The organism is Ruegeria sp. BH8 (assembly GCF_056538065.1).
On sequence record NZ_JBQFSP010000001.1, the window covers coordinates 450,763 to 565,166 of the forward strand.

Genomic DNA, 114,404 nt, shown 5'->3' on the forward strand with positions numbered 1-114,404 from the left:
TGGCTATCTCATCAGGATGTTTGATTGCCGAATTCGCGGCTTTGCAACCCGCTTTGCGATTATGGCACAGCTCTGTCGCGGCCTGCCCAAGAGGATTCAATGTATTCAATTAGTGAGTGGCAATCTATTATGGTGTTGTTAAATATGTAAAATTCCTTTGGGCGCAGGAGTCTCAATGGCATTGTGAATATTTATGCTTTCTAAATATACAAATTCTCCTCTCAAACTTCACCGCTATGTTAGCGTTATCGCTTTGGGATTGATGCTTGTTCTTACCGGTTAGCCGATATCCAGCACAATTTGCGAAGCATTTAGCGTTGCCGACCCAATTGGACCGGCAGCCAAGGAACATACACTGGAGGAAATATGTCCCTTTTGCAGACCATTACCCGTAGAGCCGCCTTGCTGTCTGTCGCCGCTGTCGCACTAACTGCCGGGACAGCGTTTGCAGGCGATGTCAAAATTGGCTTTCTGCTGAAAACCATGCAGGAAGAGCGCTACAAGCGCGACCGCGCCGCGTTTACTGCGAAAGCTGAGGAACTGGGCGCCGAAGTTATCTTTGATTCAGCGAACAATGACGAGCTGACCCAGCTGGCTAAGTTTGAAAACATGCTCGCCAAGGGAGCAGATGTCATCGTGTTGCAGCCGGTGAATACCGGTACTGCTGGTAGCATGGTCAGCATGGCAAACAGCGAAGGTGTGCGCGTTGTCGGGTATGACTCGATGCTTGTGGACGGGCCGCTGGATGCGATGGTGATGCAAGACAGCTGGGCCGTGGGTCGCCTGCAAGGCGAAGCCATGGTCGAATGGTTGCAGGAGAAGAACGGAGAGGTGTCCGGCAAGATCGCCCTGATTCAAGGTCAACCCGGCGACTCTAACGCGATTGCCATGAGCAGCGGTGTGTTGGAGATTGTCGAAGCGAACCCGGGGCTTGAGCTGGTAACAAATCAGGCCCATGAAGGGTGGTCCTCTGAGAAGGCCATGGCGACTGCGGAAAATACGCTGACCTCAAACAGCAACAGCATCGACGCGTTTATCGCCAACAACAGTGGCATGGCCCGTGGAGTTATCGCGGCATTGGAAGCACAGGGGCTGGCTTCATCAGACAAAGTGTTTGTAGCCGGATCTGATGCCGACCTGGCCAACATCCAATACGTCGCGCAAGGCAAGCAAGCCGTTGAAATCTGGAAACAGATCGATCCCTTGGCTGAAACCGCGGCAGAAGTTGCAGTGGCTTTGGCTAAAGCGCCGGACACTGCTCCTGCTGATCTGGTCGAGGTGGACAAGGTTATCAACAACGGCTTCACCGATGTGCCAACAATCGTGACCCCGATCACGCTTGTGACACAGGACAACATCGATGACACGATCATCGCTGGCGGCTTCTACTCCAAGGAAGAAGTCTACGGGAACTGATCCTCGGGACCTTTTCCTGAAGGAGGGCGTTTCGCCATCTGGCTCCCTATGCGTGTACTCCCCGCGCGCAGCTTTATGGTGCCCTCCTTCCTTAACCCGTCACGGAGAAACTGCCGGTCAGGGTGGGGAACGTCCGAAATACCTTTCTGAATGTGATGGGAAAAAGCATGTCTGAAGTCGTCCTGAAAATGCAGGGTATCATCAAGGATTTTCCCGGTGTCCGCGCCCTGAATAATGTCAATTTCGAAGCCCGCTCGGGTGAGCTTCTGGCGCTGATGGGAGAAAACGGAGCGGGCAAATCCACGTTGATGAAAGTGCTCAGTGGAGTTTGGCCCTATCCGACCTACGAAGGCGATATCTATTTGCGCGGCGAAAAGGTCCGATTCGCGAATACAAAAGAGGCCGAGGCAGCAGGCATCGGTATCATCTACCAGGAACTCAACCTGATCCCCGGTTTGTCTGTCGCCGAAAACATCTTTCTGGATCGCCAGTTCACCGATGCCAAGGGCAGGATCAACTGGAACCAGACCTTTGCCGAAACCCAGAAGCTGCTGACCGAACTGGGCATCAATGACATTCGCCCGACCGATCTGGTGCAGAACATCACTGTGGGCAAACAACAGATGGTTGAGATTGCCAAAGCTTTGTCGCTCAAGGCCGAGATACTGGTGCTGGACGAACCGACGTCGGCGCTGACAGATAAGGAGGTCAAGGATCTCTTCCGTATCATCCGCAAGCTGAAAGCCGACGGTGTCTGCATGTGCTACATTTCGCACAAAATGGAAGAGATTGAGCAGATCGCCGACCGGATTGCGGTTCTGCGCGATGGCCAGACCATCGGTGACGTCACGCCTATCGCGGATATCACGCTTGATCAGATCATCGCCCGAATGGTTGGACGCGACATCAAAGATATGTTCCCCAAGGTCGATTTCACACCGGGTGAGGTGACTTTGGAGGTCAACGATCTGTCCGTCACAAACCCCGACCTGCCTGGCAGCTATCTGGTCAAGAACGCCAGCTTCGTTGCCCGCAAAGGCGAGATATTGGGCATCTCCGGGCTAATGGGCGCTGGCCGGACCGAACTGGTTGGCGGTGTATTCGGTGCTTATCCGGACCAGACCACCGGTGAAGTGAAGCTGAACGGGCAAAAGCTGGACATCAAATCGCCGAAGGACGCCATTGATGCCGGCATCGCGCTGCTGACCGAAGATCGTAAGGCTTTGGGGCTGTTTTTGGACAAATCCATTTCCTTCAACACGACGATTTCCTCGCTTGAGACGATCAGTTCAAAGGTTCTGGGCATTATCAACACCCAGCAGGAGCGCAAGATCGTAAAGGAATATGTCGACCAGTTGGGCGTTAAAACACCGTCGATTGACACGGTCATCGGTACGCTGAGCGGCGGCAACCAGCAGAAAGTCATCTTGGGTAAGTGGCTGAACTCACGGCCGGATGTGTTCATTTTGGATGAACCCACACGTGGGATCGATATCGGTGCCAAGGTCGAGATTTACAAGCTGCTGAACGAACTGGTCCTACAAGGTGTCACCGTCATCATGATTTCTTCGGAACTGCCTGAGGTCTTGGGCATGTGTGACCGGATTCTGGTGATGTGCGAAGGCGAGATCGTGTCAAACTTTGGACGGGACGATGCGAAGAAAGAAGCAATCATGGCGTATGCCACCGGCAGCGCATAAGGGAGGAAGCAAATGAGTGCTGACAGCAACGTTGCAGGTGTTGGCGTCAATGGCGCCAAGGAAAACCACCTGATAAACTTCATAAAGGACAACGCGACGCTAATTGCGTTGATCGTGCTTGTCGTTGGGCTCAGCTTTGCCGACGACGCATTTTTCACCGCGAGGAACCTTAGCAACCTATCCCGTCAGGTTACCATCATCGGGATCATTGCCGTAGGCATGACCATGGTCATTCTGATTGCGGGTATTGACCTATCCGTTGGCTCTGTCGTCGGGTTATCAGCGGTCGTCTGTACGCTCATGATGCAATGGGGCGTGCCGACCATATTGGCGGTACCTGCAACCCTTTTGATCGTGGGTGTTGGAATAGGTCTGTGGAACGGGTTCTGGATAGCCAAGTTCAACATACCCCCATTCATCATAACCCTTGGAATGCTGACTATCGCACGCGGTTTGGCACTGACCCTGACCAATGGCAGTTCTGTACCGGTAACGAGTAATGTGTTTCCATTGATTGGTGGTGCTTATATCCCGCCGATGATGTCCAGTATCGTGCTGATCGTGTGTGCTGCGCTTGCTGTTTATTCGATCTTCCGAGATGTTCAGCAAAGCAAGGCGCATGGCGTCGAAGTGAATATGCAGGAGCTGCTGGTCAATGGGGCGGTGATGATTGGTGGTTTTGCTTTGGCCTTCCACGTGTTCACCAGCTACAAAGGGATCCCCGTTCCTGTTGCGATCTTTGCAGTCATTGCATTTGCTGGGATCTATACGCTGAACAGCACCCGTTTTGGTCGCCGCCTCTATGCGCTTGGCGGAAACGAAGATGCGGCTCGCCTGTCCGGCATCAACGTCGTCCGCACCAAGATGATTGTCTATACGGTCATTTCAGTCCTGTCGGCCCTAGCTGGAATTATCCTGGCCTCGCGTCTGAACGGTGCCTCGCCCAATCTTGGAACGATGTTCGAACTTGACGCGATCGCCGCGGTCGTTATCGGCGGTACCAGTCTGGCGGGTGGTTCTGGCAAGGTGAGTGGAACCATCATCGGTGCCCTGCTGATCGGGGTCCTGAACAACGGCATGAGCCTGCTTGGTGTGGTCACGTTCTATCAGTTGATCATCAAGGGCCTGATCATCATCCTCGCCGTCTGGTTCGATGTGATGCAGAAGAAATAATGTTGCTGGCCTGCCCCCGGTCACACGCACCGGGGGCAAAGCCAAAATCCCCGAAAACTTGAATGACAGTTGGGAGGTAAGCGATGGTCCAGTCCATTTTAGCAACCTTACGCACAAACGGCCTCAGAGCTTTGGGTTTGGCCGGCCTTCTATCCGCATCGCTGCCAATGATCGCGGCAGCGCAGGACAACGCTACAATCGGGTTCCTGCTCAAGACCATGCAGGAAGCCAGATACCAGACTGACAAATCCCTATTCATTGCACGCGCGGAATCCCAAGGCGCAGATGTGATCTTTGATAGCAGCGGCAATGATCCATTGCGTCAGTTGCAGCAGGTTGAGGAAATGCTGGAATCGGGGGTGGACGTTCTGGTCCTGCAACCCGTCAACACCGCAACCGCTGGTGCCCTTGTTGATTTGGCCCACGATCAAGGCGTCAAAGTGGTCGGATACGACTCGATGCTGCAGGACGGGCCGCTTGACGTCATGGTCATGCAAGACAGTTGGGCTGTCGGGCAGCTTCAGGCCGAAGCCATGGTGGACTGGCTGAACGACACCCGCGGTGAGGTCAAAGGCCGGGTCGCCCTGATCCGCGGTCAGCCTGGTGATGCCAATGCCGAAGCGCTCAGCAGCGGTGTGCTGAAAGTGATTGCCGATCATCCTGGGCTCGAGCTTGTTGCGGATCGCAGCCATGTAGACTGGTCTCCCGATATGGCCAGAGACACTGCCGAAAACCTTCTGGTCGAATATGACAACGACATCGATGCATTCATTGCCAATAACAGCGGGCTTGCTTTCGGGGTTCTGGCAGCATTGTCGGACGAGGATCTGGCATCGGCGGATCAGGTCTTTGTTGCCGGTTCAGACGCTGATCTGCGGAATGTCCAGATGGTCGCAAACGATGTGCAGGCGCTGGAAATCTGGAAGCAAATTAAACCTTTGGCCTATGAGGCGGCGGATATTGCCGTGAAAATTGCGCAGTCTCCGGATGCGGAAGTTAGTGATTTGATCGGAGACCATACGCTAATTGACAACGGTTTCACGGAAATCCCGACGGTTATCACTCCTGTTTTTGCAGTGTCAAAAGATACGATCGACAGCACGTTGATCGACGGCGGGTTCTATACCAGCGAACAGATCTATCAGAACTGAAGCTGCTATAATCACGCATACGCCCGTCGACAAAACAGCGAATAAAAGCAAGGGACCGAAATGTCTGACAAGATCAATGTCGCAGTCCTTGGCCCGATCCCAAGGGACAACATCACCAGCTATCAGGGTGAGAAATTCAATAAATTTGGCTGCGCGGTCTATACAGCGGTCTGTATGTCCTCGCTGGCCGGTCCGGGTTCGCGGATCAACGTCGTCAGCCATGTACGCCGGTCAGACGTCGATAATGTTCGCAACTTGCTGTCTGAGTTTCCGTATCTGGATGTCGGCCATGTTACGGGCGACGCTGATCAGGGCGCGGTGATCGATCTTGTCTACGTCGATCAGAACCATCGCAACGAAAAGCAAACGGGTTTCATGAACCCGATCCTGCCCGACGACATCGAAGACCTGATGGATTGCGAGGCTTTCGTTTTCGTTCCGATCACGGATTTCGAGGTTCCGTTGGAAACGATTCGATACATCAAGGCCAACAGCGATGGTCTGGTTGTATTTGATGCGCATGGCCCCACCAGCGGGTGTTCTGCACATGGCGAACGGTATCATAAATTCTGGATCGACCGAGATCGCTGGCTTCCACATATCGACCTTCTAAAGATGAATTTGGAAGAGGCTCAATGCAGTTGGTTCAAGGGAGAATACGGTTCTGACGAGTTGCAGGAAATAAGCGAACTCACGATGGACCAGTTGCCCAAGTTCGCCCAACACTGCCTGGATCTGGGCGTCAAGGCGCTCTACGTCACGCTGGATCAACACGGCTGCGCCGTCTACCACAAGGATGCAACCGGCCGGATGCGGGAACATCTGGTCAAGCGGGTGCTTGTCGAGGATGTGGTCGACACCACGGGCTGCGGTGACAGCTTTGCTGGTGGCCTGGCCTTTGGCTACCTCAAGACCCGCGACTTCGTCAAAGCCTGCCAGTTCGGCAACTGTGCCGGGGCGCAGCGCTGCTCGAGCAGCGAGCTGGATGTCTACGGATCACTGGAAGAAACCGAACGTCAGATTGCCGAAACCTACGGCGACTGAATTACCCGAAATATCACCCGAATGGAGCCCTGACATGCAGACAATGCTGAGCAGTAGCGACTGGCTGATTGAAGAAACCCAATTCAATCTGGATGAAGCGAACTTCAAGGAGACCATTTTCACGGTCGGCAACGGCTATCAGGGCACACGTGGATCGCTGGAAGAGGGTCACAAAGGAGAGCTGTCTGGCACCTATCTGGCTGGTGTTTACGATCACCATGACTCGACGGTGATCGATCAGGTCAATGTGCCGACCTGGCTGCCGCTTCGGGTTCGTGTCGAAGGTGAAATTCTGGATGTCCAAACGTGTAAAGTGGTCGAACACAAGCGCGTGTTGGATCTGCAGACCGGATTTCTCCACCGAGATACGGTTTTTGAAGATAGCAAAGGCCGTCGCACTCGCATCACCAGCATCCGATTTGCGAGTTTTGCCGATCAGCACATCTGTGGCATTCGCCTGACGGTTACGCCTGAGAACTACTCCTCGGAGATCACTGTCGAAAGCGCCCTTGATGCCCATCGATACAATCTGGACCGCCTGCCAGCTTATCAGGGAAATCCCGTCTTCCACCCCGAAGTTAAATGGGAGAAGTGGGCCAAAAGCCGGCACATGAAGGTCACTCAGTCACATGCAAGCAGCGATGCGTCCTATATCGAAACTCTGACACTGGACACTGGCATTTCGATTGGCATGGCGTCTGCCTTGGATTGTCCTGCCTTCAGCGAGTTCAAAGTCGCAAATCGTGGCTATGAGCAGGTTTCACAAACCGTTTCTGTCGAGGCGCTCAACGGGCAAAGTCTGACTTTCGAAAAGCTGGTGTCGATTTATACATCGCGAGATCTGAACGGCGCGGAAATGGCGGCCAAGTGCGAAGCCTCCCTTGAGACCGCGCATGCCAAGGGATTTTCCGCCTGTCTGAGCGAAAGCGCCGCAGCCTGGCGCGAAAAATGGGACGCCTGTGATTGTGTGGTGACGGGTGATCTAGAAGCAACGCGTGCAATGCGTTTCAACATCTATCATCTACTGATTGCCGCAAACGAAAACGACCCGCGCGCGAACATCGGCGCCAAGTCCATGTCAGGCGAGGGGTATAAAGGGCACGTTTTCTGGGATACCGAGATCTTCCTGCTGCCATTCTACATTTTCACGCAGCCGGATACAGCCAAAGCCCTTCTGAAATACCGTTTCAACACGTTGAACGGCGCACTTGAGAACGCCCGAATGAATGGGCTTAAGGGCGCGCAGTACGCGTGGGAATCTGCTGATACCGGAGTAGAGACAACGCCAAAATGGACAGCGGACGGTGCGAACCGTATCTGGACCGGAGAAGAAGAGATTCACGTCACCGCATGCGTGGCATATGGCATCCTCAGTTATGTTGCGGCGACCGGAGACAGAGATTTCCTTCGCGATTTCGGTGCCGAGGTTTTGTATCAAACCAGCCGGTTCTGGATCAGTCGGCTGGAATGGAACAAAGACAAGGACCGGTACGAGCTGACAAATGTTATCGGGCCGGACGAGTTCCACGAACATGTCGACAACAACACATTCACCAATCGGATGGCGAAATGGCACCTTGAACAATCGGCTCGCGTTTTCGCAGAATTCAGCAAAACCACTTCAGCAGTTCATGACGAATTGCTGATACGGTTGGATTTAACCCGAAAAGAAGTGGATCAGTGGCTGGAAACAGCGGAAAAAATCTATGTTCCATTTGATCCCTCCCGCAATCTGATCGAACAGTTTGAAGGGTATTTCCAGCTCAAGGACATTCCCATCACCGAATGGGACAAAAACCGTATGCCAGTCTACCCCGAGGGGCATGATCACTTTTCACTGAATGGCTCGATGCTGCTCAAGCAACCTGACGTGATCATGTTGAATTATCTCTTGCCCGACGAGTTTTCAGACGAAATCAAAAAGGCGAATTACGCGTTTTACGAGAAACGCACGATGCACAAGTCATCACTTAGCCCGGCCATTCATTCGATCATGGGGATTGAAGTTGGCGACATTTCCTCGGCCCATCACTATTTCGAACGTTCTGCCTTTGTTGATCTGGTCAACAATCAGGGAAACACACAGGACGGGATGCATATCGCATCGGCCGGTGGCACCTGGCAGTCGCTTGTTTGTGGGTTTGGCGGGTTCCGGGTCAAGCACGGCAAGATGACGTTCAAACCCTGGCTGCCCGAGGCATGGTCCGGCATCCGGTTTAATCTGAAGTGGCAGGGGAATGACGTCGAAGTTCTGATTTCTCATGACGAGTGTCGGTTTAAGCTGATTGCTCCGTCCGGCACGAAAGAGGATATCGAGGTGATGGGCCATCCTGTTACTTTGATTGCCGGAGAGGAAGCGGTCTTAGCACCGCAGCCTGCGTGACAACCAAGATTTTTCTCGCAGGAATGGTCAAGGTGTGCCGAGGTGCTATCGTCAGTCTGCAAGAGCCTCAGCAACGCGCGTGTGCAGTTGTTCCGCTGCCGCGTGATCGATGAGCAATTCGTTAACAAGTCCCCGGGTGATCAGTTCGAATACCGTATCGCCTCGTTCCTTCTGAATCGCGACGACCACAACACCACTTTGATCAGGATCGTCAAATGCCCGATCTGCGATGGCTTTGACATGCTCTGTTTTGATCCCGGTCCACAGCCCATTCAGCTCGTCAATCAGGTCCATCTTGGCCTGTGAAATTTCGGTTCTCGGGATCAAAATACCGCCAAGGTCCCCGACGACCAATTGCCGGAGATCGTCAGCCCTTAACCCGCCAGCCTGAACCAGCTCTTCAAAACTGCCCAGAACCGGAGTGCTTGAAGACCCGACGCTGGAAATCAACATATCCATTTTATCAATCAATGCGTCTGGACCCGAAAACACGCGGTGAAATCCCGGGGTGTCAGAGATGTACTGCCAAATGGAACGGCGCATGGTCTCATCGTAGTGACGGGGTATGTATGCCGGGAAACCAGTGAGCTGAGGGCTATCCTCCGGCTGATCGTTAAATAGCTCATCAAACGTTCCGGCAAGCCGGCTGGCAGAGTATCCATGCTGAGCCAGCGACATCAATTCTGCGCAAACCGCTGCAAACTCAGTCTTTTGCGACTTATCTATGGGCTGCCTTGAGGCTGCAATCCCTTCTGCCAGAGACTTGATTGTTCGACCCCACGCAACGCCGATGACGTTCGATTTCTCGATCAGTTCTATCAATCGTCCGGATGCGGTTCGTCCAAACCTGGTACGGCGCTGTGACAGCGCAGCCTCGGTGTTCCCCGGGCCGCTTTCAAACACCCCAAGCCGAGGCGGTCTAAGCTTGTTCCTGTTGCAATATCGCTTCAGATCAGAATTCAACCCTGAAGGAGCCAGCATTTCGTCCATCTGGGCAATCCACTCGTCTGAGAATTGTTCTTTGACGAAGCGTTGTTCGATGACCAAGTAGTTTTGGCGTTCAGCGTGTTTCAGTAACCGCGATACATGCGGTTGAGACAGGCCACCAAGAATTGCTCCTATCTCTACCTGCGACATGTTGTGCGTTGCGCGCATATAGGCAGCGCACTGGGCGCGTTCTTCAAATGGAAGTTTTTTAACGTCGATCATTTGTTCAATATTGTTCGTTAGCAGGATCCTGACAGCGTGAATAACTATGCCATATAAACATTCACATGCCAGCCGATTGAAGAAAAATCCTTACATGCTACGTGTTTCTTGCACAGGCTCGAACCAGGAGATTCAGCATGCCGATCAAAGGACTGATCTTTGACCTCGATGGTGTTTTGGTCGACACCGTACCGGCGCATTTTGCTGCTTGGAAACGCATGTTCGAAGAATACGGGTATGAGTTTGGAAGGGCGGAATACCGGCGACTTGTCGATGGGCGCCCTCGTTATGACGGCGCGCGCGCGGTCATGACCCGGCATTCGGAGAATGAAGTCAGAACCGCCGCAGACAAAAAAAATGACTATTATGTTGAAATGATCGAGCGAGGCGAATTTCGTGTCTTCGATGCTGCTGTGCACCTCGTAAGACAATGCCAGTCGGAGGGTTACGGGCTGGCGGCCGCTTCCAGCAGCGCCAATGTCCGAGCCGTTCTCGAAAAAGCTGGTTTGTTGGATGCCTTTCCGGTTGTTATCGGAGGCGACGATGTCGAAAAAGGGAAACCCAACCCTGATATATTCCTCACCGCCGCCAGCGGGCTGGGGCTTAATGTGGATGAATGTATCGTGATCGAGGATTCCTCTTCCGGTGTCGAAGCGGCAAAGAATGGTGGTTTCTATTGCGTAGGTCTTCTTCATGAAGATCACGAGAGTGAACTAACGGCTGCGGATTGCGTCATTTCTTCGCTGGCCGAGGTTAACATTGAGCAGATAGATGGATCTAGGTCTGAGCGGTCGGTTTGAGTACTGTGTAGCGATATAGAATTGGATTTCTTGGGGGCAGATAGCAAACTACACCCAAGATTCAGTATCGTGTACTCAACCTCTCGTAACTTCGGTGTCCGAACTGGACTATTGGCCGCTTCAGCCAAGCTCCGATGCGGCCTTGAAACTGCTGGGACTGTTTGCGCGCGTGTAAGGCGTTTGGCTGAAGGCCCGGAAAATCCGCGAACTGTTCGACTGGCCTTCCCCCTGTCTCGCGCTGGCAGCGAACTGCAGGTTTGACGAACCGCAACGCAGCATTGAAGTTGTCCAATGGACGGCAGCTCCGGGCCGTCCTCAATATCGCTAACGTCGGGTTTCAATGGTTGTCCGGCAATTACGTCTGCGCAGCATCCGGCACTCTGGGCTCGAACCGAACCACTGCCGCGGTGCGACCGTAGGTCTGGTCTGAATTGGCGAACGGCAAGAGCCGCCCGCCATGGTGGTTCAAATGTCGATTTGCTCGGCGATACTCAGCGCATCTTCAAGTTCGACACCAAGATATCTGACTGTGCTGTCAACCTTTGTGTGCCCGAGCAACAGTTGAACCGCCCTAAGATTTCCGGTTTTGCGGTAGATTTCCGCTGCTTTGGTCCGGCGCAGCGAATGGGTGCCGTATCCGCTGGGCTCCAGCCCAATCGCGGCCACCCAATCCCGCACAAGCCGGCCATATTGGCGTGTTGAGATATGCGGGCGGTCGTGAAACCGGCTGGGAAACATGAAACGGCAGCCGAGCATCTCCGGTGACTTGATCCATGCGGCAATGGTATCCCGCGTGTTTTCAGAGAGTTCAAACTGAACAGGCCGCTTGGTTTTACTCTGGATCACAGAAACTCGCTCCCGCACGCGGTCATCCTTGACCAGATCAGCAACAGCCAGTTTCACCAGATCGCATCCTCGTAGTTTGCTGTCGATAGCCACGTTGAAAAGCGCAAGATCGCGCAGGTTGCCCGACAGTTCGAGCCGCGCGCGGATCGCCCAGACCTGTTTCGGCAACAGTGGTCGTTTCTGGCCGATGATCCGGCCCTTGTTCCAGACTCTTCGTTTCGGGGTGACAGCAGGAAGTTGGACTCTTGGCATAGTGCGCCCTCCAATCCTCCCGCCAAACCCAGACATCAGCACCGTGCTGACGCCTCAGTTTACTGGTGGTTTGAATGGCCGTTGTCAGCTTGCTGCTTCATTGGCGAACGACGCAAACGCATTGGGCAGCTTCGAGCCCACTTTGACCGATGCTGCGGTGTGGGCGAATGCCGGCTTCGAGGAACTTACCAACTGAGCAGAATGTTTATTGAAAATTCCTAGAAATTTCCAGAGCGTTGCCGATGAAGGAGACTCACGATGGTAAACTGTGGTTATCGAACCGGCGTGATTTGGGATGTGACGCGCTCAAATTGGCAAAACAATGCAGACCGCCCAATCGCTTGGTCAGCATGGTATCCAGTCGAAGATGTAGAGACAACTGAACGGCCTCCGGGGCAATTCTTTGAACTTGGAGAAGTTATCTGGGAAGCCACACTGGCCCCGAAGGAGACTTTTCCCGTCATACTGTTATCACATGGTACTGGTGGCACAGCTGAAAGCCTTGGTTGGATCGCCCGCGCGCTGGCATCGGAAGGCTATGTGGTCTTGGGCGCAAATCACCATGGCAACACTGGCTTGGAGCCTTATCGCGCCGAGGGCTTTCTTTGCTGGTGGGAACGAGCGACCGACCTGTCAATACTGCTTTCGGAGGTTGGGTCGAAGGGCTTCTTCGCCAACAGATTGGACCTCGATCAAGTAGCAGCACTCGGGTTCTCTCTTGGGGGACATACGGTCTTGGCCCTGTCAGGTGCGCGAACTTCTTTGGATGAGTTTGACGCATGGCGCAGGGCCAACGAGAATACTGAAGGTGGCCCGAGAGAGTTTCCGGATGCAGCGGAACAAATTCCAACGCTGATGGAAACTTCGGATGCATTCCGCGTATCTTGGGCACGTCATAGCAATGATTACTCAGACGTTCGGATTAAGTCTGTTGTTACGATTGCGCCAGCGCCACCAATCCGTTCATTCGTTTCCACCTCAATCACTGAAATTCAGTTGCCTGCTGTTATCCTTACCGGAGGTGCCGATGATGAAGCGCCATCAGAGCATTGTGCCGATTGGCTTGCTTCACAGAACGACAAGTTCCATCTCTGCTGCCTTGGCCGACACGTGGGACACTACACGTTCTTGGATTTCCCTTCTGACAAGTCGCTCATTGGGAAAGAGGACATCTTTTCAGATCATGAAAGTGTGGACAGAAGAAAAATTCATAAACAGACAATAGAAATCGTAATTCAAAGCCTAAGGACGACAGTAAGCAAACGTGAAGCTTGACCACCTCCTGGTGGGAAAGCAGCCATTGGCGCAGCCGCAGCAAACGGCAACTTCGTCCGCGCTGTGTGATTTCGCGGTTTCAGAATTGCTGCATGTTGCATGAATGGCCGGATTTCCCGCCGCGCCGCGACACGAGAGTTTGCGCGCATGCAAAAATTTTCTGTTCTGCGAGCGCATGCAGCACGAAAATTCAAGGTCAGGTGAGGCCTCAAAGCAGCCCATAAGTCTTACCGCTTGAACAAAACGCTCTGTGCCTGTTTGTCCCGATGATCCCCTCGCAACTCGGCATACAGCGCGCGTCCGGCCTGAACGGCTGGGCGGGCGCTGACGGTCTCCAGCCAGCGGGCAAAGTGCGGTTTGTCCTCCAGCACCTGCTGCTGGCCTTCCCACAGGCTGGCCCAGCCCCAGATCGACATGTCGGCGATGGAATAGAAATCGCCCGCGACATACTCGTTTTCGGCCAGCCGCCTGTCCAGTACGCCGTACAGGCGCGCGACCTCGGCGCGGTAGCGGTCCTTGGCATAGGGCAGGTCCTGCGGCGGGTCCAGTTGCGGGGCGTATTTCAGGAAGTGATGCGCCTGACCGGCCATCGGGCCAACGCCGCCCATCTGCCACATCAGCCATTCCTCGACCGCGATCCGGTCGCGTTCGGTCGTGCCATAGAACCGCCCGGTCTTGCGGGCCAGATACATCAGGATCGCGCCGCTTTCGAAAACCGAAACAGGTGCGCCGTCCGGCCCGTCGGGATCGACGATGGCGGGCATCCGGTTGTTGGGCGCGATTTTCAGGAACGCGGGGTCGAACTGGTCACCCTTGCCGATATTGATCAGATGGGTGGTGTAGGGCAGCTCCATCTCCTCCAGGGCGATGGAAACTTTCCAGCCATTCGGTGTCGGCCAGAAATACAGATCAATCGGGTCAGCCATGCATTCTCCTGATGTTGACGGGGATCATGCGGGTTTCTGCCGGTTCGGCAAGTACCGCTTACGAAAGCGTGACCAAAGCGCAGGCCGGGCTTGACCGAGAACCGCCCGAGGCGTATTGCGATCCTGAAGCTACGTGGCGATTTGTTACCGGATTGCGGGCCACGCTAAACAACACCGCTAAAAGGTCAGGATGAAAGACCCCTTTCGCTTGGCCGCGTCTGGGGTTTTTTGTTTGCCTCCACCCGAGGCTGAAAGGATTGAGATGAGCGAGAACTGGAACAAACGCACCCAAGCCGTCCATGGCGGCATCCGTCGCAGCCAGTATAACGAGGTGAGCGAGGCGATTTTTCTGACGCAGGGTTTCGTCTACGAAAACGCTGAACAGGCCGAGGCCCGGTTTCTGGAATGTGGCCCGGACGAGTTCATCTATGCCCGTTACGGCAACCCGACCGTGTCCATGTTCGAGCAGCGCATCGCGGCGCTGGAAGGCGGCGAAGATGCGTTTGCGACGGCCTCGGGTATGGCCGCCGTCAACGGCGCGCTGACCTCGATGCTGAAGGCCGGGGACCATGTCGTTTCGGCCAAGGCGCTGTTCGGCTCGTGCCTCTATATCCTTGAAAACATCCTGAGCCGCTATGGCGTGGACGTGACCTTTGTTGACGGCACCGATCTGGAACAGTGGAAGGCTGCGATCCGCCCGGACACCAAGGCCGTTTTCTTTGAATCCATGTCGAACCCCACGCTTGAGGTGATCGATATCGCCGCCGTGGCCGATCTGGCCCATGCGGTCGGAGCCGTTGTCGTGGTGGACAACGTGTTCTCGACCCCGGTGTTCTCGCGCGCGATCCAGCAGGGTGCGGATGTGGTCGTCTATTCAGCGACCAAGCATATCGATGGGCAGGGCCGTGCGCTGGGCGGTGTGATCATCGGAACCAAGGACTTCATCCGAGGAACCGTTGAACCCTATCTTAAGCATACCGGCGGCGCGCTGAGCCCGTTCAATGCGTGGATCATGCTCAAGGGTCTTGAGACGATGGCGCTGCGGGTCAATGCTCAAGCCGAAAGCGCGCAAAAGATTGCCGAGGCGCTGGAAGGGCACCCGGCGCTGGAACGTACACTTTACCCCGGTCTGAAAACCCATGCCCAGAACGCGCTGGTTCAGACCCAGTTGGGCGGCAAGGGCGGAACCGTGCTGTCGCTGGACATCAAGGGCGGCAAGGATGCAGCGTTTGCCTTCCTGAATGCGATGACCATCCCGGTGATTTCGAACAATCTGGGCGATGCCAAATCCATCGCGACGCACCCGGCGACAACAACGCACCAGCGTCTTAGCGACGCGCAGAAGGACCAGTTGGGCATTGCACCGGGTCTGATCCGCTTTTCCGTCGGGCTTGAGGATGCCGGTGACTTGCTGGCCGACCTTCGGCAAGCGTTGGAAGCCTCGCAGAAATAAACCAAAGCCCCCCGCGTCCTTTTTGTACTGGGGGGCAGGCTGCGTGCCTAAGCGGCCACTTTGTTTCGGGCGGCAGCCAGGCGTGCCGCCCGCTGTTCCCACCTTCAAAAGGCGCTAACTGTTGCGAGATGACGGTTTTGCGCCGGATTTTTCAATCCGGGCTGCTATTGCCGACGTATCGGGTTAGACTGGTATTAGACCATCAGTCATATATAGTCCGACGACCAACCAAGGAACCGCCGCTGATGAACGTTCACCCGCGTGACATTGATGAAAAACCGGATCGGGACAAGGCTGCCGAGGCTTTGAACGTTCTGCGGCAATGGGCCAAATCTGCTTCGGAAGCCGAGATAAACCAGCTTGACCCGGCTGTGGCCCGGCTGCTGCCCGGTTTGGCAGCGGGCAACTATCCGCCTTTTTCGCGCGCTTACCCCGATGACTTTACCGTCGATGCGGCGTACCGCGCATCCTTGCCGGATTTGCAGAACGGCCCGTCCAGCTTGATCCGTGGGGCCAAACAGCAGATCCAACATGTGGGTATTTCGAACTTCCGCCTGCCGATCCGGTTCCACCGGAAAGAGGGCGAAGACCTGACGCTGGAAACCTCGATTACCGGCACGGTCAGCCTTGAGGCCGAGAAAAAGGGCATCAACATGTCCCGGATCATGCGGTCTTTCTACAAACATGCGGAACGGACGTTCAGCTTTGAGGTCATGGAATCCGCTCTGGACGATTACATGTCCGATCTGGACAGCTTCGACGCCCGTATCCAGATGCGCTTTTCCTACCCGGACAGGATCAAAAGCCTGCGCTCGGGCCTTGAGGGGTACCAGTATTACGATATCGCGCTGGAACTGGTCGAACAGAACGGTGTGCGTCAGAAGATCATGCACCTTGACTATGTCTATTCCTCGACCTGCCCCTGTTCGCTGGAACTCAGCGAACATGCCCGGTCGATGCGTGGTCAGCTGGCGACGCCGCATTCGCAGCGCTCCGTCGCGCGGATTTCGGTTGTCGTGGATTGCGATGCAGATTGCCTGTGGTTTGAAGACCTGATTGCGCTGTGCCGCCGTGCGGTTCCGACGGAAACGCAGGTCATGGTGAAACGCGAAGATGAACAGGCTTTCGCCGAATTGAACGCAGCCAATCCGATCTTCGTCGAAGATGCCGCGCGCCTGTTTTGTGCCGAGTTGCTGGCAGATCATCACGTCGGCGATTTTCGCGTTGTCGCAAGCCATCAGGAAAGCCTGCACAGCCATGACGCCGTGTCGATTCTAACCGAAGGCCCAACCTTCGCCGCGTCCAGCCTTGACCCGAAACTGTTCACGACCCTGTTTCACGTTGGCTGAACGTCTCGGGTAAGTGGCTAGAATTTAATCAGAGATTTACCTGATCGGCGCTCATTCGCCGCAGCGCAGCAAAAATGCTGCAATTGCGCGAAAAACTCCTGTATCCTGACGGGGAATGCAGCTTCGGCACACCGGCGCGCTCAATGGTGTGTCACCCGAAAGGAAGCCGAGACGTGAGACGCCTTGGACTGCAAGACCCCAACCTCCGCCCGGACCACCCGAGCGGGCAGGGCGCTTTACCCTCACTCTTCTGGCTGCATCGTTTTTACAGGAGATCTATGGAATGAATCCGATTACCCAACCACTGGAGCTTCAGGCCGCGGCTATACGCATGGCTGGCTATGCGATCGTCAACCAGATCAAGATTGCACAGATCATGACCCGTTCGGCGCTTGAACTGCCGATGGTGCCGGTCCACGCCCTGCATCTGGCAGCATCAGCACCGGGTCCAGTGGTGGAAGCTCCGGCGGAAAAACCGGCGGCCAAACCCAAACCTGCCGTGGCGCGCACGAAACGCGTACCGGTGAAATCATCAACGCCCAAGAAAAAGCTGGCCCGCAAACCTGCACCGGCCAAGCCGGCGGCCAAACCGGTCGAGTTTTCAGCCAGCCCGCGGCCCAAGGCGGCACCCCCGGCGGCAGCCAAACCGACACCAGCGGTTAGTGATGAAAAAGCAGTAAAACCTGTTGAATCCGCGGCGACACCTGCGACCGAAACCGTGTCGCCCGTAACGCCCAAGCCCACCCCTGCGACACCGGCGCCCGTTCAGGCAGCGCAGGTCAGGCCGACACAGGCCGATCCTGCCCCGGCCAAGGTGCAGGCGAAACCAGCCCCGGCGACGGAACCGCGCAAACCGCAGGCGCGAAAATCACGCGCCCCGTCCAAACCGCCTGTGATGCCCGGAACAGATGTCAAAAACTGACAGGTAAACCGGGATCATCTGCTTGACACGGTCGGGTTGGCACGCCAACCCTGCGCGTCATGATGGATCTTCGCCCGGTCGGATATGTGATTGGCTTGCTGGTCGCCATTCTTGGGGCGACCATGCTGCTGCCTATGCTCGCGGACCTGATCGAGGGGCGCGGCGAATGGCCGGTATTTCTGGAAAGCGCCATTATCACGACGCTGACCGGGACCGTTCTGGCGATGAGCTGCTCGAACGGTGTGGGCGAAGGGCTGACCATCCGCCAGACCTTCCTGTTGACAACCGGTGTTTGGGCGGCGCTGCCCCTGTTTGGGGCAATTCCGTTTCTGTTCGGTGAAACCGAGCTGCGCTTTGTCGACGCGTATTTCGAGGCGATGTCCGGCCTGACAACTACAGGTTCAACGGTGATTTCCGGGTTGGATACCCTGCCGCAGGGGCTATTGCTGTGGCGTGGTATCCTGCAATGGCTGGGGGGTATCGGGATCATCGTTGTCGCCATGGTGTTCCTGCCCGAACTGCGTGTCGGCGGCATGCAGATTTTCCGCTCGGAAGGCTTTGAAACAATGGGTAAAATCCTGCCTCGCGCGCAAGAGATCGCGGGTCAGATTTCGCTCATCTATGTTTTCCTGACACTGGTTTGCGCGCTGGTTTACGCCGGTCTGGGAATGAACTTTTTCGATGCGCTGGTACATGCACTGACAACGCTTTCGACCGGTGGGTTCTCGAACTATGACGCCTCGTTTGGAACCTTCTCAGGCCCCGCTGAATATGCGGCGTCGGTGTTCATGATTTTGGCGGCGCTTCCTTTTGTGCGCTATGTCCAGCTGGCAAACGGCCATACAGCGTCCTTGTGGAAAGACAGTCAAATTCGCGCGTTTCTGGCGACCATTCTGGTTCTGGTCATCATCATGTCGATTTTCCTGACATCGGTCTTTCCGCATCACTGGGAACAGGCGTTTCGGGAATCTCTGTTCAACATCACCTCGATCATCTCGGGCACCGGCTATGCCAGTGTCGATTACATGGGCTGGGGCAGCTTTCCGATCATGATGTTCTTCCTGATCGGTCTGATTGGCGGCTGTGCGGGATCGACCGCATGTTCGATCAAGATATTCCGCTATCAGCTGCTGTTTGCCTCGATCAAAAGTCAGATCAAACGGATCAGGTCTCCGCATGGCGTGTTCGTGCCGCTCTATGATGGGCGGCCTGTGGGGCAGGGCGTTCTGACCTCGGTGATGAGCTTTTTCATGTTCTTCGTCCTGTCGATGGGCGTGCTGTCCTGGGCGCTGGCGCTGACCGGTCTGGACTTCATCACAGCCGTTTCCGGGGCGGCGACCGCGCTGGCCAATGTCGGTCCCGGTCTGGGCGATCAGATCGGACCAGCGGGCAATTTCGCAAATCTCAACGACACCGCCAAATGGTTGCTGACAATCGGGATGCTGGTCGGGCGGCTCGAGCTGTTGGCCGTTTACGCGATCTTCACCGTTCAATTCTGGAGAGGCTGATGAAAAGACCCCTTGGCGCGCAGATTTCGCATATGCTCAAGGATCGTGGCGTGGACGTGATTTTCGGCATACCCGGCGTTCACAATCAGGAATTGTACCGCGGCATCGAAGAGGCTGGCATCCAACATGTTCTGGCCCGGCACGAACAGGGGGCGGGGTTCATGGCCGATGGGTATGCCCGCGCAACCGGCAAGCCGGGGGTTGCCTATGTGATCACCGGGCCCGGCCTGTGCAACATCATGACGCCGATCGGACAAGCCTACAGCGACTCGGTGCCGATGCTGGTGGTGTCGTCCTGCCTTGATGAAACACAGGCCTTGCGCGGCCAGTTGCACCAGATGAAGGACCAGCGCCTTGCGGCCGGAACCGTTGCCGACTGGTCGGCACAGGCCAACACGGCCGAGGCCGCCTATGCGCTGGTCGAACGCGCCTTTGAAGAATTCGAGCTGTCGCGCCCGCGCCCCAAGCACATTCAGGTGCCAATCGCGCAGTTGCAGGCCGAGGCTGATCCGGCACCTTTCCCCAGCCAGCCCGCGTTGCGCACCAAAGCGTTGCCGCCTGACGTATCGCCTGTTGTCTCGATGCTGAACCTTGCGCGCAGGCCGCTGTTCATTCTGGGGGGCGGTTGCAAGTCCAATGACTGGCGGCAGATTCTGACACAGCTTGGGGCTGCCTGCTTTACCACTTATGCAGGGCGCGGGCTGCCAGGCGCAAACTATCCGCTGGATTTCGGCGCATCCCTGCCGCGCCCCGGCAGCGCCGAGGTTATCGCCTCAGCGGATCTGGTCATCGCGGTCGGCGCCGAACTGGGCGAGGTCGATCTGTGGCGCAGCGACCTTGGGCATTCGGCAACATTGATCCGGGTTGACCTTGATCCCGAAGTCCTGTCCGACCACCATCGCGCCGCGATCAAACTGCAAACCGACAGCGAAAGCTTTGCCCGCGCCTTGTGGCAGGCGACCGAAAACCTGAAACCGGCAACCGGCTGGTCGCCCGACGAAATTTCCGAAACCCGTGCCCGGTGGCGGGCCGAGGTGGATGCCGAACGGCCCGGAATTGTAGCAGTGGCCGATGCGCTGCGCGCGGCGATGCCCGCTGATACCATGATCTATTCCGACATGACCCAATTCGCCTATGTCGCGAAAGAGGTGTGGGACATGGCCTATCCGCATCACTGGCACCATCCCACCGGGTTCGGAACGCTGGGCTATGGTTTGCCGGCCGGAATTGGCGGCGCGGTGGCGCGGCGCGGCAAACCAACGGCGGTTATCGCCGGGGATTACGGGTTCCACTATACGATGCAGGAACTGGGTGTTGCGGTCGAACTGGGTTTGTCGCTGCCGATCATCCTGTGGGACAATGGCAAGCTGAAAGAAATCGAAGACAGCATGGTCCGCAGCCAGATCGCGCCAAATGCGGTGGTGGCGCATAACCCGGATTTCTGCAAACTGGCCGAGGCTTTTGGCGCGCGCGCCTCAGCCCCTTCATCTCTGGCTGAGATGCAGAGCGCAGTTCGCGCGGCTTTCGATGCACCTGTCCCGACCTTGATCCACATGACCCCGGACATTCTGTAAAAAAAAGAAGCGCCGCAAGTTCATGCGGCGCTTTGGTGTTTCAATGTCTGGTTTCAATATCTGCGCGGGCTCAGTCCCAGCAGTGCACCAGAACCGTCATTCCGGTCGCGCGCCGGTTCAGCTCGTTGGGGGAAATCCGGGTGGTTTCCTCGCTCGACTGGCCGGAAACGCCGGCTTTCGTCAGGATTTCTGTCAACCGCTCGACCGTTGCCGCAAGGCTGACAGACGCGGGCAGGGTGCGCCCCTCGGACGGTGTGGGCAGCAGCATACCAACCACGTTGCCGCTGTCGTTGAAGACCGGTCCGCCCGCATCGCCGGGCTGTGCGTTCAGGGCCAGCCGTTTGATACCTGTCTCGCCGTTCAGGCCACGGATATCCGCGATTTGACCGTAGGTCAGCGTCGGCGCGCCCAAAGCCCCCTGATAGGAAAAGCCGGATACGGCCACTTCGGACTGAATGCGCGGCTGGGTGGTGCTGAAAGCAGCAACACTCATGGGTGCAAGGGCTTTTGCAGGGCGTAAAACCGAAACACCAAGCTCCCGGTCCGTCAGCGCCAGTTGAACCTCCTGATCCCCCTCCAGGGTGATCCGGGTGCAGCTTTCGGCGGCTTCCGACACCGTCAGAACCGTGCCGTCGGCACCAGCGAAAAAGCCCGACCGCGACAGCCGCGGCTTGCGGATCTGAAGACCCGAGACCAGATCGATGCGCTGTTCCGCATCCGCACCGGCGGCGGCATCCAGAACCGCGTCCGTTGTGCTCAGGCTGGTCGCCATCGCAGCCAGAACACGCAGGCGGCGCGCCTCGTCCCCTTCGGGCCAGACCAGCGTAAAGCCCTTGATCATTCCATCGGCCAACCGCGCCTGCGTGAATGAAACGATCCCATTGCCGCGCCCTTCAAGGGTAAACTGGTCGCGGCCAAGCTCACGCGGGCCGTTCAGCGGAACAATTTCAAGCGACTGCATCACCTGGTAAAGGGCGCGCAGCGTGTTCTTGTCACCCTCCTGACTGATCAAAAGGGCCTGGGCGTTCAGATCCGAGGCGCTTTTGAAATGTACGAACGGAGCTTCATAGCGGTCAAAGCTGACTGTACCCAACGGCATGTCCAGCGCAATTCCGGCCGCGTCGTCGGAATACCGGTCCATCCCGGCCGAGATCAGCGGCGCGTTGTATTCATCCATCAGGGCCTTGCGCTGCACCGTGGTTAGAACGCCCGTCACCTCATAGCCGTTGAACCGCTGCCAATCGCCCATCGACCGGCGGGTTCCCTGTCCGAAAGCACCATCAATGGTCGAATTATAGAAACCCGCCGCCTGAAGGGCCGTTTGCAGGTCTTTCCGTTCCTGCGCGGTCAAAAGGCGCTCGGATTGCAGCGCCTGTGCGCGGGTTTCATCCGAAACCTGTGGGGTCGTAACCGCCACGGGTTCTTCCGCCTGTGCTGCCGGTTCCGTCGGCGCGCTTGCGACGTCGCGGTTTATCGCGTTTTCGCCGACGGGCCAGAATTGCTGCCCCAACGCGCTTGAAAACGCGACAAAGCTATCACGCGGGATCTGCCCCTCGGCCCGGTATACGCGCAAAACCTGCTCGGCATCGCCGCGCGAATAGGGGCCAATGACGATGGCATACCAGCCACTGTTCAGCCGAAATCCGTTCACATCGGGCAGGGTGCTGGCATAGGCTTGCGCCCGGTCCTGCGCTTCGCGCAGCGAGGGCTGCGCCTCGACCTGAACCCAGACGCCGGGGTCTTGTTGTGCGGTCGCGGCGCGCAGGCCGACCAGAAGAAACAAAAGAATTGCTGAAAATACGCGTGTCATTGTCTGCCCGTGTTATGCGGTGTTTGTACTGAGGTGCAGAATACGCGATTTCATTTGCCAAATACCATGCTGAGAATGCGGGGAATTTGTGGTGTGGCCGCGCAGATACAGCCACAGCCCAAAGCCCCGTTGACGCCCCTCGGCCCCTTGCATAGGAAGGGCCAAACCGACCGGAACCGGGCGCACGGGGCGCCCAGAGGGAATGTCATGACCGAACCGACCAGCGCACCGCGTTCATTTCAGGAAATCATCCTCAGGCTTCAGTCCTACTGGGCCTCGAAAGGCTGTGCGATTCTGCAACCCTATGACATGGAGGTCGGGGCAGGGACGTTCCATCCCGCAACCACCTTGCGGGCGCTGGGATCCAAGGCATGGGCCGCAGCCTATGTTCAGCCGTCGCGCCGTCCCACGGATGGGCGTTATGGCGAAAACCCCAACCGGCTTCAGCATTACTACCAGTATCAGGTGCTGATCAAACCCAGCCCTCCGGATTTGCAAGAGCTGTATCTGGGCAGCCTTCAGGCCATCGGCATCGACATGGACCTGCATGATATCCGCTTTGTCGAAGACGACTGGGAAAGCCCCACACTGGGCGCATGGGGGCTTGGCTGGGAGGTTTGGTGTGACGGAATGGAAGTCAGCCAGTTCACCTATTTCCAACAGGTTGGCGGCCATGACTGCGCGCCGGTATCAGGCGAGCTGACCTATGGGCTGGAGCGTCTGGCCATGTATGTGCTGGGCATCGACCACGTGATGGACATGCCGTTTAACGATCCGCAATCCCCCAGCCCTTTGACTTACGGCGATATCTTCAAGCAGACCGAAGAGGAGTACGCCCGCTGGAACTTTGACGTGGCAAACACCGAGGTTCTGCTGCGCCACTTCGAAGAGGCCGAGGCCGAATGCGCCGCCATTCTGAGCCAAGAGCATGTGGACCCGAAGACGGGCAAACGCATTATCATGGCGCACCCGGCCTATGATCAATGCATCAAGGCCAGTCACATCTTCAACCTGCTGGACGCGCGCGGCGTGATCTCGGTGACCGAACGGCAGGCCTATATCGGGCGCGTGCGGGCGCTGGCCAAGCAATGCGCGGATGCCTTTGTGCAGACCGAGGCGGCCGGGTTCAGCGCCGGATGAGGCGATCAGGCCAGTCCCGGCAACAGGGCTTTCAGGCCGTCCGCGATCATGCTGACGGCGATAGCCGCCAGAATCATCCCCATAAAGCGGCTCATGATCACGCGCGCGGTGTCGGACAGGCGTTGGGCCAGCCAGGCCGCGTTCCAGAACGTGATCAGAAGCAGGCCAACAACGGAAAGGAATACGCCTGCATAAACAAAGGCTTCTGCGGGCTTCTTGATCTGGTGTGCATACAGGATCAGCGTGGTGATGGTGCCGGGGCCTACCAGAATGGGAAAGGCCAGCGGATAAAAGGCGACGGTGTCGGGTTCGGGGTAAGCGTCCTTCTCCCCCTTCGTCCCGTGGTGAGAGGTGCTTTCGTGTCCGTTCAGCATGTTCAGACCGATCATCATGACAACCAGACCACCGGCGACGCGCAGATGATTGACGCTGATGCCAAAAAGGCCAAGCGCCTGACTGCCGACCAGGGCAAAGGCACCGCCAAGGATCAGGCAGTAGATCACGGTTTTGACCGCTATCTTGCGCTGTTCGGCGGCGGACAGGTCCTGAGTGACGCTCAGAAACACCGGCAGGTTGGTGACCGGGTTCATGATCGCAAACAATGCGCCGAAAAATCCGACGGCAAGGGTGGATTCCATCGTGTTGACCTCGTTTCTGCCTGTCCCCGGATGAAACCTGTCCTATTTTACAAGAACTTGAAAGAGGCGGCCTGAAAGATGACGGGAAAACTGCTGACAATTCTGCTGCTGCTGTCGGCCATCGTGGCAGGCGTCGGCATGTATTATCTACAGGTCTACGGCTATTATTATGAGGTCGAACCGCAGCCGGGGCAGGACGTTGCCCTGATGACGGATTCAGGCGGTGTGCCCGAGCCCATCGCCTATTCCGGGTTTCAGGCAATCGACGCCGACAGCTCGCCGATCCGGTATCGTGCCTGCTTCGAAACCGAATTGTCGCCGGACCAGATGGCTGGATACGTGCCTGTCGAAAACTCCGAACCCCTGACCGCACCGGGATGGTTTGAATGCTACGATGCAGTGTCTTTGGCGGATGCGCTTGAATCAGGGCAGGCGCGGGCGTTCATGGGGGTGAAGAACATCCATTTCGGCGTCGACCGGATTGTGGCGATCACCGCGGATGGCAAGGGCTATGTCTGGCACGCGTTGAACAATTGTGGTGAAAAAGCCTATGACGGTACCGTCGTGGGCGAGGAATGCCCGCCGCGCCCGGAAAACTGAAGGAGCAGATCGTGGGCCATGTCATAGAAATCCCCGATTTCCTGACGGCCACTCTGGGGTTTGCGGTCTATCTGATCGGGGCCGAGATCAACGCACGTGTGACAACCCTGCGCAATTTCAACATCCCCGAACCCGTGACAGGGGGCCTGCTGGCCTCGCTGGTGGTTCTGATGCTCTATCTGGTATTCGGGATCGAACTGTCCTTTGGCCTGACAGCCCGCGATTTCCTGCTGGTCCTGTTTTTTGCCGGGATCGGCCTGAACGCCCGCCTGTCTGACCTCATTGCGGGTGGTAAGCCGTTAATCTTGCTTTTGATTCTTACTCTGGCGACGATTGTCTTTCAGAATGTGATCGGCGCGGCTGGGGCGGCGATCTTCGGCTATCCCGCACAGTCCGGTGTGTTGTTCGGATCGGCTGCCCTGATCGGTGGGCACGGAACGGCAATTGCATGGGCGCCGGATGTGGCGCAGGCAACGGGCCTTGACGGCGCGACCGAGCTGGGTGTGGCAGTCGCCACCCTTGGATTGGTCCTTGCTGCGCTGGTTGGCGGCCCGATTGCGCGCCTGCTGGTCGAACGGCGCGGCCTGACGCCTGACCGCCCTGACGAAGAACCCAGCGTAGGATTGCCGGATGAGCATGACGGGCACACCACAAGCATCGATCATCTGATCGTCATGCGCGTCCTGCTGCACCTGAACCTTGCGATCATCTCGGGATATGCGCTGAATGAATCAATTGCCGCCGCCGGGCTGAAACTGCCACTGTTCGTGCCCTGCCTGATCATGGGCATCGTGATCGCCAATCTGCGGGATGCGCTGTTTCCCGGTGCTCCGAAAGTGTCGCGCACTCCATCGCTGGCGTTGATTTCGGAATTTGCGCTGGGCGCGTTTCTCGCAATGTCGCTGATGAGCCTGCAACTCTGGACCATCGCGCAGCTGGGCATGGCCATTGCCGTGATCATGACAGCGCAGACGCTCTTTGCGGTGCTGTTCGTCCTCTGGGTGCTGTTCCCGGTCATGGGGTCCAACTATCGCGCCGCCGTACTGGCCGCCGGGTTTGGCGGCTTTGCGTTGGGGGCCACACCCACCGCTATCGCAAATATGACAGCCGTGACCAAGCGATATGGCCCATCGCCTATTGCCTTTATCGTGCTGCCCCTTGTATCCGCCTTCTTTGTGGATATCGCCAATGCCATCGTCATTCAGACGATCGTCAATTTCTAAGGACCGACAATGCCCGACCTGCTGATCGAACTGTTCTCCGAAGAGATCCCCGCACGGATGCAAGCCCGTGCCGGCGAGGATCTGAAAAAGCGGATTACCGATGGTCTGGTCGAGGCCGGTCTGACCTATGCAAGCGCGGCCGCCCTGACCACGCCCCGCCGACTGACGCTGGCGGTTGAGGGGCTGCTGGCGAAAAGCCCCACCATCCGGGAAGAACGCAAGGGCCCAAAAGTAGGCGCACCCGACAAGGCAATCGAAGGGTTCCTGCGCGGCGCGGGCCTGACCCGTGATCAGCTGGAAGAACGCGAAACGCCCAAGGGGGCCATCTATTTCGCCACCATCGAAAGGGCCGGTCGCCCCGCGGCCGAGGTCATTGCCGAAGTGCTCGAAACCACCATCCGCAATTTCCCTTGGCCGAAGTCCATGCGCTGGGGCAGTGGCAGCTTGCGCTGGGTGCGTCCGCTGCATTCGATCCTGTGCATTCTGACGGATGAGGCCGGGGCGCAGGTGGTTCCAATGGATGTCGACGGCATTTCGTCCGGCGACACCACAGCAGGCCACCGTTTTATGGCGCCCAACCGCTTTTCGGTCACGTCTTTCGACGATTACGCGGCCAAGCTGAAGCGGGCTTTTGTCGTCCTGTCCCCCGAGGAACGCGCCCGGCACATCTGGAACGACGCCCAGAACATGGCCTTTGCCGCCGGTCTTGAACTGGTCGAAGATCAGGGCCTGCTGGCCGAGGTCGCCGGTCTGGTCGAATGGCCGGTTGTCCTGATGGGGCGGATCGACGACGAATTCCTCGACCTGCCACCCGAGGTGCTGCAAACCTCGATGAAAGAACACCAAAAGTTCTTCTCGGTCCGCAATCCCAAAACGGGCCGGATTGAACGGTTCGTCACTGTTGCGAACCGCGAAACGGCTGACAATGGCGCGACCATTCTGGCGGGCAATCAGAAAGTGCTGTCGGCCCGTCTGGCCGATGCCAAGTTCTTTTGGGAAAATGACCTGCGCATTGCCAAATCGGACATTGCACAATGGACCCGCGCGCTGGAAAACGTCACCTTCCACAACAAACTGGGAACGCAGGCCGACCGGATCGGGCGCATCGCCGCGCTGGCCCGCGAACTGGCCCCAGTGACCGGAGCCGATGCCGATCAGGCTGAAAAAGCCGCGCGCCTGGCCAAGGCCGACCTCAGCTCGGAAATGGTCTACGAATTCCCCGAGCTTCAGGGCCTTATGGGGCGGTATTACATCGAAGCGGCAGGCGAAGAGGCCGCCGTGGCCGCCGTCGCGCAAGAGCACTACTCGCCTTTGGGGCCATCAGACGACGTGCCCACGGCTCCGCTGTCGGTGACCGTTGCATTGGCCGACAAGCTGGACACGCTGGCGGGGTTCTGGGCGATTGATGAAAAGCCTACCGGCTCGAAAGACCCGTTTGCCCTGCGCCGTGCGGCACTTGGGGTTATCCGGTTGGTGCTCGACAATGACCTGCGCCTGCATCTGGATCGGTTTTTCGACGGACAGCTGCTGCGTGCTGAAAGCGCTGCAAACGAGGCGCTGGCGGCGGAAAACGTTGACGAACTTTTAGAAGAAATCGCAGATCACGGCGTGTTTGGCGCAGCCTTCCAGACTGTCAAGGAAAGGCTGGGCGAAGTGTCGGGCGCCGATTTCCTGAGCCTTGAAAAGAAGATCCCCGACGCATCCGACGATCTCCTCTCCTTCTTCCACGACCGCCTCAAGGTCTTCCTCCGCGACGAAGGCATCCGTCACGACGTCATTGACGCCTGTATCGCGATGGACGGCAATGATGACCTCAATCTGCTGGTCAAACGCGCCCGCGCGCTGAACGCGGTGATCGCGACTGAAGATGGCGAAAACCTTGTGCAGGGTTTCAAGCGCGCAAACAACATCCTGACCCAGGCCGAGGAAAAGGATGGGGTGGAATATTCCTATGGTGCGGATGTGAAATTCGCCGAAACCGACAGCGAAAAGGCATTGTTTGCGGCCTTGAACGCAGCTCAGGCAAAAATCGAACCCGCGCTGAAATCCGAAGATTTCCCCACGGCCATGGCCGCCATGGCGGGGCTGCGCGGGCCGGTGGATGCGTTCTTTGAGGATGTGCAGGTCAACACCGATAATGACATTGTTCGCCGCAACCGGCTGAACCTGCTCAGCCAGATCCGTCAGATCTGCTCCAGCGTGGCCGATCTGACCCGGATCGAAGGGTAAACGACCGGGCGCGCTGGCACGCGCGCCCACAACGCTCTTGCGTGAAGGGCGCAAGCGCTTATGCTGCAGGCAAACCAAAAGGTGCTGCAGTGCAGAATAATCCGAATACGACGCTCATCACATCCGACGCGCCTGTCACCGCCCATACACATGGCGGGCGGGCCAAATGTCTGCAACGTCTGGTCCGGCTGGACCTGCCGGTGCCCCGAACCGTTGCGTTGTCATTTGATGCCGTTCACCAGATCGCCGAAGGGACAACCCCGGATATTGCGGCGATCCTCGAACAGTTCGATCCGACCTCGTTGCTATGCGTCCGGCCCAGTTCCGAAGATCCCGATTGGGGCGGTCCCGGCGCGGTTCTCAATATCGGAATGAACGATGCCCGTTATGTCGACCTGTCCGACACCATGGGGGCCGAGGCCGCCGCAGCCCTGTATCTAAGGTTCGTTCAAAGCTATGCGATCCACGTGGCGCGGCTGGATGCGGATGTGTTTGATGACATTGACGCCGACGGCCGCGAAGGGCTGCGCCATTCGCTGCGCGCCTACGAGGACGAAACCGACGAGGTCTTTCCGCAGGACAGGGGCGAACAGCTGATCGGTGTTCTGCGCTCGATGGCACGTGCATGGGACGGGACGTCCGCGCGCTTGCTGCGGCAGGCCAAGGGGGCACCCGCTGATGCCGGGCTTGGGTTGGTCATTCAAGAGATGATCCCCGGCGTCGGCAAAGGGGAATGCGGATCGGGTGTTCTGCAACTGGTTGATTCCACAACCGGAATGCCACAGATCACCGGTCGCTACCTCAGCCAGAGCCAGGGGCGCGATGCGTTGGGCAAAGATGTGGCCGCCCTGTTTCTGGAAAAAGACCCGCGCGGCCCCTCGCTGGAAGAGGTCGCGCCCAATGCTTTCGCCGATGTCAAAACGCATGCTGCCCTGATGCGCGAGAAACTGCGCGAAGAGATGCAGGTCGAATTCGTCATTCAGGACGGCACTGTGCATATTCTGGATGGCGTCCGGGTGCAGCGATCGGCTCGCGCGGCCATGCGCATTGCCGTACGTCTTGCCGAAGACGGTATCATACCGCCGCAAGAGGCGGTGATGCGTGTCGACCCGCACGCGCTGAACGAACTTCTGCACCGTCAGGTCCACCCTGATGCGCGCCGCGACGTGCTGACCACTGCCATTGGTGCCAGCCCCGGTGCCTCGACCGGCAAGATCGTGTTCACCTCGGCCGAAGCACAGGCCAGTGCCGCCCGTGGCGAGGCGTGTGTTCTGGTGCGCCGGGAAACCTCGCCCGAGGATGTGCGCGGGATGCACGCTGCTGTTGCGGTTCTGACGGAAAAGGGCGGCATGACCAGCCACGCGGCCGTGATCGGGCGCGGATTGGGCCTGCCCTGTATCGTCGGGGCCTCGGAAATGCGGTTTCAGACGAAAGACAAGATGCTGACCGCACCGGATGGGCGGGTATTTAAAACCGGCGATATTGTCACCATTGACGGCAGCTCGGGTCAGGTGCTGGCCGGTCAGCCCGCCATGCTCGAGGCCGCGTTGGATGACTGTTTCCAGACGCTGATGGGCTGGGCCGATGCCGAGCGTGACATCGACATCCGCGCCAATGCTGACACACCGGCTGACGCGCAGACGGCCCGGAACTTTCAGGCTCAGGGGATCGGTCTGTGCCGGACCGAACATATGTTCTTTGATCCCGGTCGTCTGATCGTGATGCGCGAAATGATCTTTGCGCAAACCTCGGCGGGCAGGGCGGCAGTGCTGGAACGCCTGCTTCCGATGCAGCGCGAGGATTTTGTTCAGCTGTTCAGGATCATGGAAGGCCAGCCTGTCTGCATCCGCCTGTTCGATCCCCCCTTGCATGAGTTTCTGCCGACAACGCGCACCGGGCAACGGGAACTGGCCGAGGCGCTGGACCTGCCCGTGTCTGACGTCGAACGCCGGGTTGAGGCGATGACCGAATACAACCCCATGCTGGGTCTGCGTGGCGTTCGTCTGGGTGTCACCGTGCCCGAGATCTACGACATGCAGGCGCGTGCGATTTTCGAAGCCACACTTGAAGCCCGAAAAAACGGTGCACCGGTGGTGCCCGAAGTGATGATCCCGCTGGTATCCGCCAAGCGCGAGGTTGAACTGGTCAAATCCCGCATCGACTCGGTCGCCGCCGCCGTTGAATCGGAACGGGGGCAGAAGTTCGAATATCGGCTGGGCGTCATGGTCGAAACACCACGCGCCTGTCTGCGCGCGGAAGAGATCGCGCCGCAGACCGCCTTCATGAGTTTTGGTACAAATGACCTGACGCAGATGACCTACGGTCTGTCCCGCGACGATGCTGGTCGTTTCATGTCCGCTTACGTGCGGCAGGGGGTCTTTACCGAAGATCCGTTCCATGTCCTTGATCCGGACGGGGTGGGCGAGCTGCTGAAACTCGGGGCGGAACGCGGACGTGCCGCGAAGCCGGATGTGACCCTTTCGGTCTGTGGCGAACACGGTGGAAACCCCGAATCAATCGCCATCTGTCGCGATCTTGGATTCGACTATGTGTCGTGCTCACCGTTCCGGGTTCCAGTCGCTCGGCTGGCTGCCGCTCAACTGGCGATTTCCTCCAGACTTGGGGGTTGACACTGCGCTGAACCCCAAGGAATAGTGGGTTATCCGGTCACTCGTAGGCGAAAAATATTTTCGCTACGGGCGATTTTCCACTTGCTTTTTTCAAGATACTGGACCTTTGCCTCAGTCTGGGGTATCAGCCTCGTCGCGCCCGCCGGGGGAGGGTATGGCGCGTGATGTGCCTGTGCGAGGTTATCTGATGCTACGTTACATATTGGCTGTTGCCGCAGTGGCGGCAACCGTGCTGCCGAGTGCGTCCTTCGCCGAGAAGGAAGCGACTGATACTGCAAAACAAGAACTTGTCGCCCGCAGTGAACTGCCGGCGCAAAGTTTTCGGGACTATTTCAAGCTGTTCCAGCCCCGCAAGGCGGCTGAACCTGTCGAAGTGTCCTTCTCCAAAGACTGGCTTGACCAGCAACCAAAGGCCTCTGGTGGTGAAAACTGGAAATGCCTGTCCGAAGCCCTGTACTTCGAGGCGCGCGGCGAAAGCGTGCGCGGCCAGTTCGCGGTTGCCGAAGTGATCCTGAACCGGGTCAAAAGCAGCCGTTTCCCGGATTCCCTGTGCGGGGTGATCCATCAGGGGACCGGCAAGAAATACCAGTGCCAGTTCACATACACCTGCGATGGCCGCAAAGAGGTCATCCACGAGAAAACGGCGTATGAGCGTGTGGCAAAAGTCGCGCGGGCAGCCATTGATGGTGTGGCGGATGAGTTGACCGAAGGGGCGACGCACTATCACACGACGTCGGTTCGCCCATCCTGGTCGCGGGTCTATAAACAGACGGCGAAAATCGGCGTGCATGTTTTTTACCGCCACAACTACCGGACAGCGAGCAACTGATTGACGCACCCGCGCTGGAAGCTTGCTGGCGCGGGGCAGGTTGCATCCTATATTGCGGGCCAGGAGGCCCGTAATGAATTTGAACCGCAGACACCTTTTGCAAACGGCTGCAGCAGCACTGCTGATGCCGCGTGTGGCCAGTGCGGGTTTTGCACCGCTTAATGCGCGTGTAACCAAACACCCGATCGCGCCTGCAAGTTATCCTGAAACGGAAGTCTGGACATATGACGGGTCTGTCCCCGGCGTTGAACTGCGCGTCAGGCAGGGCGACCGCATCCAGCGCACCCTGATGAACCAGCTTCCGCAGGCCACGTCTGTCCATTGGCACGGTATTCGCATCGAAAACGCCATGGACGGCGTGCCCGGCCTGACACAGGACGCGGTCGAGACGGACGCAAGCTTTGATTACTCCTTCGTCGTTCCCGACGCAGGGACCTATTGGTATCATGCGCATAACCAGTCGATGGAACAGGTTGCGCGCGGGCTTTACGGGCCGCTGATCGTCGAAGAAACCGCGGCCTCCGATGTGGATCAGGATCTGGTGCTGATGCTGGACGACTGGAGGCTTGATCCTGAAACCGCCCAGATCACGGATGATTTCGACAATGGCCATGATCTCAGCCACGCTGGCCGACTGGGGAATATCATCACTGTTAACGGATCCCTTGACCCGCGCGTTCAGGCGCGACGGAACGACCGTCTCCGGCTACGCCTGATCAACGCCTCCAACGCGCGGATTTTTGACCTGAATCTCGATGGGTTGTCAGGGTGGATCGTCGCCCTTGACGGTATGCCACTGGAAACGCCGATCCCATTGTCGGGGGCTTTCCCAATCGCCCCTGCACAACGCATCGATCTTGTTGTGGATGTCGTGGCTGCGGGTGATACGGCAAGTCTGGTGAGTGTTGAACGCGACGGTGCCTTTGGCATCGTTCGGTTCGATGTCGACGAACTTCTCGCACCCGCGCCACGACAAGGCGTGGCAGCGCTGCCGCCCAACCCTTTGCCAGTCATCGAGGATGTCTCATCCGCACCATTGCACCGGATGTCCCTGCAAGGCGGGGCGATGCGCTGGCTGGACAACGCCCGGATCGGGGACACTGAATTGTCAGGCCAGGAACTGGCGCAGTTGGGCCGGTTCTGGGCCCTGAACGGTTATGCGGAACGCCCGTCCGATCCGTTTCTGGACGCCCGGACCGGCGGCCTTCACAGGATCGAGTTCGTCAATGAAACAGTCTTTCCACATGCCATGCATTTGCACGGCCACCACTTCCGACTGATCCAGCCGGACGGATCGCTTGGCCCGTGGCGCGACACTGTTTTGGTTGATCGCGGACAAACCCGCCAGATCGCGCTGGTCGCGGATAATCCGGGGGACTGGCTGTTGCATTGCCATATGCTGGGCCATGCCGCTTCGGGTATGATGAGCTGGTTTCGCGTCACATGACGCCGCATTCGGCGGTTGGAATGGCGTTTGTTTGAATGTTATAGGCCCTTGCAACGCCTATAGTGGGCAAGCCCTGCAACAAGCCGAAAAGGCCGGACCCATGAGTTCTGAAATCCGACTGGCATTTGCGCACCCGTCCGAACGGTCCGAGGCGACCTCGCCCCGAGGGCCGCTGGACCGCATTTCTCTGCGCGACCATATTGTCGAGGTTGAAATCGGTGCGTTTCAGGCCGAGCGGGGAACAACCCAGCGGATCTGTTTCAATATCGTGGTCGAAGTCCGGCCTCTGACCGACCCGATTGACGACGATGTGGATCGCATCCTGTCTTATGACCGGGTGACGGAATCCATTGCCTATGAGCTCGCGGCCGAGCGTCTGAACCTGCTTGAAACCCTGGCCGAACGTGTGGCCGAACGTATCTTGCATGAACCTCGGGCTGTAAGGGTCTTTGTTCGCATCGAAAAACTGGATCGTGGTCCGGGCGCTCTTGGGGTCGAGATCGTGCGCGGGAAAGACTCGGTTCATCACGACGTGACCGAGGAAGATCGCCCGCATCCCCGTCTGGTCTATCTATCGAATGACGCCATCGCCTCGGACAATCTGACCGGGTGGATCGACCAGTTGCAGAACCGCCAGCGCCCGCTGATCCTGTGTGTGGGGGCGTCAGACCTGGCTGCGCCGCAAACCGGCCACGCAATGACACAGCGCCGGATTGACCTGCTTGCGATCGAGCAAAACGCGTGGGTTCTGGCCGCACGCGATCACCGCTGCAAGGTGGTTTCAACCCGGACGGAACTGGACTGGGCCATGAAGAACGGCCAGATCTGTGTTTGGGCCCCGTCCAAGATCGTTCTGGACGCGGTGGATGGTCCGTCCGCCGCGCCCTCCGACGCCGTGGCTCTGGCCGCATGGTTTGCCGCGACCTTTGAAGCCAGTGAGATGATGGTCATCGGCGGCGAATTGCCGAAAGCGCCCAAAACCCCCCTGCGGGCTGTGGCCGTGGATCAGGCCCAATTGTGAGCATCTATTTCAGACCGCTGGTTCAGCACGGCCAGACCCGGCCCGCTGGCGCGTATTCTCTGGCCGGTCAGCCCCTGTGGTTTACCCATGTCGAAACGCTTGGGCGCGATACTACACCGCAGATCATGTCGGCATCGGATATTCCCGGTGGGGCGCTGGCGCGTTTGACCGGCCCGCGCGCACCCATCGCCGGGCTGGATATGCAGGTGCCGCATGTCATGGGCATTCTCAACACCACGCCTGACAGTTTCTCGGACGGGGGCGTTCACAGCTCGGTCGAGGCCGCCCGCGATGCCGCTGCAAGGATGGTGGCGCATGGGGCCACCATTCTGGATATCGGCGGGGAATCAACGCGCCCGGGTGCGGATTTCATTCCGTCAGATCAGGAAATTGCCCGCACCCGCCCGGTGATCGAGGCGATTCGCGCGCAAACGGATGCCTTGATTTCAATCGACACCCGCAAAGCCAGCGTCGCGAAAGCGGCGTGTGCGGCGGGCGCAGGGCTGGTCAACGACGTCTCGGGGTTCACGTTCGATCCCGAACTGGCACCGTTTTGCGCCGACAAGGGCACACCGGTCTGCGTTATGCATATGCAGGGTGATCCGGCCACGATGCAGGAAAACCCCAGCTACGACAACGTGTTGCTGGATGTTTACGATTTCCTCGAAACCCAGATCACTCTGCTGGAAAGCCTGGGGCTTCGGCGCGACCTGATCATCGTCGATCCGGGCATCGGTTTCGGCAAGACCGAAGACCATAACCTGACCTTGCTGCGTAATCTCAGCCTGTTTCACGGGCTTGGCTGCCCGATCCTGCTGGGCGTGTCCCGCAAGGGCTTTATCGGAACAATTGGACGGGAACCGGACAAGACTGCCCGCGCTCCGGGTTCAATTGCCGTGGCTTTGGCCGGATTGTCCCAGGGCGTGCAGATCATTCGCGTTCACGACGTCGCCGAGACTGCTCAGGCCTTGCGCCTATGGGCTGCTGTCCGGTAATCCGGTCTCACGGAAAATCACGGAGTGACACCAATGCGCAAGCTGTTCGGAACCGACGGGGTGCGGGGCACGGCCAACACGCATCCGATGACGGCGGAAATGGCGTTGCGCATCGGGGCTGCGGTGGGGCGCTATTTCCGGCGTGATGCGACCGGTGTGCACCGGGTCGTCATCGGCAAGGACACGCGCCTGTCCGGCTATATGCTGGAAAACGCGCTGACCGCCGGTTTGACGTCGACGGGAATGAATGTGCTGTTGCTGGGGCCGGTCCCCACGCCTGCGGTGGGCCTGATGACCCGGTCGATGCGGGCCGATCTGGGTGTCATGATCTCGGCCAGCCACAACCCGGCAGAGGACAACGGCATCAAATTCTTTGGCCCCGACGGCTATAAACTGTCCGATCAGGCCGAGATCGACATCGAAAAGCTGATCGACGAAGGTGTCCGGCCTGCTCAGGCCCAGAACATCGGACGGGCGCGCCGTGTTGATGACGCCCGGTTCAGATATGGCGAGCGTGTGAAATCCTCGCTGCCGCGCGATGTGCGTCTGGATGGCCTGAAGGTGGTGATTGACTGTGCCAATGGCGCCGCCCACCGCACCGCGCCCGAGGTTCTTTGGGAACTGGGCGCAGACGTGATCCCGGTTGGCATTGCGCCCAACGGGAAGAACATCAACCTCAACTGCGGATCGACCAAGCCACAGCTGGCCGCCGAAACCGTCGTGGCACATGGCGCTGACGTCGGTGTCTGTCTGGACGGCGACGCGGATCGGGTCGTTATCGTCGACGAAACCGGTCAGGTCGCCGATGGCGATCAGCTTATGGCATTGCTGGCGACGGCCTGGAAAAAATCTGGGCAGTTGAAAGGCAATGCTCTAGTGGCCACCGTGATGTCCAATCTGGGGCTTGAACGGCACCTGTCGTCACACGGAATGCGGCTGGAACGCACAGCCGTCGGCGACCGCTATGTGGTCGAACGTATGCGCGAAGGTGGCTTCAACCTGGGCGGTGAACAATCCGGTCATATCGTGATGAGCGATTATGCCACCACCGGCGATGGCCTGATGGCCGGTCTGCATTTTCTGGCCGAGATGGTTCTGTCCGGTCGCAAAGCCTCGGATCTGTCCAAGCAGTTCGAAACCGTGCCGCAGCTGTTGAAGAACGTCCGCTATGCCAACGGTCAAACTCCGCTTGAAGTTCAAAGCGTTAAAGCTGCCATTGCCGATGCCGAGGCGCGGCTGAACGGGCAGGGCCGGTTGCTGATCCGCAAATCCGGCACCGAGCCGCTGATCCGCGTTATGGCCGAATGCGAGGATGACGCGCTGCTGGTCCAGGTCGTCGACAGTATCGTGGCCGAGGTCGAAGCCGCCGCAGGCTAGCGCCCGAACAGAACTCTGCGCAGGCTGAACCACTGGCTGATGGCCATGCCCGTCAGGATCAGGGCCAGGGCGACGTAGAATCGCAGGGGCAGGGCCTCGGACAGGATCCAGGCCCCGAACACCATCGACCAGATCGGCACCTGATAATTCACCAGTGTCAGGAACACCGACCCGGCGCTGCGGGTGATCGAAACCCGCAGCAAATTGGCGAATGCTGTGGGGATCAGCCCAAGCACGATCAGGGCCAGCGACGGGCGGTTGCCCTGCCATGTGGGAACACCTTCGACCAGCAGCATGATGGGCACCAGCAGAACAGCGCCGACCAGCAGGGTCAGCGCGGCCAGCGCCAGTGGCTCAACCGGCGGGCAGCGCCGCGTCAGGATCGATGTCGAGGCATAGCAGAGGGCAGCCGAGATACAGGCCAGCTGCGCCAGTGGCTCGGTCCCTTGACCCAGCTTTGCCAGACCGGGTCCGATCAGGACCAATGCGCCGGAAAACCCAAGGCACACGCCCAGAAACCGACGCGGGTTCAGCGGCTCATCGGAAAAGAAATGCGCCAGCGGCAACACCATCAGCGGAATTGCGGCCATGGACAGCCCTGCAAAGGCCGAGGGTACATATTGCTGACCCCAGCTGAGCAGCATGAAAGGCACCGCAGTCGACAACACGCCAATCAGCAGGATTGACGTTGTCAGCGCGGGTGTCAAAACCGGCATGCGGCGACCGGTGAACCGCATCAGGACAAGCAACGTCACCGCCCCTAATGTGGTGCGCGATGTCGCCACGGTAATCGGGCCATAGCCTTCCAAAGCCATCGCGACGACCATGAATGTGCCGCCCCAAATAAGCCCCAGCGTGAAAACGCCGCTCCAGTCCTGTTTCGTGGGTTGTTCAACCATTCCATCCCCTTATCCTGCGTGCGCGCCGGTGTCACGGGCTGATCTTGACTTAACGTTAGTTTGCACTTACCGTAAGCAATGGCTTACGAAATGACATTTTCAGCCTTAGGCGATGCAACCCGCAGGCAGGTGTTCGAAGCCGTCGCCAGCCAGCCTCAGGCAGTGGGCGAACTTGCGTCAAAGCTGCCGGTAAGCCGACCGGCCGTCTCGCAACATCTCAAGGTGCTGTCGGATGCCGGGCTGGTGACATGCCACGCGAAAGGGACGCGCCGGATCTATGCGGTGCGCCCCGAGGGGCTGGCAGAGCTGCGCAGATGGCTCGACCGGTACTGGACCGACGTGATGAACAGCTTTGCAGATGAGGTGACCAGAACGGGAGAGAGGCCATGACAGACCCGATTGTCAAAACAATTGTCGTAAGTGCCTCAGCTGCGCGTGCTTTCGACATCTTCGTCAACCGCATCGGTACATGGTGGCCGCTGGACAGCCACGCGGTGTCCGCATCGCAGGGACAACCGGCAAGGGACGTGGTTATTGAACCCCGGATCGGTGGCGCGGTCTATGAGGTCATGTTCGACGGAACCCGTGCCGACTGGGGCGAAGTGCTGGCGATCGATCCCGGCCGATCCGTGGCATTCACCTGGCATCCGGGCACCAACAGCGGGTCTCCTACGCGCGTCGATGTGCGTTTTGAGGATTGCGGTTCGGGGCAGGCCAAAGTCACCTTGACGCATTCCGGCTGGGACGTCTGGGCAGATGAAGCGCCCCAAAAGCGCGGCGGCTACGATACGGGATGGGATATCGTTCTGGGTGAATGCTTTGCCAAAGCGGTCTTAAAATGAAGAAGGGCGACCGCCTGGGCCGCCCTTTGCCTGACATCGGTCAGGTTTAGTTCTTTTCTTTGTCGACCATCTTGCCGGCCGAGATCCACGGCATCATGCCGCGCAGCTTGGCGCCGGTCTCTTCGATCATATGCTCGTCATTGGCGCGGCGCGACGCTTTGATGGTCGGCTGGCCAACGGCGTTTTCCAGCATGAAGTCACGGACGAATTTGCCCTGCTGGATGTCGTCCAGAACCGCTTTCATGCGGGCCTTGGTCTCGTCGTATTTCAGGATGCGCGGACCGGTGACATACTGGCCATACTCAGCCGTGTTCGAGATCGAGTAATCCATGTTGGCAATGCCACCTTCATAGATCAGGTCAACGATCAGCTTCACTTCGTGCAGACACTCGAAATAGGCCATCTCGGGTGCGTAACCGGCCTCGACCAGAGTTTCAAAGCCGCAGCGGATCAGTTCGACCAGACCACCGCACAGAACGGCCTGTTCGCCGAACAGGTCGGTTTCGCATTCTTCGCGGAAGTTGGTCTCGATGATGCCCGAGCGGCCGCCACCGATGGCCGAGCAGTAGGACAGGCCGATTTCCAGCGCCTTGCCGGTTGCATCATTGTGAACCGCGACCAGGCAGGGCACGCCGCCGCCTTTGGTGTATTCGCCGCGCACGGTGTGGCCAGGGCCTTTGGGGGCCATCATGATGACGTCAACACCGTCTTTTGGCTCGATCAGGCCGAAGTGGACGTTCAGGCCGTGGGCAAAGGCGATGGCGGCACCAGGCTTGATGTTGTCATGGACGTATTTCTTGTAGGTTTCGGCCTGCAACTCGTCGGGCATGGTGAACATGATGACGTCGCACCAGGCAGCCGCTTCGGCGATGCCCATCACAGCCAGACCTTCCGCTTCGGCTTTCTTGGCCGAGGGCGAGCCTTCGCGCAGGGCGATGACCAGGTTCTTGGCACCCGAGTCGCGCAGGTTCAGCGCGTGGGCGTGACCCTGGCTGCCATAGCCCAGGATAGCCACTTTCTTGTCTTTGATCAGGTTGATGTCGCAATCGCGATCGTAATAGACGCGCATTTTGCCGGTCCTTTCTGGTTTGGTTGGGGCGGTTCTACCTGCCGCGCGTCGGATTGGCGATAGGGTTGGGCTTGAGTATTTGTAAAAAAGATGAAGAATAATTCTTGAAAATGGAAAATACTGAAAAAATCATGCTTGACGATATCGACCGGCGCATTTTGCGTCACTTTCAGGCGAACCCCAGCCTGACCACCGCGGAACTTGCCGATCTGTGCCGGATCAGCGCAGGTGTCTGTTGGCGCAGGCTGGAAAAGATGCAGGCAGCCGGGATCATCGAAGGGCAGGAGGCGGTGATCGACTGGACCGCGATGGGCTATGCTGTCGAAGTCTCGCTTCGGATCACCCTGGACAAGACACAGGCCCGCGCCTTTGACGAGTTTATGGAAGAGGCCCGCAACGTGGCCGAGGTGATCGAAATCCAGACATTTCTGGGCCGGGTGGATGTCCGCCTGTCGGTAATTGCGCGGGATATGAAGCACTATCAGCAGCTTTATCGGGACCGGATCCTGACCCTGCCGCATATCGCCGATATCGAAGCGCTGATGCATATCGCGCGGGTCAAGCGGGACGAGGTGTTACCGGTATGATCGAGCTGGACGAGATTGACCGCCGTCTGCTGCGCGCGCTGCAACAGGACGCCACCCAAAGCGCAGGTGCCCTGGGTCGGAGGTTCAACCTGTCTCAGCCGGCCACCTGGCGGCGTATCCGCAGGTTGGAGGATGCCGGGATCATCAAGGGCCGGCGGCTGCGTCTGAATGCCGAGGCGCTGGGGTTTGGCGTGACCGTGTTTCTGGGGGTCAAGCTGGCGCGCAAGGGACAGATCAGCCTTGAGGATTTCGAACGCGCTGTAAGCGCCATCCCCGAAGTGCAGACCGTCGAGCATGTTCTGGGATTGTACGACTACCGCTTGCGCGTTGTGGCGCGGGACCTGTCCGATTTCGAACGCGTGTTGCGGCGCCGGATCATGACGCTGCCCGGCGCTGGCGATGTCGAGGCGAACGTCCTGCTGAGCGAGGAACGGCTGCCCGGACCGATTGGATAACCTGCCTTAGTATTTGGTGCGGATGTAATATCCGGGATGATGGGTCAGGCGGGCAAACGTGATCGGTTTGTCTTCTTTCCAGGTGGTACGCTCCATCTGGATCATCGACGCGCCCGCCGTGGTGCCCATGAATTCCGCCAGCCTTGCGTCAGCGGAAATAGCGCAGAACGCGACCTCGGCATCGTTGAACGGAGCGGCATTCAGCAGCCACTCATGCGGTCCTTGCTGGGTCAGGTCGGCGTTTTCCACATCAGGGACGGTTCCGATATTGATCCAGCGCTCTTCAAGCTGGAACGGGCGGTTGTCCGCGTAATGCATACAGATGACATGCAGAACCCGCGTCTCGGCGGGGACATCAAGCTGAGAGGACAGCCAGCGGGGGCAGGCCTCGACAGTCCGTTCCACCAGCGCATAGCGATAGGCGGCATTCTGGCTTTCGACCATCTGCCGCGCCAGTGAGAATTCCAGCTTGGCGTGTTTGCTGGGCTCTTTCTTGACCCGCGTCCCGCTTTTGCGCTTGCGTTCGATGAAACCCTGATCGGCCAGTTCCCTGAGGGCACGGTTCACCGTCGCGCGGGCGCAATTGAATTCTTCGGCCAGTTGCGTTTCGGTCGGCAGTAATGATCCCTGAGGCCACACGCGGCTTTCAATACGTCGTTTTACTTCATCTCGAACGGACTGGAAGTTAATACGCTTTTGTATCGTCACAGGAAAAATATCCCTTCAAGTAAAAAGTGTGCGCATCTGTTCAGAAGCAAGCAGAAGTGTAAAGGGGAAGTGACACTGGTTGGCGTCATTTTCTTGTGTTCCCAGTGTTATACAGCACCGAATGGGTCGATTTTACCCGCATTCCGTCGCGTCACTTTTTGTCGCGAAATGGCTTTACTGGCCAAGGTAAAGAGACCAAGACTGCACTGACGATATTGAAAGGACGCCATATGCCTGCCTTGCTGAAGAACGTTGACCCGAACGGGCTCGAAGAATTCTCGGTCGTATTCACCGATCGCTCGCTGAACCACATGTCCCAAAAGTTTCAGGGGGTAATGCGCGACATCTCGGCCATGCTGAAAGAGGTGTACAAGGCAGACGGGGTGGCCGTCATTCCGGGCGGCGGTACCTATGCGATGGAGGCGGTTGCCCGGCAATTCGCGCGCGGGGCGGATGTTCTTGTGGTCCGGAACGGGTGGTTTTCGTACCGCTGGAGCCAGATCATCGAAAGCGGCGCCCTGACCAGCTCGACCACTGTGATGAAGGCGCGCGAGACCGGCAATGCCAGCCCGTCCCCCTTTGCGCCCGCACCGATTGACGAGGTCGTCGCAACGATTCGCGAACAGAAACCCGGCGTTGTGTTCGCACCGCATGTTGAAACGGCGGCGGGTGTCATCCTGCCGGATGACTATGTGACCGCCCTGGCCAGCGCGGCGCATGAGGTGGGTGCATTGATGGTGCTGGATTGCATCGCATCCGGGTGTGCCTGGGTGGATATGAAAGCCAGCGGCGTCGACGTGCTGATCTCGGCCCCGCAAAAGGGCTGGAGCGCATCGCCTTGTGCCGGTCTGGTCATGCTGTCCGAACGGGGCGAGGCGCGTCTGGAACAGACAAGCTCGGACAGTTTCGCCATCGACCTGAAGAAGTGGCGCCAGATCATGCAGGCCTATGAAAACGGTGGTCACGCCTATCACGCCACAATGCCCACCGATGCGCTGCTGGCTTTCCGCGATACCATGGCAGAAACCAGGGGGTACGGGTTCGAAAAGCTGCGCAAGGCGCAATGGGCATTGGGCGACGGCGTGCGGGCGATGTTGAAGGAGTATGGTATTGTCTCGGTGGCGGCTGACGGTTTCGGCGCGCCCGGCGTTGTGGTCAGCTACACCTCGGACCCCGAAATCCAGAACGGCAAGAAATTTGCCGCTCTGGGGATGCAGATCGCGGCCGGGGTGCCGCTGCAATGTGACGAACCCGAAGGCTTCAGCACCTTCCGTCTGGGCCTGTTCGGATTGGACAAGCTTTATGATGTGGACGCCACCATCGCGCGCCTGAAGCGTGTGCTGGATCAGGTTCTGTAAACGGGCCGGGCCTTAGCGAACGCCAAGGCCCATCTGCATCAGCGTCTTGCGCACAGGCGGCAGGGAATACAGCGCGCTCAGCCCCATTGCGCGCGCATCCCGCAGCGGGCGCGCCTCGATCATCGAGGCGCGGTTCAGCAGATCAATCCCTTTGACCCGCATCTCGATCTCGGTGTGGCGCGCCTTGTGATAGGCGTCCAGCATCTGCGCGTCGCCCAGATCTTCGGGCCGGGACTGCGCCAGATCCAGCAGGCAGCGCAGATCGCCCAATGACATGTTCAGCCCCTGCGCGCCGATCGGTGGCACCACATGCGCGGCCTCGGCCATCAGGGCAATGCGCTCACCCGCCAGCCGTTCCGCGGACTGGCTGATGATCGGCCAGATCGTCCGGCGCGATGCCAGCCTCAAGGGGCCAAACAGGCCACAGGACCGTTCCGTCATCGCAGCCTCAAACGCTTCGGCATCAAGGGTCAACAGGTCAACGGCATTCGGCCCGCGTTCCATCCAGACAATGGCGGACGAAGGCTGCCCCTGCCAATCGGGCAGCGGAACCAGCGTGAACGGCCCGCCAGACCTGTGTATCTCGGTCGAGACATTCTCGTGCGGAATAGGATGCGTCACCGCAAACGCCAGCGCTTTCTGCCCATACCGTGTTGTATGCACATTGATACCGGCGGCCTCGCGCATGGGTGAGTTGCGCCCATCTGCGGCCAGCACCAGCTTGCAGCGGATGCGGCTGCCGTCGCTCAGGCCAACGCGGGCTTCGGCAGTGCGGGTGAACAGGCTGACGGTCCCGGTGCCGGGGCGGAAATCGACATTCGGCAGCTCTGCCAGCCGTGCGACCATCTCCCGGCGCAACAGCCAGTTGGGCAGGTTCCAGCCAAACGGTTGCTCGGAAATGTCGGCTGCGTTGAAATCGCGTATGACGCGGGGTTCGGGCACGTCTCCCCCGGCATCGACAATACGCATGATCTGCAAGGGGGCCGCATGGGCATCCAGCCGCGCCCACAGGCCGCATTGCTCCAGCAGGCCGCGCGCAGGTTGCAGAAAGGCGGTGGTGCGCAGGTCGGACCCGTCCACATCCCGTTCGGTGATCGGTGGCGCGGGATCTACGCACACCACGTCAAACCCAGCGGTTCCAAACGCCGCCGCTGCGGTCAGACCGGCGATTCCACCGCCGGAAATCAGGATGTCACAACTGTCAGTCATGGCGCCTCTCATCATCTCGGGCAGACCCTAGTTCGGTTCCACCCCCTGCGCCAAGTGACATCCTGTCCCGTATCTCAGCCGCGTGAGATCAGGATCAGGACCAGGAACATCACCGGCACCATCATCAGGGCAGGGATGTAAAGGCCCGGAAGGCCAAACACCATGGCCGAACAGCCCCACATGCTGAGGACCGCGCCGACGGTGTAATACAGGTCCTCCGCCTTGGCGTTGGCGGCGTCGCGGGCCAGCCACCCGAAAACCGGAATTGCAAAGAATAGGCGCTGCCAAACCGGCAGGCGTCCGGGCATCTCGATCGCACTCATGGGGCTCTCCGTTCTGTTCGTCGCTCCAGCGCATATAGGGCTGCGCATGCGGGTGCAGAACGTACGGATCGTCGCAGTGTGACAGGCTACCGCAGGCGGGCCAGAAATGCGGTTAGATCATCCGTGTGATGGTGGATGTGATCGGCCTCATGCGGGTCCGGGGCGACATGAACCGTGCGCATTCCCATCTCATGCGGGGCGGCCAGATTACGCGGGTCATCCTCGAACATCGCGGCCTTGTCAGCCTGAATACCATCCTGTGCAAAGATGGCTTCAAAGGCGGCTTTCTGGGGCTTTGGCCGATACCCGGCATGTTCGACGCCATAGATTGCATCAAACAGCCCCGAAAGCCCGCGCGCCTGCAAAACCCGCTCGGCGTAGGGTGCGCTGCCATTGGTGTAGACAATGCGCCGTCCGGGCAGGGCGCGAATGTGATCGGCCAGCTCTGCATCCGGGTCCATATGGCTCATGTCCACCTGATGCACCGCGTGCAGATAGGGCTCGGGGTCCAGATCATGTTCGGCCATCAACCCGGCCAGCGTAGTGCCGTATTGGCGCCAGTACTGCCCGCGCAGCCTGTCGGCCTCGGCCCGGTCCACGCCGATGGCCTGCACCACGTAATCCGTCATCAAAACTTCGATCTGATCGAACAGCTGCATATGCGGCGGATAGAGGGTGTTATCCAGATCGAATACCCATTGCGTGACATGACTGAAGGACGGTTTGACCATGGCTTGGGTTTAGGGCGCGGGCGGGGTGTTTTCAATGCCGTACTTGATTGACGCCCCCAGAGACGGATAGACATGTCCGAACGAGGAGACAGAATACCCCATGAGCCAGACCCGATCCCCCACCAAGGATGCCTATAGCCTGATACTCGAAGCCATTGATGTCGGCGTCTACAAGCCCGGCGATCGTCTGGTGGAAAGCGAGCTGGCAGAACGGTTCGGGGTGTCGCGCACCCCGATCCGCGAAGCGTTGCAACGCCTGGAAACCCAGTCTCTGCTGGAACGGGACGGTCGGTCACTGATCGTGGCGTCGCTGGACCACAACCAGATGGCCGAGCTTTATATCGTGCGGCGCGAACTGGAAGGGCTCGCCGCGCGGCTGGCTGCCAAACACGCCACCGAAGAAGAGATCAGGGTTCTTCAGGACATGGTTCTCGAAGATGACAAGCTGGTGGGCGATCCGATGGCGCTGTCACGTGCCAACCGGCGCTTTCACGAACAGATCCATCTGGCCTCGCACAACCGCTACCTTGTCCAGCAGCTTGATCTGGTGCACCGGACAATGGCCTTGATGGCGACTACGTCCTTGGCCGTGCAGGGGCGCGGAGAGATTGCCCAGAGCGAACATAAAGGCATCGTCGAAGCCATTGCCGCGCGCGATGAAGAGGCGGCGGGGCGGGCGCTCAAGGACCATATCTCGATCGCATTCATGACGCGCCTGAAGCAGGACGCAAGCCGCCGCGACAAGTGATTGTCAGGCCAGCGGCTCGTCTTCGCTGGCCTGTCCGTGCTGGGTCTTGTCCCAGAAAAACGGGTTGGTCGCCAATTCCCACAGCGCCTTGTAACCGGCAATCACGCCCAGCGGGAAATATAGAAACATCGTCGGAACCCAAGGCAAAAGAAACCGCCGCTCGCGTGCGGATACGGCGATCAGACCAACACCGATACTCAGCCCCTCTGCCATCAAAAACAGCCCGATCAGCGCGGTAGAGGTTGAATGCGGCACGATATTATCCATCGGATTGGCCAGCCCCAGGCTTGACAGCCAGAATACCCAGAGAACGGGCGCCAGCAGAAATTGCCCAAACGTGCCCAGAAAGAACGCCTGAAGGCCCAGAAATCTGGCACCTCCAAGGTCACGCCACAGCTTTTGCGGGCTGCGCATATGCACCAGATACGTGACCATGAACCCCTTGAGCCAGCGCGAACGCTGTTTGACCCAGGGCCACGCCCGGAAATTCGCCTCTTCATATGTTGTGGTATCCACCATTTCGGTCCGGTACCCGGCCCGGCACAGCCTTACACCCAGATCAGCATCCTCGGTGACGTTATGGGCATCCCAGCCGCCCAGTTCCAACAGCTTGTCGCGACGGAAAAAGAACGTGGTGCCCCCAAGTGGAACCACCAGCCCCATGCGGGCGATCCCCGGCAGGATCACGCGGAACCAGCTGTTGTATTCGATGGTAAAGCAGCGTGACCGCCAGTTGGTGCGCGGGTTGTAGTAATCCAGAACTCCTTGCAGGCACACCACATCCGGCGCGGCCTGGGTGAAATGCGCCACCACGCGCTCGATCTGATCCGGTTGTGGAGCGTCCTCTGCGTCCCATACGCCGACGAAGTCGCCCCGGCAGAAATCCAGCGCGTAATTCATGGCGCGCGGCTTGGTGGTCAGTCCGTTCAGGTCAGGCACCTCGACGATGCGCATCCAGCTGGGCAGGCTCACCTGCGCAAGGGCATTGCGCGTCACGTCATCCTTTTCCTCAAGCACAAGGATGAGATCCAGCAACGCCTTGGGATAGGTCAGCCGCTGTAGTCTCTGTACCAGAGCGTTCGCGATCTCGCGCTCCTTGTACAATGGCACCATGATCGATACGCAGGGTTGCCGCAATGTGATGGCAGCTTCGGTGTGGTCCGGCTGCGTTCTCAGGCGATGCCAAAGGTAAGCCAGCGTGCCAGCCATCCGAAAGGCTGCAAAAAGCACCAAAGTTCCCACAGCTATGCCCAGCACCGCCAGCAGGCCAAACGCCGGGAACATGGCAAACAGCCCCAGCACACACAACAGGGCCACCGAAGGCCCCACGCGCGACCTAAGGGTCCAGTTGCGGCAGCTTTGCGCGGGATCAACCCGCGTTTCCGCCGATCTGGCCAAAGACCCCGAGAATTGCCGCGCAATCGTCCGATCGATCTGATCGGATGCCGCCAGCACCGGGATCACGGCATAATCGCATTCCCGCATCCCGGCGGTCACGGTTGCGAACCGGTCGGGCCGGGCGGTGGCCACCAGAACAAGGGGGCCAATCCGCATCCAGGGGATGACATTGTGTTGCAGCCAGAAGTCGACCGGCATCAGCCCGCTCAGTTCCGGCATCGGCGGGATCTGTTCAAGATCCGCAATCTGCCAGCCGGATTGCGCGGACAGCGCGCTCAACACGTCCTGCCGGGTGGCATAGCCTTCGCCGACCAGTATCTCTCCCAGCGGAGCGTTCTGTCTGGTTTGCTGGCTCAGCGCATGGTCCAGCTGGGATCGGGTGATGGCTCCGGTTTCCAGCAGGCAGGTGCCCAGTGGTTTCCGATACCCGGGCGCAGGGATCGGTGCGGCGGACGTGAAATCCAGAAGATCAAGCTCAGCCATAACAAAACCCTGGCGCAGTTACCTGCGCTCAGGGTTGTTCGATCAAGGTTAACGCCCGGTTAACACTGCACAGACAAGCAGTTATGCCTGTATTTTCTTCTTTTCCATCGCCTCGGCGAAGCGCTCGAACAGATAGAAACTGTCCTGCGGTCCGGGCGATGCCTCGGGGTGGTACTGCACCGAATAGACCGGCCGGTCAGCCATGCGGATACCGCAGTTCGAGCCGTCAAACAGCGACCGGTGAGTTTCCACGACGCCATCGGGCAGGGATTGCGCATCGACGGCAAAACCGTGGTTCATCGAGGTGATCTCGACCCTGCCGGTGTCCAGATCCTTGACCGGGTGGTTCGCGCCATGGTGGCCGTGGTTCATCTTGACCGTCTGACCACCCAGCGCCAGCGCCAGCATCTGGTGTCCAAGGCAGATGCCGAACACAGGCAGGTCTGTCGTCTCCAGAATCTCTTTGATCATTGGAACAGCGTATTCGCCTGTTGCTGCCGGATCGCCGGGACCGTTCGACAGGAACACACCGTCAGGCTGATGTGCCAGCACGTCGGCTGCGGTCGCAGTCGCGGGCAGAACGGTAACGTCACATCCAGCAGATGCGAGGCAGCGCAGGATGTTGCGCTTGGCGCCATAGTCAACGGCAACGACCTTGTGGGCAGGGGCCTTCTGACGTTGGTACCCATCCGGCCAGGCCCACCGCATCTCATCCCAGCGATAGCTTTGGGCGCAGGTGACATCCTTGGCCAGGTCCATGCCTTCCAGCCCTGCAAAACCACGCGCGGCGGCGACCAGCGCCTCGATGTCAAAATTTCCCTCGGGATCATGGGCCAGCGCCACATGCGGCGCGCCCTGCTGGCGGATGGCACGGGTCAGGCGGCGGGTATCGACACCCCCGATGGCGATGCGCCCCCGACGCGCCAGCCAGCCCTTGAGCTCCTCGGCCGAGCGCCAGTTTGATGGCTCGGTCGGATCCCATTTCACGACCATGCCCGCCGCGACCGGATCACCGGTTTCGTCATCTTCCGGGTTCACGCCGACATTGCCGATATGAGGGAATGTAAAGGTCACGATCTGCCCGGCATAAGACGGGTCGGTCATGATCTCCTGATATCCGGTCATCGCCGTGTTAAAGCACAGCTCGGCCACGGTTTGCCCGGTCGCGCCGAAGCCTGCGCCGTAAAACAGGGTTCCATCGGCCAAAGCCAGACATGCGGTGGGCTTGGACGGGGCATTCGGGGCCATGGCGCGACTCTCCTGTAGGGTAAATCGGCGCATACCTAAGGGGGTTGCGCGTCTGGGTCAAGTCTGTTCAATTTTTGGGCTATTGTTGCTTTTCAATGGGTTAGCTGTATTCACCCCCGGTTGTGTCAGGCTTTTTGTTTCGATATGGTCGGGGTTCCGTTGTCATGGGGATGGACAAACCAAATGGACATGCGATCACGGGTGAATGCCGCCCTGAAGCAAGCAATGAAAGACAAAGCAGCCGAGCGTCTGTCGACGCTGCGGTTGATCAACGCCGCCATCAAAGACCGCGATATCGCGGCACGTGCGTCCGACAATGAAGAAGCAAAGGGATGCAGCGACGCAGAGGTTCTTGAAATCCTTGGTAAAATGACCAAGCAGCGCAAGGAAAGCGCCCGCGCTTACGAAGAGGGCGGTCGCCTGGATCTGGCCGAACGCGAGATTCGCGAAGTTGAGGTGATCGAGGAATTTCTGCCCAAACAGTTGGACGACGACGAGGTCAGCAAGGCCATTCAAACCGCCATCACGGCAACCGGCGCGGGTTCGATCCGCGATATGGGCAAGGTGATGGGCGAGTTGAAGACGCGCTACACTGGCCGGATGGATTTCGGCAAGGTCGGTCCGATGGTCAAGGATCACCTGTGCGCAGCATCAAACGGCGACTGCTGAGGCACTGGGCCCCGTGAATTGCTACTGCGCGACTGGCTCGCGCAGTCTTAGGACCAGCTCGTCATAAAGCGTGATCCGCTCATCTTCGGACAGAAACGCCCCGATTTCGACCTCGCGCCCGTCTCCGACAAGGGTGACATAATGCGGAACCGGGCCACCTTTCTCGTGCATCGTCGGTCGCGCCCAATAGCGGTTGCAAGACCATTCGTGCTGCTCTTTGCCGGGGGTGTGGTGCACCAGCCGCGCATGCGTGCCCGACAGGGTCAGAACCTCGAAAACACTGCGGGCGCGGTAGTTGGTCTTGATGGCCAGCCAAAGCCCCAGCACAGTGATCAGCAGAAACGGCAGCAGCCCCCACAGGATTACGGAACCAAGCGTGGCCAGCAATGGGATCAGGCCAAACAGGAACACCGACAATATCGTGATCATCGCCCCCCGCGGCGGCAGCGAGTTATGCGGCCAAAGCCGCAGTTCCTGTTCGGTTTCCGAGGTCTGATTCCACGTATAGGGCATACCGCGAACATAGCGCAGCGCGGCCTCCTGTCGACGGGTTTTGATCAGACGACGTGGCCGACCCGAGACCAGGACAGGGCGTCATCCAGACGATCGTCACCCCAGAATACCTCCTGCCGGACAACAAAGCTGGGGGCGCCGAAAACACCCAGTTTGACGGCGGTTTCGGTTTCCGCCTCAAGGGCTGCGACAATGTCGTCGCCTTGCGCGCGCGCCAGGGTCAGTCGGGGGTCCTGCTGACACCGCAAAAGCGCCTCGGACAGCGCACTTTCGCGACCGGCTTCCACCCCTTCCTCGAACCAGATGCGATAGAGCGTTTGGGTGAACGTCACGCCCCAGCCATCCTTCATCCCAAGCACCGCAACCTGATTGGCCAGTGGCAGATTGGAAATCGGATAGGGTGCGGGCAGGTTGGCGTGGATGTGGTACTTGGCACAGCGGCGTTCGATGTCGCGCCACATATAAGCCGATTTCACAGGCTTTCCGGCAAAAGGGATGTTCTGCTGGGCCGACATCACCGTGCGCACATTGAACGGGCGCCAGTTCACCGTGGCGTCGTGCTGGGCACACCATTCGTCCAGACGCATCACGGTAAGGAAGCTGTACGTGCTGCCAATGGAATACCAAAAGTCGATCTCGGGCATTGCCGACCCTCCGACTGTTCCGTCCGCACATCATAGCCGATTTCGGGGCAGTTGGCGAACGCGGGGTGAGGGCAAAGAAAAACCCCGCCACCTGGGCGGGGTTTTCTTGGTTCAGATCGGGATCAGTGCGCGTGGCCCTTGTCCCAGTCTTCCTGCTTGGGCAGCTGCTCGAACGTGTGCTCGGGCGGTGGGGTGGGCAGGGTCCATTCCAGCGTATCGGCATACTCGTTCCAGTAGTTGGGCCGTGTCTCGCGTGCGCCACGCAGCAGGGCGTAGATCACGATGCCGAAGAACAGCAGGAACGAGGCGAACGAGATGAACGCGCCGATCGACGAAACATAGTTCCACTGCGCGAACGCTTCGGGATAGTCGATGTAGCGGCGCGGCATGCCCTGACGACCCAGGAAGTGCTGCGGGAAGAAGGTCAGGTTGGCGCCGATGAAGAACATCCAGAAGTGAACCTTGCCCCAGAACTCGGAATATTGGCGACCGGTCATTTTCGCGAAGTAGAAATACATCCCCGCAAAGATCGCAAAGACGGCACCCAAGCTCATCACATAGTGGAAATGCGCAACCACATAGTAGGTGTCGTGATAGGCACGGTCCACGCCAGCCTGCGACAGCACCACACCGGTCACACCGCCAACGGTGAACAGGAACAGGAAGCCAAAGGCAAACAGCATCGGTGTCTTGAACTCGATGGAACCGCCCCACATGGTCGCGATCCACGAGAAGACCTTAACGCCCGTCGGAACCGCGATGACCATCGTGGCCAGCATGAAATAGGCCTGCTGACGCAGCGACATGCCAACGGTGTACATGTGGTGCGCCCACACGACAAAGCCCAGCACACCGATTGCGATAATCGCCCAGACCATCGGCAGATAGCCAAAGATCGGCTTGCGCGAGAAGGTCGCGATGACATGGCTGATGATGCCGAAACCGGGCAGGATCACGATATACACTTCCGGGTGGCCAAAGAACCACAGGATGTGCTGATACAGGATCGGATCGCCGCCACCGGCCGGATCAAAGAAGGTAAAACCAAAGTTGCGGTCCATCAGCAACATGGTGATTGCGCCCGCCAGAACCGGCAGCGACAGCAGAATCAGCCACGAGGTGACGAAGATCGACCAGCTGAACAGCGGCACCTTGAACAGGGTCATGCCGGGGGCACGCATGTTCAGGAAGGTGGTGATCATGTTGATCGCGCCGAGGATCGAGGAGGCGCCCGATACGTGTACGGCAAAGATCGCAAGGTCCATGGACATGCCGCCCTCGGTCGTGGACAGCGGCGGGTACAGAACCCAGCCCACGCCCGAACCCATCTGATCGTTACCACCCGGGCTCAGCAGCGAGGCCACACCCAGCGAGGTACCGGCAACATAAAGCCAGAAGGACAGGTTGTTCATCCGCGGGAACGCCATATCCGGCGCGCCGATCTGCAACGGCATGAAATAGTTGCCAAATCCGCCGAACAGGGCAGGGATGACAACAAAGAACATCATCAGAACACCGTGATAGGTGATCATCACGTTCCACAGATGCCCGTTGGGCGTACACGGGTCGGCCATGAAGCCTTCCAGGCACATGTACTGAACACCGGGGTGCATCAGTTCAAGCCGCATGTAAACGGTCATCAGAACCGAGATCAGACCGGCCAGAGCCGAAACGATCAGGTACAGAATCCCGATGTCCTTGTGGTTGGTCGACATGAACCAGCGCTGGAAAAAGCTGCGCTGGTCTTCATGGTCGTGACCATGAATGGCTGCGTCTGCCATTATAGGTGCCTCCTGTTGCAACTACACCGCGCAGCCGGACCTCTCCAACGCGCGGGATTCCTGCTGGTTTTAGAATGCGTAGGGGCGACCTTCAATGGCCGAGTTTGATCTGGATCAAGATAAATGGCCGCACCCCCCTTGAAAACGGGTGTTCGAGAAGCCGGGATCTGAGCGTTCGGGGGGGGCTGGTGATACAGCGGGCCTAGCGCCTGTGTTCAGGTCGCCCGCAATGGGTCCGTCTCTCAAAGCTGACCGGAAAGGCGTGAACCTTTGCCTCTGGCCAATCACCCGAACCGAGGACAGGGAAGGGGGGAGCGCCGAGACCTTCTAAGACATTCGTGCTTGCGCAGCGAACTACCTGTGGCCCACCCCGCCCTTGTCGCGCACCTTGAGGCGCATCGAGTTAGCCTGCCATCTAATAGGCTCACACAGCGTTCGGAACACCTTGAAGAAATGCTGATCACTCGATCTCGTTTTTGAATATCCTGCCGTCCTTCATGATCAGGTCGAAGTTTGCATCGGGGTCCGCGACCAGATCGATATCGTCCATAGGATTGCCATCGACGAGGATCAGATCAGCATAAGCGCCTTCCCGGATCACACCAAGCGGGCCTTCCTGGTACGGGTGGCGCGGTCCGGCGAGTTCTATCAATTCAGCATTTGTCGAGGTCGCCATTTTCAGAACCTCGTATGGCGTGTACCAAGTCTTCATCTTCGCCAGGAATTTGCCTTGTTTTTTCGCAAGCTCCGCATCGAAAAGCATATCTGTGCCGAATGCGACCTTCACGCCGATCTCTTTGGCCATATCGATTGAGGTCGTGGTGCCATCAGTAACCTCCACCCATTTCGCTGTGCTAACTGGGTCGCTGAATGAGAAAGCGTCCTCGTCGTCAAGCAATGGCTGGACAGACAACCAGACGCCGTTGTCCTTCATCATCTGTAGGGTTTCCCTGCTGAGCAAATTGCCGTGCTCAATGGTTTTGACCCCGGCTTCAATCGCCATTTGGGCAGCTGCATCGGTAAAGATATGCGAGGCGACGTAGGTATTGTAACTTTCTGCAACCGCGACGAATGCCTTCAACTCTTCGAGCGTGTATTGGCTCATGTCGAGCGGGTCATAGACCGACGAAACACCGCCACCGCCAGAAATCTTGATTTGCGAAGCGCCCATGCGCATGACTTCGCGGGCGCGCAGTGTGACGTCGTCAACCCCGTCCGCGATCAGCATCAGCCCCACACGGTTCCAATACCAAAGCGAGTCACCCGGGTTTGAAGGCGCGTCCTGGTAGGCACCGTAGTCAAAATGACCGCCCGTCTGGCTAATCGGAGGGCCAGAAGGCACGATTCGTGGGCCGGGAATTTCGCCCGCATCGATCATCTTCTTTGTCGCGAAGGGATTGCCGCCGACGTCTCGCACCGTCGTGAATCCGCGCATCAGCGTGTCTTCCGATCCCATGGCACCCCGGATTGCGATCTCGAGTATATCTCCGGAAATCACGGTGGTTTGAGCCGCGCAACAATATGAAGTGTGCCAGTGGACGTCGATGAGCCCCGGTATCATCGTGCGCCCGCCACCATCGATGACTGTCCCGCCCGCTACAGCGAGAGGTTCCGTGGTAACCGCAGTAATCAAGTTGTTGGTTACGACGACATTCGCACCTTCCAGTAGTTGTTCGCTTTCGCCGTCAAACACGTTCACGTTGGTGAACAGGATGGATGATCCATCCTGAGACATTGCCGGTGACCAGGCCAAGGCTAACGACAGCACGGTTATTGGAATACGGAAGAGAGCCGGCATTTACGAAATCCTTCTGAAGTCTGAACGGTCTGAAGATGCTCTTTCACGCTATACCTGTATATAACTCTGATCAACTTCACGTTCCGACCGTCGGAAATCCCAAGAGCCGCTCTGACAACGTTAAAAGGCGTCGGCGCGGCCTAGTTGACGAACGTCAGCTTCGTCCATCTGGCGGACCTTTGACTCGACCTGGATGAATTTCTCAAAAACTTAACCAGTTTACGTCCGATTAAGAGTTGCGAAATCTGTACTCTGCTGCCTAGGCAGGCATCACCTGTCGGGAACGCGCCGCATCTGTCTCTGAGGATGTGATCTCATGCCAAATCCAAGTGTACAAAACGTACAACGCCCTCTGAAAACCCGGTACATTTTGTACATTTCACGGCTCAATCCCCCGGCTTGACCCGGCGGGGCGGGTGGACCACAACTCGGGCAAAAGCCCCTCAAGGAACGGATGGCAACCATGGATTATGATCCCGACAACATCTTCGCCAAAATTCTGCGCGGCGAGATACCTTCGTCAAAAGTTTACGAAGACGCCGACACACTGGCCTTTATGGACATCATGCCTCGTGCCGATGGGCATTTGCTGGTGATCCCCAAAACGCCCTGCCGCAATGTGCTGGATGCCACGCCCGACCAACTGGCGGCGGTTATGAACACCGTTCAAAAGATGGCTCGTGCAGTGATGAAAGCCTTCGAGGCGGACGGTGTAACCATTCAGCAATTCAACGAAACCGCAGGCGGGCAGGAGGTTTTCCATCTCCACTTTCACGTCCTGCCGCGTCATGACGGAGTGTCGATGCGCCCACCTGGTAAAATGGGTGATTTCGACCTGATTGCCGAACATGCGGAGAAGATAAAAATCGCTTTTTAGTCAATATCTTACGGTCTTTTTGTGAGGTGATAGTTCGGACAATTACCCACACTCGCCCGCGCATATCGCCGTGACCGGAGACAAGAACACCCGAAACCCTTCCTTGGGACCGACCAAGTGACTCCATAGCTGGACTACGCAGAAATCGCCTGCTCCCTTGCAACGCGAATTGGCCATAAGATTAAGCGGGAAGGGGGAAATGAATTGCCGTTCCGATTTGGGGTCGGAACGGCAGACTCGTAACCAAACACTTCTCGGATTTCGAGGGCGAGCCCTTGATCACCGGTTTAACATACCACTCACTCTTGATTGGCAGTTTCATATTACTCGTTAACAACTCCGGTGTATCCCAGAGAATTAAAATTTGCCTAAAGAATACCGTAAAACTGGATCGTTCTTGGTAAATTGCGACGTGTTTCGGAAACAGAGCCTTCCGCCCATCCATATTGTTGTATCGGGGAGCGACAGAATCTGATTCGACGACTGCTGAACCCCAGACAGAATCAGGTTTCCGAAGCGCCAAAAACCTCCTCAAAGGTTGTCTTCAAGGCCGCATCAAGATCATCCATGGTGACCGGAAGACCCAAATCCACCAACGAGGTCACGCCGTATTCGCTGATCCCGCAGGGAACAATGCCCGAAAAATGCTCCAGGTCCGGTTCGACATTGACCGAAATGCCATGAAAACTAACCCATTTTCGCAAACGTAAGCCAATTGCCGCGATCTTGTCCTCTGCCGGTTTGCCGGTCACCGTCAGCGGTTTGTCGTCGCGCCGCACCCAGACACCAACGCGCCCGTCGCGTATTTCGCCGTGCACGTTGAATTCGGCCAGTGCTGATATCACCCAGTTTTCCAGCTGCTTCACAAATTGGCGCACGTCGCGCCCGCGCTTGTTCAGGTCCAGCATGACATAGGCCACACGCTGACCGGGCCCGTGATAGGTGTACTCGCCGCCGCGTTTGCTTGCATAAACCGGAAAGCGGTCAGGATCGGTCAGGTCTTCGATCTTTGCCGACGTGCCTGCCGTATAAAGTGGCGGGTGTTCCAGCAACCAGATGCACTCCGCCGCGTCACCGCGCGCAATCCCGGCGACGCGCGCCTCCATAAAGGCGGTGGCGTCGTCATAACTGGTCAGACCATCGGTGATTTTCCATTCCATGGCGGCCTCATATCCGCCCAAAGCGGGCAGGGGAAGAGAGGTCAGGCCGCTTCGGCCAAACACTGTTGCAGCACCCGAGAATAGGTATCGACCCCTTGTGCGCCCGTCAGCAGGTATTTTCCGCCAAATACCATGGACGGCACACCAGAGATCCCCCGGCTGGTCCAGAACTGCTGTTTCTCTCGCACCAAAGCGATATGCTCCCCGGTCTCAAGCACCTGCCGCGCAGTATCAGGGTTCAGCCCGGCAGAAGTAACAGCCTGCAAAAGAACCTCAATGTCGGAAACGTCCTGTTGCCGGGTGAAATACGCGTCGAAAAGCGCAAGTTTCAATTGATGTTGCAGGCCTTGACCTTCGGCCCAATCCAGCAACTGATGCGCCTTGAATGTATTCACGATCCGGCTGTCTTCATCAAAGTTGAAGGTGAACCCCAGTTCCGCCCCGATCGCCGTTAGCCTGTCGCGTGCCTGCTGGCTTTGTTCAGGGGTCGAGCCATATTTCTCAGTGATGTGTTCCCGCAGGTTCTGCCCTTCAGGCGGCATGTTCGGGTTCAATTCGAACGGGTGCCAGCGAAGTTGGGTTTGGATGCCCTGCTGTTTCAAAGCCGCATCAAGCTGGCGAAACCCTACTATGCACCACGGGCACACGACGTCTGACACGATATCGACTTGGATGATTGGGCGGGTGTCGGGCGAGGTCATCTGCGGCTCCTGTCAGATCGAAACTGTGTTGTTTACCGGCTTAGATAAGGCTGCCGCGTGGGATTTTAAACCAGCGTGTTTTTGCCTCTTCACATCGCGCGCGCCAACGTCTATACGCCGCTCTACCAAGTCACTGGCAGTGCGGTCGTGGCGGAATTGGTAGACGCGCAGCGTTGAGGTCGCTGTGGGGTAACACCCGTGGAAGTTCGAGTCTTCTCGACCGCACCAAATCTTTTCGCATCCTGTGAAGCGCGATCAGCTTTCGCGAAGCTGACTTTGCCGTTCTAGTCTGTTCTCTTGCATTGCAAATCCGTGGCCCGTAACTAAGCCAGGTGTCGGGAAGCGCGCGATACCTCTGCAATGATGCGATTTTTCCCTTCGTCCTGAGTTTGCGAGCCAAGGTTGCGGGTAGGTGCGATGAGACTTGTCATATCAACGATGAAAGATGAGGGGCCGTTCATCCTTGAATGGATCGCGTATTACCTTTCGATCGGGTTTACGCATTTCATCGTTAACTCGAATGACTGCTCCGACGGCACTGACGCAATTTTGAAAAGATGCGAGGAACTGGGTTTTCTGGTGCATATCGACAACCCCGGTCCCTGGAAGCATGGGCCGCAGGCGTCGGCCTATGCGAACGCTATGGAACATCCCTGGTACGCTGAGGCCGAGTGGATTCTGGTTTGTGATGTCGACGAATTTCTCGATATCCGTGTTGGGGACGGCACGCTGGACGATCTGTTTCGTACCTTTCCACATGCAGATGGCTTTGCCGCGATATGGCAGATGTTCGGGCACAATGGGATTGTCGAGTTTGAAGACAAGTTTGTGATCGAACAATTCACATCTGCAGCAGAGTTGGGGGTGGTTACGCCGCAGAATGTGCGTGCCTTCAAATCGCTTGTCAGAAACAACGGGTCTTATCGGGCAATCAACACACACCGTCCACGTGGCCCAATCGCCGGCAAGGCTGAAAGCTTTGCATGGATCGATGGTGACGGAGATCCCTTGCCACCTGCAATGCGGCGAAACGGTTGGTCTCATTCCACGACTGGCGCGGCCTTTGGGCAGCAGTTTTTCAGGATGAACCACTATGCCGTCCGGTCCATTGAGAGTTATCTGATGAAGCGGCTGCGGGGGGATGTAAACACAACCGCGTTTCATCCCAAGATGGAGGCAACGGGACAAGCCTATTGGCACATGCATTGCTTCAACAAGGTTGAAGAATTATCGGTCCTTTCCAAATTGGACCGCCTTGGAAAATCGTATGATGAACTACGTGCGGATCGTGTTCTGGGAGATTTGCACGAAAAAGCTGTTGCTTATCACAAGCGCCGTATCTCGGAGATACGTGAAACAGAGGCCGCGCAGGGATTCATAACTCGGTACAAGAATTTTGCCGGGGGACGATATATCAAGGCGCTGGATCTGGGCGTGATGGAAGAAGGCGATCTTTCCTTTGATGCCGAGACCTACAAAGACCCCGAAGTTTCTTTCGCGCAAGTTGCGAAATGGACGCGCTTGGGCAAGATGTCCAAACCTGAAAACTCAAAACCCAATAACTACCCTTGGTTTACCCGGCTGGATTCCCTGGGAACGGCCATGGAGTACGAAGAAGCGGCGGCGCGGCATGCATTAATCACTGATGCAAAACAGGTGGACTTGCCGTTCGATCCGAAGGACCCATCTTTCCTGCCGCCACTGTCTCCGGAGGTTGAAAGAACGAAAGAACAGCGACAGCGATTCTTGCGGTCAATCAGCGGCAAGAAGAACTGGGTTTTGATCGGGCATGTCGAAACCGAAATTGTAGAAGAAATACTCGCATTGGATGCAGTTGCTCAATTGACGATCATCGGGCCATGGGGGCTGTCGTGGGATACATTCGCCTGCAAGGATACGACGCAAGACAGTAATCTACAGGCCCTGGATCGCACGTTCTATGCATTGCTGGAGTACTTCCGCGAACCGATCATTGCGGGGCGTCTGAGGGTCTACCGGGCGCTGCCGCCTTTGATGCTGAAGCTGTTTCAGGATCAAAGTGTGGGCGTCGTGATCATACGCGGGGTTCGGGCTGAGCGTGTCATGTTGCAGCTGTTGAACCGGATCGACAGGGTTCTGGCTCCGGGCGGAAGTATCGCTTTTACATCCTACAGGCGGGGCAAAGGGTCTTATTCCGGAATGTCTTCGGCTATTAACCGTTTTCTTGCGAGTAAAGCGAGTGACTATCGGATTACAAGCCTCGAGCCTCCGTGGCTTGGTATCGACAAGTTGCCACCACTTTCCAAAAACGACACATAGCTTCTGGTTCTTGAAGCAACGACATGTTAGCCATTGCCCAATAAACAAAACGGGTTTCGTGTGAATTCAATACCCGTCTGCAAGTGAGGTCGAGATGTCAAACGAACCCAGAGTGATCGGTGCTGTTCCCGGCAGCCAGAATAAACCGAACGCAGACAAGGCAACCAAGCGCAAGAATACAAAAGACGCGATCCGTCGTACGTTCCTGACGCGCCTTCCCAAGGGTGGCGTGGCTGTTGAGATCGGTGTCTGGCAGGGCGAGTTTTCTCCGACAATCCTCAAATTGCTTGAACCCAGTCAGTTGTTTCTGATCGATCCCTGGAAACATATTGGCGAGGAATCGCATACAACGGCGTTTGTCGGCCGGACCGAAGACGAAAAGATGGAAGCCATCTTCCAGAAGGTCGTCGCGTCCTTCGAAAAAGAGATCGAAGAAGGCAAGGTTGGCATCATTCGCGATTTCTCGGTGCCGGCATTAAAGCTCTTTGACGATGAGAGCATTTCATTTGCCTATGTCGATGGGGATCATTCTTACGAAGGAGTAACTGCGGACCTGGAGGCGTTGTTTCCCAAGATCAAAGCGGGTGGGATCATGGCGTTTGATGATTACCACCGTCGCGGTTGGTGGGGCGACGGGGTGATCCGGGCCGTCAACGAGTTTCTGGGCAAACACCCCCGTGAATTGCGTATCCGGGCAATTGCTGGTGCGCAGATCGCTATAGAAAAAATCACTCCGCAAGACGACAGCAAGAAACAGGGCGACTAAGCGTCTGGGGTGAATGGCAGTGACGAACAAGCCTGAAAAAATCCTCATCTCTGCAATGAAAAATGAGGGCCCATATATTCTGGAATGGGTGGCTCATCATAAAGTTTTGGGTTTCGACCGGATCATTGTTTACACCAACGATTGCACGGACGGTACGAACAGAATTCTGCGCCGTCTTGAGGCCCTGGGTCATGTTGAGTTTCACAGGAACCGCGTGGGAACAGGCGGGATTCACAGATCAGCTCTGAGGCAGGCCCGCCGTTTGCCCGTCGTGAAAGAAGCCAAGTGGGTCTATGTCTGCGATGCGGATGAGTTTCTGAATATTCATGTCGGAAACCATAAGGTGGACGACCTGATCGAGGCCACACCGGGTGTGGATGTCATTTCCATTCCATGGAAGATATTCTCGAACAGCGGTCGCCATGTGTTGCGCGACGCGCCAGTGACGCAGCAGTTTTTCGATGGTGAGTTGGAGTATGAGCAGGGCGGGGCGGGGCGCCGGTTCGTCAAATCGCTTTTCCGGCAGGGTGAAGTCTATCTCCGCTATGGTATGCACAACCCGCATCCCAAATCCGAGTTTGAGGCAGGTGTGTTCCGGTCTGTTCCCGGGGGGCACGCGAAAGAACCCGCACCTTTTGGGAATCATGTTGCACCGCCTTTTGGATTTGAGATTGCACAGATCAATCACTATGCGGTCCGCTCCACACAAGCCTATCTGGCAAAGCGCAGCCGTGGGCGAGCTAATCACTCGTCCCAGACGTTGGGAACGGAATACTGGGACCGTTGGAACAGGGGTGGGGCGGCGGATGAGACGATCCTCAGGTACAAGGACGAAGTTGACGCATTGATGGCGGAGTTTCAGTCCGACGAACGGCTTGCGCGGCTGCACCGAAAAGCATTCCTGTGGCACAAGGCGTTGATCGAAGACCTTCTCAAACAGCCAGAATACAACGCGCTTTACCAGACGCTTGTTAATAAGCCGGCTGTAGAATTTGTTGCTAAAGACCGCGGATTGCACGCGCGTCTTTCGGCAGACAAGCAACCGTCTTCCAGCGAAAAACAGCCTGAATCCTGAAAAACCCGCCTTCGGAGAAACTGCATATGGCCGCGGAAAATACTCTTCCCACAATCGGAATGCTCTGGTTGGAAGGTCCTCTCAGTTTTCTGGAACAGATGTGCCTTTTGTCTTTTGTCGCGAACGGACACAGGGTCGTGCTGTTCCACTATGACGAAGTCGAGAATGTACCCGAAGGTATCGAACTGGTTTCGGCGAACGAAATTCACGAACCGCAGCGGTTCATTATGAACAACCAGTTTAAAACACCGGTTCCGCAATCTGATATTTTCAGGCTGCAGCTGATGCAAAAAACCGATTTTCTCTGGTGCGATACGGATGTGATTTCTTTGAAACCGATCCCGAAAGCGGATCATATTTTCGGCTTCTTCAATCGCAATACGATCTGCAATGCGATCATGCGGTTGCCGTCCGACAGCCCCGCGCTGAAAGCGTATACGGAATACAGTCTTGATCCATTCCCGATCCGTCCTTGGGTAGAAGGTGAGGAACGCGAGAATCTGGAGCGCCAGAAAAAGGCCGGTGAGTTGCCTCATGCCTCGGATCAGGCACACAGTGTTTACGGACCCGGTGTCATGACGTGGTTTCTGCGACATCATGGCGAGATAGAACACGCCAGCCCACCCCCGGTGTTTTACCCGTTGCCGTTTCGGCAAACGGGGCAGGCGAACGACATTCCAGCGCGGGAGTTTCGAAAAAAGTACCTTACGGATCAGACGCAGGCCGTCCATCTTTGGGGCCGTCGGATGCGTTGGTGGATTGCCAAGGGTGTAAAACGTCATTCATTTCTGGATCGAAGGCTGCGCGGTTTGGGGATCAGTCCTGCCAATGCACCTTTGCCACGCAGAGGGCGGGGCGCGCCGCAGAAAATTGAGTTTCCCGACTCGCTTCCGGATTTGCGGATCAGCAAAGAGGAAATCAGTGAGGCCACCAACGGCGTGATGTCCGTAGCTCAGGTCGCAAATTCTGAGCAGTTCTTCAAATTTGCCCAGGTTGAATTGGATAAGATAAAAGACAAAGGGCTTTATGGGGTGAATGACAAACCCCAATCGGGTCATCAGCGAGGTTGGGATCACTATGCCAATGACGCATTGCGGTTGAATGCCATGTCTATGTCATTGTCGAGGTTTGCCAACAATCAGCGCTATTTGCCTGACTTGAGCAACCCCAAGACCGTGACTGAGAAGATGCTGGTCATGAAGCTGTTTGCCGAGATGCCCGAAGTGTCGGCGGCGGATAAGTTGACGGCGGAAAGTTATATCCCAGAACCAGCCAGGAACCTCGTTACACCGGTGAAGCGCTATTGGGTTTCATCGTCGCCTGAGTTGCCGGAAGACCTCGACCTCGAGCCCGGCAGCTATTGGCTCAAATGCAATAACGGGCAGGGGCAAAACCACAGGATCACCTGGCCCATGAACACAGAAGACCGCAACCTGGCCCAGGAAAAGCTTACCAATTGGAGCAATAAACCCATTCCCCACGGCTTCTGGGCGGCAGAATGGTGGTATTCCACGATCGAAACGCGCTATTTCCTTGAAGAGGATCTGGCGGCAGAAGGTCAGGACATCATCGACTGGAAATTCTGGGTTGTCGCCGGAAAGGTCCAGATTGTTCAGGTCGACCGGGACCGCTCTCGAGGGCATGTGCAGATGATCCACGACCGGGATTTCAACTTCATCCCGAAAGAGCTGTATTTCCAGACAAGCGATGACACCGAGCCCAAGCCAGAGGTGTTTGACGATATGGTCGCAATTGCCGAAGCCGTCGGGCAACGTGTCGAGTTTGCGCGGGTGGACCTTTATGTAATTGGCGACAAGATTTATCTGGGCGAAATCACGCTCTGCCCGTTTGGCGGAAAACGCAAGATGCGTACGCCCGAACTGGATGTGCAGATGGGTGAGGCCTGGGTCGGCACCCGTCTGTTCCCGAACTGATCCGGTTACTCGACGGCGATTTCCTGACGCAGCTTTCCTGTTGTCTTGTCATAGATCAGGACGCGGTTGTCGTCGGTCACGACCGCATACCAGTTGGATCCAATGGTCAGGGCCTGCGCTCGGGCACCATCGGGTAAGTCGATCTGATCCGGCAGGGTGGGGGTGCGGTCTGATAGGCGGATGACAATCAGGGCGAATGTCACTAGAACCCCGCCAATCATCACCGCGGTCAGCAGCATGACCATCCGCCGCAGCAATCGTAGCTGCGGGGTTTCCTGCGGTTCTTGGGGTTCGGAAGGGACAGTCATGGGCACCCGCCAGATTGAGTTTCAGATCGCGGCCGATCCGCCGCCTCGCCTTGATAAGGCGCTTTCGCGGGATGTGCCAGACGGTGAAAACCTGTCGCGCACGCGGTTGGCGCGCCTGATCGAGGATGGCGCGGTTCGGATCGACGGGACCCGGATTCAGGACCCAAAGGCCAAAGTGTCCGAAGGGGCGCAGGTCGCCATAACTGTAGCCGAGGCGGAAGACAGCCATATCGGTGCTGAAGACATCCCGCTTGAGGTTGTTTTCGAAGACGCAGACGTGATCGTCGTCAACAAGCCAGCAGGCATGGTCGTGCACCCCGCGCCGGGCTCGCCCGGGGGTACGATGGTCAACGCCTTGCTACACCATTGCGGTGACGCTTTGTCAGGTGTTGGGGGGGTGAAACGCCCCGGTATCGTTCACCGGATCGATAAGGAAACCAGCGGTCTTCTGGTGGTCGCTAAAACGGACGCCGCGCATCACGGGCTGGCCGAGCAATTCGCAGCACATAGCGTCGAGCGCTATTACCGTGCTGTGTGTTACGGGGTTCCGAATGCAAGTGATCCTCGTTTGCGCGGCGTCAAAGGTGTCAGCTTTGAGCCGGGCAACATCATGCGTGTGACGACCCAGCTTGCGCGGCACAAGACCGACCGTCAAAGGCAGGCGGTGTTGTTTCATGGCGGGCGCCACGCTGTGACACGCGCGCGGGTTGTTGAAACATTTGGTGCGCCTGCTGGTCTGGCTTTGATCGAATGCTGGCTCGAGACCGGGCGAACGCACCAGATCCGCGTTCATATGGCCCATGCCGGGCATGGGCTTGTCGGGGATCCGGTCTATGGTGGAAAGCGGAAACTGGCGACCAAGGCGTTTGTGCCTGCCGCCGCCGAATGCGTGTCCGGCTTTCCCCGGCAGGCGCTTCACGCCGCCGTATTGGGGTTCGAGCACCCGGTGACCGGCGAAAACCTGCGGTTTGAAGCCGAACTGCCGCAAGACATGGAGAACCTGATTGCCGCGCTTCGTGCACCGCTGACATAATAAGCAAAGTCCTGTGAGTAAGAGTTTCTTATCTTTCCTTCATGAAAGATTAATTTCAGACTGTTAGCAGCACCTCTTGAACAGGATGGGTTCTTTACCCATATCCTATGTTAAAGACTTAAACATTTGTCGGAGGGACATCATAATGGCAAATTACGCAAATCTCCCCGCGCCGACGCCCGAGGGCGGCCTGAACCGCTATATGCAGGAGATTCGCAAGTTTCCCCTGCTTGAGCCAGAAGAAGAATACATGCTGGCCAAGCGCTGGGTTGAAGAGCAGGACACAGAAGCCGCGCATAAGATGGTGACATCGCACCTGCGGCTGGCGGCCAAGATTGCCATGGGATATCGCGGCTACGGTCTGCCGCAAGCCGAAGTGATTTCCGAAGCCAATGTGGGCCTGATGCAGGCGGTCAAACGTTTTGACCCTGAAAAGGGTTTCCGTCTGGCCACCTATGCCATGTGGTGGATTCGCGCCTCGATTCAGGAATATATTCTGCGGTCATGGTCGCTGGTGAAACTGGGCACAACTTCGGCGCAGAAAAAACTGTTCTTCAACCTGCGCAAAGCCAAGGCGCGCATCGGTGCACTGGAAGAGGGCGACTTGCGCCCCGAAAACGTCGCGCAAATTGCCAATGATCTAGGCGTGACCGAAGAGGAAGTCATCAGCATGAACCGCCGTATGTCCGGCGGGGACGCGTCTCTGAACGCCACGGTCGGGTCCGAAGGCGAAGGCACGATGCAATGGCAGGACTGGCTTGAGGATGAAGACGCCGACCAGGCCGGAGATTATGAGGCGCGCGATGAGCTGGAAGCGCGTCGCGAGTTGCTTGCTGCGGCGCTGGACGTGTTGAACGACCGTGAAAAGGACATCCTGACCCAGCGCCGGTTGCTGGATCAACCGGTTACGCTGGAGGACCTCAGCGCCCAATACAATGTCAGCCGCGAGCGGATCCGTCAGATCGAAGTTCGCGCGTTCGAGAAGCTGCAAAAGAAAATGCGGGATCTGGCACGTGAAAAAGGGATGCTGGGTGTCAGCTGACCACAATGCCAGCCTGCAATAGCTGCGGGCTGGTATTTCATCTGTGCGAAGAAACCGCCTCTTCGCGCAAATGCCCGGCGCGTCCTGACAGATCATTTCCTGCTGAACGCGTATGACCGCTATCCGGACTGTGAAGCCAAAAGAATGGCCGCAGGGCCAAAGCTATGGTACTGCAAGGACGCGTTTCATTTCGATGAAGGTGTGACAGGTCGATCCTGCGGATCTCGCAGGGTCACGAACCCTTTGGGGTTCAAACATCTATGGAGAGCGTTATGCAAAAACCGGTTCAGTTTGGCGTGTTAGGTGCCGCGAAATTCGCGCGTGAATACATGGCACCGGCGATACATGCCGCCAACGGGGCGCGACTGGCTGCACTGGCGACGTCAGATGCGGCAAAGGCTGAACCTTTTTCGTCTTTCTGTCCCGATCTGAACGTGTTCAAAAGCTATGATGCGCTGTTGGCGGACCCTGGTATTGATGCGGTCTACATACCACTGCCCAACCATCTTCATGTGGAATGGAGCCTGAAAGCGCTGGATGCCGGCAAGCATGTGCTGTGCGAAAAGCCGATGACAATGAAGGTGGACGAGTTTGACGCATTGATCCAAAAGCGCGAGGAAAGCGGCTTGCTTGCCGCCGAGGCGTATATGATCGTGCATCACCCCCAATGGCAACTGGCACGTAAACTGATTGCGGATGGTGCAATCGGCAATCTGGTGCACGTAACCGGAGCGTTCAGTTTCGACAATCGGGCAGATACCCAGAATATTCGTAACCGCGCTGAAACGGGCGGCGGCGGATTGCGTGATATCGGGGTCTACGTGATCGGTGGAGCCCGTTTTGCAACGGGGCAGGAACCGGTGTCGATACAATCAGCCATCCGTTGGCAGGATGATATCGACATCTTCACCGAAATTCGCGCGCAGTTCCCCGGTTTTACCTACTCAAGCTACGTGTCCATTCGGATGCATCCTCATCAGGAAATGGTGTTTCACGGGGACAATGGCCTGATCCGCCTGACAACTCCGTTTAATGCGCGTGTGTTTGGTGAAGCCCGGGTCGAGTTGCATCGCCCGGGGCTTGAGGTGCTGGTCACCCGGTTCCCTGGAGCAGACCATTACAAGCTTCAGGTCGAGGCCTTCTGCCGCTCGGTCAGGGAAGGAGTAGAGTATCCCTGTCCGCTGGAGTTTTCTCGGGGGACGCAAGAGGTGATTGACCGCGTGTTCGACGGCGCAGTTTCGCTGTAACTTGCCCTTTGCGCGCGGGCTCGGCTATCCTTTTGCTTACGTTTAGCAGGAGATGACCCATGGCCGGAGGCTGGGCGCGCGACGGCGCAGTGAGCGAACAGATCGAAGCGTCGATTTCGGATGAACTGGCGCGGATGCAGGCGCAAAAGCGGCCTGTTGGTGAAAGCCTGACCCATTGCGCCGAATGCGAAGAGCCGATCCCTGAGAAACGCCGCGTTGCTTTGCCGGGCGTGAAGCTGTGCCTTGATTGCCAGCAGGAACGGGATGGTGCGTACAAGGCACGTGGCGGCGTCAATCGGCGTGGGTCAAAAGACAGCCAGTTGAAGTGATCTCAGGTACGGCTGCTACAAGCCCAGACTTATTGCTACGCAAACTGTTCGATCACCAGAATATTGTAAGCTTTGCCATATGCTCTCGAAACATTCCCAGGGCATCAATTGGTAAGATTGCGCCATCTTCGAGCAATATCTTGGTTCGGATTAGTTCAGGGCCAAACTCTCGTTCATGGTAAAAGAACACGATTTCGATTTCTCGCTGACTTGCAATGTCTTGTTCAGAGATAAATCCTGACAAAGAACCTCCACGCATACGTGCTGGACGTGTTTTCAGGCATTGACCGGCGCCGCTTACTACCAATTCCGTGCAATAAACCTTGCGTTCTGAAAGATACCTTTCGCTCAAACTTCCATAGTGTTCAGACGTGTAAGGCGTGATGGCTTCCAAGAGAGCTGTGACCGGAGAAGCGCACTCTAAGCAGGTGTATCTAATAAATGCCTCATTGAACTCGGCTGACCAGATTTCCTCTCTTTCCATGTTGGCGATAAGGTATGACCCATCAAGGCGACCAAACCGAGTGCCTTCTGCATAGCTTGTTTGTGCGAACAGAATTGTGGCGATTGCCATCAATTGAGTAAGAAGTTTCAATGGCCATCCAGCATTCAAGGTTACTTTTCTTCACTGAGAAATCACTTTTACCATAAAGTCCGGTCCAAAGCTGTTCAACGCCAGCTTCGTCCCGCGTAGCGGGCGTTCAGGGGCCCCTTGGGCGCGACAGTGCCGGGCATGGCAGGTTTTTTCAGCAAGGCAGATGTCGCGACCCTCTGTCGAGGGCGTCTCAACCCTCCATCGCCTCCAACTCGTCAATGAAGCCTGAGATCATCGACAGGCCCTTGTCCCAGAACTTGGGGTCGCTGGCGTCCAGGCCGAACGGGGCCAGCAGTTCCTTGTGGTGCATTGAACCACCAGCGCGCAGCATGTCGAAATACTTGTCCTCAAACCCTTCCGCGCCGCTTTCGTATACCGAATAAAGCGCGTTCACGAGGCCGTCGCCGAAGGCATAGGCATAGACATAAAAGGGCGAGTGGACGAAGTGGGGGATGTATGCCCAGAAGGTCTCGTACCCGTCCATGAATTCGAATGCGGGGCCAAGGCTTTCGGCCTGAACGCTCATCCACAGGGCGTTGATGTCATCCGGGGTCAGCTCGCCCTCACGTCGGGCGGCGTGCAACTTGCATTCAAAGTCGTAGAAGGCGATCTGGCGGACCACCGTGTTGATCATATCTTCGACCTTGCCAGCCAGCAGAACCTTGCGCTGTTCCGGGGTTTCGGCCTGTTCCAGCATCTTGCGGAACGTCAGCATCTCACCAAAGACCGAGGCGGTTTCCGCCAGCGTCAGCGGGGTGGATGACAGCATCTCGCCCTGGCCGGCGGCCAGCACCTGATGGACACCGTGTCCCAGTTCATGGGCAAGGGTCATCACATCGCGCGGTTTACCCAGATAGTTGAGCATCACATAGGGGTGAACATCTGTAACTGTCGGATGGGCGAAGGCCCCCGGCGCTTTGCCCGGTTTCACCGCCGCGTCGATCCATCCTTTTGAGAAGAAAGGCGCCGCGATTTCACCCATCCGGGGGTCAAAGGCGTTATACGCGTTCATCACCGTCTTTTGGGCCTCTTCCCAATTCACGATACGCGTGTCTTCCATGGGCAGGGGCGCGTTGCGGTCCCAGACCTGCATGACGTCCAGTCCAAGCCACTTGCGCTTCAGCTCATAATAGCGATGGCTCAGTTTGGGGTAGGCGGCCACGACTGCCTCACGCAGGGCCTCGACCACCTCGGGCTCGACATCGTTCGACAGGTGACGCCCGGTCTGAGCGGTCGGCATCTTGCGCCAGCGATCGACGATTTCTTTCTCTTTGGCCTGCGTGTTGTGAACGCGGGCAAAGGTTTTGATATTGTCCTGAAAGACCGAAGCCAGTTCACGTGCCGCGGCCTCACGTTTCGCGCGGTCCTGTTCCGTCAGCAGATTCAGGGTGCCTTCGATGTTCAGTTCTTCACCGTCGACATGAAATGCCAGTCCGGCAATCGTTTCGTCGAACAGACGTTCCCACGCGTCGCCGACAACCCCCAGATCATGAAGGAACTTTTCCAGTTCATCAGACAGCTGATAGGGCTTCATTGCGCGGATGCGACGGAACACAGGTTCGTAGCGGGCGAGATCCGTGTTCGCCGCAAAATGCGCCTTCAGAACATCGTCTTCGATCCGGTTGATCTCGAGCGTGAAGAACACCAGCGGAGTGGTGAAGATCGTGATCTTTTCCTGCATGTCCGACAGGATTTTGGCGCGCTCTGCATCTGTGGTCAGTTGATAATAGCGCAGACCGGCAAAGGACATGATACGCCCGGCGATGGCGTTGATCTTTTCGTTGCGATGCACACAGGTCAGCAGGTCTGCGGCCTCCAGATCAGCCAGCTTGCCTTCGTAATCAGCAGCAAACGCGGCACATTCACCTTCCAGCCAATCCAGATCGCGCGCTAATTCGGGTGCGTCTTCCGAGGTATAGAGATCGCTCAGATCCCATTCCGGAAGATTGCCCAGATTGCCGGAACCACCGATTGCGTTCGCGTCACGGACAGGGAAGGGAAGGTCGCGCATGGATCACCTTTAGTAGACTGCTTTTGCAAACATCTAGGGCTGGCGCGCCCGGATCACAAGCGGCCAATTCCAAAGGTGAAAGGGTTTACGAGGAAACCAGCTCGGATGCGCCATTGGCCTGATTGGCCAGAAAATGCGCCGCAATCTTGTCCAGAACCGGCCCTCGAACCTCGGGTGCTTCCATCAGCACCTCGTGTTCACCATCCGGGATTTCGATCAGCGTTCCGTTGGGCCAATTGGCCATGCGCGCACGAATTGCCTTGCGGTCAACGATTTGCTCATGGCTGCCCAGAAATGTCAGGCAGGGTGTTTTTGGGGCGGGCTGTTCCATCAACCAAGCACATTCATCCAGCGACTCGCGCAGCCACAGATTTGATGGGGCACCCAGCGCAAGTTCAGGATGCTCATTCAACTGATCCTGCATCATCCGGTACATGTCTGGATCACGGGTCAGCATATTGCCTTCGAAAGGTTGCGACAGGACATAACTTTTGAGCGTCGTGGTGGGGGGCGTCCGCTCGCCCAGGCCAAGTGCTGTGCCCCAATAGGCTGTCACGCGGCTTAGGGGTTTCATGACCGGGGTGAAGAAAATTCCCCACATCGGGCCCGTGAAGGCACACGCGGCAAAGCAGCCATTCTCGATGACGGCACGCAACCCGATTGCACCGCCCATCGAATGCCCGACCACGTACCATGGTTTTGGCAGGTCCAGCGCGCTTGCAAGTTTCAGGGTGACCTGAACGTCCTGCTGGTAATCGGTGAACTGATCGACATGTCCGACCCGAGCATCGTCCAGCAACCGATCCGCAAGACCCTGACCGCGCCAGTCGACGGCCAGCATAGCGAACCCACGCTCGGTGAATTCGCTGGCAGTAGTGCCGTATTTCTCAATGTATTCCGTGCGTCCAGGAAACATCATGACAGTGCCATGTGCTTTTCCGTCCGGAAGCCAGTGAGCAACGCGGATGCGTTTTTGATCCGTCGTCGTCAACCAGTGGGCCTTTCCACCGGCGGGGCCGCCGGCCACGTCTTCAAACAAAGGGGCCGGCGAGAACTCCATCAGGCCAGTACCGATGCCAGCTTCATGGCAACACCCATGTCGCCATCAATGCTCAGCTTGCCGGACATGAACGCACCTGTCGGGTTCAATTCACCGCTGAGGATTTGTTCAAACGTGTCGGCATCCGCGCTTAGGGTGACATCAGCATCATCGTCGCTGACCCGCGCGCCGTTGGAATCCAGGACAATGGCACCCAGATCGGCGATATCAAACTTGGCCGAGGCATCAAACGCGCCGCCTTCCAGTTTTTCATTCAAAGCGGCGGCTGCCTTTTCAAGTGTCTCGCTCATGTTTTTCCTCATATTGTTAGTGCGCCGTGAATGGACATCCCCGGTCGCAACGCTACACTGACTATTGTTATGAGCATTGCAATCCACAATCTCAAAGGTATCGTCGCGGCACTTTTTGTCCTAGTCACGATTTCCTCCACTTGCCTTGCGCAACAGGCGGATTCACGGGACGAGGGCGAATTGCTGCAACAACTTGCCCAATCGACGCCCGATCAGGCCATTGCTCTGGATCGGCAGTTGCAAGCTCTGTGGGCCCAGTCCGGTTCAGCATCGGCCGATCTGCTGCTGGAACGTGGCCGCGAAGCGTTGGATGACGGAGACGTAAGTGCGGCACTGGAACATCTGACCGCCCTGACGGACCATGCGCCCGATTTTGCTGAAGGCTGGCACCTGCGCGCTTCGGCCTTTTTCGGGATCGAACGGTTTGGCATGGCCGCTGCCGATCTGGAACATGCCCTGACCCTGAACCCCAACAATTACGAGGCAATCTACGGTCTGGGCCTGATCTTTGAGATTATCGGACAACCTGACAAAGCTTACGAGGCCTATTCACGGGCATTGGCTATACATCCCCACCACGAAGAAGTAACCAATGCGGTGAATCGACTGAAGCCGCAGATTGACGGCGCAGCGCTGTAAGGTCCGGGCAGGGGGCAAAGGTGAGCGGGTCATCCCGAATAGTGGCCGTTTTGGGCCCTACGAACACAGGTAAAACCCACTATGCAATCGAACGGATGCTGGGATACCGAACAGGTATCATCGGTCTGCCGCTGCGTCTGCTTGCGCGCGAGGTCTACGATAAGATCGTCGCCATCCGCGGGCCGTCGATTGTTGCGCTTGTCACCGGTGAAGAGCGGATCGTACCCCCCCGGACCCAGTATTGGGTCTGCACTGTCGAGGCGATGCCCGAAGGTGTGGGTGCGGATTTCGTGGCGATTGATGAAATCCAGCTGTGTGCCGACCCCGAGCGCGGCCATGTCTTTACAGATCGCCTGCTTCGGTCGCGCGGAACAAACGAGACACTTTTTCTTGGCTCTGACACCATGCGTGGCCCGATTGCCGCGCTGGTACCCGAGGCGCAGTTTGTCCGGCGCGAACGGATGTCGCAGCTGGTCTATTCCGGTTCGAAGAAACTCAGCCGGATGCCGCCCCGCAGCGCTATTGTCGGATTTTCGGTCGAAAATGTGTATGCCATCGCGGAGCTTCTGCGCCGCCTGAAAGGTGGCGCGGCGGTGGTCATGGGTGCCCTCAGCCCGCGGACGCGGAATGCTCAGGTGGAGCTTTATCAAAATGGTGAGGTTGATTACCTGGTCGCCACAGATGCTATCGGCATGGGCCTGAACCTGGATGTTAACCACGTTGCCTTTTCATCCCTGACCAAATTCGACGGGCGGCGGATGCGTCCGCTGGCCCCGAATGAGCTTGCCCAGATCGCCGGCCGGGCCGGGCGCGGGATGTCGGACGGCACCTTTGGCGTGACCGGAGAGGCACCGCCGCTGGACGAAGGTGTCGCGCAGGCGGTCATGGACAGCCGGTTCACGCCGATGAAAAAGTTGAACTGGCGGAATGCCGCTCTCCGGTTTGGTTCGATTGAAGCACTGATCAACTCGCTTGAAGTCAGTCCAAATGACGAACACCTGATCAAAGCCCGCCCTGCTGATGACCTGAATGTGTTGAAATCGCTGTCACAACAGGCCGAGATTGTCGCCCGCGCAAGTGACGGTCCATCCATTCGATTGCTGTGGGATGTGTGCAGAATCCCTGATTTTCGCGGCATCAGCCATGCAGAGCACGCAAGCCTGCTGGAAGTGATCTATGGCCACCTGCACGAACGCGGCAGTATTCCCGATGATTTCATGGCCCGGCAGATACGGCGGATTGACCAAACCCATGGGGATATCGATGCGTTATCCAAAAGGTTGGCATATATTCGCACCTGGACATATGTTGCGCAACGAAACGGTTGGGTGCGTGACGAATCACATTGGCGTGACGAAACGCGCACTGTAGAAGACAGACTGTCTGACGCACTTCATGAGCGACTGACTCAAAGATTTGTGGACCGGCGTACATCGGTTTTGTTGCGGCGGCTCAAACAGAAGGAGGCCCTTTTGGCCGAAGTAAATGACAAGGGTGAAGTGACCGTCGAAGGAGAATTCGTCGGTCGTCTGGAAGGGTTCCGGTTTAGTCCGGACAAAAGCGCGCAAGGAACCGAGGCGAAAGCGCTCAAATCGGCATCTTTGCAAGCACTCGCGCCGCAATTCCATCTGCGTGCCGATCGCTTCTACAATGCGCCCGATACCGAAATTGATTTCACCGATCAGGGCGGCCTGATGTGGGGCGAATATGCCGTTGGCAAACTGGTTGCCGGGGCCGAACCTCTCAAGCCTGTGGTCGAGGTTTTTGTGGACGAGGCCGCCGGTCCGGATGTCGAACAGAAGGTGCGGCGCCGGTTGCAGCATTTCATCGACCGCAAGATCGCTGCGCTGTTCGAGCCGCTGCTGAATCTGTCGCGCGACGAGGAGCTCAACGGGCTGGCGAAAGGGTTTGCCTTCCGCATGGTCGAGGCGCTGGGCGTACTGCCGCGCGCCGGCGTCGCGCAAGAGGTCAAGGATCTGGATCAGGACGCACGTGGCGCATTACGCAAGCATGGTATCCGGTTTGGCCAGTTCACCATCTTCATGCCGCTCTTGCTGAAGCCCGCACCGACGCGTCTGCGTCTGGTGCTGTGGGCGCTGTATGGCGGTTTGCAGGAATTCCCCGAAGCACCGCCTCCGGGGTTGGTGACTGTGCCGGTCGCCAAGGATGCACCGCAGGGTTACGACACCATGTGCGGCTACCGCGATGCGGGCGACCGATCGATCCGTATCGACATGCTGGAACGTCTGGCGGACATGCTTCGTGCGGAAGACAGCCGTGGCGGGTTCGAAGCCAAGCCGGATATGCTGTCGATCACTGGTATGACGCTTGAACAGTTTGCTGACCTGATGCAAGGGCTGGGTTACAAAGCCGAACGCGGCGAGCGTGGCAAGGTCAAACCGGCACCGGTGGAGCAGCCTGTGACAGAGGCGGCAGAACAAGCCATTATCGATGAGACGCCAGCACCTGACGTGGCATCAGAAGAGGTCGCCGCGCCCGCCGAGGAGGCGACAGCCGGGGCCACCGAAAGCACCGAGACGGCAGCCGAGGCTGTCGCAGAAGGTCAGGTTGCGGAACCTGCGTCGGATGAACCCGAGGTCGAAGTGTTTTACACCTTCACCTGGGGCCGTCAGCGTCAGCCGAACCGTGGTCCGCGCCGCGAGCCGGGGCAGGGCAAGGGGAAACCAAGGGGTAAACCGCAGGAGGGCCGTGGCAAACCGCACGGCAAGAAGGGCGCAAAGCCACAAGGGGCCAAGACCTTCTCGTCACGGCCACCGAAAAAAGAAAAGGCCATTGATCCCGACAACCCGTTCGCCGCAGCGCTTATGGGTCTGAAGGACGGTAATTGACGCAAGATGGCCGAGGCCAAACTGCGGATCGATAAATGGTTGTGGCAGGCGCGGTTCTTCAAGACCCGCAGCCTTGCCGCCAAACAGGTCAGTGGTGGCCATGTCCGGCTGAATGGAAACCGGGTGCTGAAACCGGCGCAGACCGTGGCCCCCGGTGACGTTCTGACCTTCTCGCAGGGCCGCATTGTCCGCGTTATACGTGTGGAAAAACTGGGGGAACGCCGCGGTCCGGCGCCCGAGGCGCAAACGCTGTACTTTGATATGACCGAAAAGCAGGAAGCGCCTCCTGTAAATCCGGGTTTCGAGGGAAAAGGTCGACCAACCAAGAAAGATCGACGCGCTATTGATCTTTCTCGCCCGGAAGATCACTGATCCTGTCTTGAAGAGCGGGCCAGACTGAATTAGCTAGTCGCTCAAACCGCAAACAGGAATCCGACCATGACCTATGTAGTCACCGAAAACTGTATCGCCTGCAAATACACCGACTGTGTCGAAGTGTGTCCGGTGGACTGTTTCTACGAAGGTGAAAATACGCTGGTCATCCATCCTGACGAATGCATTGACTGCGGCGTGTGCGAGCCCGAGTGCCCCGCCGACGCGATCCGCCCCGATACCGAGCCGGGCATGGAGGAGTGGGTTGAGTTCAATCGTAAGTATTCCGAACAATGGCCGGTGATTGTCACCAAGAAAGACCCGCTGCCAGATGCGGAGGAGCGTGACGGTGAAGAGGGCAAGATGGAGAAGTATTTCTCGGAAGCGCCCGGCGAAGGCGGCTGAGTGATTCGTTCCAAGCGGCCTGTATTGGCATAAAGACCGCGGCACAACCTGTTGAATGCAGGTTGAATATGATAAATTCCCGTAAGGTAAACTTTCGGGCGTCGTAAATTTGTGATATACTGCACCTACATGATGACCGAGATTGGGATGCGCTCCGTAAGTATGCTCACTTTGGAGTTCTGAATTTGTGACAATATCGCCGCCTGACGGGGCTGAGACAGTCCCCGCATGTGGTGCTTTTGTTGTCCGTGTCCCGTCCGCAAGCAAGGAAAAAACTGAATGACAAAGTCGAAAAAGCTCGAGTTCCGCCCGAACGACTATGTTGTCTACCCCGCCCATGGCGTGGGTCAGATTATCTCGATCGAGGAACAGGATGTCGCGGGATTCTCGCTTGAGCTGTTCGTCATCTCATTTGAGAAAGACAAGATGACGCTGCGCGTGCCGACCAACAAGGTAACCGAATCCGGTTTGCGGTCGCTTAGCTCGCCCGATGTGATCAGCCAGGCGATGAAAACGCTGAAAGGCAAGGCCAAGGTGAAACGCGCTATGTGGTCCCGCCGTGCGCAGGAATATGAGCAGAAGATCAACTCGGGTGATCTGATCTCGATCGCCGAAGTGGTCCGTGACCTGCACCGCACCGATGATCAGCGCGAGCAGAGCTATTCCGAGCGTCAGCTATATGAAGCTGCCTTGGAACGTCTGACCCGTGAGGTCGCGGCTGTTTCAGGCGCTGGCGAGGTGTCAGCTGCCAAGCAGGTTGACGAGGTTCTGACCTCACGCGCAGCCTGATCGAAGGTACTTTGACAAAACGGGCCGTTCCAAATTTGGGGCGGCCTTTTTCGTGGCTTGGTGATTTGTTCAAGTGGCGCTAATTTCACTGTATATGCAGCGGATTACTGGACAGACATGAAGCAGACTGTGAAATACCTGTATATCGGACACGACCCTGTTTCGGTCTGGTTTAGGTATGCACTGATCCTGTTTGACGTGGCGACAATCATTTTCTTTGTCGGGACGGCCCACATCCCGCACGGGCCGGGCTTGACCGTTGCAAGCCAACTGGTCGGTGTGCTGATCTTTCTGGATTTCGCTGCGCGTCTCTGGATTTCAAAAGACCGCTGGAGATTTTTGCGCCAGATCTACACAGTGGCGGATATCGTGGTCGTCCTCTCGCTGGTGCTTGATCCGTTTTTGACAGGAAACCTGGCTTTCCTGCGGATATTACGCGCCCTGCGTCTGATCCATTCATATCATCTGCTCTGGGATCTGCGGCGCGACAGCCGTTTTTTCCGCACGCATGAGGACGCTGTTATCGCGGCGATCAACCTGCTGGTCTTTGTCTTTGCCACCTCGACGGCCGTTTTGGTGTTTTTTATCCCCGAAGACGCGCAAACGCCCTACATAGACGCGCTGTATTTTACCATGGCGACGCTCACTACGACCGGGTTTGGCGACATCACTTTGGTCACACCGGGCGGCAAAATGTTTTCCGTCTTTATTATGGTCGTTGGCGTGGCCTTGTTCGTCCGGCTGGCGCAGGCAATTTTCGCGCCACAGAAGGTCCGTCACAAATGCCCCAGCTGTGGGTTGTACCGGCACGACCCGGACGCCGTGCATTGCAAACATTGCGGCGATACGTTGCGAATTGAAACTGGGGGCGCTTCTTAGATCTGGGCGCTGAGGGCAAGCAGAAACGTGATCTCCGCCAATTGCTGTGACGCGCCCAGAATATCTCCGGTTTGACCGCCGATCTTGGCTTTCGCGACGAGCCCCAATACCGCGACGACCAAAGCCGCGCAGACTATCGCGTTAAGCGCCAGACTTCCGCACAAGCTGAAAGCGACCAGAATCGCGATGCCCACGGCGATACAGGCTGATCCTGCGCCGGGGGTGCCAACTGAATGGCTCAGGCCCGACTTTCTGGCGTTTGGAAGAAGAACCATTAGTGCTGGCATCAGGGCGCGGGAAAATACGCAAGCTGCAACAACCATCCAGATCGGACCAACAGCCAGCATGGTGGAAATCGCGGATATTCGTAAAATCTGCGAGATCATCAAGGCAAGCACGCCGTAAGTTCCAATCTGGCTGTCCTTCATGATCTCCAGCCGCCGTTCAGGGGTGAATCCGCCCCAAAGCCCGTCGAACGTGTCGGCCAAACCATCCTCGTGCATAGCGCCCGTCAACAGGATCAGTACCGCGACCAGCAACGAGGCTGCCACAAACGGGGGCAGTTGAAGCCTCATCGACAGCCAACCGGTCAGGCATGCCAGTCCGCCAACGACCAGCCCAACCAGTGGAAATGCCCATACCGATTGTGCCTGCCGGGCAAACACGGCTTTGGGCAAACGGGGCAGGGGCAGGCGGGTCAACAGCACCAGGGCCAGCGGAACATCCCACAGGGAAAACGGTTTGGTGTCGTTTTTATGCACGCCCGTGCCTTTCGGGGTCTTGTTGGTTTCGATCCTTCGGTTAAACACGCAGGACCACTCTGATGCAATGAGGCTTTCATGCTGCCTGAACTGAATGATTTGAACACGTTCCGTGCTGCCCTGGCGGGGGCTCCGGGCCCGGATGCCGCTGCGGTGCAGGGCGCGGCCCAGCGAAACGGACAATTGACCAAACCCCCCGGCGCGCTTGGTCGGCTTGAGGATATTGCGGTCTGGTATGCAGGATGGCGAGGGGACGCCCGTCCACAGGTCAGCGCGCCTCAGGTCATTGTGTTTGCCGGAAATCACGGTGTTACCGCGCAGGGTGTTTCGGCCTTTCCGCCGGAAGTAACCGAGCAGATGGTGATGAATTTCGAACATGGCGGGGCGGCGATAAACCAGTTGGCCAGGGCGGCAGGCGCGAAGATGGATGTTCACGCGCTGGATCTGGACAAGCCGACCGCAGATTTCACCCAAACCCCCGCCATGACAGAGGATGAATTGCTGGCCGCGTTGCGCTCTGGCTGGCAGGCCGTTGATCCGCAATCCGATCTTTTGGTGGTCGGCGAAATGGGAATTGGCAACACCACCCCGGCTGCGGCTATTGCCTGCGCGCTGTTTGGCGGCGACGCGTCGGATTGGACGGGGCGCGGAACCGGTGTGGATGACGCCGGTCTGGTCAACAAAACCCGTGTCGTGGCCGAGGGCGTCGCGAAACACACGTCGAATGATGGTCTGGACATCCTGCGCTGTCTGGGTGGGCGCGAGATTGCTGCAATGGCGGGTGCAATTGCTGCCGCGCGGGTGTTGCGCATCCCGGTGATCCTGGACGGGTTCATCTGTTCGGCCGCCGCAGCCTGCTTGTGGAAGTTGTCCGATGGCGCGCTGGATCATGCCGTGGCAGGCCACCAAAGTGCCGAAGCGGCCCATGGTGCCGTGCTGGCGAAATTGGGCAAAGAGCCGTTGCTGAGCCTTGGCCTGCGGTTGGGCGAAGGGTCCGGCGGGGCGCTGGCGATCAACATTCTGAAAAGTGCCGTCGCCTGTCATTCCGGCATGGCAACCTTTGCCGAAGCTGGGGTTTCGGACGGCTGAACTCGCACCTGACCCGGGCAAAGGCTTGGGTCAGGCCGATTTCTTGGCGTGCTCTTCAGCCAGTTCCAGCAGCGCGGTTTCCAGATCCTTTTCCAGCGCCTGCGAACGCTCGATGTATTTCTTGTTTTCGGCGATTGGCATTCCGGGGACCCAAAGCTCGGCCAGATCGCGCACCGCCTTCCTGTCATGGTGGTAAAACGTCTGTTCAGCCTGGGCTGCTTCGTATTCACTCAGTCCGATATTCTCCAGAACATAGCGACCTGCGCGCAGCGAACTGTCGAACATTTCCCGCACGATGTCATTGGCACCCGCCTGATACAACTCGTATACATGGGTCCGGTCGCGGGCGCGGGCGATGATGTGAAGGTCAGGACGCTGCCGTCGGGCATAGCTGACAAGCCGTGTGACTTGCTTGTGATCATCCATAACGGCGACAAGAACGGATGCTTTGTCCAATCCCGCCGCGCGCAACAGTTCCGGCCGAGTGGGATCGCCCAGAAAGCCTTTGACGCCAAATCGGCGCATCAGCTGAATCGTTTCAATATTGTGGTCCAGAACGACTGTCTTGAAACCGCTGGCCCGCACCAGCCGGTTGACGATCTGACCAAAGCGACCAATGCCGGCGATGATGACCGGGCCCTTTTCGTCAATCACGTCAGGTTCGGGGCTGGCCGCGGAATCGCCAATCTTCCGCGACAACGCATCGTAGACGATGAAAAGAAGCGGCGTGATCAACATCGTCAGAGCAACGATCATCAGCAGTTTCTGCGACAGGTCGGGCGGAATGACATTCTGTTTCGTCGAAAATGCCAGCAGGACAAAACCGAACTCACCAGCCTGCGCCAACCCAAGGGTGAACAACCAGTGATCACGTCCCCGCAGTTTGAAGGCCTTGCCCACCAGAAATAGGATGATCCCCTTGGCAAGTATCACAAGCAGCGCCAGTCCAATCAGGTCCAGCGGGTCGTTGAAAAAATAACCGAAGTCTATTCCGGCACCGACCGTGATGAAAAACAGCCCCAGAAACAATCCTTTGAACGGCTCAAGGTCGCTTTCCATTTCATGTCTGAATTCAGAACTGGCCAGAACAACGCCTGCCAGGAACGCGCCCAGGGCAGGTGATAGGCCGACCAGTGTCATCAGAAACGAAATGCCCACGACAATCATCAGTGCCAGTGCGGTGTACATCTCGCGCAGACGGGTTGCGTGGATGAAGCGAAACAACGGTCTTGTCAGGTAGACACCGGCCAGAATGACAAACACCACAACGCCGATTGTGACAAGGGTGACGGCCCAGCCCGGCAGCCCTTCGACCAGCGACAAACTGTGATCGCCTGCGCCATGTGATCCTCCTGCCCCCCGGTCAATCGATCCATCTGCTTGGAAACGTGGCATGGCGGGCAGCGCCAGCAGTGGCAACAAAGCCAGAATTGGGATCACCGCGATGTCCTGCGTCAACAGAACCGAAAATGTCGCGCGGCCGCCGTTTGTCTGCATCAGGCCTTTTTCTGACAGGGTTTGAAGAACGATCGCGGTCGATGAAAGCGAAAGGGTCAACCCTACCGCCAGGGCAACCGACCAGGGATGGTTGGCGTACATGGCCACGGCAGCAATCGCGACTGTTGACAGCAACACCTGCAATCCGCCCAGACCCAATAACTTGTCGCGCATGTCCCACAGGGCGCGTGGCTCCAGTTCCAGACCGATGAGAAACAGCATCATCACCACGCCAAATTCGGCCACATGCTGAAGATTTTCGGTTTCCGCTCCGACAAGGCCCAGTGCGGGTCCGATAATGATCCCGGCGGCAAGATAACCCAGCACGGATCCCAACCCCAGTCTGGCAGACAGGGGAACGGCAATGACTGCCGCTGCCAGATAGATTGAAGCCTGATATAGAAAGTCGTCCATGTGTGTCCTCAGAACCTTTTCAGGTGGGAAGGGGGGCGTCGCGTTTAAGTTGATCCATTACGATCTGGCTTTGTACTCTTGCAACGGCAGGATGCGGCAGGATCACATGATGTAGCAAGCTGTTGAGGGCGGACAGGTCGTCACAGTAGATGTGCAGCAGATAGTCTGCCTCGCCCGTCATCGTCCATGCACTGGTAATCTCGGGTCGGGTGTCGACCATGCGGGCAAAGCTTGCGGATTGCTCGGGGCCATGGGTGCCCAGATGCACCTGAACGAACCCCTGCACCTGTAAGCCCAGTTTCAGCGGGTCCAGCCGGGCAGCATATCCGGTGATGTACCCTTCGACTTCAAGCCGCTGTCGGCGGCGACCCGCTTGACTGGGCGACAGGTTCAGCATTTCACCCAGTTGTTGCGCTGTCAGATGTGCATCTTTTTGCAGCGCGGAAAGCAGTCGCTTGTCGGTTGCATCCAACATGTGCGGAAAAATCCTGATTTTATTAACTGATATGCGCATTTTGCGCGTCATCTTGCAGTTTATACAAAAACAATGCGCAGAAACAGCGTCAGAAAAGTCGTATTTTTGAATCAGCAAAGAAATTCCTGTTTTCGTAGGAGACGCCCATGGGTCCTTTCCCGCACAATGCCCCGAAATCCGTGATCAGCGAAGAAAACCCTGCCGGAACAGATGGGTTTGAATTCGTCGAATTCGCCCATCCAGAACCGCAGGAGCTGCGTGATCTGTTCGCAAAGATGGGGTTTGATCTGGTGGCCCGCCACAAGGAAAAACCTGCTGTCGAGCTTTGGCAACAAGGGGATGTCACATACATCCTGAATGCTGACCCGGACAGTTTCGCGGCTAAGTTCGTGGCCGAACATGGGCCCTGCGCGCCATCGATGGGCTGGCGGGTGGTGGACGCGCAAAAAGCGTATGAGCATGCCGTGTCAAAAGGTGCGGAACCTTACGACCACGCTGACAAAACCATGAATGTGCCTGCGATCAAGGGTATTGGCGGGTCGCTGATCTATTTCATTGATCAGTACTACGACACATCGCCCTATAATCAGGAATTCAACTGGATCAAGGAATCCAAACCTCGGGGCGAGGGGTTCTTCTATCTCGATCACCTGACGCACAATGTCTACAAGGGCAACATGGACAAGTGGTTCAAGTTCTATGGCGACCTGTTCAACTTCCGTGAAATTCGTTTCTTTGACATTCAGGGAAAATTCACCGGCCTTTATAGCCGCGCGCTGACATCACCCTGCGGTCGTATTCGTATTCCGATCAACGAGGACCGCGGTGAGACCGGGCAGATCGTGTCTTATCTGAAGAAATACAAAGGTGAAGGCATTCAGCATATCGCAGTGGGCAGCGACGACATCTACGCGTCAACCGATGCTATTGCTGAAAACGGCCTGAAGTTCATGCCGGGTCCGAATGAAGCTTATTACGAGATGTCCAGGACCCGCGTGGTCGGCCATGAAGAGCCGCTGGACCGGATGATGAAACACGGCATCCTGATCGACGGTGAAGGTGTCGTTGACGGGGGCGAGACGCGCATTCTGTTGCAGATCTTCTCGAAAACGGTGATTGGCCCGATCTTCTTCGAGTTTATTCAGCGCAAGGGTGATGATGGTTTCGGCGAAGGGAACTTCCAGGCGCTGTTTGAATCCATCGAGCGCGAACAGATCGAAAACGGCGAGATTTCCGCGGCTTGATCCAAATGAACCAATAAGTCGGGGGCGGTTCTGCTGCCTCTGACGTGCCTGTCTACAGGTGATCGGTCACAGCTTTGAGCGCCTATGTCAGCTGCGCGGCATCGCCAGGGTCACGTTGCGACCTTTCTTTTGATAACGCAGTTCGCTGTCACTGATGGCAATGACCTTGCCGCCGTCAATATTGTCGCCGACTTTCAATTTTTTGTAGCGCCCGCTGGGAAGCCGAACCAAAGCGCGCCTGTTTGCGGGTGTGCCGTAAACGCCGATCAGATTTAAGCGACGCAGATTGATCGCGTTATCGAGCGTGGCCTGGCGGGCTACAGATGCGGTTGAGGGAATCTTGGGTGCAACCGATTTCGGCTGAAACGATCCGGCGTCATCTGAACTCTGGTCCAGCGCGGCCGTTGATCCAAGATTGGAGTTACCAGAAGCAGGTGCCTTTGCAGTGTCCAAACCCGCCGGTCGCAACCTGGGGCGCGGGACGCGGACAACGGCCAATGCTGTTGGCGTCTCGTCGATTTCTGTGCGCGCTTGTAAACTGTCCGGGCGCGCTTTTGGTCGCTTGGCCGAAAGCTCTGCCAGCGACCGCCCCCCCAACTGCCCGCGCTCGAAGCTCTCGACCAGATCTGCGGGGCGGGGTTTGGGGCGAAGACCGGCCAGTCTTTCGTCGACCTCGTCAAGTACGGGTTCGTCTTCGAAACGCACTGGCGTCGCTGGAGGAACCTTCGGTGGCCGGCCCTGATAAATGACAATCCCATCCGGGTTCAGCGTCCCTTCCGGCGTGGGCGTTACCAGCCCGCGGTCATCCAGATTGAACCGCGCTCCTGCTATGCCATGTTGCACGTCCCGAACAAAGGGTTCGTCGGTATCGAAACTGGAAGCCGGGGGCAGGGCAACCGCATCGCTGGACAGGTCGGATTTGTCAATCGACGTCAGATACAGATCGTCCGGTTCCGGGGCTTCTGGCACATCCAAAGCGGCCGGAGGCGTTACATTCACACCGGATGCAGCGCTGATATCCTCATCTGCCTCGGGGTCCTGAGCCACAGATTCAACAGGGGTCGGGGCCACCTTGAGCGCCTCAAGGATTGCCGCGTCGGTAGGCGTGAGTTCCGGTTGTTCTTCGGCTTCGGCGTCAGTAGGTTCCGGTGTTGGGGGCACGTCCCTGTCCAGAGGAGGCTCAGGTGGCAAGTTTTCCGGGGGGGCAATTGCCGCAACTTCGGGCACTATCGGTGGCAGGGCGTCGATTACCGGCTCGGAAACACCTGTCTCGGTTGGAGTTGGGCTCAGTGCGGCCTGATCTGTTTCTCCACCGCTGTCCAAGGCCAGCCAAACGCCGAAAGCGCCACCAAGAAGAAGCGCCGCGGCAAATGCCGGGATAGCAAAACGCGGTGCCTGCGCTTTTGTGGTCGCAAACTTATTGTCAGGTGTTTCGGGGGTCAGAAACACGTTTGGTGCCGCTGCGCCTGCAATGGGATGCGCTGGTTTCCCAGCGGATTTTGCCGGTTCGGGCTGGTCTGTGTTTTTTACCGACAGCGGTAGCTCTGATGGTCGGGTTTCCGATGCGCCCGAACGCTGCGCGAACAATGCCTCTCGGGGGAATGCGTCTGCGTCTTCCTCGGCGCAAAACAAAACCGGCACGAAACCATAGTCCGAGGCAAAGGCCCGCGCCTCGCTCAGCGTTTCCTGCGCGACAGCTGCAACATAGGTGGTGCCGCCTTCGGTCTGATAGTCGTAGCTGAGCTCGGACAAAGCGTAAGGCGTTGCGTCGGCAAGTGCGCTCTCAATACGTTCGACCGTGTCTTCGGGGGGCAAGTCATCGGTTGTAACCTGAAGGTATCGAACCTGTTCGGAAGGCAAAACAAGCTTGCAGCTTAGGTCGTTTTCCAACGCAAAGGCGTTTTCCCGCAAAACCTGCATCTGACCGGACAGGTCCGGCGAATCCAAGGGAATCGAGCCGATAACGAACCATTCGTCATCCGAGTGATGATACAGTGATATTCTGGTCGCAGAAAAAGACAGCGCAAAGGCAGGTTTCATAATCCGCAGGAACCATAATTATCAACGTCAATGCAAACACCTTGGCGTTCGCAGACCGACATTAAAGCAGGAACTTGCCGAGGGAAAGAAAAAGGCAAACTCTCCTCTTGTATGGCAATGCATCGCCGACCCATCTTTAATGCAAGCAAATCGGAGTGATAACATTGAAGACATTCGCTTTTCTGGCCGCGATGATGGCCGCAACGACCGCTGGACTTGCCCATGCGGAAGAACGTCGCATCACCGTAGACGCAACCGGAACCATCGAGGTTGCTCCCGATATGGCGACTATCACATTGGGTGTGACAAATGAAAATGCCGAGGCTTCGGCAGCGATGCAGGCCACCTCGGACGCAGTTGCGAAGGTGTTTGCGCGCCTGACCGGGATGGGGATTGAAGACCGCGATATTCAGACCCGCGATCTGTCGCTTTCCCCTGTTTGGTCCGGGCGGCACGGGCAGAATGGGGAAACACCGGAAATTTCGGGGTTCGCAGCCTCGAACCGCGTGTTTGTGCGTGTGCGTGATCTGTCCAAGCTTGGAAGCATCATGGATGCGGTCATTCAGGATGGCGCCAACGATTTTGGTGGATTGAGCTTTGGGGTGCAGGATACCAAACCAATCGAAGCCCAAGCGCGCGCGCAAGCTGTCGGCGAAGCTATGGCCAAGGCCGAGCAGTTGGCGCAGGCCGCGGGTGTAACCCTTGGCGCGGTGCAAACGATTTCGGAACAAACGGGGGGCGTGCGCCCGATGCCCGAGATGCGCATGATGAGCATGGCTGACGCAGGGGGTGTTCCTGTGGCAGGTGGCGAGGTTTCGGTGTCTGTCAGCGTCTCGATGGTGTTCGAGATTTCGGAATGAAATCAACCCTTCGCGCGGGCCATCAGCGGTTTTCGTTGTTGGCCCGAAGCGTCGAAATTTTCGGGTAACAACCAGGCCTCGAATGCATCGCGGATGCGTGGCCATTCGGTATCTATGATTGAATACCAGGCTGTGTCGCGGTTGCGTCCTTTGTAGTGGGTCGCTTGGCGAAACACGCCTTCGAAGGTGAACCCAAGCCGCTCTGCCGCACTGCGCGACGGACCATTTAACGCGTCGCATTTCCATTCGTAACGCCGGTAACCCAGTTCATCGAACACGCGCCGCATCATGAGATACATGACTTCGGTTGATTGCGGTTTGCGCTGAAGCAGGGGTGAAAAATGGATATGCCCGACCTCAATCGCTCCGGCAGCGGGTTCGATCCGCAAATATGAAGCCATGCCCAACGGTATGTCATCACCGTCCAGAACAGTATGGAACATCGGGTCCGCATCCATGCAGTTGGCGCGCGCCCAGTCTTCGAATTCAGGTTCGCCAGCAAACGGGCCGTAGGGCAGGTAGGTCCAGTTGTGGAAATCCGTGTCCTTTGCAAACGCCCGGAACAATCCGGGCGCATGTCTGTTCACATCAAGGGGCACGACAGAACAATACCGGCCCACCATCGGCGTATAGGGTGGCGTCGGGCGTGGAAAGTCACCCGAAACCGGTAAACCGATAGGCTGGCCAAGGTTGTTTGTGTCGTGCTGGGTCATGGTCAGGCGGTTGCTTTGGCCAGGGCTTGATCAAGGTCGGCAATCAGATCGTTCACGTCCTCGATCCCGATGGACACGCGCACCACGCCCGGACCTGCGCCTGCGGCTTCCTGCTGTTCCGGGGTCAACTGACGGTGCGTGGTCGATGCCGAATGAATGATCAGCGAGCGCGCGTCGCCCAGATTGGCTACGTGGCTGAAAATCTCCAGCGCATTGACCAGCTTGATACAGGCGTCATAGCCGCCCTTCACAGCGAATGTGAACAGGGCGCCGGCACCGCGTGGATACTGAGCCTTCACCCGATCCTGATAGGGTGAAGAGGGCAGCCCGGCATAGGTGACGTAGTCCACGCGATCATCCGCTTCCAGCCAGGCCGCGATTTTTTGCGCGTTTTCAACATGACGCTCCATCCGCAGCGATAGGGTTTCGATCCCCATCAGCGTGTAGTGGGCTGCCTGCGGGTTCATGGTCATGCCCAGATCACGCAGACCGATGGCGATGCCATGGAAGGTGAAGGCCAGCGGGCCAAAGGTCTCGTGGAACTTCAGTCCATGATAGGCCGGTTCGGGTTGGCTGAGCGAGGGGAACTTGTCATTTGCCGACCAGTCGAACTTGCCCGAATCCACGATGCAGCCGCCGGTGACGGTGCCATTGCCGGTCAGGTACTTGGTGGTTGAATGCACCACCAGCGTCGCTCCGTGATCGATCGGGCGGCACAGGTAGGGCGTGGCCGAGGTGTTATCGACAATCAGCGGAATGCCCGCCGCATCGGCCACATCTGCCAGTGCACGGATGTCCGTCACATAGCCGCCGGGATTGGCGATGGACTCGCAGAAAATCGCACGGGTATTCTCATCGATTGCGCCCTTCACCGCGTCCAGATCATCGGTGTCGACAAACTTGGCAGACCACCCAAAGCGTTTGATTGTCTGGCTGAACTGGGTGACCGTGCCGCCGTACAAACGGGTTGAGGCGACCACATTGCAACCCGGACCCATCAGCGGGAACAGCGCCATGATCTGGGCCGCGTGCCCGGACGAGCAGCAAACGGCACCAACGCCGCCTTCAAGAGTCGCCACGCGTTCCTGTAGAACGGCGACGGTTGGGTTGGTCAGGCGGGAATAGATAAAGCCCACCTCTTGCAGGTTGAACAGGGCCGCTGCGTGGTCTGCATCGCGAAACACATAGGCTGTGGTTTGATAAATGGGTGTCTGGCGCGCTCCGGTCGCCGGGTCGGGGCGGGCGCCCGCGTGAATTTGCAACGTGTCGAAACCGTAGGTGGGGCCGTCAGACATCTTGAAAATCTCCTGTTGGAATTTGTCTTGCGAAATCTGTAGGCCATTGCCCGCCTGCGCACAACGATCCTGTCAGCGCAGCCAGAGGCCCTTGCTTTTGATCGTGTTGCGGATGGCCTGTTCACGTCGTGGCAGTTGATCCCGGTCAAACAGGGCGCGGACTTTTGCACCTTTCCCCTGCAGAACCATCTTTTTCAGAGGCTCGTATTGCTTGAGAACCTTCTTGACCTTGTTTGGAGCGACGACGGTCTCCAAAACGTCAATCACTTGGTCGCTTTCACGGGCGTAAAGCAAGGGAAACAGGCGATAGTGGCAACTGACGGACCCGTCCAGCAAACCTGGAGGCAAAACATCACGACCGCCGCCGAACGAGTGAATGACAAGGGGCAGGGCGGCCTGATCCAGCCAGGGGTCCAGGCTTTGGCCAGTCAGTTCCGGAATGTTTTCGTCGCGGATTGTTCTGGCGTAGTCCAGAAAACGCTCTCCAAATCTCCGGGGGCATTTGTAGAAGAAATAGCCTGCATTGAAATACAGGTACCGCCGCCAGTGGTCATGGGGTTGATCGGTGTCCAGCGAGCTTTCGAAATCCAACCCGAACCGGTCGTAAAGTGCGCGCCATATACCGTCAAAGCCGGGGCCATACAGCGTTGGTTTGGGCCATGTCCCTTCAACCTTCAGTGACGCGCTGGGGCGGTCGAAGTCAAATGGCACGGATGTGATCTCGCCAGTGATCAGCGTGTCGGTGTCAAAGAACACAAAGGGCTCATCTTCCGGTAGGGCCATCAGTGCTTCGATCTTGTTGCCGTACGGATAGGTTTCACCGAATACATGCGAGTCGAAGGGCAGAATTTCAGCATCCAGTTGTTTCAGGGCTTTCAGAACATCTTCGTCCTGAATGCGGGGGTCCTGTTTCCAGCGGGGCCCAGGATTGGGCGTGGCGACAAACAGTTTGCCCCCGAATTGCGGTGAAGAATGGCGCAGTGAAGCCGCAAACAACAGGGCTTCGTATTGCAGGCGGTTGTTTTGACCGACGACCGCGATGTTGAATTTCTGTGACGTTGCCTGCATCTATGCCCGTTCCCGACAGGTGTTTGACCATGCACCTTGAAGTTCGGATTACAGCAAGCGGCCCAAGGCGTCAAAAGCGGAAAATTTGAAATTTCATCACGCGATCCCATTTCTTTCAGGGGTCGTAGCAGAAAGGGTTACACATGTGGATCAATGCGGATTTCACAAAACGGGTCGCAGTTCATTTTGACAATAGCGAATGGGTCGCTTCCCCTGCGGCTGGCGTCGAGCGTAAAATGCTGGACCGGATTGGTGATGAGGTGGCCCGCGCAACGACCATTGTCCGCTTTGCGCCCGGCAGCGCTTTTTCTGCCCATACCCATGACGGCGGCGAGGAATATCTGGTGCTGGACGGCGTGTTTCAGGACGAGACCGGAGATTTCCCCGTCGGCAGCTATGTACGCAATCCACCGACGTCCTCGCACACTCCGTCTGCAGCGGAAGGCGCGACCATTCTGGTCAAGCTGCACCAGTTTGACCCGCAAGACCGTACCGAGGTGCGCCGCTCGATAAATGGCGATTCTGACGTACAACTGTTCAAAGATGAACATGAGGACGTTTTTGTGCGGACATGGGCGGCGGGGGACGTGGTCGAGCTGGATGCGCGCGACGGAATGGAAGTGTTTGTCATAAGCGGCAGTTTCTGTGAATCGGGGGAGGAATTTTCGACATGGGACTGGTTGCGCTTGCCGCCCGGAACGCACTCGCGGGCCGTTGCAGGGCCTGACGGCGCCCGGGTTTGGACCAAGTCCCACCATCTTGGCGAAATGGTCTGAAAGCTTTTCGGCCCTGAAATTAACCAAAATGCCAATGAATCCGGGTTCTAAGGCCCGGATTTTCAATTTTTTGACCATTTGACAAATTTTACCAATTGATAAAAAATTTATTTGTGGCAAGCTGAGGTCATAACAAACATATCTACAGGGAGTAGAGTGATGGCACAGGGCCAGATGGCACCCGGCATCGTCGCCGGGCGGCTTTCAAGCGATGAGCTGACCTCGAATTTCACCGATCTGCATCCGCCATTGGCCCCGCATGAGGCCGCAGTTGCAGCAGACCGTTGTTATTTCTGCTATGACGCACCTTGCGTGACAGCGTGTCCGACAGACATCGATATTCCGCTATTCATCCGTCAGATTCAGGCCGGACAGCCGCAGGCAGCCGGGCGAACGATCTTTCAGCAGAATATTCTGGGCGGAATGTGCGCCCGTGTCTGTCCGACGGAAACACTGTGCGAAGAGGCCTGTGTTCGTGAGACGGCAGAAGGCAAGCCGGTCGAGATCGGACGGCTACAGCGCTTTGCGACGGATGATCTTATGTCTGCGGGCGCGCATCCGTTTGAACGTGCGGCATCAACCGGGAAGACTGTTGCTGTCGTGGGGGCAGGGCCTGCCGGTCTGGCCTGCGCGCATCGTCTTGCCATGCTGGGTCATGACGTGGTGATCCACGAAGGCAAGCCCAAACCGGGCGGTCTGAACGAATACGGGATTGCCGCCTATAAATCGACCAACAATTTTGCGCAGGCCGAGGTCGACTGGCTGTTGAAAATCGGTGGTATCACGGTTGAAACCGGGTCGGTTCTGGGTGAAGGCATCTCGCTGGATGGTCTGGTCGAAAACTACGACGCGGTGTTCCTGTCCATCGGACTTGCCGGGGTGAATGCCCTGCGCGCGGATGGTGTTGACAAGGACGGCGTGCGGGATGCCGTCAATTTCATCTCGGACGTGCGGCAGGCTGGTGATCTTGCACAGCTTCCTGTCGGGCGGAACGTCGTCGTGATTGGCGGAGGCATGACTGCCGTGGACGCAGCGGTAAAGTCCAAATTGTTAGGTGCCGAGAATGTCACCATTGCCTATCGCCGGGGCCGCGACGCCATGGGTGCCAGCCGGTACGAGCAGGATCTGGCAGCCTCGCACGGGGTTCAGATCTTGACCAACGTGCAGCCGGTGGCGGTACACGGCAATGGGACTGCCGCCGAGATAGAACTGGAGTATACCTCAAGCCAGAACGGCCAACTCACCGGAACCGGTGAGACGGTCCGGCTGCGGGCAGACCAGGTTCTCAAAGCCATCGGTCAGACGCTGGAAGGTGCGCCGCAAGGGCTGAAGCTGGACGGCAACAAGATCGCTGTCAGCGGTGCGGGACGCACTTCTGTGGCCGGTGTCTGGGCAGGCGGAGATTGCGCGGCGGGGGGCGAAGACCTGACCGTTACGGCTGTTGCCGAAGGCCGGGATGCAGCGATGGACATCCACGCGACGCTGGTTTCGTGATAGGATGGGGTATTCACCCCATTCCTTTCGCTGCTGAGGTATTCCCATGTCCCAGATCGAACAAGCCGTAGCGCAACACTACACCACCGGAGCACTGACCGACCGCGTCCGCGCGGCGCTTGAGGCCAGCGGTATCGATCCGGATGCGGCCACGGTCGCAGACCTGAAAGCAGGGGACGAGTTCCATACGGGCGGCGTTCTGGCGACCAACAACCTGTTTGCGCAGTTGTCGCCGACCCATGCGACCCGTGTTCTGGATGTCGGATGCGGTATCGGCGGGACCTCTCGCTATGTCGTGGATCGCTATGACTCGACAGTAACAGGCGTCGATCTGACACCGGAATTCGTTGAAACCGCCAAGGTGCTCAGCGATATGGTCGGGCATTCCTCGAAAACCAGCTTTCATGTGGGCAGCGCATTGGACATGCCGGTGCCGGATGCTGGGTTCGACCTGGCCGTCATGATGCATGTGGGCATGAACATAAAGGACAAGGCCGGGCTGTTCGCCGAAGTGTCGCGGGCGCTGGCCAAGGGCGGTACTTTTGCCCTGTTCGATGTGATGGCCGGAGACGTGGACGAGCCGCTGGCTTTCCCTCTGCCGTGGTCCACTGTTGCCGAAACCTCGTTCGTGGATGCGCCGGATGTTTACAAGTCTGCGGCAAGCGCCGCGGGTTTTGAACTGGTGAAAGAAACGGATCGCACCGAATTCGCGATACAGTTCTTCGAGGACGTCTTTGCAAAGATTGCCGAATCCGGCCCGGCACCGATGGGCATTCATCTGATGATGGGCGAGACGGCACCCGAAAAGTTCCAGAACTATGTCAAAAACCTCAAGGCCGGGCGCATACGTCCGACCGAAATGATATTCAAAAAATCCGGCTGAGCCGGGAAGGGAGAAGCCATGGCCGATCTGACGACTAACTTTCTGGGCATTTCCAGCCCCAACCCTTACTGGCTGGCCTCTGCGCCGCCGACGGACAAGGAATACAATGTTCGTCGTGCGTTTGAGGCCGGTTGGGGCGGTGTTGTGTGGAAGACACTGGGGTCCGAGGGACCGCCGGTCGTAAATGTGAACGGCCCGCGGTATGGCGCGATCTACGGTGCCGACCGCCGTTTGCTGGGACTGAACAATATCGAACTGATCACCGACCGCCCGCTTGAGGTGAACCTCGAGGAAATGGCGCGGGTCAAGTCCGACTATCCGGATCGCGCCCTGATCGCTTCGATCATGGTGCCCTGCGAAGAAGAGGCCTGGAAAGCCATTCTGCCGCGCGTGGCTGAAACCGGCGCGGACGGAATCGAACTGAACTTCGGTTGCCCGCACGGGATGAGCGAGCGCGGTATGGGGTCCGCCGTAGGGCAGGTTCCGGAATATATCGAAATGGTCACCCGTTGGTGCAAGCAATACTATGACCGTCCGGTCATCGTGAAACTGACACCGAATATCACCGATATCCGGAAACCTGCGGCGGCGGCCAGAAATGGTGGCGCGGATGCGGTGTCGCTTATCAACACGATCAATTCGATCACCAGCGTAAATCTGGACACGTTCAGCCCGGAACCCTCGATTGATGGCAAGGGCAGCCACGGAGGATATTGCGGCCCTGCCGTGAAGCCGATCGCCCTGTCGATGGTGTCCGAAATCGCTCGGGCCGAGGCGACGCATGGCATGCCAATCTCGGGCATCGGGGGTGTCACCACATGGCGTGATGCGGCCGAGTTTATCTCTCTGGGATGTGGCACGGTGCAGGTCTGTACCGCTGCGATGACCTATGGGTTCAAGATCATTGATGAATTGACTGCAGGTCTGTCGGAATGGATGGATGAAAAGGGGTATACCAGCATTGATGAGGTGATCGGACGCGCGGTGCCCAATGTCACCGATTGGCAATACCTGAACCTGAACTACATCGCCAAAGCCAAGATTGATCAGGACCAGTGCATCAAATGCGGCCGATGCTATGCCGCCTGTGAAGATACCAGCCATCAGGCGATTTCAATGTCGGATGAGCGTGTGTTCGAGGTGATGGATGACGAATGCGTCGCCTGTAACCTCTGCGTTGATGTCTGCCCGGTGGAAGGCTGTATTTCGATGGTGCCGATGGCGGCAGGTGAAATCGATCCGCGCACCGGGAAAGAGGTTCAGCCGACCTACGCGAACTGGACCACGCACCCGAACAATCCGATGGCCAAAGCAGCGGAATGATCGAGACAGGGAATATCCCCGAGGGGCCGCTGACGCGGCCCCTGCATTCATGGCGTCAGGAGCTTTCGGTACAACGTCTCTACAAAGGGTTCCGCACCTTCAAACGGGTTTTCGTCACCCAGAATAGCCCGCACCTGAACGTCGAAATCGGCATAATGCTGTGTCAGCGCCCAGATCGAAAACATCAAATGATAAGGGTGCAACCGCGCGATTTTGCCTTGATCCATCCAATTGGTGAGAATGGTGACCTTTTCGTCAACCAGTTGTTTGAGATCATGGGACAAAGCGTCGTGAATGCGGGGCGCGCCTTGCACAAGCTCATTGGCAAAAAGGCGGCTTTCCCGTGGTAGCACCTGACTCATTTGCAGTTTCCGGCGAATATAGGCCAGCATTTCCTCCATCGGATCACCGGTCTCATCCAGTTCGTGCAGGGGCGCCAGCCAGGTTTCCAGCAAGCCCGAAAGCAATTCGGTGTGGATCGCCTCTTTCGACGCGAAATAGTAGAGGAGATTGGGTTTGCTCAACCCCGCCTCGGCAGCAATCTGATCGACGGTTGCCCCACGAAACCCGTGTGCAGAAAACACATTCAGGGCAGCCTCGAGAATCGCGGCTCGGTTCTTCTTCTGGATTCGAGTCGGTGCGCGGTCATTCGGCATGATTTCAGTGTGTCTCTTTTTTCGTCGGATAGGCGCGGATTACACTGAAATATCAGGCTTTGCCGCGCAATTTCTTGACTGATACCGAACCCGTGATAGCGTGAGTTTGACCAGTTGGTCAAATCAAGACATCAATAGCGAGCAAAATCGCAAGCAAACAGGGAATAAGACAATGGCAGCTCCGGCGCAGAATCTCAGGATCAATGGCGACAGGTTGTGGGACAGCCTGATGGAGATGGCCAAGATCGGTCCCGGTGTCGCGGGGGGGAATAACAGGCAAACTCTGACTGACGAGGACGCCGAAGGCCGCGCCTTGTTCCAGAAATGGTGTGAAGAGGCTGGATGCACCATGGGGCTGGACCAGATGGGCAACATGTTTGCGCATCGTGAGGGCACCGACCCGGACGCTTTGCCGGTCTATGTGGGATCGCATCTGGATACGCAGCCGACTGGCGGAAAATATGACGGCGTTCTGGGCGTTCTGGGCGGGCTGGAGATCATCCGCACACTCAATGATCTCGGGATCAAGACAAGACATCCCATCGTGGCGACCAACTGGACCAACGAGGAAGGGACGCGATATGCGCCTGCCATGCTGTCGTCTGGTGTCTTTGCGGGAATGCACACGCAGGACTGGGCGTATGACCGTGAAGATGCCGATGGTAAGAAATTCGGGGATGAACTGAACCGGATCGGTTGGCGCGGTGAAGAAAAAGTTGGCGCGCGCAAGATGCGCGCTTTCTTTGAGTTGCATATCGAACAAGGCCCGATCCTTGAAGCCGAAGGAAAGGATATCGGCGTCGTCACCCACGGTCAGGGTCTGAGCTGGACACAGGTCACGGTGACCGGCAAGGATGCTCATACCGGTTCAACCCCGATGCCGATGCGCAAGAATGCCGGGCTTGCGATGGCGCGCATTCTTGAGAAAGTGGACGAAATCGCCTGGTCTCACGCACCGCATGCGGTCGGTGCCGCGGGGCATATCGACGTTTTCCCGAATTCTCGCAACGTAATCCCGGGCAAGGTGGTGTTCACGGTCGATTTCCGCTCGCCCGAGCTGGAGGTGATCACCGACATGGAAAATCGCCTGCGGGTGGCGGCGGAAGATATTGTCGAAGAAATGGGCCTGCAGGTCGAATTCGAGAAAGTCGGCGGTTTCGATCCGGTGAAGTTCGACGACGATTGCGTGTCTGCCGTGCGCGATGCGGCTGAAAGGCTGGGCTATTCGCATACCAACATCATCTCGGGCGCGGGGCATGATGCCTGCTGGATCAACCGTGTTGCCCCGACCGCCATGGTCATGTGCCCCTGTGTGGACGGGCTGAGCCATAATGAGGCTGAAGAGATCAGCAAGGATTGGGCGGCAGCCGGGGCAGATGTCCTGCTGCATGCCGTGGTCGAGACTGCCGAAATCGTGGAATAGGGGGCGCTGCCCCCGTCGCCCAAGGGCGACTCCCCCGGGATATTTTTGGCCAGATGAAGCAAGCGGCGCAGACCGCATCAGGGAGTTCAAAATGAGTACTGTTATAAAAAACGGAACCGTTGTCACCGCGGATTTGTCATACAAGGCGGATGTATTGGTCGAAGGCAGCGTCATCACCGGGATCGGGATGGGTCTGAAAGGTGATAACGAGCTGGACGCGACCGGCTGTTATGTGATGCCCGGTGGGATTGATCCGCATACCCATCTGGAAATGCCGTTCATGGGCACCTATTCCAGCGATGATTTCGAAAGCGGTACGCGGGCGGCCCTGGCGGGGGGCACGACTATGGTTGTTGACTTCGCACTGCCCAATCCGGGTGAAAGCCTGTTGGATGCCCTGAAGCGTTGGGACAACAAATCGACACGGGCGAATTGCGACTACTCGTTCCACATGGCGGTGACATGGTGGGGGGAACAGGTATTTGACGACCTCAAGACCGTGATCGAGACGCGCGGCATCAACACGTTCAAGCATTTCATGGCCTATAAAGGCGCGTTGATGGTGAATGACGATGAGCTTTATGCTTCGTTCAGGCGTTTGGCCGAACTGGGCGGCATCGCAATGGTGCATGCCGAGAACGGAGACGTCGTTGCCGAACTGAGTGCCAAGCTTCTGGCCGAGGGGAACTCTGGCCCGGAAGCGCACGCCTATTCCCGACCGCCGCAAGTAGAGGGTGAGGCCACAAACCGGGCCATTATGATCGCAGATATGGCGGGCGTGCCGCTGTATGTTGTTCATACATCCTGCGAAGAGTCTCATGAGGCCATTCGCCGAGCCCGAATGCAGGGCAAGAGGGTGTGGGGAGAGCCGCTGATTCAGCATCTGACCCTCGATGAAAGCGAATATTTTAATCAGGATTGGGACCACGCCGCGCGGCGGGTCATGAGCCCCCCGTTCCGCAATAAGCAGCACCAGGACAGCCTGTGGAATGGCCTGCAATCAGGATCGCTGAGTGTTGTGGCAACCGACCATTGCGCCTTTACGACCGAACAGAAACGCTTTGGAGTTGGGGATTTTACCAAGATCCCGAACGGGACCGGTGGTCTGGAAGATCGGATGCCGATGCTGTGGACGCATGGTGTGAATACCGGACGCCTGACGCCCAATGAATTTGTTGCGGTGACTTCAACAAACATCGCCAAGATACTGAATTGCTATCCGAAAAAAGGCGCGATCCTTGTTGGAGCGGATGCAGATATCGTCGTGTGGGATCCTGAAAAAACGAAAACGATCAGAGCCAGTACGCAGCAATCTTCGATTGACTATAACGTGTTTGAGGGCAAAGAGGTCAAAGGCCTGCCGCGCTTTACGCTGACCCGCGGACAGGTTGCGGTACATGATGGTGAAATCCGCACGCAGGAAGGCCATGGCGAGTTCGTTGCGCGCGAGGCAAATACGACCGTCAACAAGGCTTTGAGCGCGTGGAAAGAACTAACCGCCCCTCGGCCAGTTGAGCGGACAGGTATCCCGGCGACGGGGGTTTGATCCGTTGGGCCGCTGTCTGGGCGGCCCCGGCACCACTCTTTTCAAGGCAGTAGAATGACCACTGAAAGCACGACCCAGCACGTCATCGAAGCAAGGCAGCTTGACCTCACCTTTCAAACCAATGACGGGCCTGTTCACGCGTTGAAAGACGTGAACCTGACGATCGACAAGGGTGAATTTGTTAGTTTCATTGGCCCCTCGGGCTGTGGGAAAACCACTTTCCTGCGCTGTATTGCGGCCTTGGAGACACCGACCGGCGGGTCGCTGACTGTCAACGGAATGACAGCGGACGAAGCACGGCGGAACAGGGCCTATGGGTATGTCTTTCAGGCAGCGGGCCTTTATCCCTGGCGCACCATAGCAAAGAACATCAAGTTGCCGCTTGAGATCATGGGCTATTCCGCATCCGAGCAGGAGGAAAGGGTGAGAAAAGTCCTGGAACTGGTTGATCTTGAAGGATTTGGAGGAAAGTTTCCCTGGCAGTTATCCGGTGGGATGCAGCAGCGCGCCAGCATCGCCCGGGCTTTGGCCTTTGATGCTGATATCTTGTTGATGGATGAGCCGTTCGGCGCTTTGGATGAGATTGTGCGGGACCACTTGAACGAGCAGCTTCTGGCGCTTTGGGCCAGAACAGAAAAGACCATCGGCTTCGTAACGCATTCGATTCCCGAAGCCGTATATCTGAGCACCAAAATTGTCGTGATGAGCCCGCGGCCGGGGCGGATTACGGATGTGATCGACAGCCCTCTGCCAAAGGAACGGCCGTTGGACATTCGTGACACTCCGGAATTCATCGAAGTGGCCCATCGTGTTCGCGACGGGTTGCGGGCGGGGCATTCTTATGACGACTGATCCGGGGGCAGAAACCATCAGACGGGCCGTGGTAAGTGACGTGCCGGCTTGTGCCCGCGTGATTTACAACTGGGCCTGGCAGACGGCCTGGATGCCTGATGAATTGCCGGTGGAGGAATTGGCGACCCTGATCCACGAAGCGTTCGACAGTCGCGAGATCTGGGTCGCGGGTGATCCGGTTGATTGCTACATGTCCATAGATCCGGCGCAGTGTAAAATCGGTGCGTTGTATTGCAGCCGGACGGGGCAGGGAATTGGCAAGCGTTTCGTTGCCAAGGCGAAGCAGGGTCGGACCCATCTTTGGCTGACAACACACAAACCCAATCAGGCGGCGCAGAGGTTTTACCGCCGTGAAGGGTTCGAGGTAACTGCCGAAGAACCACCCGTACCGCCGGATACAGTGCCCGTCTATCGAATGGAGTGGCATGCATGAAGCAGATCATTGCCGTTTTCACCGTCGTCGCCGTGATCGTTCTGTTCTGGTATGTCGCTTGCGTTCCGATGAACATCAAAGGGGTTTTGACCGAACTTGAACGTGGCGGTGCCGAGGTTCAGCCACCCACCGCAAGCGCGCGTCGGGATCTGGGAGAATTCGGTCTGGTTCTGGATAATTCGTTCGCAATTCCAGCTGCTTGGGAGCAGGGCAAGCCCCGTTTGCCATCCCCTCATCAGGTGGCGATTGAACTGTGGGATACAACCGTCCTGAAGAAAATCAACTCGAAAAGATCGCTGGTCTTTCATGGATGGGTGACACTCAGCGCCACGATGCTGGGCTTTGTCATCGGGACCGGGCTGGGTGTCTTGTTGGCCGTTGGGATCGTGCATAGCCGCGTGATGGATTTGTCGGTCATGCCATGGGCTATCGTGAGCCAGACGATCCCGATTATCGCCTTGGCACCGATGATTATCGTGGTCCTTTACTCGGTCGGGGTTCAGGGGATCATTCCCAAGGCGATCATATCAGCGTATCTGAGCTTTTTCCCGGTTGTCGTCGGCATGGTCAAAGGATTGCGCAGCCCTGACGCGATGCAACTTGACCTGTTGCGGACTTATAATGCCAGCCAATCGCAGGGGTTCTGGAAACTGCGCCTGCCCGCGTCGATGCCATACCTGTTCACCTCGTTGAAGATCGGTATTGCGGCGTCGTTAGTCGGCGCAATCGTGGGTGAGCTGCCGACAGGCGCTGTCGCAGGATTGGGTGCTCGGTTGCTGGCAGGCAGTTACTATGGTCAAACCGTGCAGATATGGTCAGCGCTGTTTGCTGCGGCCATTCTGGCTGCCTGCCTGGTCGGTTTGCTGGGATTGATTGAACGGTCGGTTCTGAAGCGGATGGGGATGGCGCAATGATGTTGGTTGTCTTTGCTTTGCTGCTGTGGGCTTTCGGCTGGTGGTTGAACAGCCGATTGGCCAGTGGCCCGCAAGCCGACAGCCAGATGGTACGCTTTCTGGCACCGGTGATTTTTGGTCTGACCATTGTTGGAGCCTGGGAGCTGGTGGTCCGTGGGCTTGAAGTGCCGCTGGTCATTCTGCCGGCACCGTCTGCCATAGCAGTGCGATTTGCAGGTAGCCTTGACATTCTTTGGGCCGACTTTGTTCAGACGATCCTGAAAGGAGCGCTCAGCGGATATGTCATCGGCTGTGGATCGGCCTTCCTTTTGGCGATTGCCGTCGATCGGTGGGATTTCCTGCGTTTGGGGCTATTGCCAGTGGGAAATTTCGTCGCGGCTTTGCCCATTGTGGGAACGGCACCCATTCTGGTCATGTGGTTCGGGTTTGATTGGCATTCCAAAGCGGCGGTGGTCGTTGTGATGGTGTTCTTTCCGATGCTGGTCAATACCGTGGCCGGTCTGCGCGAGGCCACCGCAATGCAGCGTGACTTGATGGAAACCTATGCTGCAAGCTATTGGCAGAGCTTTCTGAAGCTGCGGCTGCCTGCGGCGATGCCTTTCATTTTCAACGGGTTGAAGATTTCGACAACTTTGGCTTTGATTGGCGCCATCGTGGCGGAATTCTTCGGATCGCCAACGCTCGGTATGGGATTTCGGATTTCCACCAGCGTCGGTCAATTGTCGTTGGACATGGTCTGGGCCGAAATCGTTGTTGCCGCTATCGCGGGTACGGCCTTTTATGGCCTGGTGGCGGGAATCGAAAAAGTGGTGACGTTCTGGCACCCCTCACAACGCGGATAAGACGAAGAAAATCAACAGACCCTGAAAATCGGGGCGCAACAAGCAACTAGGAGAAATGAAGATGAACAAGCTATTCAGCGGGGCGGTTGCCGCCTTTGGTCTGGCAGCCAGTACGGCGCTGGCGGCGGATGAAGTGACACTGCAACTGAAATGGGTCACGCAAGCACAATTCGCGGGCTACTACGTTGCCAAGGACAAGGGCTTTTACGAGGAAGAAGGGCTGGACGTTACCATTCTGCCCGGTGGGCCTGACATCGCTCCGACACAGGTGATTGCGGGCGGCGGTGCTGATGTGACCGTTGAATGGATGCCTGCCGCTCTGGCCGCACGTGAAAAAGGGTTGCCGTTGGTGAACATCGCCCAGCCGTTCAAAAGCTCGGGCATGATGCTGACCTGCTGGAAAGATGCCGGTATTTCGTCGCCTGAGGACCTGAAGAACCGCACTCTGGGTGTCTGGTTCTTTGGCAATGAGTTCCCGTTCATGAGCTGGATGAGCCAGTTGGGCATCAGCACTGATGGGAAAGGCGACAACGGTGTGGAAGTTCTGAAACAGGGCTTCAACGTCGATCCGCTGCTGCAACGTCAGGCGGATTGCATCAGCACCATGACCTACAATGAATACTGGCAGGTCATCGATGCCGGTGTCAGCCCGGATGAACTGGTAACCTTCAAATACGAAGACCAGGGTGTCGCGACGCTGGAAGATGGTCTTTACGTTCTGGAAGAAAATCTCAGCGATGCGGCCTTCACCGACAAGATGCAGCGGTTTGTTCGAGCCTCGATGAAAGGTTGGAAATACGCCGAAGAGAACCCCGACGAAGCGGCGGATATCGTGCTGGAGAACGATGCAACGGGTGCGCAGACGGAAGAACATCAGAAACGCATGATGGGTGAGATCGCCAAGTTGACCGCAGGTTCGAACGGCGCGCTGGACCCGGCGGATTTTGATCGCACCGTTGGTACCCTGCTGGCCGGAGGTTCTGACCCGGTGATCACCAAGACACCTGAAGGGGCCTGGACGCACCAGATTACGGACGCTGCTCTGAACTGACGCTAACCGTTAGTTTGAAGGTCAAAAGCGCGGTCCCAATCGGGGCCGCGTTTCGCATTCGTGGTGTCGGAATTGTGTCTGTACTTGGCACCGATATAAAGTAGTATTTCCCTGTAAACTTACGCGTTTTTATACGAAGGGTCGACTATAGGGAATAAAATGCAGGAATTTTCATCAGAATTCAGCGCTGCGATTGCCTTGATCCTTGGGGGAGATTCTGAGCTGTGGGCAATTGTGCTGTTGTCTCTGAAAGTGTCCGTATTTGCGGTGCTGGTTTCTGCTCTGATCGGAATGCCCGTGGGGGCTGCGTTGGCCGTCGCCCGGTTCCCCGGTCGCCGGATGCTGATCGTCCTGATGAATGCACTGATGGGGTTTCCACCGGTTGTCGTGGGCCTGCTGGTCTATCTGATGCTGTCCCGTTCGGGCCCCTTGGGGGTGCTTGAGCTTTTGTACACTCCGACCGCCATGATCATCGCGCAGGTGGTGTTGGTCACTCCCATTGTCGCGGCTCTGACGCGACAGGTTGTTGAAATGTTGGCTGAGGAATATTCTGAACAGCTGCGGTCCTTGGGCGTGTCACGGCTGGCCTCGGTTCCGGTTTTGTTGTGGGATGCGCGACTGGCACTTGTCACGGCCCTGCTTGCCGGTTTCGGACGCGCCATTGCCGAGGTGGGCGCGGTTATCATCGTTGGCGGAAACATCAATCATGTGACCCGCGTGATGACCACAACCATTGCGCTTGAAACGTCGAAGGGAAATCTGTCGCTGGCACTGGCGCTGGGGGCGATCCTGATCGGGATTGCAATTGCCGTAAACGCGATGGTCAGCGCGGTCAGTTTGCGGGCCGAACAGGAGGGGTTGCGCCATGCGTGACGTGATCTGTGACATGTCGAACTGTCTGACGGTTGAAAATGTGCAAATTCGCAGCAACGGCAAGGTTTTGCTGGATGTTCCTTCATTGATTCTGGATGGTCCAGGGCCGACGTTGCTTCTTGGCCCTAACGGTGCGGGCAAAAGTCTGTTGCTGCGGTGCTTGCACGGCCTGATTTCGCCGGATCGCGGGCGGGTGGTGCAGGATGGAAACCCTCTGGGCGCTGCGCAGAAAGCGCGCCAAGCCATGGTATTTCAGAGACCGGTTCTGTTGCGACGGTCTGTTGCCGCAAACCTGGGCTTTGTCCTCAAGCGTCAGGGCATGGGGCGAGCGGCGAGAAAGGCACGTATCATCGAGTTGCTGGCCGAAGGCGGGCTGGAGGGGAAGGCCTGGCAATCTGCCCGGTCGCTCTCGGGGGGCGAGGCCCAGAGGCTGGCCATTTTGCGTGCCTTGGCGCTGGAGCCGGAAACACTGTTTCTGGACGAACCGACCAGCGCCCTTGATCCCGGCGCGACACAGATGATCGAACGTATGGTTCTGCGCGCGTCGGCGCGGGGTGTACGGATCGTGATGGTCACACATGATATTGGCCAGGCCCGTCGTTTGGCGTCGGATGTGGTCATGATGCAGGGCGGTCATGTGGTTGAACACGGCCCCGCAAAACAGGTTTTGGATACCCCCGAAAGCGAAGCATCGCGTCGCTACCTCGCGGGTGGATTGGTTACCTAAAATATAAAACGGAGAAAATGATGTTCCGCGCAATACTTCGGGCAGCGGTGATAGCCTTTGGTCTGTCGGCAAATGCGGCCTTGGCAGAGACACCGTTCATTGTCGTGCAGTCTACGACATCCACCCAGAATTCGGGGCTGTTGGACTATATTCTGCCGTGGTTCGAGGCCGAGTCGGGCATTGACGTGCGCGTTGTGGCCGTAGGAACCGGTCAGGCAATCCGCAATGCCGTCAATGGTGACGGAGACGTCCTGCTGGTTCACGCCAAATCCGCCGAAGAGAAATTCGTCGCTGATGGATATGGCGTGGAGCGGAAGGACCTGATGTATAACGATTTTGTATTGGTGGGCCCCAAGGCAGATCCCGCTGGAATTCGCGGTGGTGCCGACATTCTGAGCGCTCTTACAGCGATTGCAAAGGCTGAAGCCCCGTTTGCGTCGCGCGGTGATGACAGTGGAACGCACAAGGCCGAGCTGCGGCATTGGTCGGCTGCGGGGCTTGACCCAACCGGCGCGTCCGGCAGTTGGTATCGGGAAACCGGTTCAGGTATGGGGGCGACGCTGAACGTAGCCAGCGGCATGGACGCGTACACTCTGACAGATAGGGCGACGTGGCTGTCCTTTGGTAACAGAGGCAATCTTGAGATCCTGGTCGAAGGCGACCCGCGTCTATTCAACCAATATGGTGTGATCCTCGTGAATCCTGAAAAGCATCCGCATGTACGGGCGGCCGCTGGTCAGCGTTTCATCGACTGGTTGACCGGGCTCGACGGGCAGCAGACGATCGCCTCTTTCCAGCTGGACGGTCAGCAGGTGTTTTTCCCCAATGCGCAATAAGCTGGCCTGCGGCCAGCCCCTGCGGGGCGAGTATTTTTGAAAAGATGAAGGCGCGGGTGGATTTTCACCCGCTGGCCCCATTGTGGTGGATCGTGCCAAGACCAGACAGGTCATAGCCGCCGAACTCGCGCGCCCGCTGGGCGAACTGACCCGAGCGCAACAGGGTTAGCAGTTTCTGTATCGGCGGATCGAAAAAGGCCCGACGCCAGATGGCAAGATCCAGCCGCTCGGAATGAGTGGGGACAAAACCTAAGTTGTAGAGACCGGCTAGGGCGCCAAGCCCAAAACCGGTCTCGGCCTTCCGGTCATGCAGGGCGATCGCAAGTTCTTCTTCTGTACGTGCGCAGCCGGGTCGAATGTCCAGATCATCCCGGCGCAGGCCGTGGGCGTCCAGTTGGGCGTCAAACAGGCGCTGGCTTGCCGCACTGTCCTGACGCAGTATGACGGTGCGTGACTTGAGGTCGTCAAAAGAATTGATGTCGGATATGCCCGGGGCAAGAAGCAATCCACGCTCACGTCGGGCGACTTCATATAGGATCACCGGGGCTTCGCCCAAAGTGTCTTGCAGGGATTCCTTGTTGAATCCGCCATTTTCGTGGATGTGTAACACAGCGGCCTGTGCGCTTCGTTCACTGAGCCTGATCAGGCCATCAAAAGAACCGTCGTAATAGGTGGCCAGCCCCGACCCACTTTCACGCAGCGCCCAGTCCAGCAAGGGATCGTGGCTGCCTGCTATGATCGGGGGCAGGGGCGGTTCTGCGACTTGAGGGCCGGATCGCGACGCGTTGAGCCAGGCAATGATCTCGGCCCGCGGAAACAACAGCTTGCCCATGGCGCGCACACACGGCACCTCGCCTGACGAGGCAAGGTCATAGGCCTTCCGCTCGCCAATGCGCAGCAGATCGGCCAGTTCACGGGTGGTCAGATATTGCGCCATTCAGTCGAGGCGCACGGCGATGCCGGACGTAGTGTCAGCGGTGCTGAACCCGATCTGTTCCAGCACAAGCGGGGCTGCGCCTGCAATAACGACCATCGCGGCGACGGCGGCAAGAAAGGCTTTCATGGGCTCCTCCGGTTCAGTTCCGGTCAGTTGTTGCGCGACGCAAAAAAGCAATAAGATCCTGGCGATCCTGTGCTTTGGCAATTCGCTGCATCGGCATTTTCGACCCCGGAATGTAGTGGTCTGGCCCCTCGTCGAAAAGGGCATTTATTGTCTCGTCATTCCAAATGATATCAGAGCCTTGCAATGTATCCGAGTACAAATATCCACGAACCGTGCCGGCCTGACGTCCAAATACACCGTGCAGGGTTGGGCCTGCACGTCGCGCGTTATCGGAGGACAGGCTGTGACAGATCGAACATTTGCGCGCAAACTGGCGTTCCCCGTTGTCCATCTCATCAGGATTTTTCAGGAAACTCGGTTCTGCCGAGGCCATCTGGTGTTGGTCGGACAGAGCGTCCACAGGCCAGCTGTACATCGCCTCGTCAAGTCCGCCCGCATGGATGTTTTTACCGTCTTTGGAAAATGCCAAAGCCCAGACCGGACCGCGCAACGTGGCGCGAAAATCCTGTGCAATGCGCCAATCGACGGTGTCGATGACCATAATATACCCTTCGCCATCGCCTACGGCCAAAAGTTTCCGATCCGGGCTGAGCGCAAGGGCAAGGATCGGGCGGCGGTCCAGAGTGAAATCGCGCTCTTCCCCGGTGGCAAGGTCAAGGATACGCGTAACACCGTCAACCGCACCATAGGCGATCCAGTTATCCTGTGCATTCAGGGCCAGTTCATTGATGCCGAACCCGTGCTCGACCAGACGCCTTTTTTCCTGCCTGCTGGATACATCCCATAGCCGCAAAGCGCCGTCGACGCCCGCCGAAAATAGCTGTGTGCCGTCAGGTGAGAATGCGACCGCATTCACGCCACTGCCGGTCGGTCCAAGCCGCGCGGGTTCTGTGCCATCGATAGGCCACAGGCCGATTGTTCCATCCCAGCTGGCGGTCGCAATTACGGTTTCTGAAGCCGCAAGGCTGACAATCTTGCCCTTGTGTCGGCCAATGACTTCACCGCCGGGCCATTTGCGCAGGGTGAAGTCGTCTCCGGCAGAATAGAAAGCGGAGCCGTTGAACGCGACTGTGTTCACGGCGGCTTCGTGCCCTTCGTACCATTCTGGTGTTTGCCCGGTCCAAAGGCCCACAGAGTTGTCGAAACTGGCTGTTGCGATGCGACCGTCAGGCGCGGCGGCGATGCCCATGATGGGGCCGCCATGCCCTTTCAGCGTGAAGAATTCTGCCACGGCGGGCAGGGGCACCAGCACCAGCGCCAGAACCAGCCCACGCATCTATTCAGCGGGTGAGGCGGCTGCTGTGTCAGCCTCTTTTTTCTGCACCTCTTCCAGCCAGAGTGAGTGATGCTCGCGCGCCCATTGTTCCTCGACCTCTCCGGTTCCCATGGCGTCAAACGCGCCCTCCATCCCGACCGAGCCGAGATAGATATGAGCGACGATGATCGCGATGAACACATAGGCAATCATGACATGCCAGACTTGGGCGAATTGCATCTCTTCCTGCGGTGACATCTGCACCGGCAAGGTCAGACCCAGCGCCTGCGGAATGCCCGTGGCGTTTGCGACCGAGAAGGTTTTGGCGAACAGGGGCATCTCGAACGGGAACAGCAGTGACAAGCCGGACAGGCTGATCGACACGCCCAGAAGGATGCAGGCCCAGAAAATGATCTTTTGCCCCGCATTGAATTTCCGGGCGGGCGGGTGGTTGCCCTTGGTGAACAGCCCCCCTCCGGCGGCGAGCCATTTCAGGTCGGTCCGGTTGGGAATGTTATGAGCAATCCAGTTCACCGTGACGATGATCAGACCCAGCATAAAGGCCCAGGCCAGATTGTTATGCAGCCACTTACAGCCCAGTGCGATGGTAGCGAAACCTTCCTTGCCGAAGATCGGAATCAGGAAGTCGCGGCCATAGAGCGTGAGCAAACCAGTAATGCCGAGGATTAGGAACGATCCTGCAAACAGCCAATGACCGAAACGTTCAATCCCGTTGAAGCGGGTAACCGTGCGGCCCGTTTTCTCTCCATCGATGCGGATTTTCCCACGGATCAGGAAGAACAGCAGAATGATGCCCAGCATCCCGGCGATGATGTAAGTGCCATATTCGCGCAGCGGTCCGCTGCGGAAGTTCAGCCACCACATGCCGCCATCCTGTATCAACACGCTTGCAGCGGGGCCGTTTGACGATACGGTCACATTGGCCGAGCCATAGCGCAACGCACGATATACATCACTGTCCGACGCGACACCACGGGTGCCAAGCTGACCCATCAGACCCTCGACATTGCTCTGGCCGGTATTGCCGGAGCGATATCCGTTATCCACCTGCTCACCACGTTGCCGGGCGAGAATGTCTTCGAGGGTCGTCGCTCCGCCGGTTCCCGCCCTTTCAGGCGTGGCGTTGCTGTCATCGGTCGTTTGGGCGGCTGCCGAAAAGGTCAGTCCAAGGGTGAACAGAAAAGCGATGAGAAAGCGGAGCATCTGAACCTCGGTCAAATTCCAAGATCGGACAACCCGCGCCGAGCGGGTTGTCCATTGCTTTGTGCAGACAGCGGCTTAGCCGTCTTTCTGGTCGTAAGCAGTACCCCAGCCCCAGGCGCCCGAGCCGAAACCGCGCGCCACGACGCGTTCGCGGTAAACAGCCGACACCACGTCGCCGTCACCGGCAAGCAGGGCCTTGGTGGAGCACATTTCGGCGCAGATGGGCAGTTTGCCCTCGGCGATCCGGTTGCGACCGTATTTGGCGAACTCTGCGGTCGAGTGGTTTTCTTCGGGACCACCGGCGCAGAAGGTGCATTTGTCCATCTTGCCGCGTGAACCGAAATTGCCTGCCTGCGGGTATTGCGGCGCGCCAAACGGGCATGCGTAAAAGCAATAACCGCAACCGATGCACAGGTCCTTGGAGTGCAGGACAACACCTTCTTCGTTCTGATAGAAGCAGTCGACCGGGCACACCGCCATGCAGGGCGCATCCGAACAATGCATACAGGCCACCGAGATCGAGCGTTCGCCCGGATTGCCGTCATTGATCGTCACCACCCTGCGGCGGTTGATACCCCAGGGTACCTCATGCTCGTTCTTGCACGCGGTTACGCAGGCGTTGCATTCGATGCAGCGTTCAGCGTCGCAGAGAAACTTTGCTCTAGCCATTAATCGTCCTCCTTACGCTGCCGAGATCTTGCAGAGAGTACACTTGGTCTCCTGCATCTGGGTCACTGAATCATAGCCATAAGTCTGGGCGGTGTTGGAACTTTCGCCCAGAACATAGGGGTCAGCACCGGCGGGGTATTTGTGCCGCAAGTCCTCGCCCTGGAAATGGCCGCCAAAGTGGAAAGGCATGAAGGCGACACCGGCACCGACCCGATTGGTCAGCATCGCCATCACCTTGACCTTACCGCCTTCCGGACCTTCGACCCAGACCTGTTGCCCGTCCCGAATGCCAAGGTTGTTGGCATCGCGCGGATTGATCTCGACGAACATGTCCTGCTGAAGTTCAGCAAGCCATGGGTTAGACCGGCTTTCCTCGCCGCCGCCTTCATATTCAACCAGACGACCTGACGTCAGGATTATCGGGTAATCCTTTGAAAAGTCGTTCTTTTGGATCGAAGCATAAAGGGTGGGCAGGCGATAGGCGTGCCGGTCTTCGTAGGTTGGATAGTCCACCACCAGATCACGCCGGTTCGTATAAAGCGGCTCGCGATGCAGTGGGATCGGATCCGGGAAGGTCCAGACGACCGCGCGGGCCTTGGCGTTCCCGAAGGGCGCACAGCCATGCTTGATCGCCACCCGCTGGATACCACCTGAAAGGTCGGTTTTCCAGTTGGTCTCGGGGCCTGCAACGGCATCGATTGCAGCGCGTTCTTCAGCCGTCAGGTCGCCGTCCCAGCCAAGGTCCATCAGCATCTGCATCGTGAATTCAGGGTATCCGTCCTGAATTTCTGATCCAACGCTATAGACCCCTTCGGCCAGCAGGTTGTCGCCATCGCGTTCCACTCCGAACCTGGCGCGGAAGGTCAAGCCGCCTTCGGCCACCGGTTTGGACATGTCATAGAGGTTCGGAGTCCCCGTATGACCCATCTCAGCGGTTCCCCAGCACGGCCAGGGCAGACCATAATATTCGCCGTCGTTTGGTCCACCAATGGCTTGCAGCGTGGTTCGGTCGAACGTGTGCTGGTTGGCCATATGGCTTTTCAAGCGTTCTGGCGACTGCCCGGTATATCCGATGGTCCAGAGGCCCGAGTTGAATTCACGCGTGATGCTTTCAACATTCGGGGTCTCGGGGTCTTCCATCTCGATATTGCGGAACAGGCGATCCGCCCAGCCGAACTTGTTGGCGAACTTGGCCATGATGACCTCGTCCGGCAGGCTTTCGAACAGCGGATCAACGACCTTGTCACGCCACTGCAACGAGCGGTTTGACGCGGTGACCGAGCCACGGGTTTCGAACTGCGTACAGGCAGGCAAAAGGTAGACGCCATCGGTGCGGTCATGCAGAACGGCCGAGACAGTGGGATACGGGTCGATCACGACCAGCATGTCCAGCTTTTCCATTGCCGTTTTCATTTCCGGACCCCGCGTTTGCGAGTTCGGCGCGTGACCCCACAGAACCATGGCACGGACATTGTTGTCCTGATCCATGTTCGCAGGGTCTTCCAGAACACCGTCGATCCAGCGGGATACCGGGATACCGCTTTCATTCATCAGCGGTTTGTCCTTGCCGTCTTTGCCCTTGATCGTGGCGAACTGGCCCTTCAGCCAATCCAGGTCTTCACCCCAGACGCGGCTCCAGTGGCCCCATGCGCCCGCAGACAGGCCGTAATAGCCGGGCAGGGTGTGGGACAAAACACCAAGGTCTGTCGCGCCCTGCACGTTGTCGTGGCCGCGGAAGATATTGGTACCGCCACCCGAGGTACCCATGTTGCCCAGCGCAAGCTGAAGCACGCAATAGGCGCGGGTGTTGTTGTTGCCGTTGGTGTGCTGTGTGCCGCCCATGCACCAGATGACCGTGCCGGGGCGGTTGTTGGCCATGGTTCGGGCAACACGTTTCAGTTGCGAGCCAGGCACGCCGGTGACGCGTTCTGTTTCTTCAGGCGTCCATTTGGCCACCTCATCCTGAATCTGGTCCATGCCCCAGACACGGGTGCGGATGAATTCTTTATCCTCCCAACCGTTGTCGAAGATGTGCCACAGGATGCCCCAGATCAGAGCAACGTCTGTGCCCGGGCGGAAACGGACATATTCATCCGCATGGGCCGCGGTGCGCGTAAATCGCGGGTCGCAGACGATCAGCGGTGCGTTGTTCTGCTCTTTCGCGCGCAGAACGTGCAGCAGAGAGACAGGGTGCGCCTCGGCCGGGTTGCCGCCGATGATGAAGATGGCGCGCGAGTTGTGGATGTCGTTATACGAATTGGTCATGGCGCCGTAGCCCCATGTATTCGCAACACCCGCAACCGTGGTCGAGTGGCAGATACGGGCCTGATGGTCCACGTTGTTCGTGCCCCAGTAGGCGGCGAATTTGCGGAACAGATAGGCCTGTTCGTTATTGTGCTTTGCAGAGCCCAGCCAATACACGCTGTCGGGCCCGGATTCTTCGCGGATCGACATCATGCCATCGCCGATCTCGTTGATCGCCTCTTCCCAGCTGATGCGCTTCCACTCGCCGCCTTCCTTTTTCATCGGATATTTCAGGCGGCGCTCGCCGTGGGCGTGCTCGCGAACCGAAGCCCCCTTGGCACAGTGTGCACCCAGATTGAACGGGCTGTCCCAGCCGGGTTCCTGCCCGACCCAGACACCGTTCTGTACTTCGGCAACGACGGTACAGCCGACCGAACAGTGGGTGCATACGGATTTGATGTTTTCGACGGCCTGATTGGCCGCTGTCTGGGCACTGGCTGGCGTCACGGTTCCACCCGTGGCACTGATCGCGGCAAGGCCGCCGATCGTCAGGCCCGAGCCACGCAGGAATGCGCGGCGATCGACGGTTTTCTCGCCGACCTGGGACAGGATACTTGTCCGCTGGGGGCGTCTCGCAACCCCGTTGGTCTTTTTCCTAAGCATGTCTTTCCTCCCTTGCGCGCCGTGTCAGCCACGGCTGGCTTGGTACTGCTGAAACCGACGTCAGGGCCAATCGCAACCGTCTGCCGGGTGTGAAAGCGTCCGGTCCTAGAACCGGGTGCTCTCGATGTAGGCGCGTGTATGCGCAGTATCCTGAATGCGGGTTTCGTCGGTCGGCAGCGCGGCGGCTTCGGCCTTCCCGGTCAGGCTGGCGGCGGCGACGGCAGCAGGTGCTGCGGTTCCGGCCAGTTTGAGGAAGTCACGGCGGGTGGCGCCTTCTTCCTTGGTCTTGCTCATGGGAACCTCCTTTCCCAATTGCAGTGTAACGCCCGTTTGGGCGCTGGCGAATGACAGCGGTTCACGCTGTCGTCATCCGGAACGCTTCGCGCTCGATCTCCATGAACACCCGACCGGCAGTGCCGACGGATGCATAAAGAACCGAGTTCTCGGCTGCTTCCAAATCCGAATAGAAATGCGTGGCCCACGGGCCGATATGCTTGCTCCAGAATGCCTTTTGGTCATCCAGGGATGCCGGGCTGCCAAAACGCCCGACGATCATTCCGGCCATCATCTCCATCAATGAAGCGATGTTATCTTCGGGCTCGAACACGTTCTGGGCACGTGTGATCCCGCGAACCGCCATGTCATTGCGCAGCTGAGCCAAGGGTTTCTCGTTCAAAAAGCCCGTCAGGTAGAAGCTGGCATAAGGCAGCAACTCACCCCGGCCCAATCCGATGAACAACGCATTGAATTCCCGTTCGGCAGCGGATGGCTTGGTCACCTTGGCAACCCGCGCCATGGATTGAATGGCCTTGCCAAGATCCGTGTCATCTCCGACCAGACCAGCCATTTGGTTCAGCAACATCTGGTCCGGAGGACCTGCCAGTAACAGACCCAGAAAGTTATAGAAATCCGCGCGCAGGCGATCCTCGGCTGAAACATCCAGAGTGTGCGCGTCACTTGCGGTCATTTGGTCATCCTTCAAATTCAAATGTCATTCGACGTGGCGACGGGAGACGTTCGAGTTCTTCGGGCTCTTCTACCTGAACCACTGAAACCGGATCTGGGGCAGGGTCGGGGTCAACTGACACGACCTCTGGTTCTGTGAGCGTCTCAGCTTCGATTTCGTCTACTTCCGATTCTTGCGCGTCGGCGGCCAGTGCTTCGACATGCGCCAGCATGCCTTTTCCAACCTGATAGGCGGTTTGGATGTTTTCGATCACGCAGGCCGCATCGGTGTAGTCCTCGCCGTAATCAACCAGCCCGTCGACATTGGCCAGAACAGGGTTCAACCGCCACAACCGCCGCAGGGCGCGGCGCCGCAGGCGATCAGGCACTGCCTTGGACATAAAGCCGGAAACATCATCGCCGGGTCCGAGGGTATCGGGATTGGGAAGGTTGAATTCGGCCAAAATCTCGGCGTCACTCTTTTCTTCAAGTTCGGCGTGATGGGCTGCGATCACCTGTTCTTCAAGGACCAGCGCCTCGGCTTCAGCTTCGGCCTGAACGGCTGCCTTTCGGCGCGACCAGAAATCACGCCGCTCTGTCATTGCAGCACCCGTCTTGGTGCGCGAAATACATCCGATGCCTGCCGGATACGCGCGTCGCCCTTACCATCCTCCACCAAATCGGTTCGCTTTCTGTCGCGACGGCGCTTGACGAACACTTCGTGCTGGTGATGTTTCAGGGTGAAATCCCGTACCCAGGCGATCAACCCTTCGGTCATTGGGATTTTCTCGACAATCTCTTCGCCGGTGTCCGCGTAATCCTGCCCCTGGAACGGAGAAGCGGTGATCAGAACTGCATTCAGGGGCGTGTCGCCCTTCAGCTCATTCCGCAGTACAAGATAGATCGAGGGTTGCCCGTCCGACAGGTTGACCAGGTAGGCTTCAGTCTCGTCCGCCCAGAGGGTCAGGGGAAGGGTGGCAGCGTGGTATTCGACCGCCTCGCCTTCGCGGCGCAGTTCCTGCCAATCGGCTGGCCCTGCACCGGGCAACACGGCGACCGCGCGCCAGTTCCAGCGGGCCCAACGTGTGACCCCGGGTGTTTTGCGCACAATGACGCCAACCGGCATGTCGATCTGGCTTGCGGCCTTGGCCACTGGATCCTCCCCGAAAGGCTCTCCCCTGCCTTTCCATGTCCACTATGGTACACAAAATAGCCACGTGCCAAGCCTGCGCTTTAATACTTTGGTCGTATTCCCGGTAGCGTCTTCGTGATCAAAGCCTGAGAAGGCTTTTGTTTTATGGGATTTTGCCGCGAAACTCTGCCGGGCGCGCTGTGCACTTCGCAGGGTTGAAGTTGCTTCATCGGGAATGCAGCCTAAAGTGCAAAGGCGGGAATGCAGCCTAAAGTGCAAAGGATCGGGACTGCTTCCCGAGGGAGGGGACATGGGCACGAAACTTTTGCTCTGCGATTGCGCGGGAACTCAGGCGCTGGATCCGGACAGGATCGAAAGCGCCTGCGGGATTACCTGTTCAAAGGTGCATACCGCGCTTTGCACAAAAGAACTGCAATCTGCTGCATCCTTGATGCAAGAGGGCGATACCGTCATCGCCTGTCTGCAGGAACAAGAGGTGTTCCGGTCGCTTGCCGAAGATATGAATGTCGAAATTCCCGGCTTTGTCGACCTGCGGGATCGCGCCGGTTGGTCCGATCAGGGCGCGGATGCGACGGCCAAAATGGCTGCCTTAGCTGCCGAAGCGTTCCTGCCGCAACCGGTGACGCCCAGCGTTGATGTTATCAGCGAAGGCACGTGTTTTATCATTGGTCCTGGTACCGTTGCCTTTGGACTGGCGGAAAGGTTGGCCCGAACACTGGCGGTAACCGTTCTGGTCACGGATCAGGCTGAGCCAGACTCTCGGGCCTTCGATGTCATTCGGGGACAATTGCGGTCTGTTTCGGGTGCTCTGGGTGGGTTTTCCTTGCGTCTGGACAATGTGCAGCAAGTGGTTCCCGCAGGCAGAGGTGCTTTCAATTGGACGGAACCAAGAGATGGGGCGCAATCGGCCTGCGATATCATTGTTGACCTGACGGGGGGCACGCCCTTTGTGCAGGCTCCGGCCAAGCGCGAAGGGTATTTGCGGGCTGATCCCAAGAATGCGGTTTCTGTAGAACGTCTGGCTTTTGACGCCGCCCAACTGGTCGGAACATTCGAAAAACCTCTGTACTTGCGACTGGAGGAAACACTTTGCGCCCATTCGCGGGCGGAACAGGTCGGATGCTCAAACTGTCTGGATATCTGCCCAACCGGTGCAATCACACCCTCGGGCGAGCATGTGGCGATTGATCCGATGGTCTGCGCCGGGTGTGGCGAATGCGCGGCGGTCTGCCCGTCATCGGCGATAACCTATGAAGATCCACCTGTTTCGGCCTTGCTGTCACGGATGCATATTCTGGAACGCACGTACCGAAGGGCAGGCGGAATCGCACCCCGGTTGCTTGTGCACGACGCCTACGGTGCCGAAATGATAAGGCTTACAGCAAGGTTCGGCCGGGGATTGCCTGCGGATGTTATCCCGCTGGAATTGAAAGTGATATCCGGGTTCGGCCATTCGGAAATGCTGGCCGCGCTGGCACATGGATTTGCGCGTGTGGATGTGTTGCTGGCCCCGAAGACCGAACGGGATGCGCTGGATCGCGAAATTGAACTGGCACGTGCCATAACCAGTTCGGATGCGATCGGGCTGATCGAGGAGGTGGACCCTGATGCGATGGCAGACTTGCTGTATGCGCAAAATGTCCCCGAACCGTTGGCAAATCCGGTCTTGCCACTTGGCAACCGCCGACAAATCGCGCGGCTGGCAGCACAGGCCCTGAACCCGCAGGCCAAAGCCCCGCTGCCATTGCCTGAAGGTGCGCCTTACGGTGCCGTTGCTGTGAATACAGACAGTTGCACGCTCTGTCTAAGTTGCGTGTCGCTGTGCCCGTCCGGGGCTTTGATGGATAACCCTGACAAGCCCCAGTTGAACTTTCAGCAGGATGCGTGCCTGCAATGCGGAATGTGCAAGACGATCTGCCCCGAAGACGCGATCACCTTGGTGCCGCAACTGGATCTGAGCGATGCTGCCCTGTCTCAGCAGGTCCTGAACGAGGAGGAACCGTTTGCCTGCATCGAATGCGGGGCTTTGTTCGGGGTGAAATCAACCGTTGAACGGATCAT

105 protein-coding genes, 1 tRNA gene and 1 riboswitch (1 of these 107 running past the window's edge) are annotated in these 114,404 nt (G+C 57.8%); of the genes, 64 read left to right on the forward strand and 42 right to left on the reverse strand.

The window, feature by feature from the left end:
* Window positions 1-366: 366 nt before the first annotated feature.
* The 6 genes from ACR0AD_RS02255 to ACR0AD_RS02280 all read left to right on the forward strand — a co-directional run bounded on the left by ACR0AD_RS02255 (window position 367) and on the right by ACR0AD_RS02280 (window position 8,867).
* A complete protein-coding gene (locus tag ACR0AD_RS02255) occupies window positions 367-1,416 on the forward strand; it encodes a sugar ABC transporter substrate-binding protein (RefSeq protein ID WP_480481488.1) in 1,050 nt (349 codons plus the stop codon).
* 167 nt (window positions 1,417-1,583) lie between these two features.
* Window positions 1,584-3,116 carry a sugar ABC transporter ATP-binding protein gene (locus ACR0AD_RS02260; protein ID WP_480481486.1) on the forward strand — a complete coding sequence of 511 codons (1,533 nt, stop codon included), beginning with the start codon at window positions 1,584-1,586 and terminating at the stop codon, window positions 3,114-3,116.
* Window positions 3,117-3,128: 12 nt separating this feature from the next.
* Window positions 3,129-4,289 carry a sugar ABC transporter permease gene (locus ACR0AD_RS02265; protein WP_217354249.1) on the forward strand — a complete coding sequence of 387 codons (1,161 nt, stop codon included), beginning with the start codon at window positions 3,129-3,131 and terminating at the stop codon, window positions 4,287-4,289.
* Between the two features lie 83 nt (window positions 4,290-4,372).
* Window positions 4,373-5,440: a substrate-binding domain-containing protein gene (locus ACR0AD_RS02270; protein ID WP_480486020.1), complete on the forward strand. Its 1,068-nt coding sequence runs from the start codon at window positions 4,373-4,375 to the stop codon at window positions 5,438-5,440.
* A 60-nt stretch (window positions 5,441-5,500) separates the two neighbouring features.
* Window positions 5,501-6,484 (forward strand): carbohydrate kinase family protein, encoded by a 984-nt coding sequence (locus ACR0AD_RS02275; protein WP_480481482.1) that lies wholly within the window; start codon window positions 5,501-5,503, stop codon window positions 6,482-6,484.
* Window positions 6,485-6,518: 34 nt separating this feature from the next.
* Window positions 6,519-8,867 (forward strand): glycoside hydrolase family 65 protein, encoded by a 2,349-nt coding sequence (locus tag ACR0AD_RS02280; RefSeq protein WP_480486019.1) that lies wholly within the window; start codon window positions 6,519-6,521, stop codon window positions 8,865-8,867.
* A 51-nt stretch (window positions 8,868-8,918) separates the two neighbouring features.
* Here ACR0AD_RS02280 and ACR0AD_RS02285 read toward each other — a convergent pair whose 3' ends face one another.
* Complete coding sequence (locus tag ACR0AD_RS02285) at window positions 8,919-10,076, reverse strand: sugar-binding transcriptional regulator (protein WP_170451110.1); 1,158 nt, start codon at window positions 10,074-10,076, stop codon at window positions 8,919-8,921.
* Window positions 10,077-10,213: 137 nt separating this feature from the next.
* Between ACR0AD_RS02285 and ACR0AD_RS02290 the strand changes: the two genes are divergently transcribed.
* Window positions 10,214-10,876 (forward strand): HAD family hydrolase, encoded by a 663-nt coding sequence (locus ACR0AD_RS02290; RefSeq protein WP_480481478.1) that lies wholly within the window; start codon window positions 10,214-10,216, stop codon window positions 10,874-10,876.
* Window positions 10,877-11,341: 465 nt separating this feature from the next.
* On the opposite strand, the gene ACR0AD_RS02295 is transcribed toward ACR0AD_RS02290, so the two are convergent.
* Window positions 11,342-11,974, reverse strand: coding sequence for a tyrosine-type recombinase/integrase (locus ACR0AD_RS02295; protein ID WP_480486017.1), 633 nt, complete (start codon window positions 11,972-11,974; stop codon window positions 11,342-11,344).
* Window positions 11,975-12,232: 258 nt separating this feature from the next.
* Here ACR0AD_RS02295 and ACR0AD_RS02300 point away from each other — a divergent pair, with 258 nt between their 5' ends.
* The gene (locus ACR0AD_RS02300) at window positions 12,233-13,249 is read left to right on the forward strand and encodes an alpha/beta hydrolase family protein (protein WP_480486015.1); all 1,017 of its coding nucleotides are present in this window, start codon (window positions 12,233-12,235) and stop codon (window positions 13,247-13,249) included.
* A gap of 227 nt (window positions 13,250-13,476) precedes the next feature.
* On the opposite strand, the gene ACR0AD_RS02305 is transcribed toward ACR0AD_RS02300, so the two are convergent.
* Window positions 13,477-14,175 (reverse strand): glutathione S-transferase N-terminal domain-containing protein, encoded by a 699-nt coding sequence (locus ACR0AD_RS02305; protein ID WP_480486013.1) that lies wholly within the window; start codon window positions 14,173-14,175, stop codon window positions 13,477-13,479.
* A 123-nt stretch (window positions 14,176-14,298) separates the two neighbouring features.
* Window positions 14,299-14,376, forward strand: a riboswitch (SAM riboswitch).
* Between the two features lie 61 nt (window positions 14,377-14,437).
* Between ACR0AD_RS02305 and metZ the strand changes: the two genes are divergently transcribed.
* The 5 genes from metZ (at window position 14,438) to ACR0AD_RS02330 (ending at window position 20,981) form a co-directional block, all read left to right on the forward strand.
* Complete coding sequence (metZ, locus tag ACR0AD_RS02310) at window positions 14,438-15,628, forward strand: O-succinylhomoserine sulfhydrylase (protein WP_480486011.1); 1,191 nt, start codon at window positions 14,438-14,440, stop codon at window positions 15,626-15,628.
* Between the two features lie 245 nt (window positions 15,629-15,873).
* Complete coding sequence (gene folE2, locus ACR0AD_RS02315; RefSeq protein ID WP_480481445.1) at window positions 15,874-16,977, forward strand: GTP cyclohydrolase FolE2; 1,104 nt, start codon at window positions 15,874-15,876, stop codon at window positions 16,975-16,977.
* A gap of 283 nt (window positions 16,978-17,260) precedes the next feature.
* Complete coding sequence (locus ACR0AD_RS02320; RefSeq protein WP_480486009.1) at window positions 17,261-17,899, forward strand: hypothetical protein; 639 nt, start codon at window positions 17,261-17,263, stop codon at window positions 17,897-17,899.
* A gap of 59 nt (window positions 17,900-17,958) precedes the next feature.
* Entirely contained in the window at window positions 17,959-19,407 is a 1,449-nt protein-coding gene (locus ACR0AD_RS02325; RefSeq protein ID WP_480486008.1) for a TrkH family potassium uptake protein, read from the forward strand.
* Window positions 19,407-20,981 (forward strand): 5-guanidino-2-oxopentanoate decarboxylase, encoded by a 1,575-nt coding sequence (locus ACR0AD_RS02330; RefSeq protein ID WP_480486007.1) that lies wholly within the window; start codon window positions 19,407-19,409, stop codon window positions 20,979-20,981. Before ACR0AD_RS02325 ends, ACR0AD_RS02330 begins: the two co-directional genes overlap by 1 nt.
* A 70-nt stretch (window positions 20,982-21,051) precedes the next feature.
* On the opposite strand, the gene ACR0AD_RS02335 is transcribed toward ACR0AD_RS02330, so the two are convergent.
* Window positions 21,052-22,791, reverse strand: coding sequence for a serine protease (locus tag ACR0AD_RS02335; RefSeq protein ID WP_480486005.1), 1,740 nt, complete (start codon window positions 22,789-22,791; stop codon window positions 21,052-21,054).
* A gap of 207 nt (window positions 22,792-22,998) precedes the next feature.
* On the opposite strand from ACR0AD_RS02335, the gene ACR0AD_RS02340 reads away from it, so the two are divergent.
* The gene (locus ACR0AD_RS02340; RefSeq protein ID WP_480486003.1) at window positions 22,999-23,931 is read left to right on the forward strand and encodes a glycine--tRNA ligase subunit alpha; all 933 of its coding nucleotides are present in this window, start codon (window positions 22,999-23,001) and stop codon (window positions 23,929-23,931) included.
* A gap of 5 nt (window positions 23,932-23,936) precedes the next feature.
* Here ACR0AD_RS02340 and ACR0AD_RS02345 read toward each other — a convergent pair whose 3' ends face one another.
* On the reverse strand, window positions 23,937-24,569 hold the full coding sequence (locus tag ACR0AD_RS02345) for a MarC family protein (RefSeq protein WP_480486002.1): 633 nt from the start codon (window positions 24,567-24,569) through the stop codon (window positions 23,937-23,939).
* 78 nt (window positions 24,570-24,647) lie between these two features.
* Between ACR0AD_RS02345 and ACR0AD_RS02350 the strand changes: the two genes are divergently transcribed.
* The 9 genes from ACR0AD_RS02350 to glmM all read left to right on the forward strand — a co-directional run bounded on the left by ACR0AD_RS02350 (window position 24,648) and on the right by glmM (window position 36,920).
* Entirely contained in the window at window positions 24,648-25,169 is a 522-nt protein-coding gene (locus tag ACR0AD_RS02350; protein ID WP_480486000.1) for a DUF6446 family protein, read from the forward strand.
* Complete coding sequence (gene gltS, locus ACR0AD_RS02355; protein WP_480485999.1) at window positions 25,145-26,392, forward strand: sodium/glutamate symporter; 1,248 nt, start codon at window positions 25,145-25,147, stop codon at window positions 26,390-26,392. Before ACR0AD_RS02350 ends, gltS begins: the two co-directional genes overlap by 25 nt.
* A gap of 9 nt (window positions 26,393-26,401) precedes the next feature.
* Window positions 26,402-28,621, forward strand: a complete 2,220-nt coding sequence (glyS, locus tag ACR0AD_RS02360; protein ID WP_480485997.1) for a glycine--tRNA ligase subunit beta — start codon at window positions 26,402-26,404, stop codon at window positions 28,619-28,621.
* An 89-nt stretch (window positions 28,622-28,710) separates the two neighbouring features.
* Window positions 28,711-31,251 carry a putative PEP-binding protein gene (locus tag ACR0AD_RS02365; RefSeq protein ID WP_480485996.1) on the forward strand — a complete coding sequence of 847 codons (2,541 nt, stop codon included), beginning with the start codon at window positions 28,711-28,713 and terminating at the stop codon, window positions 31,249-31,251.
* Window positions 31,252-31,405: 154 nt separating this feature from the next.
* Window positions 31,406-32,080, forward strand: a complete 675-nt coding sequence (locus ACR0AD_RS02370; RefSeq protein WP_480481425.1) for a cell wall hydrolase — start codon at window positions 31,406-31,408, stop codon at window positions 32,078-32,080.
* A gap of 73 nt (window positions 32,081-32,153) precedes the next feature.
* Entirely contained in the window at window positions 32,154-33,527 is a 1,374-nt protein-coding gene (locus tag ACR0AD_RS02375; RefSeq protein WP_480485993.1) for a multicopper oxidase family protein, read from the forward strand.
* 100 nt (window positions 33,528-33,627) lie between these two features.
* Complete coding sequence (locus tag ACR0AD_RS02380; RefSeq protein ID WP_480485992.1) at window positions 33,628-34,548, forward strand: dihydroneopterin aldolase; 921 nt, start codon at window positions 33,628-33,630, stop codon at window positions 34,546-34,548.
* On the forward strand, window positions 34,545-35,543 hold the full coding sequence (folP, locus tag ACR0AD_RS02385) for a dihydropteroate synthase (protein ID WP_480485990.1): 999 nt from the start codon (window positions 34,545-34,547) through the stop codon (window positions 35,541-35,543). Before ACR0AD_RS02380 ends, folP begins: the two co-directional genes overlap by 4 nt.
* 33 nt (window positions 35,544-35,576) lie before the next feature.
* The gene (glmM, locus tag ACR0AD_RS02390; protein WP_480485988.1) at window positions 35,577-36,920 is read left to right on the forward strand and encodes a phosphoglucosamine mutase; all 1,344 of its coding nucleotides are present in this window, start codon (window positions 35,577-35,579) and stop codon (window positions 36,918-36,920) included.
* Here the strand turns inward: glmM and ACR0AD_RS02395 are convergent.
* Window positions 36,917-37,819 carry a DMT family transporter gene (locus tag ACR0AD_RS02395; protein ID WP_480485987.1) on the reverse strand — a complete coding sequence of 301 codons (903 nt, stop codon included), beginning with the start codon at window positions 37,817-37,819 and terminating at the stop codon, window positions 36,917-36,919. The genes glmM and ACR0AD_RS02395 overlap by 4 nt on opposite strands.
* A 90-nt stretch (window positions 37,820-37,909) precedes the next feature.
* On the opposite strand from ACR0AD_RS02395, the gene ACR0AD_RS02400 reads away from it, so the two are divergent.
* Window positions 37,910-38,209: an ArsR/SmtB family transcription factor gene (locus tag ACR0AD_RS02400; RefSeq protein ID WP_480485986.1), complete on the forward strand. Its 300-nt coding sequence runs from the start codon at window positions 37,910-37,912 to the stop codon at window positions 38,207-38,209.
* On the forward strand, window positions 38,206-38,661 hold the full coding sequence (locus ACR0AD_RS02405) for an SRPBCC family protein (protein WP_480485984.1): 456 nt from the start codon (window positions 38,206-38,208) through the stop codon (window positions 38,659-38,661). Before ACR0AD_RS02400 ends, ACR0AD_RS02405 begins: the two co-directional genes overlap by 4 nt.
* A gap of 46 nt (window positions 38,662-38,707) precedes the next feature.
* Here the strand turns inward: ACR0AD_RS02405 and ilvC are convergent, their stop codons facing one another.
* Complete coding sequence (gene ilvC, locus ACR0AD_RS02410; protein ID WP_267363386.1) at window positions 38,708-39,730, reverse strand: ketol-acid reductoisomerase; 1,023 nt, start codon at window positions 39,728-39,730, stop codon at window positions 38,708-38,710.
* Window positions 39,731-39,861: 131 nt separating this feature from the next.
* On the opposite strand from ilvC, the gene ACR0AD_RS02415 reads away from it, so the two are divergent.
* A complete protein-coding gene (locus tag ACR0AD_RS02415) occupies window positions 39,862-40,317 on the forward strand; it encodes an Lrp/AsnC family transcriptional regulator (RefSeq protein WP_267363387.1) in 456 nt (151 codons plus the stop codon).
* Window positions 40,314-40,772 carry an Lrp/AsnC family transcriptional regulator gene (locus ACR0AD_RS02420; RefSeq protein WP_209504239.1) on the forward strand — a complete coding sequence of 153 codons (459 nt, stop codon included), beginning with the start codon at window positions 40,314-40,316 and terminating at the stop codon, window positions 40,770-40,772. The genes ACR0AD_RS02415 and ACR0AD_RS02420 overlap by 4 nt, the downstream gene beginning before the upstream one ends.
* Before the next feature lie 6 nt (window positions 40,773-40,778).
* Here ACR0AD_RS02420 and ACR0AD_RS02425 read toward each other — a convergent pair whose 3' ends face one another.
* The gene (locus tag ACR0AD_RS02425; protein WP_480485982.1) at window positions 40,779-41,480 is read right to left on the reverse strand and encodes a GntR family transcriptional regulator; all 702 of its coding nucleotides are present in this window, start codon (window positions 41,478-41,480) and stop codon (window positions 40,779-40,781) included.
* A gap of 230 nt (window positions 41,481-41,710) precedes the next feature.
* On the opposite strand from ACR0AD_RS02425, the gene ACR0AD_RS02430 reads away from it, so the two are divergent.
* Window positions 41,711-42,838, forward strand: coding sequence for an aminotransferase class V-fold PLP-dependent enzyme (locus tag ACR0AD_RS02430; protein WP_480486477.1), 1,128 nt, complete (start codon window positions 41,711-41,713; stop codon window positions 42,836-42,838).
* 12 nt (window positions 42,839-42,850) lie between these two features.
* Here ACR0AD_RS02430 and ACR0AD_RS02435 read toward each other — a convergent pair whose 3' ends face one another.
* The 3 genes from ACR0AD_RS02435 to ACR0AD_RS02445 form a co-directional block, all read right to left on the reverse strand.
* On the reverse strand, window positions 42,851-44,047 hold the full coding sequence (locus ACR0AD_RS02435; RefSeq protein WP_480485980.1) for a UbiH/UbiF family hydroxylase: 1,197 nt from the start codon (window positions 44,045-44,047) through the stop codon (window positions 42,851-42,853).
* A 74-nt stretch (window positions 44,048-44,121) separates the two neighbouring features.
* Window positions 44,122-44,370, reverse strand: coding sequence for a hypothetical protein (locus tag ACR0AD_RS02440; protein WP_209504235.1), 249 nt, complete (start codon window positions 44,368-44,370; stop codon window positions 44,122-44,124).
* Window positions 44,371-44,456: 86 nt separating this feature from the next.
* Window positions 44,457-45,101, reverse strand: a complete 645-nt coding sequence (locus ACR0AD_RS02445; RefSeq protein ID WP_480485978.1) for a pyrimidine 5'-nucleotidase — start codon at window positions 45,099-45,101, stop codon at window positions 44,457-44,459.
* A 100-nt stretch (window positions 45,102-45,201) separates the two neighbouring features.
* Between ACR0AD_RS02445 and ACR0AD_RS02450 the strand changes: the two genes are divergently transcribed.
* Window positions 45,202-45,849: a GntR family transcriptional regulator gene (locus tag ACR0AD_RS02450; RefSeq protein ID WP_267363400.1), complete on the forward strand. Its 648-nt coding sequence runs from the start codon at window positions 45,202-45,204 to the stop codon at window positions 45,847-45,849.
* 3 nt (window positions 45,850-45,852) lie between these two features.
* On the opposite strand, the gene ACR0AD_RS02455 is transcribed toward ACR0AD_RS02450, so the two are convergent.
* Together ACR0AD_RS02455 and carA are read right to left on the reverse strand one after the other, a co-directional pair.
* Window positions 45,853-47,730: a glycosyltransferase gene (locus tag ACR0AD_RS02455; RefSeq protein WP_480485976.1), complete on the reverse strand. Its 1,878-nt coding sequence runs from the start codon at window positions 47,728-47,730 to the stop codon at window positions 45,853-45,855.
* An 81-nt stretch (window positions 47,731-47,811) separates the two neighbouring features.
* Window positions 47,812-48,978, reverse strand: coding sequence for a glutamine-hydrolyzing carbamoyl-phosphate synthase small subunit (carA, locus tag ACR0AD_RS02460; protein ID WP_480485974.1), 1,167 nt, complete (start codon window positions 48,976-48,978; stop codon window positions 47,812-47,814).
* A gap of 183 nt (window positions 48,979-49,161) precedes the next feature.
* Here carA and ACR0AD_RS02465 point away from each other — a divergent pair, with 183 nt between their 5' ends.
* Window positions 49,162-49,647 (forward strand): GatB/YqeY domain-containing protein, encoded by a 486-nt coding sequence (locus ACR0AD_RS02465; RefSeq protein ID WP_267366166.1) that lies wholly within the window; start codon window positions 49,162-49,164, stop codon window positions 49,645-49,647.
* A 21-nt stretch (window positions 49,648-49,668) separates the two neighbouring features.
* Here the strand turns inward: ACR0AD_RS02465 and ACR0AD_RS02470 are convergent, their stop codons facing one another.
* The 4 genes from ACR0AD_RS02470 to ACR0AD_RS02485 all read right to left on the reverse strand — a co-directional run bounded on the left by ACR0AD_RS02470 (window position 49,669) and on the right by ACR0AD_RS02485 (window position 54,278).
* Window positions 49,669-50,160 carry a DUF2244 domain-containing protein gene (locus ACR0AD_RS02470; protein WP_480485972.1) on the reverse strand — a complete coding sequence of 164 codons (492 nt, stop codon included), beginning with the start codon at window positions 50,158-50,160 and terminating at the stop codon, window positions 49,669-49,671.
* Window positions 50,161-50,204: 44 nt separating this feature from the next.
* On the reverse strand, window positions 50,205-50,804 hold the full coding sequence (locus ACR0AD_RS02475; protein ID WP_480485970.1) for a DsbA family protein: 600 nt from the start codon (window positions 50,802-50,804) through the stop codon (window positions 50,205-50,207).
* Between the two features lie 122 nt (window positions 50,805-50,926).
* Window positions 50,927-52,585, reverse strand: a complete 1,659-nt coding sequence (ctaD, locus tag ACR0AD_RS02480; protein WP_267366169.1) for a cytochrome c oxidase subunit I — start codon at window positions 52,583-52,585, stop codon at window positions 50,927-50,929.
* Window positions 52,586-53,045: 460 nt separating this feature from the next.
* Window positions 53,046-54,278, reverse strand: a complete 1,233-nt coding sequence (locus tag ACR0AD_RS02485; RefSeq protein ID WP_480545665.1) for a metal-dependent hydrolase family protein — start codon at window positions 54,276-54,278, stop codon at window positions 53,046-53,048.
* A 568-nt stretch (window positions 54,279-54,846) separates the two neighbouring features.
* Here ACR0AD_RS02485 and ACR0AD_RS02490 point away from each other — a divergent pair.
* Window positions 54,847-55,260: an HIT family protein gene (locus ACR0AD_RS02490; protein ID WP_480485968.1), complete on the forward strand. Its 414-nt coding sequence runs from the start codon at window positions 54,847-54,849 to the stop codon at window positions 55,258-55,260.
* A gap of 503 nt (window positions 55,261-55,763) precedes the next feature.
* Here the strand turns inward: ACR0AD_RS02490 and lipB are convergent.
* Window positions 55,764-56,420 (reverse strand): lipoyl(octanoyl) transferase LipB, encoded by a 657-nt coding sequence (gene lipB / locus ACR0AD_RS02495; RefSeq protein ID WP_480485966.1) that lies wholly within the window; start codon window positions 56,418-56,420, stop codon window positions 55,764-55,766.
* Window positions 56,421-56,461: 41 nt separating this feature from the next.
* Window positions 56,462-57,121 carry a DsbA family oxidoreductase gene (locus tag ACR0AD_RS02500; RefSeq protein ID WP_480485965.1) on the reverse strand — a complete coding sequence of 220 codons (660 nt, stop codon included), beginning with the start codon at window positions 57,119-57,121 and terminating at the stop codon, window positions 56,462-56,464.
* 141 nt (window positions 57,122-57,262) lie between these two features.
* Between ACR0AD_RS02500 and ACR0AD_RS02505 the strand changes: the two genes are divergently transcribed.
* The 5 genes from ACR0AD_RS02505 (at window position 57,263) to ACR0AD_RS02525 (ending at window position 63,194) form a co-directional block, all read left to right on the forward strand.
* Window positions 57,263-57,349 (forward strand) — tRNA-Leu (locus tag ACR0AD_RS02505).
* A 189-nt stretch (window positions 57,350-57,538) separates the two neighbouring features.
* Entirely contained in the window at window positions 57,539-59,419 is a 1,881-nt protein-coding gene (locus ACR0AD_RS02510) for a glycosyltransferase family 2 protein (protein WP_480485963.1), read from the forward strand.
* A 94-nt stretch (window positions 59,420-59,513) separates the two neighbouring features.
* The gene (locus ACR0AD_RS02515) at window positions 59,514-60,185 is read left to right on the forward strand and encodes a class I SAM-dependent methyltransferase (protein WP_209595900.1); all 672 of its coding nucleotides are present in this window, start codon (window positions 59,514-59,516) and stop codon (window positions 60,183-60,185) included.
* A gap of 19 nt (window positions 60,186-60,204) precedes the next feature.
* The gene (locus tag ACR0AD_RS02520) at window positions 60,205-61,260 is read left to right on the forward strand and encodes a glycosyltransferase family 2 protein (protein ID WP_480485961.1); all 1,056 of its coding nucleotides are present in this window, start codon (window positions 60,205-60,207) and stop codon (window positions 61,258-61,260) included.
* A gap of 26 nt (window positions 61,261-61,286) precedes the next feature.
* Window positions 61,287-63,194, forward strand: coding sequence for an ATP-grasp fold amidoligase family protein (locus ACR0AD_RS02525; RefSeq protein WP_480485959.1), 1,908 nt, complete (start codon window positions 61,287-61,289; stop codon window positions 63,192-63,194).
* A 5-nt stretch (window positions 63,195-63,199) separates the two neighbouring features.
* Here ACR0AD_RS02525 and ACR0AD_RS02530 read toward each other — a convergent pair whose 3' ends face one another.
* Window positions 63,200-63,502 carry a DUF6476 family protein gene (locus tag ACR0AD_RS02530; protein ID WP_209504220.1) on the reverse strand — a complete coding sequence of 101 codons (303 nt, stop codon included), beginning with the start codon at window positions 63,500-63,502 and terminating at the stop codon, window positions 63,200-63,202.
* Between ACR0AD_RS02530 and ACR0AD_RS02535 the strand changes: the two genes are divergently transcribed.
* The 4 genes from ACR0AD_RS02535 to ACR0AD_RS02550 all read left to right on the forward strand — a co-directional run bounded on the left by ACR0AD_RS02535 (window position 63,501) and on the right by ACR0AD_RS02550 (window position 67,153).
* Window positions 63,501-64,535: an RluA family pseudouridine synthase gene (locus ACR0AD_RS02535; RefSeq protein ID WP_480481383.1), complete on the forward strand. Its 1,035-nt coding sequence runs from the start codon at window positions 63,501-63,503 to the stop codon at window positions 64,533-64,535. The genes ACR0AD_RS02530 and ACR0AD_RS02535 overlap by 2 nt on opposite strands.
* Before the next feature lie 145 nt (window positions 64,536-64,680).
* Window positions 64,681-65,577 (forward strand): RNA polymerase sigma factor RpoH, encoded by an 897-nt coding sequence (gene rpoH / locus ACR0AD_RS02540; protein WP_267366971.1) that lies wholly within the window; start codon window positions 64,681-64,683, stop codon window positions 65,575-65,577.
* A 272-nt stretch (window positions 65,578-65,849) separates the two neighbouring features.
* A complete protein-coding gene (locus tag ACR0AD_RS02545) occupies window positions 65,850-66,824 on the forward strand; it encodes a Gfo/Idh/MocA family protein (RefSeq protein WP_480485957.1) in 975 nt (324 codons plus the stop codon).
* A 59-nt stretch (window positions 66,825-66,883) separates the two neighbouring features.
* Window positions 66,884-67,153 (forward strand): DksA/TraR family C4-type zinc finger protein, encoded by a 270-nt coding sequence (locus ACR0AD_RS02550; RefSeq protein ID WP_480485956.1) that lies wholly within the window; start codon window positions 66,884-66,886, stop codon window positions 67,151-67,153.
* A 52-nt stretch (window positions 67,154-67,205) separates the two neighbouring features.
* Here the strand turns inward: ACR0AD_RS02550 and ACR0AD_RS02555 are convergent, their stop codons facing one another.
* The 4 genes from ACR0AD_RS02555 to ACR0AD_RS02570 all read right to left on the reverse strand — a co-directional run bounded on the left by ACR0AD_RS02555 (window position 67,206) and on the right by ACR0AD_RS02570 (window position 71,109).
* Window positions 67,206-67,748 carry a hypothetical protein gene (locus tag ACR0AD_RS02555; protein WP_480485954.1) on the reverse strand — a complete coding sequence of 181 codons (543 nt, stop codon included), beginning with the start codon at window positions 67,746-67,748 and terminating at the stop codon, window positions 67,206-67,208.
* Window positions 67,749-67,938: 190 nt separating this feature from the next.
* Window positions 67,939-69,759, reverse strand: coding sequence for a M3 family oligoendopeptidase (locus ACR0AD_RS02560; protein WP_480485952.1), 1,821 nt, complete (start codon window positions 69,757-69,759; stop codon window positions 67,939-67,941).
* Between the two features lie 85 nt (window positions 69,760-69,844).
* Window positions 69,845-70,819 (reverse strand): alpha/beta hydrolase, encoded by a 975-nt coding sequence (locus tag ACR0AD_RS02565; protein WP_480485950.1) that lies wholly within the window; start codon window positions 70,817-70,819, stop codon window positions 69,845-69,847.
* Window positions 70,819-71,109, reverse strand: coding sequence for an SCP2 sterol-binding domain-containing protein (locus ACR0AD_RS02570; RefSeq protein WP_209504212.1), 291 nt, complete (start codon window positions 71,107-71,109; stop codon window positions 70,819-70,821). Before ACR0AD_RS02570 ends, ACR0AD_RS02565 begins: the two co-directional genes overlap by 1 nt.
* Before the next feature lie 69 nt (window positions 71,110-71,178).
* Here ACR0AD_RS02570 and ACR0AD_RS02575 point away from each other — a divergent pair, with 69 nt between their 5' ends.
* The 6 genes from ACR0AD_RS02575 (at window position 71,179) to ACR0AD_RS02600 (ending at window position 77,042) form a co-directional block, all read left to right on the forward strand.
* On the forward strand, window positions 71,179-71,748 hold the full coding sequence (locus ACR0AD_RS02575) for a tetratricopeptide repeat protein (RefSeq protein ID WP_480476608.1): 570 nt from the start codon (window positions 71,179-71,181) through the stop codon (window positions 71,746-71,748).
* Between the two features lie 20 nt (window positions 71,749-71,768).
* Entirely contained in the window at window positions 71,769-74,597 is a 2,829-nt protein-coding gene (locus ACR0AD_RS02580) for a helicase-related protein (protein WP_480485948.1), read from the forward strand.
* 6 nt (window positions 74,598-74,603) lie between these two features.
* Window positions 74,604-74,969 (forward strand): RNA-binding S4 domain-containing protein, encoded by a 366-nt coding sequence (locus tag ACR0AD_RS02585; RefSeq protein ID WP_480485946.1) that lies wholly within the window; start codon window positions 74,604-74,606, stop codon window positions 74,967-74,969.
* A gap of 66 nt (window positions 74,970-75,035) precedes the next feature.
* Window positions 75,036-75,374, forward strand: coding sequence for a ferredoxin FdxA (gene fdxA / locus ACR0AD_RS02590; RefSeq protein WP_170616129.1), 339 nt, complete (start codon window positions 75,036-75,038; stop codon window positions 75,372-75,374).
* Window positions 75,375-75,653: 279 nt separating this feature from the next.
* Window positions 75,654-76,163 (forward strand): CarD family transcriptional regulator, encoded by a 510-nt coding sequence (locus ACR0AD_RS02595; protein WP_209504207.1) that lies wholly within the window; start codon window positions 75,654-75,656, stop codon window positions 76,161-76,163.
* A gap of 117 nt (window positions 76,164-76,280) precedes the next feature.
* A complete protein-coding gene (locus tag ACR0AD_RS02600) occupies window positions 76,281-77,042 on the forward strand; it encodes a potassium channel family protein (RefSeq protein ID WP_480485945.1) in 762 nt (253 codons plus the stop codon).
* Here the strand turns inward: ACR0AD_RS02600 and cobS are convergent.
* Window positions 77,039-77,851: an adenosylcobinamide-GDP ribazoletransferase gene (gene cobS / locus ACR0AD_RS02605; protein ID WP_480485943.1), complete on the reverse strand. Its 813-nt coding sequence runs from the start codon at window positions 77,849-77,851 to the stop codon at window positions 77,039-77,041. The two genes, ACR0AD_RS02600 and cobS, sit on opposite strands and share 4 nt — an antisense overlap.
* A gap of 30 nt (window positions 77,852-77,881) precedes the next feature.
* Between cobS and cobT the strand changes: the two genes are divergently transcribed.
* Entirely contained in the window at window positions 77,882-78,892 is a 1,011-nt protein-coding gene (gene cobT / locus ACR0AD_RS02610; RefSeq protein ID WP_480485941.1) for a nicotinate-nucleotide--dimethylbenzimidazole phosphoribosyltransferase, read from the forward strand.
* Window positions 78,893-78,922: 30 nt separating this feature from the next.
* On the opposite strand, the gene ACR0AD_RS02615 is transcribed toward cobT, so the two are convergent.
* A complete protein-coding gene (locus ACR0AD_RS02615) occupies window positions 78,923-80,803 on the reverse strand; it encodes a monovalent cation:proton antiporter-2 (CPA2) family protein (protein ID WP_209595914.1) in 1,881 nt (626 codons plus the stop codon).
* Between the two features lie 19 nt (window positions 80,804-80,822).
* Window positions 80,823-81,278 carry an Lrp/AsnC family transcriptional regulator gene (locus ACR0AD_RS02620; RefSeq protein WP_209504202.1) on the reverse strand — a complete coding sequence of 152 codons (456 nt, stop codon included), beginning with the start codon at window positions 81,276-81,278 and terminating at the stop codon, window positions 80,823-80,825.
* A 146-nt stretch (window positions 81,279-81,424) separates the two neighbouring features.
* Between ACR0AD_RS02620 and hppD the strand changes: the two genes are divergently transcribed.
* The gene (hppD, locus tag ACR0AD_RS02625) at window positions 81,425-82,522 is read left to right on the forward strand and encodes a 4-hydroxyphenylpyruvate dioxygenase (protein ID WP_480485938.1); all 1,098 of its coding nucleotides are present in this window, start codon (window positions 81,425-81,427) and stop codon (window positions 82,520-82,522) included.
* Window positions 82,523-82,609: 87 nt separating this feature from the next.
* Here hppD and ACR0AD_RS02630 read toward each other — a convergent pair whose 3' ends face one another.
* On the reverse strand, window positions 82,610-84,562 hold the full coding sequence (locus ACR0AD_RS02630; RefSeq protein WP_480485936.1) for a hypothetical protein: 1,953 nt from the start codon (window positions 84,560-84,562) through the stop codon (window positions 82,610-82,612).
* Between the two features lie 155 nt (window positions 84,563-84,717).
* On the opposite strand from ACR0AD_RS02630, the gene ACR0AD_RS02635 reads away from it, so the two are divergent.
* Entirely contained in the window at window positions 84,718-85,422 is a 705-nt protein-coding gene (locus ACR0AD_RS02635) for an SIMPL domain-containing protein (RefSeq protein ID WP_348540367.1), read from the forward strand.
* 2 nt (window positions 85,423-85,424) lie between these two features.
* On the opposite strand, the gene ACR0AD_RS02640 is transcribed toward ACR0AD_RS02635, so the two are convergent.
* From ACR0AD_RS02640 to ACR0AD_RS02650, 3 genes are all read right to left on the reverse strand, one after another.
* Window positions 85,425-86,135: a GNAT family N-acetyltransferase gene (locus ACR0AD_RS02640; RefSeq protein ID WP_480485934.1), complete on the reverse strand. Its 711-nt coding sequence runs from the start codon at window positions 86,133-86,135 to the stop codon at window positions 85,425-85,427.
* A gap of 2 nt (window positions 86,136-86,137) precedes the next feature.
* Entirely contained in the window at window positions 86,138-87,430 is a 1,293-nt protein-coding gene (locus ACR0AD_RS02645; RefSeq protein ID WP_480485932.1) for an O-acetylhomoserine aminocarboxypropyltransferase/cysteine synthase family protein, read from the reverse strand.
* Window positions 87,431-87,502: 72 nt separating this feature from the next.
* Window positions 87,503-88,498, reverse strand: coding sequence for a hypothetical protein (locus ACR0AD_RS02650; protein ID WP_480485930.1), 996 nt, complete (start codon window positions 88,496-88,498; stop codon window positions 87,503-87,505).
* A 143-nt stretch (window positions 88,499-88,641) separates the two neighbouring features.
* On the opposite strand from ACR0AD_RS02650, the gene ACR0AD_RS02655 reads away from it, so the two are divergent.
* The 4 genes from ACR0AD_RS02655 (at window position 88,642) to preA (ending at window position 92,974) form a co-directional block, all read left to right on the forward strand.
* Window positions 88,642-89,274, forward strand: a complete 633-nt coding sequence (locus ACR0AD_RS02655; RefSeq protein WP_480481348.1) for a cupin domain-containing protein — start codon at window positions 88,642-88,644, stop codon at window positions 89,272-89,274.
* Window positions 89,275-89,433: 159 nt separating this feature from the next.
* Window positions 89,434-90,768 carry an NAD(P)-dependent oxidoreductase gene (locus tag ACR0AD_RS02660; RefSeq protein ID WP_480485928.1) on the forward strand — a complete coding sequence of 445 codons (1,335 nt, stop codon included), beginning with the start codon at window positions 89,434-89,436 and terminating at the stop codon, window positions 90,766-90,768.
* A gap of 46 nt (window positions 90,769-90,814) precedes the next feature.
* Window positions 90,815-91,651, forward strand: coding sequence for a class I SAM-dependent methyltransferase (locus ACR0AD_RS02665; RefSeq protein ID WP_480485926.1), 837 nt, complete (start codon window positions 90,815-90,817; stop codon window positions 91,649-91,651).
* An 18-nt stretch (window positions 91,652-91,669) separates the two neighbouring features.
* A complete protein-coding gene (gene preA / locus ACR0AD_RS02670) occupies window positions 91,670-92,974 on the forward strand; it encodes an NAD-dependent dihydropyrimidine dehydrogenase subunit PreA (RefSeq protein WP_480485924.1) in 1,305 nt (434 codons plus the stop codon).
* Window positions 92,975-93,021: 47 nt separating this feature from the next.
* Here preA and ACR0AD_RS02675 read toward each other — a convergent pair whose 3' ends face one another.
* Complete coding sequence (locus ACR0AD_RS02675) at window positions 93,022-93,630, reverse strand: TetR family transcriptional regulator C-terminal domain-containing protein (protein ID WP_480485922.1); 609 nt, start codon at window positions 93,628-93,630, stop codon at window positions 93,022-93,024.
* Window positions 93,631-93,802: 172 nt separating this feature from the next.
* On the opposite strand from ACR0AD_RS02675, the gene ACR0AD_RS02680 reads away from it, so the two are divergent.
* From ACR0AD_RS02680 to ACR0AD_RS02725, 10 genes are all read left to right on the forward strand, one after another.
* Window positions 93,803-95,053: a Zn-dependent hydrolase gene (locus ACR0AD_RS02680; RefSeq protein WP_480485920.1), complete on the forward strand. Its 1,251-nt coding sequence runs from the start codon at window positions 93,803-93,805 to the stop codon at window positions 95,051-95,053.
* Between the two features lie 91 nt (window positions 95,054-95,144).
* Window positions 95,145-96,599, forward strand: coding sequence for a dihydropyrimidinase (gene hydA, locus ACR0AD_RS02685; RefSeq protein WP_480485918.1), 1,455 nt, complete (start codon window positions 95,145-95,147; stop codon window positions 96,597-96,599).
* 54 nt (window positions 96,600-96,653) lie between these two features.
* A complete protein-coding gene (locus ACR0AD_RS02690; protein WP_209595940.1) occupies window positions 96,654-97,451 on the forward strand; it encodes an ABC transporter ATP-binding protein in 798 nt (265 codons plus the stop codon).
* Complete coding sequence (locus ACR0AD_RS02695) at window positions 97,441-97,884, forward strand: N-acetyltransferase family protein (protein WP_480485916.1); 444 nt, start codon at window positions 97,441-97,443, stop codon at window positions 97,882-97,884. Before ACR0AD_RS02690 ends, ACR0AD_RS02695 begins: the two co-directional genes overlap by 11 nt.
* A complete protein-coding gene (locus ACR0AD_RS02700; RefSeq protein ID WP_209595945.1) occupies window positions 97,881-98,798 on the forward strand; it encodes an ABC transporter permease in 918 nt (305 codons plus the stop codon). Before ACR0AD_RS02695 ends, ACR0AD_RS02700 begins: the two co-directional genes overlap by 4 nt.
* Window positions 98,795-99,640: an ABC transporter permease gene (locus ACR0AD_RS02705; protein WP_480485914.1), complete on the forward strand. Its 846-nt coding sequence runs from the start codon at window positions 98,795-98,797 to the stop codon at window positions 99,638-99,640. The genes ACR0AD_RS02700 and ACR0AD_RS02705 overlap by 4 nt, the downstream gene beginning before the upstream one ends.
* Before the next feature lie 61 nt (window positions 99,641-99,701).
* The gene (locus tag ACR0AD_RS02710; RefSeq protein ID WP_480476654.1) at window positions 99,702-100,691 is read left to right on the forward strand and encodes an ABC transporter substrate-binding protein; all 990 of its coding nucleotides are present in this window, start codon (window positions 99,702-99,704) and stop codon (window positions 100,689-100,691) included.
* Between the two features lie 159 nt (window positions 100,692-100,850).
* The gene (locus ACR0AD_RS02715) at window positions 100,851-101,564 is read left to right on the forward strand and encodes an ABC transporter permease (protein ID WP_480485912.1); all 714 of its coding nucleotides are present in this window, start codon (window positions 100,851-100,853) and stop codon (window positions 101,562-101,564) included.
* The gene (locus ACR0AD_RS02720; protein ID WP_480485910.1) at window positions 101,557-102,291 is read left to right on the forward strand and encodes an ATP-binding cassette domain-containing protein; all 735 of its coding nucleotides are present in this window, start codon (window positions 101,557-101,559) and stop codon (window positions 102,289-102,291) included. Before ACR0AD_RS02715 ends, ACR0AD_RS02720 begins: the two co-directional genes overlap by 8 nt.
* A gap of 20 nt (window positions 102,292-102,311) precedes the next feature.
* Window positions 102,312-103,127 carry an ABC transporter substrate-binding protein gene (locus tag ACR0AD_RS02725; RefSeq protein WP_480485908.1) on the forward strand — a complete coding sequence of 272 codons (816 nt, stop codon included), beginning with the start codon at window positions 102,312-102,314 and terminating at the stop codon, window positions 103,125-103,127.
* Between the two features lie 64 nt (window positions 103,128-103,191).
* Here ACR0AD_RS02725 and ACR0AD_RS02730 read toward each other — a convergent pair whose 3' ends face one another.
* The 10 genes from ACR0AD_RS02730 to ACR0AD_RS02775 all read right to left on the reverse strand — a co-directional run bounded on the left by ACR0AD_RS02730 (window position 103,192) and on the right by ACR0AD_RS02775 (window position 112,343).
* Window positions 103,192-104,064, reverse strand: coding sequence for a substrate-binding domain-containing protein (locus ACR0AD_RS02730; RefSeq protein ID WP_480485906.1), 873 nt, complete (start codon window positions 104,062-104,064; stop codon window positions 103,192-103,194).
* Complete coding sequence (locus tag ACR0AD_RS02735) at window positions 104,065-104,190, reverse strand: hypothetical protein (RefSeq protein WP_480485904.1); 126 nt, start codon at window positions 104,188-104,190, stop codon at window positions 104,065-104,067.
* Between the two features lie 13 nt (window positions 104,191-104,203).
* Window positions 104,204-105,466 carry a c-type cytochrome gene (locus tag ACR0AD_RS02740; RefSeq protein WP_480485902.1) on the reverse strand — a complete coding sequence of 421 codons (1,263 nt, stop codon included), beginning with the start codon at window positions 105,464-105,466 and terminating at the stop codon, window positions 104,204-104,206.
* Window positions 105,467-106,669, reverse strand: coding sequence for a formate dehydrogenase subunit gamma (locus ACR0AD_RS02745; RefSeq protein ID WP_480481324.1), 1,203 nt, complete (start codon window positions 106,667-106,669; stop codon window positions 105,467-105,469).
* 75 nt (window positions 106,670-106,744) lie between these two features.
* Window positions 106,745-107,338, reverse strand: a complete 594-nt coding sequence (fdh3B, locus tag ACR0AD_RS02750) for a formate dehydrogenase FDH3 subunit beta (protein ID WP_209504177.1) — start codon at window positions 107,336-107,338, stop codon at window positions 106,745-106,747.
* Window positions 107,339-107,350: 12 nt separating this feature from the next.
* Window positions 107,351-110,245 (reverse strand): formate dehydrogenase subunit alpha, encoded by a 2,895-nt coding sequence (locus ACR0AD_RS02755; RefSeq protein ID WP_267365565.1) that lies wholly within the window; start codon window positions 110,243-110,245, stop codon window positions 107,351-107,353.
* Between the two features lie 105 nt (window positions 110,246-110,350).
* The gene (locus tag ACR0AD_RS02760; RefSeq protein ID WP_209504175.1) at window positions 110,351-110,539 is read right to left on the reverse strand and encodes a ubiquinol-cytochrome c reductase iron-sulfur subunit N-terminal domain-containing protein; all 189 of its coding nucleotides are present in this window, start codon (window positions 110,537-110,539) and stop codon (window positions 110,351-110,353) included.
* 61 nt (window positions 110,540-110,600) lie between these two features.
* Window positions 110,601-111,212 (reverse strand): TorD/DmsD family molecular chaperone, encoded by a 612-nt coding sequence (locus ACR0AD_RS02765; protein WP_480485900.1) that lies wholly within the window; start codon window positions 111,210-111,212, stop codon window positions 110,601-110,603.
* 4 nt (window positions 111,213-111,216) lie between these two features.
* Window positions 111,217-111,792 carry a DUF3306 domain-containing protein gene (locus ACR0AD_RS02770; RefSeq protein WP_480485898.1) on the reverse strand — a complete coding sequence of 192 codons (576 nt, stop codon included), beginning with the start codon at window positions 111,790-111,792 and terminating at the stop codon, window positions 111,217-111,219.
* Entirely contained in the window at window positions 111,789-112,343 is a 555-nt protein-coding gene (locus ACR0AD_RS02775; RefSeq protein ID WP_267365561.1) for a DUF3305 domain-containing protein, read from the reverse strand. The genes ACR0AD_RS02770 and ACR0AD_RS02775 overlap by 4 nt, the downstream gene beginning before the upstream one ends.
* Window positions 112,344-112,632: 289 nt before the next feature.
* Between ACR0AD_RS02775 and ACR0AD_RS02780 the strand changes: the two genes are divergently transcribed.
* Window positions 112,633-114,404: the 5' portion of a 4Fe-4S binding protein gene (locus ACR0AD_RS02780; protein ID WP_480485896.1), read on the forward strand. Its footprint extends 181 nt past the window's final position; the window shows 1,772 of its 1,953 coding nt (coding positions 1-1,772); it begins with the start codon at window positions 112,633-112,635; its stop codon lies off the right edge, out of view.

Coding starts and splice junctions, on each gene's coding strand:
- ACR0AD_RS02255 (WP_480481488.1), top strand. CDS start 367: ATGTCCCTTTTGCAGACCATTACCCGTAGAGCCGCCTTGCTGTCTGTC.
- ACR0AD_RS02260 (WP_480481486.1), top strand. CDS start 1,584: ATGTCTGAAGTCGTCCTGAAAATGCAGGGTATCATCAAGGATTTTCCC.
- ACR0AD_RS02265 (WP_217354249.1), top strand. CDS start 3,129: ATGAGTGCTGACAGCAACGTTGCAGGTGTTGGCGTCAATGGCGCCAAG.
- ACR0AD_RS02270 (WP_480486020.1), top strand. CDS start 4,373: ATGGTCCAGTCCATTTTAGCAACCTTACGCACAAACGGCCTCAGAGCT.
- ACR0AD_RS02275 (WP_480481482.1), top strand. CDS start 5,501: ATGTCTGACAAGATCAATGTCGCAGTCCTTGGCCCGATCCCAAGGGAC.
- ACR0AD_RS02280 (WP_480486019.1), top strand. CDS start 6,519: ATGCAGACAATGCTGAGCAGTAGCGACTGGCTGATTGAAGAAACCCAA.
- ACR0AD_RS02285 (WP_170451110.1), bottom strand. CDS start 10,076: ATGATCGACGTTAAAAAACTTCCATTTGAAGAACGCGCCCAGTGCGCT.
- ACR0AD_RS02290 (WP_480481478.1), top strand. CDS start 10,214: ATGCCGATCAAAGGACTGATCTTTGACCTCGATGGTGTTTTGGTCGAC.
- ACR0AD_RS02295 (WP_480486017.1), bottom strand. CDS start 11,974: ATGCCAAGAGTCCAACTTCCTGCTGTCACCCCGAAACGAAGAGTCTGG.
- ACR0AD_RS02300 (WP_480486015.1), top strand. CDS start 12,233: ATGGTAAACTGTGGTTATCGAACCGGCGTGATTTGGGATGTGACGCGC.
- ACR0AD_RS02305 (WP_480486013.1), bottom strand. CDS start 14,175: ATGGCTGACCCGATTGATCTGTATTTCTGGCCGACACCGAATGGCTGG.
- metZ (WP_480486011.1), top strand. CDS start 14,438: ATGAGCGAGAACTGGAACAAACGCACCCAAGCCGTCCATGGCGGCATC.
- folE2 (WP_480481445.1), top strand. CDS start 15,874: ATGAACGTTCACCCGCGTGACATTGATGAAAAACCGGATCGGGACAAG.
- ACR0AD_RS02320 (WP_480486009.1), top strand. CDS start 17,261: ATGAATCCGATTACCCAACCACTGGAGCTTCAGGCCGCGGCTATACGC.
- ACR0AD_RS02325 (WP_480486008.1), top strand. CDS start 17,959: ATGATGGATCTTCGCCCGGTCGGATATGTGATTGGCTTGCTGGTCGCC.
- ACR0AD_RS02330 (WP_480486007.1), top strand. CDS start 19,407: ATGAAAAGACCCCTTGGCGCGCAGATTTCGCATATGCTCAAGGATCGT.
- ACR0AD_RS02335 (WP_480486005.1), bottom strand. CDS start 22,791: ATGACACGCGTATTTTCAGCAATTCTTTTGTTTCTTCTGGTCGGCCTG.
- ACR0AD_RS02340 (WP_480486003.1), top strand. CDS start 22,999: ATGACCGAACCGACCAGCGCACCGCGTTCATTTCAGGAAATCATCCTC.
- ACR0AD_RS02345 (WP_480486002.1), bottom strand. CDS start 24,569: ATGGAATCCACCCTTGCCGTCGGATTTTTCGGCGCATTGTTTGCGATC.
- ACR0AD_RS02350 (WP_480486000.1), top strand. CDS start 24,648: ATGACGGGAAAACTGCTGACAATTCTGCTGCTGCTGTCGGCCATCGTG.
- gltS (WP_480485999.1), top strand. CDS start 25,145: ATGCCCGCCGCGCCCGGAAAACTGAAGGAGCAGATCGTGGGCCATGTC.
- glyS (WP_480485997.1), top strand. CDS start 26,402: ATGCCCGACCTGCTGATCGAACTGTTCTCCGAAGAGATCCCCGCACGG.
- ACR0AD_RS02370 (WP_480481425.1), top strand. CDS start 31,406: ATGGCGCGTGATGTGCCTGTGCGAGGTTATCTGATGCTACGTTACATA.
- ACR0AD_RS02375 (WP_480485993.1), top strand. CDS start 32,154: ATGAATTTGAACCGCAGACACCTTTTGCAAACGGCTGCAGCAGCACTG.
- ACR0AD_RS02380 (WP_480485992.1), top strand. CDS start 33,628: ATGAGTTCTGAAATCCGACTGGCATTTGCGCACCCGTCCGAACGGTCC.
- glmM (WP_480485988.1), top strand. CDS start 35,577: ATGCGCAAGCTGTTCGGAACCGACGGGGTGCGGGGCACGGCCAACACG.
- ACR0AD_RS02395 (WP_480485987.1), bottom strand. CDS start 37,819: ATGGTTGAACAACCCACGAAACAGGACTGGAGCGGCGTTTTCACGCTG.
- ACR0AD_RS02400 (WP_480485986.1), top strand. CDS start 37,910: ATGACATTTTCAGCCTTAGGCGATGCAACCCGCAGGCAGGTGTTCGAA.
- ACR0AD_RS02405 (WP_480485984.1), top strand. CDS start 38,206: ATGACAGACCCGATTGTCAAAACAATTGTCGTAAGTGCCTCAGCTGCG.
- ilvC (WP_267363386.1), bottom strand. CDS start 39,730: ATGCGCGTCTATTACGATCGCGATTGCGACATCAACCTGATCAAAGAC.
- ACR0AD_RS02415 (WP_267363387.1), top strand. CDS start 39,862: ATGCTTGACGATATCGACCGGCGCATTTTGCGTCACTTTCAGGCGAAC.
- ACR0AD_RS02420 (WP_209504239.1), top strand. CDS start 40,314: ATGATCGAGCTGGACGAGATTGACCGCCGTCTGCTGCGCGCGCTGCAA.
- ACR0AD_RS02430 (WP_480486477.1), top strand. CDS start 41,711: ATGCCTGCCTTGCTGAAGAACGTTGACCCGAACGGGCTCGAAGAATTC.
- ACR0AD_RS02435 (WP_480485980.1), bottom strand. CDS start 44,047: ATGACTGACAGTTGTGACATCCTGATTTCCGGCGGTGGAATCGCCGGT.
- ACR0AD_RS02440 (WP_209504235.1), bottom strand. CDS start 44,370: ATGAGTGCGATCGAGATGCCCGGACGCCTGCCGGTTTGGCAGCGCCTA.
- ACR0AD_RS02445 (WP_480485978.1), bottom strand. CDS start 45,101: ATGGTCAAACCGTCCTTCAGTCATGTCACGCAATGGGTATTCGATCTG.
- ACR0AD_RS02450 (WP_267363400.1), top strand. CDS start 45,202: ATGAGCCAGACCCGATCCCCCACCAAGGATGCCTATAGCCTGATACTC.
- ACR0AD_RS02455 (WP_480485976.1), bottom strand. CDS start 47,730: ATGGCTGAGCTTGATCTTCTGGATTTCACGTCCGCCGCACCGATCCCT.
- carA (WP_480485974.1), bottom strand. CDS start 48,978: ATGGCCCCGAATGCCCCGTCCAAGCCCACCGCATGTCTGGCTTTGGCC.
- ACR0AD_RS02465 (WP_267366166.1), top strand. CDS start 49,162: ATGGACATGCGATCACGGGTGAATGCCGCCCTGAAGCAAGCAATGAAA.
- ACR0AD_RS02470 (WP_480485972.1), bottom strand. CDS start 50,160: ATGCCCTATACGTGGAATCAGACCTCGGAAACCGAACAGGAACTGCGG.
- ACR0AD_RS02475 (WP_480485970.1), bottom strand. CDS start 50,804: ATGCCCGAGATCGACTTTTGGTATTCCATTGGCAGCACGTACAGCTTC.
- ctaD (WP_267366169.1), bottom strand. CDS start 52,585: ATGGCAGACGCAGCCATTCATGGTCACGACCATGAAGACCAGCGCAGC.
- ACR0AD_RS02490 (WP_480485968.1), top strand. CDS start 54,847: ATGGATTATGATCCCGACAACATCTTCGCCAAAATTCTGCGCGGCGAG.
- lipB (WP_480485966.1), bottom strand. CDS start 56,420: ATGGAATGGAAAATCACCGATGGTCTGACCAGTTATGACGACGCCACC.
- ACR0AD_RS02500 (WP_480485965.1), bottom strand. CDS start 57,121: ATGACCTCGCCCGACACCCGCCCAATCATCCAAGTCGATATCGTGTCA.
- ACR0AD_RS02510 (WP_480485963.1), top strand. CDS start 57,539: ATGAGACTTGTCATATCAACGATGAAAGATGAGGGGCCGTTCATCCTT.
- ACR0AD_RS02515 (WP_209595900.1), top strand. CDS start 59,514: ATGTCAAACGAACCCAGAGTGATCGGTGCTGTTCCCGGCAGCCAGAAT.
- ACR0AD_RS02525 (WP_480485959.1), top strand. CDS start 61,287: ATGGCCGCGGAAAATACTCTTCCCACAATCGGAATGCTCTGGTTGGAA.
- ACR0AD_RS02535 (WP_480481383.1), top strand. CDS start 63,501: ATGGGCACCCGCCAGATTGAGTTTCAGATCGCGGCCGATCCGCCGCCT.
- ACR0AD_RS02530 (WP_209504220.1), bottom strand. CDS start 63,502: ATGACTGTCCCTTCCGAACCCCAAGAACCGCAGGAAACCCCGCAGCTA.
- rpoH (WP_267366971.1), top strand. CDS start 64,681: ATGGCAAATTACGCAAATCTCCCCGCGCCGACGCCCGAGGGCGGCCTG.
- ACR0AD_RS02545 (WP_480485957.1), top strand. CDS start 65,850: ATGCAAAAACCGGTTCAGTTTGGCGTGTTAGGTGCCGCGAAATTCGCG.
- ACR0AD_RS02550 (WP_480485956.1), top strand. CDS start 66,884: ATGGCCGGAGGCTGGGCGCGCGACGGCGCAGTGAGCGAACAGATCGAA.
- ACR0AD_RS02560 (WP_480485952.1), bottom strand. CDS start 69,759: ATGCGCGACCTTCCCTTCCCTGTCCGTGACGCGAACGCAATCGGTGGT.
- ACR0AD_RS02565 (WP_480485950.1), bottom strand. CDS start 70,819: ATGGAGTTCTCGCCGGCCCCTTTGTTTGAAGACGTGGCCGGCGGCCCC.
- ACR0AD_RS02570 (WP_209504212.1), bottom strand. CDS start 71,109: ATGAGCGAGACACTTGAAAAGGCAGCCGCCGCTTTGAATGAAAAACTG.
- ACR0AD_RS02575 (WP_480476608.1), top strand. CDS start 71,179: ATGAGCATTGCAATCCACAATCTCAAAGGTATCGTCGCGGCACTTTTT.
- ACR0AD_RS02585 (WP_480485946.1), top strand. CDS start 74,604: ATGGCCGAGGCCAAACTGCGGATCGATAAATGGTTGTGGCAGGCGCGG.
- fdxA (WP_170616129.1), top strand. CDS start 75,036: ATGACCTATGTAGTCACCGAAAACTGTATCGCCTGCAAATACACCGAC.
- ACR0AD_RS02595 (WP_209504207.1), top strand. CDS start 75,654: ATGACAAAGTCGAAAAAGCTCGAGTTCCGCCCGAACGACTATGTTGTC.
- ACR0AD_RS02600 (WP_480485945.1), top strand. CDS start 76,281: ATGAAGCAGACTGTGAAATACCTGTATATCGGACACGACCCTGTTTCG.
- cobT (WP_480485941.1), top strand. CDS start 77,882: ATGCTGCCTGAACTGAATGATTTGAACACGTTCCGTGCTGCCCTGGCG.
- ACR0AD_RS02615 (WP_209595914.1), bottom strand. CDS start 80,803: ATGGACGACTTTCTATATCAGGCTTCAATCTATCTGGCAGCGGCAGTC.
- ACR0AD_RS02620 (WP_209504202.1), bottom strand. CDS start 81,278: ATGTTGGATGCAACCGACAAGCGACTGCTTTCCGCGCTGCAAAAAGAT.
- hppD (WP_480485938.1), top strand. CDS start 81,425: ATGGGTCCTTTCCCGCACAATGCCCCGAAATCCGTGATCAGCGAAGAA.
- ACR0AD_RS02630 (WP_480485936.1), bottom strand. CDS start 84,562: ATGAAACCTGCCTTTGCGCTGTCTTTTTCTGCGACCAGAATATCACTG.
- ACR0AD_RS02640 (WP_480485934.1), bottom strand. CDS start 86,135: ATGACCCAGCACGACACAAACAACCTTGGCCAGCCTATCGGTTTACCG.
- ACR0AD_RS02645 (WP_480485932.1), bottom strand. CDS start 87,430: ATGTCTGACGGCCCCACCTACGGTTTCGACACGTTGCAAATTCACGCG.
- ACR0AD_RS02650 (WP_480485930.1), bottom strand. CDS start 88,498: ATGCAGGCAACGTCACAGAAATTCAACATCGCGGTCGTCGGTCAAAAC.
- ACR0AD_RS02655 (WP_480481348.1), top strand. CDS start 88,642: ATGTGGATCAATGCGGATTTCACAAAACGGGTCGCAGTTCATTTTGAC.
- ACR0AD_RS02660 (WP_480485928.1), top strand. CDS start 89,434: ATGGCACAGGGCCAGATGGCACCCGGCATCGTCGCCGGGCGGCTTTCA.
- ACR0AD_RS02665 (WP_480485926.1), top strand. CDS start 90,815: ATGTCCCAGATCGAACAAGCCGTAGCGCAACACTACACCACCGGAGCA.
- preA (WP_480485924.1), top strand. CDS start 91,670: ATGGCCGATCTGACGACTAACTTTCTGGGCATTTCCAGCCCCAACCCT.
- ACR0AD_RS02675 (WP_480485922.1), bottom strand. CDS start 93,630: ATGCCGAATGACCGCGCACCGACTCGAATCCAGAAGAAGAACCGAGCC.
- ACR0AD_RS02680 (WP_480485920.1), top strand. CDS start 93,803: ATGGCAGCTCCGGCGCAGAATCTCAGGATCAATGGCGACAGGTTGTGG.
- hydA (WP_480485918.1), top strand. CDS start 95,145: ATGAGTACTGTTATAAAAAACGGAACCGTTGTCACCGCGGATTTGTCA.
- ACR0AD_RS02690 (WP_209595940.1), top strand. CDS start 96,654: ATGACCACTGAAAGCACGACCCAGCACGTCATCGAAGCAAGGCAGCTT.
- ACR0AD_RS02695 (WP_480485916.1), top strand. CDS start 97,441: ATGACGACTGATCCGGGGGCAGAAACCATCAGACGGGCCGTGGTAAGT.
- ACR0AD_RS02700 (WP_209595945.1), top strand. CDS start 97,881: ATGAAGCAGATCATTGCCGTTTTCACCGTCGTCGCCGTGATCGTTCTG.
- ACR0AD_RS02705 (WP_480485914.1), top strand. CDS start 98,795: ATGATGTTGGTTGTCTTTGCTTTGCTGCTGTGGGCTTTCGGCTGGTGG.
- ACR0AD_RS02710 (WP_480476654.1), top strand. CDS start 99,702: ATGAACAAGCTATTCAGCGGGGCGGTTGCCGCCTTTGGTCTGGCAGCC.
- ACR0AD_RS02715 (WP_480485912.1), top strand. CDS start 100,851: ATGCAGGAATTTTCATCAGAATTCAGCGCTGCGATTGCCTTGATCCTT.
- ACR0AD_RS02720 (WP_480485910.1), top strand. CDS start 101,557: ATGCGTGACGTGATCTGTGACATGTCGAACTGTCTGACGGTTGAAAAT.
- ACR0AD_RS02725 (WP_480485908.1), top strand. CDS start 102,312: ATGTTCCGCGCAATACTTCGGGCAGCGGTGATAGCCTTTGGTCTGTCG.
- ACR0AD_RS02730 (WP_480485906.1), bottom strand. CDS start 104,064: ATGGCGCAATATCTGACCACCCGTGAACTGGCCGATCTGCTGCGCATT.
- ACR0AD_RS02735 (WP_480485904.1), bottom strand. CDS start 104,190: ATGAAAGCCTTTCTTGCCGCCGTCGCCGCGATGGTCGTTATTGCAGGC.
- ACR0AD_RS02740 (WP_480485902.1), bottom strand. CDS start 105,466: ATGCGTGGGCTGGTTCTGGCGCTGGTGCTGGTGCCCCTGCCCGCCGTG.
- ACR0AD_RS02745 (WP_480481324.1), bottom strand. CDS start 106,669: ATGCTCCGCTTTCTCATCGCTTTTCTGTTCACCCTTGGACTGACCTTT.
- fdh3B (WP_209504177.1), bottom strand. CDS start 107,338: ATGGCTAGAGCAAAGTTTCTCTGCGACGCTGAACGCTGCATCGAATGC.
- ACR0AD_RS02755 (WP_267365565.1), bottom strand. CDS start 110,245: ATGCTTAGGAAAAAGACCAACGGGGTTGCGAGACGCCCCCAGCGGACA.
- ACR0AD_RS02760 (WP_209504175.1), bottom strand. CDS start 110,539: ATGAGCAAGACCAAGGAAGAAGGCGCCACCCGCCGTGACTTCCTCAAA.
- ACR0AD_RS02765 (WP_480485900.1), bottom strand. CDS start 111,212: ATGACCGCAAGTGACGCGCACACTCTGGATGTTTCAGCCGAGGATCGC.
- ACR0AD_RS02770 (WP_480485898.1), bottom strand. CDS start 111,792: ATGACAGAGCGGCGTGATTTCTGGTCGCGCCGAAAGGCAGCCGTTCAG.